This is a genomic window from Cryobacterium roopkundense (assembly GCF_014200405.1).
GTDB classification, from domain to species: domain Bacteria; phylum Actinomycetota; class Actinomycetes; order Actinomycetales; family Microbacteriaceae; genus Cryobacterium; species Cryobacterium roopkundense.
Window position 1 is genome coordinate 1 of record NZ_JACHBQ010000001.1, and the last position, 113,372, is coordinate 113,372.

Consider the following 113,372-nt stretch of genomic DNA (forward strand, 5'->3'; position numbering starts at 1 on the left):
CAGCGCCGCATCCGCGCCGTGCTGGCCGGGGGACTCGTACTGGGAGTTGGCGCCGCCGTCACTCTCGCAGCCTGGAACGACTCGGAATTTGCGCAGGGCAGCTTTGCCGCCGGTGCCTTCAACCTGGTCGGCAGCACCAACGGCACCACCTTCACCGACAATCCCAACGTGGACGCCCCCGCATCGCTCGGCTTCACGGTTGATTCGTCCAACCTCACTCCGACAGACGTCGTGTACGCGCCCTTCGCCGTGCAGCTCGATGCCACGACCACGACCGACGCCCAGATCACGCTCACTCAGGCCGCAACCGGCGGCACAGTGGCGAACCTCAGCTACTCCGTGATCCAGTCGACGGCCTTCGGCTGCGACGCGACCACCACCGGAACCGAACTCGTTCCTGCGGCAACCCCACTCGGCTCCGACCCGGCCACCGTGCCCACCTTCAGCCTCAGCGCCGGAGCGGATGCCGCGGCCGGCGCCCCCGCCTACCTGTGCTTCGCGGTGACCGCCGGCGCAGACCTGGCACAGTTGCAGGCCGGCACCGCCACCTGGCAACTCACCGCCGCCTCGCTGTAACAATGGCGGGATCCGGGACGGGGGTGCGCGGGCGACATGCGCGCGCGCGCGCCCGGCGTGCTCGTTCGGGCCGGCGCCGCGGCACACGCCTGCGGGCGCTGCTGGCCGGCGGGCTCGTTCTCGGGATCGGCGCCACCGTGACGGTGGCCAGCTGGAACGACTCCGAGTACGCCTCAGCCACGTTCACGAGTTCGGTTTTCGACACGGAGTCCAGCGTGCAGGGTGCCGCCTACGCGGACAACGTCTCCGCACCAGGGCCCGTGGTCACCTTCAGCGGCGCGGGGCTCTCCCCCGGGGTGTCGCGGTACCTGTCGGTGAACATCCGCTCGAAAACAAACTCCGTCGCCGGAGCGGCTGTGCTTTCCGGTGCCGTCGTGACAGGAACGGATGCGGCGACGCTCGGTTCCGCCCTGCGCTATCGCGTGGTGCGTGGCGATACCGCCTGCACGGCGGCCGCCTTCACGGCGGCCGCGACCTACGTGGTGGGCACCCCGACGGTCAGTCGGGTTCTCACGGGCGCCCAGGAGCCGGGTGTGTCGAATCTTCTCGCCGCCGCGCCGAGCACGGGACCGGGAGCGGCCACCGGGTTCTGCTTCGAGGTGACCCTGCCCGCTGGGGCGGACAACGCACTCCAAGGCAAGGCCGCGGGCGCAACGTGGTTGTTCACCGCGACCTCGGAGTGAACGACAGCATGAGCGGGTCGAAGAAGTCCCTTGCGTCGTTCCTGTCGTCGACCCTGCTCAACCTGGCGGCGATCGGCGGGGTGTTATGCATCATCGGTGTGCTGGCCGCCGTGTTTTTCAACGTCACCCTCATCATGTTCAAGACGGGCTCCATGAGTCCCGCGATCACGGCGGGGTCTGTCGCACTAGTGCGCGAGATCCCGGCGTCGGAGATCGCGGTCGGCGATGTGGTCACGGTGGACCGATCCGGCCAGCTCCCGATCACGCACCGCGTGACCTCGGTTTCGGCTGGCGCGACCGGCGAGTGGCGCAGCATCACCATGCAAGGAGACGCCAACCCCGTCGCCGACCCCCAGCCCTACGACGTGGCGCAGGTGAGATTGGTGGTCTTCTCTGTGCCGTACCTGGCCCAGTGGATCGTCAACGTGTCGAACCCCTTCGTGCTCGGCGGCATCACCGTGGCCGCCGCGGCCCTGGTGGCCTGGGCCTTCTGGCCGCGTGATGACGAGAACGATCCGGTGAACGGGCCGCACGAGCCCGGCGGCTCGCGGGAGCCCGTCGCGCCCCGCGCCGTCGGCGCGCATACGGCGGCTCTGTGGATTGTGCCGCTTGGCGTGGCGCTGTCGGTGCTGGGAGCGCCGGTCCCGGCATCCGCCGCCACCCCCACACCTGTGCCGGTCGATACCCCGCCCGTGCAGGAAACCGTCGTCACCGGCGATGTCCTGAGCCTCACGTCGATTGGACGCCCCGCCGAGATGGGCAGCCTCACTCCCGGGCGGGTCGTGGAATGGCAGGTGGGGATTCAGCCGATGCGGGAAGTGACGGGTACGGTGCGGGTCGGCATCTCGGCAGAGGGCAACCTCGCCATGCCGGGCAAGCTGCAGCTGAGCGTTCTGTCCTGTCGCGTGCAGTGGGTCGACGGTGCCTGCGCGCGCGGGGAGAGCCTCTGGCTTCCCACGCAGGACCTCGCCGCGGCCGTCACGGCTGACGGCGCAGGCACCATACGCCCGCTGCAGACCATCCCGGCCGAAGCTGCCCGCTGGCTCCTCCTTCAGGTGACGATGCCCGCCGAATCGGGGGCCACCGGAACCGCAGAGGTGCGCATCCACGCCGAAGGCCAGGGTGAGGAGGGCCAGGACGACGAAGGCCTGGTCAGCGACGCTGGGGCCGGCACGCTTGCCCGCACAGGTTTTGCGCTCGCGCACACCCTGGTCCTTGCGCTCGCCGCAGTGGGTTCAGGGCTCGCCGCGGCCGGCCTCGCGCGGCTCGGGCGGCGGAAGGCCCGCACATGAGCGTGCGACGCGGTATCGCGGCTGGCGCGCTCGCCCTCCTGATGCTCGGCGTGGTGGGACAGACGGCGGCGTCGACGACGGCCGCGTGGAGTGACCCGTCCTATCACCAGGCGCAGTTCACAACCCTCGTGGTGTCTCCGCCCGCGATCTCAACGTGCGTGTTGACGCCGGGGCTGCTCGGCACGAGCCCGACGATCACACTCACCTGGCGACTGCCGGCCGGCACGAGCTACACGACGGCGAACGTGCGGTACTACGTGGCGCAGGGCGGTCTGCTGGGCAACCTCACCACCGTGGTCCTGGGAGCCAATCTCTCCACGACTGAGGTGAGTGCTGGTGTCTATCAGACCCAGTTCAGGTCGGGCCTGTTGGGCGGGCTTCTTGGGGGATCGTATGGCGTGTATCTGCAGACCGTCGACGGATCGGGATGGACCTCCACCCTCGCATCCGCTACCGCGTCGATGGGCCTCGCCGGGGCAAGCCCCCGCTGCGTGGTGGCGGCGGCGTAAGGGTAGTCTGAATGCGTGACACGGGGTGCCGATGCAGAAGGCCGGCTGAGAACAGACCCGTTGAACCTGATCTAGTCAGTACTAGCGAAGGGATGTCCGAGTGAATTCTCGCCTGCTGAACAACCGTGCCCACACCGTTGCCGAGCACCTCGTGGAACTGCGTCGAGCGGCCCCGCTCGTGCAGTGCATCACCAACTCGGTGGTGACAAATGTCACCGCAAACGTGCTCCTGGCCCTGGGGGCCTCTGCCGCGATGGCCGATGTTCCCGGCGAAGCGGGGGTGTTCGCCCCGATCGCCTCCGGGCTGCTCGTGAACCTCGGCACTCCCCACGCCGAGCAGCGGGTGGCCATGCTCGAGGCCGCGTGTGCGGCTACGGCGGCGGGTACGCCCTGGGTGCTGGACCCGGTGGCCATCGGACTGCTGCCGGTGCGCACCGCGCTCGCCGAAGAGCTGCTGTGGCTGCGACCCACCGTCATTCGGGGCAACCCCTCCGAGATCCTCGCGCTCGCCGGTGCGGGCGCGGGGGGCCGGGGCGTCGATTCAACCGACTCCGCCGAGGCGGCGCTGCCCGCCGCGCGCGGTCTGGCGCGCGATTTCGGCTCGATCGTGGCCGTATCGGGGCCGGTGGATGTGGTAACGGATGGCGCAACGGACATTCGGGTCAGCAACGGCACCGAGCTGCTCACGCGCGTGACCGGAGGAGGATGCGCCCTCGGCGCCGTGATCGCAGCCTTCGCCTCGCTCGGCGACGATAGGCTCGCCACGACCGTGGCGGCGTGTGCCGTGTACACGATCGCGGCCGAGCAGGCGGCTGCGGTGTCGCGTGGCCCCGGCAGTTTCTCGGTGGCGTTCCTCGACGCCCTCGCCACCGTTGGCGCCGACGATGTGCGCACCCTGGCGGCCATCGCATGACCCGGCCGTCGTCATCCGTCGATCTCTCGACCTATCTCGTGACCGACCCCGGCCTGAGCGGCGCGCGTGGCGTTCTCGGCGTGATCGAAGCCGCCGTGGCCGGGGGAGTGTCGATCGTGCAGATTCGCGACAAGACCGCGCCGACGCGTGAGCTGTACGAACTGCTACTCGCCGCCGCGCTGCTGACCGCGGGCCAGTGCGCGCTCGTGATCGACGACAGGGTCGACGTCTTTCTTGCCGCGCGAGCCGCCGGCGCCGTCGTGGACGGCGTGCACGTGGGCCAGTCCGATCTGCCGGCGACGGCCGTGCGTGCGCTGATCGGACCGGGCGCGGTGCTCGGTCTCACCGCCAACCAGCCCGCGCACATCGTGGCCGTGAGTGCCCTCCCGCCCGGAACTGTCGACTACCTCGGCATGGGAGTGATCCGCCCGACGCTCACCAAGAAGGACCATCCGCAGCCGCTCGGCGTCGACGGCTTTGCGCGGCTGGCCGCGACAACGTCGTTGCCCTGCGTGGCGATCGGCGGCGTCGCACTGGCCGACAGCGCCGCCCTCCGCGACGCGGGAGCGGCCGGGCTTGCGGTGGTGTCCGCCATCTGTGCAGCACCCGACCCCGAACGGGCGACCCGAGCATTCGTCGCGGCGTGGGCGCGAGCATGACCCGCATCCCGCGGGTCTTGAGCATTGCCGGCACCGATCCCACCGGGGGTGCCGGCATTCAGGCCGACCTCAAGAGCGTGTCGGCCAACGGCGGCTATGGCATGGCCGTGGTGACAGCCCTCGTGGCGCAGAACACCCGGGGGGTGCGATCGGTGCACCTGCCCCCGGTGTCGTTCCTCCGGGAACAGCTCGACGCCGTGAGCGACGACGTTGTCATCGACGCTGTCAAGATCGGCATGCTCTCGAACCAGGCCGTGATCGACGAGGTGAGCGGGTGGCTGCGGCGGGTGAGGCCGCCCATCGTGGTGCTGGATCCGGTGATGGTAGCCACGAGCGGCGACCGTCTTCTCGACGAACCTGCAGAGGCCGCGCTGCGAGGCCTGCTCTCGCTTGCCCACCTTGTCACGCCGAACCTGCCCGAACTCGCCGTGCTGGCCGAGCGGCCGGAGGCACCCACGTGGCCGGAGGCCCTCGCCCAGGCGCTCACCGTGTCCGCCGCCCATTCGGTGATCGTGCTGGTGAAGGGAGGCCACCTCGCCGGCGACGCGTCGCCCGACGCGCTCGTCGACGCGTCGGGTTCGCTCTCCGGCGGCCGCACTGTGATCGAGATGTCGGTCGACCGAGTGCCGACGCGGAACACACACGGCACGGGCTGCTCGCTCTCGAGCGCCATCGCCACCCAACAGGTTCTGCTCGGCGACTGGGAACAAGCGCTGACCGTGTGCAAAGCCTGGCTGACCGCGAGTCTGCGCCACGCCGACGAGCTCGAGGTGGGGCGGGGGAACGGCCCCATCAACCATTTCGCCACGCTGTGGGCGGCCGCCCGCCCGTCAGGCAGCTGAGACCAGTCGCCCACTCCGGCTAACGATGGCGGCGAGGGCCTGCCAGACGACGAAACCTTCCACCAGGATCGACAAAAGCCCGAGCGGTTCGAGCCAGTTTCCGATATCGTCCATGGCGCCCGGCATGCCGACGGTGCGGTTGATGACGAAGCCCACGATCACGGCTCCGGAGAGGGCAGCGGCAGCAATGAAATCCCGTCGGGAACCCACTACGAAGAGCCGCTCCATGAGCACGAGCGACGCGATGATGATCATGATGTACCCGACGCCCAGGTAGGGCGTCTCCGCAAGCTTGCCGGGCAGATCGAGTACATGGATGGCGGCGATCGACGCGAGTGAGATGCCCACGGCCATGCGTCGGTGGTTCAGGGTGCGGTCCGCATTCTGACTGCGGGATGACTCTGCGGTGGTGCGTTCCACGTTCGTGGTCATGATTGCCTCTCCTCGGGGAAAATCCCCAGCGAAACCATGACACGGCTCGTGCCTCCGAAACAGAGAGATGTCCCCGAACGCGCGGTCTCTTGGCAAGTTCCCAGACCACGTGCAGCTTCGTGACGGTTGTCAACGGATTCCCTCATGGTTAACCTTGGAATGTCCGTGAAAGATCGAAGCGAGGACCATCCGAGTGATCATCGAAGCGACCGGCCTGACCAAGACCTATAAATCCAAGAGCGGCCCCGTTCACGCGCTCGCCGGGCTCGACCTGTCGGTGCCCCGCGGATCGGTGAAGGCTCTGCTCGGCCCGAACGGCGCGGGCAAAACCACTGTCGTGAAGATGCTGACGACCCTGATCAGACCGGATGCTGGCACCGCCTTTCTTGACGGAATCGACGTTGCCAGGAATCCCAAGGCCGTGCGCCGCATCATCGGGGTATCCGGCCAGTATGCCGCGGTTGATGAGAACCTCACCGGCTTTGAGAACCTCGAAATGGTGGGTCGGCTGTATCACCTGGGTGGCGTCGCGGCCCGGCGTCGCGCGCACGAACTGATCGACCTCTTCGAGCTCACGGCGGCGGGGGACCGGCCGGTGAAAGGGTTTTCGGGGGGTATGCGACGGCGCATCGACCTCGCCGGAGCGCTCGTGATCAACCCCAAGGTGCTTTTTCTCGACGAGCCCACCACTGGCCTCGACCCGCGCAGCCGGATCGCCCTCTGGGACGTGATCAAAAAGCTCGTCTCCGACGGCACGACGGTGCTGCTCACCACCCAATACCTCGAGGAGGCGGACCAGCTGGCCGACGACATCGTGGTGATCGACGACGGACGAGTGATCGCGGAAGGCACCTCGGATCAGCTCAAGGCTCAGATCGGGGGACACCGACTCGTGGTGGCGCTCGTGAATGCCGGCGACGGTAACGCGGCCCGCGGCATCCTCTCTCGTCATGGCGCCGGGGAAGCGCTGGTGTCGAGCGACGGGCGCGGCATTGAGGTGGCTGTGAACGACGGGCCCGCTGCGTTACAGCACGTCTTGCGGGACCTCGGGGCGGCCGGCATCGAGCTGCACGACGCGGGCATGCGGCGTCCGACGCTCGACGACGTGTTCCTGAAGCTCACCGGGCACAAGGCCGACCTGGCGGCGGACGCCGAGCCCGATGAGCAACGGCCGGCGAAACAAAAAAAGGAGAAGGTGTCATGAGCACCCTGACACGCACCAGCCCGCAGGTGGCCAACCCAGTCACGATGAATCCGCTGTCGGAGTGGTACTCGGACGGCTGGACGGTCACCAAGCGCAACCTCGTGAAGATCAAGCGCTCGCCGGACATGCTCGTCTTCGCGGTGATCCAACCGATTATGTTCGTGCTGCTGTTCAGCCAAGTCTATGCAGGAGCCATTTCGGTGCAGGGCACCGACTACGTGCAGTTCCTGATGGCCGGCATCTTCGCGCAGACCGTGGTGTTTGGCGCCACCTTCTCCGGCGCGGCGATGGCCCTCGACCTCAAGGAGGGCATCGTCGATCGCTTTCGCAGCCTGCCGATGAGTTCCTCCGCCGTGCTGATCGGTCGCACGAACGGCGACCTCGCGCTCAACACGATCTCGATGGTCATCATGATGGCCACCGGTCTCGCCGTGGGCTGGCGGGTGAACTCCTCGCCGGCCGAATTCCTCGCTGGCGTCGGCTTGCTGCTGTTGTTCGGCTACGCGTTCAGCTGGGTGATGGCCTTGCTCGGCATGGCCGTGCGCACCCCGGAGGTCATCAACAATGCCTCGTTCCTCATCCTGTTCCCGCTGACTTTCATCTCCAATGCCTTTGTACCGAGCGAGACCCTGCCAACGCCCCTGCGCGTCTTTGCCGAGTGGAACCCCGTGTCAGCTCTGGTGCAGGCCGTGCGGCAGCTGTTCGGCAACCTGGGCACAGCTCCGGTGCCCGATATCTGGCCGATGCAAAACCCAATCCTGACGTCAGTGATCGGAATTGCCCTCATGCTCGTCATATTCGTGCCACTCTGCATTCGCAAGTTTGCTTCGATCAGTTCCCGCTAACGAAGACCAGGAGCCCGCCATGACTACGTCCCTCGGAATTGAACACGCCTTCAGTGGTTTTGCCGTGCCTGACATCGATGCCGCCCTCGAGTTCTATGGCGATATCCTCGGCCTCGATATTCGCCCGGGCGGGATGGGGCTCCTGCGGCTGCACCTTCCCGGCGGCGCCGAAATCATCATCTACCCGAAGCCCGACCATGTGCCCGCGACGTACACGATTCTGAATCTCGATGTGGCAGACATTGACGTTGCCGTCGACGAACTCATCGCCCGGGGCGTGGAGTTTCTGCGCTACGACGGTTTTCCCCAGGACGAGAAGGGCGTTTCACGCGGGGGAGACCCGCAGATCGCTTGGTTCACCGACCCGGGCGGCAACATCCTCTCGGTGCTACACAGCGCGTAGGGCAGGCGGGCGGGCGGCCGGTGAGGGCCGTCAGTTGCGGCGTTTGCCGCCCTTGGCCCGCGTCGGGCGGGTGCGACCGGGGGCGGCCTCCTGCCGTTTGCGCACGGCGGGCTTGGCCTGCGCGGCGGCGACCCGAATGGCCTTCGCGGCCGCCTTGGCCTTGTCGGTCTTCTTCGGTTTGCGGGGCGGCTTGGCTCCCGGCGCGCGTTCTTCCTCGGGCGGCGCTGCCGCTCTCGAACTTGCGCTTGAGCGGCCGCGCACGATGCCGATGAACTCTTCCACGTCGTCGGTGGTCTCCGCGGTGATCCAGGCGAGGGCGATCTGGGTCTCGGGCACGCCGTCGACCGGGCGGGAGATCACGTCTTTGCGGCCGTACAGGCGGGCGATCGAATGCGGCACGATGATGATGCCCACGCCGGCCGCGACCTGCTCCATCACGTCGTCCAGGTCGCGCATGGCGGGAAGCGGCCGGCGGGTTTCGTCGCGCACCTCGACGGCTATGTCACGCCACGCGGGCACCTCGTCCGGATGCTGGAGCAGGTGTTCGTCTGCGAGGTCTTCGAGCGCGACGGTGTCGGCATCCGCTATGGCGTGGCCCTTGGCTGCCACCACGACGGGCACCTCGCTGTAGAGTCCGATTACGCTCAGCTGTGCCTCGTCGATGGGCAGCCGCACGAGGCTGACCTCGGCGCGACCGTCGAGAAGGACGGAGACCTGCTCGCTCGTTTCGGTGCGAAATACGTTGAGGGGAACGTCTGGGCGTCGTTCGGCCCAGATGCGAGTCCACTTGGTGGGAGTCACACCGGCGACGAAGGCAATGGAAAAGCTCACCGGCATCCTTTCATGCAGCGTCGAAAGCCCCAACAGGGGTGCTCTCAGGCTATATCCTTAGACAATGAGTGCCGAAAAGAAAACCCAGACCATGAAGCCTGCCACGGCGGCCCAGAAACTCGGGATTCTGCTCGACGCGGCACCCGAAGACTTCCAGACCGCCCTGGTGACGCGCACGCAGCTGGCTGCTCTGATGGAGACGCCGCCGGAGTGGCTCGTTGAGCTGCGCGCCAACGGACCGCACCCCAAGCAGGTCGTCGCCGCCAAGCTCGGCGTGTCGATCTCCGGGCTCGCGCGCAGCGGCGCCACAGAGCCGCTCACGACGGCCGAGATCAGCGCCCTGCTGCAGCAGCCGCCGGCGTGGCTCGTGCTCGAGCGTTCCACCCAGGCCGGCGTTCGCGCCGACCAGATCGTGGTGAAGGAACGCGACGCCCAGCGCGCCGCGAAGAAGGCGCATATCGAGCGTCAGGCCGCGCAGGAGCTCGCCAAGGAAAACCGCAAGAACTAGCGTCGCCGCGTCGCCGCGTCGCCGAGGTCATGCGCCCGAAAGCTGCAGCTGCGGCTGTAATTTCAGGGGCACGAGCAGGGTTCGGGCGCACGTTCGGCCGCGCCGCAGGTCTGCCCTCGCGGTAGATCCGGCGCGACGGGCGGCATCCGCTCGCGAGACCGCCTAGTTGTACTGGGCGCGCAGGAACGCGACCACGTCGGCGAGCTCGGTCTGTGAGACGGAGTGGGCCATTCCCTCGTAGATGCGCTCTGTGAGGGTCGAATGCCCCGGAAGCCAGGCCTGTGTGCGGTCGATGGCACTTGCGACGATGATTGGATCGGCGGTTCCGCGTCCCCAGAACACCGGCAGGCGGCTCTCGGCCAGGGCGGCATCGCCGGCATTCGGCGCGCTCGGCACGAATCCCGAGAGCTGAACGGCGAACGAGAACCGATCGGGCGCCTGTCGCAGCAACTGCAGGGCCATCGCGCCACCCTGCGAGAATCCCAGCAGGCCAACGGATGTCGGCTGTTCCTCGAGTCCGTCGAGCCACTCGAGCACGGCGGCGGTGGCAGCCTCAACCGAAGCGTCATCCGGATTGCCAGGATCACTGATCGGGAACCACGCCCAGCCGCCCCCGGCCGGAAGCGGCGCGCGCAGCGCCGCGATCACGGGTTCGAGTGGCAGGTGCGGTGTGAGCGAGAACAGATCGCCCTCGTGCGAGCCGTAGCCGTGCAGGATGAGCAGCAGCGGGCGACCCACCCGGTCGGCGGCGGAGGCCGACCAGAGCACGGCAGCCGTGTCGATCGGCACGATGTTGTTGCTGTTGTCCATTGGTGCCCTTCACTTCGCGAATAGGTCAATCCTTTCATTGCATGGCAATCTTTGCGCCTGCGTGTCCCCGCGTATCCCCGCCTGCCGCCGCCCGTTTTCAGTCCGCGTGGCCAATTCGGGCTATTCGCCCGCGGATGCGGCGGTCGTCCCGAAATTCCGAGGTCGGCATCCGCTCGCCCCCTGAACTTCCTGAACGCGCCTCGCCAGAGGATCGCAAAGTGTGCTGGCCGCGCGCATCTGCGTCCGCGGTGCGCAAGAATGAACCCATGAGCGTGCGCACACCTGACCCCGATCCGGACTGGCTGCCGAAAGGCGATACCGGCGTACCGAACAGCAATCCGGCCTGGCTGAAAGACGTCGAGCTCGCGGAGATCCGCCGGCGGCTGCCCATCCTCTACATCGAAGCCGTCCCCGTGCGCGTTGACGGCCTCGGCCAGGTGGTGGAGGTCGGTGTGCTGCTGCGCGCCCGGCCCACCGGAGAAATGACGCGCACCCTCGTCTCCGGACGTGTCATGTACGGCGAGACGCTGCGCGACGCGCTGTTCCGTCATCTCGAGAAAGACCTCGGCCCGATGGCTTTCCCGCAGATGCCGGTGAGCCCGATTCCGTTCACGGTCGCGGAATATTTCCCGCTGCCCGGCATCACTGCCTTCACGGACGACCGCCAGCACGCCGTCTCGCTGGCCTACGTCGTACCCGTCACGGGAACGTGCGATCCACGTCAGGATGCGCTCGAGATCACCTGGATGACACCCGAGGAAGCAGTGTCGCCCGGAGTATCCGCCGAGATGGAAGGCGGCCGCGGGGCGCTGCTGCGCGCCGCGATGGCCTCCGTCGGGCTGCTGCGCTGACGTTCTGAAGCGGATGCGGCTCGCCAGAGGCGAGTGTCTTAGCCTGAATCCACCGATCGGGATCGAGATCTGACGGCGCGTTAAACCGAGAATGCCCATCTGATCAGGTAAATTAGGACTTGTCAAGAGTTCAGATTTACCAACCAGAGGAGCATCTCGTAGATGCAAGTTTCCCACACCAACCGCGCCGTTTCTGCATCATTCACCGACCCGAATCTCGTGTCGTCGGCGGGCTTGGTCCCGATCATGAAATTAGCCGCCCGTGCGGGGTTGGCGACCTTGGCCGATCAGTGGCTGAGCGTCCCCACCGACAAGGGCGCCAACGCCGGTCTGAAAGTCACGTCTCTGGTCGGCGGCATGGTCGCCGGCGCGGACTCCATCGACGACCTCGCCATTCTTCGTCACGGCGGCATGCGGAAAATCTTCAGCAACTGCTACGCGCCGTCAACGTTGGGGTCGTTTCTGCGCGCGTTCACGTTCGGTCACGTCCGGCAGCTCGACGCCGTCGCTTCCCGCTTCGTGCGGGGCCTGGCCGCGGAAACTCCGTTGCTCGTGCACGACACCGACGGCTACATGTTCCTCGACGTCGACGACACCATCATCGAAGTTCACGGCCACCAGAAGGAAGGCTCCGGCTACGGGTACTCCGGGGTGCGCGGCCTCAACGCGATCCTCGCGACAGTCAAGACGGACGTATCGGCGCCGATCATCATCGGCCAGCGACTCCGGCGCGGTGCCTGCGGATCACCGCGCGGCGCGGCCCGTCTGATCCGTGACGCCCTCGCCACGATCAAACGGCTCCGCGGAGCGGGAAAAGCACGCGTGCTCTTTCGTGCCGACTCAGCGTTCTACGGGCACGCCTCCATCAGCGCAGCCCTCAAAGCCGGCGCCGACGTTTCGGTCACTGCCCGGATGGACCCCGCCATCAAACGAGCGATCGGAACGATCCCCGGCGCTGCCTGGACCGCAATTGAATACACCAACGCCATCTATGACGAAGGCAGCAAAACATGGATCAGTAACGCCGAAGTCGCCGAGGTCCCGTTCACCGCGTTCACCTCGCGCAAGAAGAGCGAGCACATCACCGGGCGCTTGGCCGTGCGGCGGATCCCGGAACTGAACAAGAAAAACCTCGACCAGCCAACCCTGTTCGACACCCACCGATTCCACGCCTTTTTCACCACCAGCACCCTCGACACCGTCACCGCCGACAAAACCCACCGCGCCCACGCGGCGATCGAGCTCGTGAATTCCGACCTCAAAAGCAGCGCCCTGGCGCACCTACCCTCCGGTGTATTCACCGCCAACGCCGCCTGGCTGGTCATGGCCGTCATGGCGTTTAACCTCACCCGCGCCGCCGCGACGATCGCGGGAAACGGTCTCAGCCGATCGACCACCGCAACGATCCGCCGGAAACTTGTCAGCGTCCCCGCACGAATCTCAACCTCGGCGCGGCGCGTGACATTGCACCTGCCCGAACACTGGCCTTGGGAGAAACCCTGGACGGCCCTGTTCACAAAGAACTTCCGGCCCCAACAACCCGCCCCCACCTGACCAACCAGCCGACACCGACATCAACAGGAGCACCAGTGGAACACCCGGGCCGCGAGACCCGGACCACAACCACGCCCGAAACTCCGAAAGCTCGCCGAAACAAAATCAGGATCCGATCAGAGGTCGACCGGTGGATTCAGGCTTAGCCCAGACCGAGGGTGGCGAGGAAGAGCCGCGCGTAGCGGGGCGCGTCCACGTCGAGGGCTACCTCCACCGTCTCCCACTCTTCAGCGAGGCCGTGCACGATGTCTTCGCCCGGATGCCGGCGCAGGTCCACGAGGGTCTGGCCGCGCCCATAGCCGGAGAGCTGGATGCGCACCGGCCGCATTTCCGTGCGGAGCGCCCCGGGGTCGACGAGCGCGCACACCGCACCGGCGTCGCCGATGAGCCCCGAGTATTCGCTCGTACGGTCGGCACCGAGCACGATGCGGTTGGTCAGCAGCGAACCGACCACCCTGCCGAGTTCCGAGGAGCCCGTTGCCAGAGCGGATGCCGCGGGCTCGGCGATTCCGACCTGGTTGAACACGTCGAGGCCGTACATGAAAGTGGGAATTCCGGAGTCGAGAACGATCGCAGCGGCCTCGGGGTCGTGCCACACGTTGAATTCGGCCACGGCGGTGGCGTTGCCCACGCTCGCGGACCCGCCCATGAACACGATGCGCTCGATGTTCGAGGTGAGATCCGGGTACTGACGCAGGAGCAAAGCAAGGTTGGTCTGCGGGGCGAGCGCCACGAGCGTGACCGGGTGGGGACTGGCCTCGATGAGCGTGCGCATGAGTTCGATCGAGCTCACGTCGCGGGCGCGCCGATCGCTCGGCGGCAGGCGCAGGGTGCCGAGACCGCCCTCGCCGTGCACGTGCGAGGCCGAACGGGCGGGTTCAAGCAACGGGCGGCGTGCTCCTGCGGCCACCGGAATATCAGGGGCGCCGGCCACATCGAGGATGCGCAGCGTGTTCTCCACGACCCGCTCGAGGGAGGCGTTGCCGGCCACGCAGCTGATGCCGAGAACGTCGAGCCCTGGGTGGGCGACGGCGAACAGGATTGCGAGGGCGTCGTCGACACCCGTATCGACGTCGAGGATGACAGGGATGGCTGGCGAGGTAGGCATCCGTTCAGCCTAGTTCGCCGGCCGGGGTCGCGGCGCGCTGCTGTGGCCGCACGCCGCCGCTGTAGCGGTAGCGTGCCGCGGTTCAGGCGCTACCCGCGGCGCACAGCGCTGCTGTGGCGGCGCGCGACCGCTACGGCGGTGGCGTGCCGCGACAACGGCGCGGCACCGTGGCTGGTGGCTGGTGGCTCGCCGCGGGCCAGCGGTCGCCCTAGCGAACCAGGCGAACCTCGTGCAGCTGCTCCCCGAGCACCTCTTCAACCTTCTCGTGGCCGTCGGGTGCGTACCCGTTGCGGGCATAGAACGCGTGGGCGCGGGGGTTGTCCGCAGCCACCCACAGAATTGAGGGGCCGGGATCGACAACGGCGTCGAACATCCGCTGGCCGGCTCCGGTGCCCTGATACGCCTTCAGAAGGTACATCACGGTGAGCTCGCGGGTGCCGGCCGGCTGGTCCTCGTCGTGGGTGGGTGCGCTGCCCGCGAAGCCGATGATTTCGCCCTCGACGAGGGCGACGACCTGGCGATACTGCGCGCCCCTGGTCGTGATGCCGTGCCACATGGCGGCGAGGCGTTCGGGCCGCAGCTTCGACAGAGCCGCGGCGGTGAGCAGGTGATCGTAGGTTTCGTGCCAGCAGGCCGCGTGCACGCGACCGAGGCTGTCGGCATCCGCTTCTTCGACGGGCCGAACGACAACAGTGGTGTTCATGTAGCGACTGTACCTGCGTTTCGCACCGGCTTTCGCCGCAAGGCAGCCGCATGGCCGAGCGGCGCCGGTGGCCAATTCAGGAAAGGCCCCGGCCGGAGGCGAGACCGGGGCTTGGTTGCGCGCCCGGTGCCGGTGTCTGGCGAGACCCTCCTGAATTCGCCACGGAGGGTGGGTGAGCTCACACGCAAAACGGGCCGGCCTCGTGAGAGACCGGCCCGTCAGGCGTGATTCAAGCGGATGCCGCGGGGCTTAGCCCTGCGAGCGGCGCGGTGCGCCGCGGCCTGCTCCACCGGATGCGGCGCCGCGAACGAGGCCGCCCACCTGGAGGCTGCCGACGCGGGGTCCGCCGGAGCGACCCGCTGCCGAGCCCGAGCTGGTCGTGCGCCCGCCGGCCGCGGGACGGCTGGTGCGACGAGCGCCGCCGGCGGAGGCCGCGTCGCTGCTGTTCGAGCGTCCGCCACGAACCTCGCGGCTGCCGCTGTCGCGTGCGCCACCATCGCGTGCGCCGGAGTCGCGTCCGCCACGGCTGCCGCCGTCGCGATCGCTGCGCTGGCCGTTGCCGCCCTGTGAGCGACCGCCCTGTGAACGTCCGCCCTGTGAGCGACCGCCCTGTGACTGGCGCTGCTGCTGCGGCTGCTCGACGCGGGGGAGCGGCTTCACGTAGGCGGCCACGTCGCCGACGAGAGCGTCGACGGCCGGGGAGGCGGAGTCAACGCGCTGCGGGGTTACCTTGATTGCGGCCTTGCGCAGCAGTGCGTCGGTGTCGCGCTTCTGCTCGGGGAGCACGACGGTGACGACGTCACCGGCGCTGCCGGCGCGGGCGGTGCGGCCCGAGCGGTGCAGGTACGCCTTGTGCTCTGCGGGCGGGTCAACGTGGATGACGAGCTCGATGTCGTCTACGTGAACGCCGCGAGCCGCGACATCCGTTGCCACGAGCACCTTGACGGTGCCGGCGCTGAAGGCCGCGAGGTTGCGGTCACGGGCGACCTGCGAGAGGTTTCCGTGCAGGTCGACGGCGGGGATTCCGGAGTCGGTGAGGCTCTTGGCGAGCTTCTTGGCCTGGTGCTTGGTGCGCATGAAGAGGATGCGACGTCCGCTGCCCGAGGCCAGCTTCTGTACGAGGTCCTTCTTGGAGTCGACGCCGGAGACCTCGAACACGTGGTGGGTCATGGCGGAGACGTGGCTGTTTGCCTCGTCGACCGAGTGCATCACCGGGTCGTGCAGGAAGCGGCGGACGATCTTGTCCACGCCGTTGTCGAGCGTGGCGGAGAAGAGCATGCGCTGTCCGTTGGATGGCGTCTTGTCGAGGATGCGCGTGACGACGGGCAGGAAGCCCAGGTCGGCCATGTGGTCGGCCTCGTCGAGCACCGTGATCTCGACGGAATCGAGGTTCACGAAGCCCTGCTTCATGAGGTCTTCGAGGCGGCCGGGGCACGCTACGACGATGTCGACGCCGGATTTGAGGGCGGACACCTGACGGTTCTGCGAGACGCCACCGAAGATGGTCGTTGTGTTGAGGCCGTAGGCCTCGGCAAGGGGGGTGATCGCGTTGGTGATCTGCGTGGCGAGCTCGCGAGTCGGCGCGAGGATCAGGCCGAGCGGGCGACCCGGGCGGCGCTTGCCACCGGCAAGGGTGCCGCCGAGGCGGGACACCATGGGGATGGAAAACGCGAGGGTCTTGCCCGAGCCGGTCTTTCCGCGTCCGAGAACGTCGCGGCCCTTCAGGGTGTCGGGCAGAGTGTCAACCTGGATAGGGAATGCGCTGTCGATTCCCTGTGCGGAGAGCACGTTGACGAGGGGGGTGGGCACGCCGAGCGTGCTAAATCTAACTTCAGTCAAGAGTGGTGCCTTTCGGGCATCAGACTCCTCGCCGAACCGAGGCCGCGCATGCGGCTGCCGGAACCAGGAGGATTCACATGGCGAAGGTGCCGAAGGGCACATCCGTTCGCCGTAAGAATGTTTCATTCCGAAATCGGGCCGGCCCTGGGGCTGCCGCGATAAGAAGAGGGCGTTCTACGACGCAGCAAGCGCAACTACGCACTCGCAAGTACCTGAACCTTACCACGCCGCCGGAGTGGCGCGCGCGCCCTGTTCGGTATTGCCCCTATTCGGTACAGCTCCTATTCGGTATAGCTCCTATTCGGTATAGAGTCCGCCGTTGTAGTGCTCGCCGCTGCTGAGCTCCGCGTTGTGCAGCTCCGCGGTACGCATCTCCGCGGTGTGCACGTCGGAGTTGTAGAGCTCGCCAACGGGCACCTCCACGCCGATGGTGTTGCCCGGCTGCGCGAGCGGGCAAGCCCACATGGGGTCGTAGGCGCACGACGGGTTGTACGCAAAGTTGAAGTCGAGAATCAGCGTGTCGTCGTTCACGCCGGGGCCGAGATCGGCGCCCTTCACGGTGTCGAGCAGGTAGCGGCCACCCCCGTAGGTGCCGCCCATCCGACCCGCCAGCGCGTCTTTGACGGGGAGAAACAGCCCCCCGCCGTAGTTGCCGAGGTGCCAGACATCGAGGGAACCCAAGTAGGGCAGCCGCACCGTGCCCACGAGGTCGAAGGGCACCGTGCCATCCGTTCCGGTGTCGACGGTGATGCGCAGCGGATGCTCTGCGCGGTGCACCTCAACCTCGAAACGCCAGTCGGGGTCGTAAGCGGCGATGGGCAGTCCGGTGAAGGCGGCCCGATCGTCGGGCAGAAGCGGTGAGGACGGATGCCCCGCAAACAGTTCGTCGCGCCCGGACCGCCACAGCTCGTGGCCGGACTCCGGGCTCTGCACGCTCAGCTGGCGTACGCCCGCATACAGTCCAAAAACGCGCCGGCGCCAGTCGGCGATCTGCAATGCACCCAGGGATGAACTCATGACAGCAGGCTACCGCCGCCCGCCGACAATGGGGCGCGTCCCGCGAATTCGACGGACATTTCGGGCGAGCAGATGCCGCGGGCCGCGCAATACCGGGGGTCGCGCCACCTGCGGGTCGCTAATCTCCGTCGATTTCGCCACCTGCGGGGGCGGACGGTGCGGCGTCGGGTGCACCGGGCGCGGCCACCATGTCCACGCCGAGGTCGTAGCGCCAGGTGGGGGCCAGCTGCTCGAGTCGCAGCATCCGCAGTTGCCAGAACGCCCAGAAGCTCGGCCACAGCGCGAGCGTGCCGAGGCCGGCCTTGAAGATCAGCTGGTCGCGGTACAGGGTCTTTCCGGTGCCTGCCTGGTCTGGGGCGATCGCCATGCGGTGGTCCCACAGGGTGACGGCGGAGAGCGCGCCCGACACCCCTCGGCCGGTGTCGCGCAGAATCCGCACCCCGTCGGGTCGCTCGGTGATCTCGTTCAGGCGAATGATCTGGGTGCCCATCGGCACGAGACCGAGCGCCCGGAACGTGGCCGGGTGGTCGCCTGGTTCCCACATCGTGGGAAACCCGTGGGGCTCGAGCGACTCCACAGCGAGCAGGGGCGAGCTGACTTGCCGAAAAACCGCGGGGCTGCGGATGGCGCGCCAGGCAGCATCCGGGTCGCAGTCAAGTATTTTCTTCAGTAATACGCGCATCACCCCAGTCTGGAGTCTCGGCGCAATGCAGTACAACTGATATGTGGCAATTCGTTTCTGGCTGGGGGTTGCCCAGCGCGAGCAGGTGCTGCGCGGAGTTCACATGGGCATGGCCCAGGTGAGCGTGGCCGCGCGGGACACCCTGGCCGGCATGGGCGAGGCCGACGGCATCGTGTACTATTCCCCGAAGACGGCGTTCGAGGGCGAATCACTGCGAGAATTCACCGCGATCGGGCGCATAGCGGATGCCGCGGTGTGGCCCCCTGGCGACCCGGGCAACGAATTCCGGCCGTGGCGCCGCCGCACCGACTACGATTCCGACGCCGTCGCGACCTCGATTCGGCCGCTGCTGTCGGTGCTCGAGCTCACCCGCGGCGACCCGAACTGGGGTTACCAGCTGCGGCGCGGCCTGCTCGAAATTTCTCGCCACGACTTCGACATGATTCGACAGCAGATGCGCCGCCCCAGCGCCGACGACCTCTGACGCCGGGCCGGCCGAGCGAGGTGGATGCCCAGCGGCCTGTCAGTAGACTCGCCCCATGGATGGCGCGTTCTGGTGGGTACCCTCGATTGTCGTTCTCGCGTTTGTCGCCGCCGGGGTGGGTGCCCTCGTGGGCGTGGCCCGTCGCCGCACCCGCGCGCGGCTGAGCCTGGAGAACGCCGAAGCAGCCGAGCTCGCCCGCGGTGCCGCGATCAGCCTCGTGAGGGCCGATGACCTCGTGCAGGACACCACCGACGAGCTGGGGTTCGCGATCGCCCAGTTCGGCGAGAGCGCCACCCGCGACTTTGCGACTGCCCTCGGCCTCTCGCGCCGACAGCTCACCGAGGCGTTCGCCCTGCAGCAGAAACTCGACGATGTCGTGCCGGATTCCCCGGCAGAGGTTCGCCGCTGGAACGAGCAGATCCGTGCCCTGGCAGACGAGGCCAGCCAACGGCTGACCGCCCAGACCCGCGACTTCGCCCGCAAGCGGGGCGTCGAGCGCACGGCCCCGCAGGCCCTCGAGCAACTCGTTCGCCGGCTTGACCACGCGCAGGACCGGGTGATCAGCGGCGCGGGGAGCCTCGATCGCCTTAGCCGGAGCTACACCGCGCATGCCCTCGCCCCCATCAGTGGCAATGTAGCGCGAGCCCAAGCGGCAGTGGCAGAGGCTCGTCGAGCCGCCGATGCCGCGGCGGCACTGCTCGCGGCGGGCGACCCTGTCGGCGAACAGATGAGCGCCGCCGACCATGCCCTTTTTGCATCCACCCAGCTGCTCGATGCGATCGAAAGCGGCGAAGACGAGCTGCACATCGGCTTCGCGAATCTCGGGCGGGCCACCGACGCCGCCGTCATCGAGCTCGCCGAGGCCCGCGGCCTGCGCGACAGCCACGAGGAGGCCGACACGAGCGCGAGCCTCAACCGTGTGATCGCCGAGGCCTCCGCGGTGCTCGACGAGCTGCGCGTGCCCGGGCGGCTGTGCGACCCGGCCGCCGACCTCGCGCGCCTGCGGCAGGCCATGGACGGCCTCGACGTGATGCGCTCCGAGGCCCGCAATCGGCAGCTGCGCCTCGAAAACGCTCGCACCGCGCTGGCCGGGGCGCTGCTCACGGCTCGCAGCCAGATCACCATCACCCGAGATTTCACCACCGCCAACCGTGGCCGTGTGCAGGCAGCGGCGCGCACCCGGCTGTCCGAGGCCGAACGCCAGTTGACCCTCGCCGAGGCGGAGGCCGACCCGGTGATCGCCCTCGACACCGCCCGGCGGGCCATGACCCTCGCCACGGATGCCGACGCCCTCGCCCGCTACGACGCCCGCTAGCCTGAACAGATGACAGACCAGACCCCGCAGCAGAAGTACCAGGTGCGTTTCGACTGGGGAGTGGCGGGTTTTACTGTGCTGGCCCCGCAGGCCGACGTCGTCATCCTCGTTGACGTTCTGCCGACGGATGCCCCGCTGCAGCTTCCCGACACCGCTGCTCACGTGATGACGGCCGGGTTGACCGACCGCACGGCCGTCGCCGAGTGGGTGCTCGCCCGGCAGGCCGAGAAGGGCGACAGGTTCTCGGTCGCCGTGGTCGCGGCCGGTGCCGCGCGGGCCGATGGCAACATCCGCTTCGCCGTTGAAGATCTCCTCGCGGCCGGGGCCGTGATCGATGCGTTGATCGGCCTCGGAATCGACCATTGCTCGCCGGAGGCGGCCGCGGCATCCGCAGCTTTCGTGGGGCTCAAGCAGGCCGCGCGCCACCTCGTGAGCGCGTCGGAGAGCGGCCAGCAGCTCGTGGCGCTTGGTCGCGAGGCCGAGGTGCGCGCCGCCGCCCAGCTGGACGTGAGCAGTGAAGTTGCCGCGAGCACAGGGTTCGCCGCCCGGTCCTGACCTAGAGTCGGGGCACACCCCCGACTCGAGGAGAACCATGAAGGCAGTACTTAACGGCGTGACGATCGCCGAAGCACCCGAAGGCGACCTCATCAAGATCGAGGGTAACTGGTACTTTCCGCCGCAGAGCGTCAACGTGGCGCTGCTCGAGAAAACGGCTACCCCCTACACGTGCTCGTGGAAGGGTGACTGCCAATACTTCACGGTGACCGGCGGCACCACGGTCAGCACCGACGCCGCGTTCAGCTACCCGGCCCCGTACCCGGCCTCCTTCGACCGCGTCGGCCAAGACTTCAGCGACTACGTGGCGTTCTGGAAAGACGTGCGCGTCACCGACTGACTGAGCGGACGCGACTGACAGAGCCCACACGTCAGACCCAGCCGACACGTCAGAGTGCGGCGACCGCGTCGATCTCCACGAGGAAATCCGGGTTGGCCAGCCCGGCCACCCGCAGCACCGTGATGGCCGTGGGGTGCTGGCCCCACTCCGAGGCGGAGGCCGCGAAGGCCTGACCGAAGTCGGCGTTCTCGGTGAGGTGCACGGTCATTTTCGCCACGTTTTCCTGGGTGGCTCCCACCTCGGCGAGAACCGCGAGCAGGTTGCGCAGCGCCTGGCGAGTTTGGCTGAGCGTGTCGTCGCCCACGACGACTCCCCGGGAGTTGACGCCGTTCTGGCCGCCGATGAACATCAGGCGTCGGCCGGGATCCACGAGGGTTCCCTGCGCGAAGGCCACATTTCGATGAACAGATGCCGTGTTGATCTTCGTGACGGTCATGGGGGTGTTCCTCTCCCTCAAGCGCGCTGCGCTGGTTTCAGTCAACTCGAATCGGCCAGCCGGATCAAGGCCTTGCAGCAGCTGTTTACACCCCCGACACACGGCCGTGGCGGGGCTGTGAGCCGCGGCGTCACCGGCCGGCGGAGGCCGCGGCTCGCCGCCGGGTGGCCGCCGTGATCTCCCGATGTGCCCAGGTGATCACGTTCTCCTGGCGGTAGCCGCGCCCGCACAGGCCGCAGGCGAAAGCCCGCGTGGGTTTGCGATAGCGAAAATGCGCGTGGCCCGCGGGGCAGGTGCCGACCCACGGCGCGAGCTCGTCGGCGATTTCACCGTCATGGGTGCGCTTGCCGTCGTAGCCGAGAGTGCGGGCAATCAGCTGCCATTTGGGCCCGTGCGCGGCCCGCGGCCCCGCGAGGGCGTGGGCCACCTCATGCAGCAGAATCTGGTGCGTCTCGTCATCGTCGTAGCGAGAGGCCAGATATCGCGAGACTGTGATGCGTTTGAGAGTGAAGTTGCACAGCCCCGCCCGCTTCTTGGCGTTGTCGAACGCGAAGGTCCAGCTTGGGTCGAGGTGCAGGGCGATCAGGGCCTGCGCCCAGTGTCGAACCCGGTCAAGATCAGCCATCTGTTGCCTCGCCCTCCTGAAGATCAACCTGGTAGAGCCGGTCATCGCCGGCGACAGGACTGCCCCGACCATCGGTGTTGTTGCTCACGAACCACAGTGTGCCACCGGGTCCCGACACCACGTCGCGCAGGCGCCCGAAGTCGTTCACAAACCACTCGGTGGGCGCGCCTGTGGAGGAGGCGCCCTCCGACACGTCCACGCTCCACAGTCGCGCCCCACGGAGGTTCGCCATGAACAGCGTGTCGTTCACGATCGCGATGCCGCTGGGGCTCGCCACATCGGTGGACCACTGTTGAACGGGGTCGATGTAATCGGCGTTTCCCTCCTGGCCCTCCACCTCCGGCCAGCCGTAGTTCCCGCCGGCCTCGATGAGGTTCAGTTCGTCCCAGGTGTTTTGGCCGAACTCGCTCGCCCACAGCCGGCCTTGGGAATCCCATGCGATGCCCTGCGGGTTTCGGTGCCCGAACGAGTACACGAGGGTGCCGAAAGGGTTGTCCGAGGGAACCCCGCCGGTGGGCGTCATGCGCAGAATCTTGCCGCCAAGCGAGTCCAGGTCTTGGGCGTTGGAAGTGTTTCCGGCATCCCCGGCCGTGGCGTACAGAAAACCGTCGGGTCCGAATCCGAGGCGACCTCCATCGTGGTTTCCGGCGCGGGGGAGGCCGGCGAGCACCGGCTCCGGGTCTCCGAGTGCGTGGCTGCCCGCAGCGCCGAGCAGGGGCATCCGCTCGATGCGGTTGTCGCTCTCCGTGGTGAAATAGGCGTACACCCAGCCGGAACCCCCGGATGCGGCCGTGTCGGCCAGGTATGCGAGGCCGAGCAGGCCGCCCTCGCCGCCCGGACGCGCCGCGGGAACGGCGCCGGCTTCGCGCAGGCTGCCGTCGGCCAGCAGCTCCCGCACCAGGGTCGTGTCGCGTTCGCTGATCAGGGTGCCGGCGCCCGGCAGGCGCAGGATGGACCACGGGGCATCGAGCTCGCTCGCGATGACGACGGGATCGCCGGCCGGCTGCACGGGGCCCGCAACGGCGGGCGACGCGCCGGTGCCGGGCGTCGTGGTCTGCGGTGTCGCGGCCGGGGGAGCGGAGGTACAGGCGCTCAGCGCCAGGACTGCGGCCAGTCCGAGGGCCGTCGCGGCCCGATTTCGTCGTACCGTGCTGCCCATGTGCGTCTCCCGGATGCTCGCGTGTGCCTAACTCCTGCTATTAATTACTGCGCCACAATTCTCCCCCGGAAACACGGCCTACTTCGAAACCGAGCCTGCGGATTGCAGGAGTTATGCACAAGTGACGAGGTCAGCGCCGGGGGTCGGAGATGAACGACTCCACGACGGCCACGGCGATCAGGCAGCCCTCGAGCTCGTCGGCGGTCGCGCCATCCTTCTCGCGGAGGAACACCGCGGCGGTGAAATCGGCGAGGGCGGCCTCGAGGTTGCCCTGGTCGAAGAGCACCTTGCCCCGGTTCTGGCGGGCGTTGGCGGCGGCGCTTGTCCATTCGTGGGTCTCGGCGTCGAGGATGCAGTGGTTGAGTTCGGCGGCGGCCTCGTCGAGCTTGCCCTGGTACTGCAGCACCTGGGCGCGACGGATGCGGCTGGCCACCGCCTGCTCGCGGTCCCCGGTGAACCGCGACAGGCGCCACGCCTCATTGGCGATTTCCCAGGCCTCGTCGAGCCGACCGAGCAGGCGCAGCAGGCTGACCTTCTCGTTGAGGGCGGAGAGGCTGCGCATGCTGCCGAGTTCGTCGAGGCGCTCGGTGGCTGCGGCGAGGTCGACCTTTTCACGCAGGGTGAGTGCGTCATATCCGGTGATGATGCTCAGGGTGTCTTCCTGTACGACGAAGGCCGAGACGGCCGGGATGATTTCGGGACACTTCACCCTATCCCCGCCCCGGGGCTAATTCAGGAGAATCGAACGGCGCGCGGCCGATCGGCTGCAAGATGACGGATGCCGCGCGCGGCTCTGCCGCGGATCTCCTGAATTCGCCCCCAGCGCGGGGGACAGTGCGGGGGATAGGCGGGGGCGGGGGCCTGCTCAGTGGCCGATCTGGAAGACCGTGCGGCCGGGAAGTGGTGACTGGATGGAGGTTTCGTCGGTGGCCACGAGCGAACCGGCCATGAACTGCCTGAGCTCCGTGCCCTCGATCACCTTGGCCGGGTGCGGGCCGTTGGCCAGCAGCCGCGGAATCCAGGTCAGGTCGATCGGCGTGTGCGCCGCCACGAACACTATGTTGCCGAACCGGCGTCCCTTGAGAACCTGCGTTTCAGCGAAGCCGATCACGTGCGGAAACACCGCGGACAGCGTCGCGGCCTGGCCGCGGGCGAACGCCAGTCCTGGACCGTCGGCCACGTTCACCGCCACCACACCCCGCGGCGACAGCAGGGGAGCGGTCAGGGCGAAGAACTCGCGGCTCGTCACGTGCTTGGGTGTGCGGGCCCCGGAGAAAATGTCGACCACCACGAGGTCGACAGTGCCGTGCAGGCCGGCCGGCAGCTTTCCAAGCACCTCGCGGGCGTCTCCGTGCCGCACCCGCAGCTGGGCGCGCTTGTCCCACGGCAGTTCGGCGCGCACGAGGTCGATGAGGTCGCTCTCGATTTCCACGACCTGTTGCCGGGATCCGGGGCGGGTGGCCTCCACGTAGCGGGGGAGGGTCAGCGCGCCGGCGCCCAGGTGCACGGCCGTGATTGGCTCGTGTGGGTCGCCGAGCAGATCGATGACGTGGCCGATCCGCTGGATGTACTCGAAAAACAGCTCCTCAGGATGCTCGAGGTTCACATGCGATTGCGGTGTACCGTCCACCACGAGCTGAAAACTGCCCGGCGTAAACCGGTCTGGTTCGATCACCGCGATGTGCCCGCTCAGTTTCAAGACGACCGACGGATGCTCTTGCTCGCCTTTGCTCATGGCTCCAGTCTGCGCCCTCCCGCGCTCCGTCGGAAACTGGGTTATACCCGAGAATCGCAACAAGGTCAAGAAAAGAGTAGACGTGGCCCTATAAGAGGCATATACTTGATCCTTGCGCTCCCAGACAAAACTCTGCCTTCATATTGCGGTCGGCTTTGCGTGCTCAAGCCACCTTGCGGCACATTCCTTGCGAAGAAATTATTCGCACAGGGTCTGTGGAGTCCTCACCAATAACAGTAACTAGACCTGACGGGGTCCACGGAGGTTATTTCCTTGGCTGCTGCGCGCAACGCAACCACCAACTCACCCAAGAACGGCCGCTCAGCTGAGCGTCTTTCGTTCGCGAAGATTAGCGACCACCTGACTGTTCCGGATCTGCTTGCCTTGCAGACCGAGAGCTTTGACTGGCTCGTTGGCAACGACATCTGGAAGAAGCGCGTCGCTGAAGCCCAGAAGGCCGGACGCCAGGATCTGCCGAATCGCACAGGGCTCGATGAGATCTTTGAAGAGATCTCCCCCATCGAGGACCTCGGCGAGACGATGCAGCTCTCCTTCACCAACCCGGAGCTTGAGCCGGAAAAGTACACCATCGACGAGTGCAAGGAAAAGGGTAAGACCTACTCCGCACCCCTCTACGTGAACGCTGAGTTCATGAACCACCTCACGGGTGAGATCAAGACTCAGACCGTGTTCATGGGTGACTTCCCGCTGATGACGCCCAAGGGCACCTTCGTGATCAACGGCACCGAGCGTGTTGTCGTGTCGCAGCTGGTGCGTTCGCCCGGCGTGTACTTCGACCGCCAGCAGGAGAAGACCTCCGACAAGGACATCTACTCCGCTCGCGTCATTCCAAGCCGTGGTGCCTGGCTCGAGTTCGAGATCGACAAGCGCGACCAGGTTGGCGTGCGTATCGACCGCAAGCGCAAGCAGTCCGTCACGGTCTTCCTCAAGGCCCTCGGCCTCACGAGCGAAGAGATCCTCGAAGAGTTCAAGGGCTTCGCGTCCATCGAGCTCACCCTTGAGAAGGACAACATCCTCACCAAGGAAGAAGCCCTCAAGGACATCTACCGCAAGCTCCGCCCGGGAGAGCAGGTTGCCGCCGAGGCTGCCCGCGCCCTGCTGGACAACTTCTTCTTCAACTCCAAGCGCTACGACCTGGCCAAGGTTGGTCGTTACAAGATCAACCGCAAGCTCGGCCTCGAGGCTCCGCTGAGTGACTCCGTACTGACGCTCCAGGACATCCTGGCCACCATCAAGTACCTGGTCTCCCTGCACGACAACCGTTCCACGATTGCCGGCCTCCGCGAGGGCAAGAAGACCGACATCACGATCGACATCGACGACATCGACCACTTCGGTAACCGTCGTATTCGTGCCGTCGGCGAGCTCATCCAGAACCAGGTTCGCACCGGTCTGTCCCGCATGGAGCGCGTCGTTCGCGAGCGCATGACCACGCAGGACATTGAAGCGATCACCCCGCAGACCCTGATCAACGTGCGCCCCGTCGTCGCTGCGATCAAGGAGTTCTTCGGTACCTCGCAGCTGTCGCAGTTCATGGACCAGAACAACCCGCTCGCCGGCCTCACGCACAAGCGTCGCTTGTCCGCGCTGGGCCCGGGTGGACTCTCCCGTGACCGCGCCGGCGTCGAGGTGCGAGACGTTCACCCCTCGCACTACGGCCGCATGTGCCCCATTGAAACCCCGGAAGGCCCGAACATCGGCCTGATTGGTTCGCTCGCATCGTTCGCGCGCATCAACGCCTTCGGATTCATTGAGACCCCGTACCGTCGCGTTGTGGCCAACAAGGTCACCGAGACCATCGATTACCTCACCGCCAGCGAAGAGGACGACTTCATCGTCGCCCAGGCCAACGCACCGTTGACCAAGGACTCGCACTTCGCGGAAGACCGCGTTCTCGCCCGTAAGAAGGGCGGAGAGGTCGACCTCTTCCCCGCGGAAGAGATCGGTTACATGGACGTCTCCCCGCGCCAGATGGTGTCGGTTGCGACCTCGCTCATTCCGTTCCTCGACCATGACGATGCAAACCGCGCGCTCATGGGCGCGAACATGCAGCGTCAGGCCGTTCCGCTGCTGCTCAGCGACAGCCCGCTCGTCGGAACCGGCATGGAGGGCTACACGGCCATCGACGCCGGCGACGTGCTCACCGCCGACAAGGCCGGTGTTGTCGCCGAGGTGTCAGCGGATGTCGTCACGATCCAGCTCGATGAGGGTGGAACGCAGGACTACTACCTGCGCAAGTTCAGCCGCTCCAACCAGGGCACGAGCTTCAACCACCGCGTCATCGTCAATGCGGGCGACCGCATTGAGGCCGGCGAGGTCATCGCAGACGGCCCCGCAACCGACCAGGGCGAGCTCGCCCTCGGAAAGAACCTCCTCGTGGCATTCATGCCGTGGGAAGGCTACAACTTCGAGGACGCGATCATCCTGAGCCAGAACCTGGTGAAGGACGACACTCTCTCCTCGATTCACATCGAAGAGTACGAGGTTGACGCTCGCGACACCAAGCTGGGCAAGGAAGAGATCACTCGCGACCTTCCCAACGTGTCGCCCGACTTCCTCGCCGACCTCGACGAGCGCGGCATCATCCGCATCGGAGCCGAGGTTCGCCCCGGCGACATCCTCGTAGGCAAGGTCACGCCCAAGGGCGAGACCGAGCTGTCCGCTGAGGAGCGCCTGCTGCGCGCCATCTTCAACGAGAAGAGCCGAGAGGTGCGCGACACCTCACTCAAGGTTCCTCACGGTGAGCGCGGAACGATCATCGGCGTCAAGGTGTTCGACTCGCAGGACGGCGACGACGAGCTCGGCTCGGGCGTCAACCAGCGCGTAGTCGTGTTCATCGCCCAGAAGCGCAAGATCACCGAGGGCGACAAGCTCGCCGGTCGTCACGGTAACAAGGGTGTCATCTCCCGTATTCTGCCGATCGAGGACATGCCGTTCCTCGCCGACGGAACCCCGGTCGACATCATCCTGAACCCGCTGGGTATCCCCGGTCGAATGAACTTCGGTCAGGTCCTGGAGACCCACCTCGGCTGGATCGCCAAGCAGGGCTGGCAGGTCGAGGGCAAGCCCAAGTGGGCTGCTCGTCTTCCGGAGCACGCCTTCAGCGCCGCCCCCGGCACGAAGGTCGCCACCCCGGTCTTCGACGGCGCGCTCGAGATCGAGATCGAGGGTCTTCTGGACTCCACGACGCTCACTCGCGACGGCGAACGCCTCATCGGTTCCTCGGGAAAGACCCAGTTGTTCGACGGTCGCTCCGGCGAGCCGTTCCCGAACCCGATCTCCGTCGGCTACATGTACATCCTGAAGCTGCACCACCTCGTCGACGACAAGATCCACGCTCGTTCGACAGGTCCGTACTCCATGATCACGCAGCAGCCGCTGGGTGGTAAGGCGCAGTTCGGTGGACAGCGTTTCGGTGAGATGGAGGTGTGGGCGCTCGAAGCATATGGAGCCGCGTACGCTCTGCAGGAACTCCTGACCATCAAGTCCGACGACATCCTCGGCCGCGTCAAGGTCTACGAGGCCATCGTCAAGGGTGAGAACATCCAGGAGCCCGGCATCCCCGAGAGCTTCAAGGTTCTGATCAAGGAAATGCAGTCGCTCTGCTTGAACGTCGAGGTTCTCTCGGCCGACGGCACCGCAGTCAGCCTGCGCGACACGGATGACGAGGTCTTCCGTGCAGCGGAGGAGCTCGGAATCAACATTTCCACCCGGTTTGAGTCGTCGTCAATCGACGACATCTAAGCCCGGCCACTGAGACTCGAATACTTTCCAAGGAGAGAAATTGCTCGACGTAACAACATTTGACGAGCTTCGCATTGGCCTGGCTACGGCAGACGACATCCGTCGTTGGTCGCACGGTGAGGTCAAGAAGCCCGAAACCATCAACTACCGCACGCTCAAGCCCGAGAAGGACGGCCTGTTCGGCGAACAGATCTTCGGTCCGTCACGGGACTGGGAATGCTCTTGTGGCAAGTACAAGCGTGTTCGCTTCAAAGGCATCGTCTGTGAGCGTTGTGGCGTAGAGGTCACGAAGTCGTCTGTGCGCCGCGAGCGCATGGGCCACATCGAACTCGCCGCCCCCGTCACTCACATCTGGTACTTCAAGGGCGTGCCCTCGCGCCTCGGCTACCTGCTGGACATGGCTCCGAAGGACCTCGAAAAGGTCATCTACTTCGCGGCATATATGGTCATCTCCGTAGACGAAGACGGCCGTCACCAGGACATGCCCGGTCTCGAGAACGAGCTGCGCCTAGAACTCAAGACCCTTGAGAACAGCCGTGACTCGCGCATCGCCGATCGCCTGCAGCGCCTCGAAACCGACCTCGCAGCACTCGAGGCCGAAGGCGCCAAGAGCGACCAGAAGAAGCGCGCGAAAGACGCTGCCGAAAAGGAAATGGGACAGATCCGCAAGTCCCTGGACGAGCAGATCGCCCACCTCGAGCGCGTGTGGGAAGACTTCCGCACCCTCAAGGTCGGCGACCTGAAGCCCGAAGACTCCGTCTTCCACGAGCTTCAGGACCGCTTCGGCATGTACTTCGAGGCCTTCATGGGCGCCGAGGCCATCAAGAAGCGCCTGCTGGCCTTCGACCTCGTCACCGAGAGCGAAAACCTGCACCTTCAGATCGCCGAGGGCAAGGGTCAGAAGAAGATCCGCGCCATCAAGCGCCTGCGCGTTGTCAACGCGTTCATCATGACCGGCAACTCGCCGGCCGCGATGGTGCTCGATGTCGTACCGGTCATCCCGCCGGAACTGCGCCCGATGGTGCAGCTTGACGGTGGCCGCTTCGCGACCAGCGACCTCAACGACCTTTACCGTCGTGTGATCAACCGCAACAACCGCCTGCGTCGTCTGCTTGACCTCGGTGCCCCCGAGATCATCGTGAACAACGAGAAGCGGATGCTGCAGGAGGCCGTTGACGCACTGTTCGACAACGGTCGTCGTGGTCGCCCCGTCACGGGTACCGGTAACCGCGCCCTCAAGTCCCTGAGCGACATGCTCAAGGGTAAGCAGGGTCGTTTCCGCCAGAACCTGCTCGGCAAGCGCGTTGACTACTCCGGCCGTTCGGTCATCGTGGTCGGTCCGCAGCTCAAGCTGCACCAGTGTGGTCTGCCCAAGCAGATGGCACTCGAGCTGTTCAAGCCGTTCGTGATCAAGCGCCTGATCGACCTGAGCCACGCTCAGAACATCAAGGCCGCCAAGCGCATGGTCGAGCGTTCACGCCCGCAGGTCTGGGACGTGCTCGAGGAGATCATCCGCGAGCGCCCGGTTCTGCTGAACCGTGCACCCACCCTGCACCGCCTGGGAATCCAGGCCTTCGAGCCTCAGCTCGTTGAGGGTAAGGCCATCCAGCTGCACCCGCTCGTCTGCGCGGCGTTCAACGCCGACTTCGACGGTGACCAGATGGCTGTGCACCTTCCCCTCTCGGTCGAGGCCCAGGCCGAGGCACGCATCCTGATGCTCGCCTCGAACAACATCCTGAAGCCGTCTGACGGTCGTCCGGTGACCCTGCCCACCCAGGACATGATCATCGGTCTGCACCACCTCACGACCATGAAGGAAGGCGTCGTCGGAGAAGGCCGCGCGTTCTCCACGGTCTCCGAGGCGATTCTTGCGTTCGACCAGAAGTCGCTCGACCTGAACGCCAAGGTACGCATCCGCTTGACCGACAAGTACTTCACCGAGGGCACGCAGCCCGAAGGTGTCGAGCTCGTGGGCGGCCAGGCCGTCGGAACCGTACTGGTCACCACCAGCCTGGGCCGCGCCATCTTCAACGAGGCGCTTCCTGCTGACTACCCGTACTTCGAGCAGGTGGCCGACAAGGTCACCATGTCGACGATCGTCAACGACCTCGCTGAGCGGTACGTGAAGATCGAAGTGGCTGCCACGCTCGACCGCATCAAGGATGCAGGTTTCTACTGGGCTACTCGCTCCGGTGTGACCGTCGCCCTCAGCGACATCCTGACGCCTCCGAACAAGAAGGAGATCGTCGCCGGTTACGAGAAGATGGCCGCGAAGGTTCAGTCGCAGTTCGAGAAGGGTCTCACGACCGACCTCGAGCGTCGTCAGGAGCTCATCCAGATCTGGACCAAGGCGACCGAAGACGTTGCCGCGGCCATGCAGGCGAACTTCCCGGCCGACAACACCATCAACCGCATGGTCACCTCTGGTGCTCGTGGTAACTGGCTGCAGGTGCGTAACATCGCCGGCATGCGAGGCCTCGTGAACAACCCGAAGGGTGAGATCATCCCTCGCCCGATCATCTCGAGCTACCGCGAAGGCCTGTCCGTCGCCGAGTACTTCATTGCTACTCACGGTGCTCGTAAGGGACTGGCCGACACCGCGCTGCGTACCGCCGACTCGGGGTACCTCACCCGTCGTCTGGTGGACGTGTCGCAGGACGTCATCATCCGTGAAGACGACTGTGGCACCACCAAGGGCCTGGAACTGCCCATCGGTGACCGCAACTCGGCCGGCGTGCTCGGCGTTCACCCGAACGTTGAGAACGCTGTCTACGCCCGCAGCCTGGCCGCACCCGCGGTCGACGCCGCAGGCACTGTCGTGGCCGAGGCCGGCGCCGACGTGGGAGACGTGCTCATCGCACAGCTCATCGCGTCCGGCATCGAGACCATCAAGGTTCGTTCGGTGCTCACGTGTGAGTCTGCCGTCGGTGTGTGTGCGGTCTGCTACGGCCGTTCGCTCGCCACGGGCCAGCTCGTCGACATCGGTGAGGCCGTCGGTATCATCGCCGCACAGTCCATCGGTGAGCCCGGCACCCAGCTGACCATGCGTACCTTCCACACGGGTGGGTCGGCATCCGCTGACGACATCACCCAGGGTCTGCCGCGTGTTCAGGAGCTCTTCGAGGCTCGTACCCCCAAGGGTGCGTCGCCCATCGTCGACTCTGCCGGACGCATCACGATCGAGGACACGGACAAGGGCCGTAAGGTCATCCTGACCCCCGATAACGGTGACGAAGCGATTGCCTACCCGGTGCTCAAGCGTTCGACCCTCCTCGTTGAGGACGGCCAGCACGTCGAGCTCGGACAGCAGATCATCATCGGCGCCGTCGACCCGAAGGAAGTTCTTCGCGTCAAGGGCGTGCGTGCCGTGCAGAAGCACCTCGTGGAAGGTGTGCAGCAGGTCTACCGTTCACAGGGTGTGCCGATTCACGATAAGCACATCGAGGTCATCGTTCGTCAGATGCTTCGTAAGGTGACCGTCGTCGAGCACGGCGACACCGGCCTGCTCCCCGGCGAGCTCGTTGACCGGTTGAAGTACAACGACCTCAACCGCACCGCGCTCACCGAGGGCAAGAAGACGGCTTCGGCTCGTCAGGAAGTCATGGGTATCACCAAGGCTTCGCTGGCAACCGAGTCCTGGCTGTCGGCCGCTTCCTTCCAGGAGACCACCCGGGTTCTGACCCAGGCGGCCATGGAAGGCAAGAGCGACCCGCTGATGGGCCTCAAGGAGAACGTGATCATCGGTAAGTTGATCCCGGCCGGAACCGGACTCCCGCGTTACCGCGACGTAACCGTCGAGGCAACTGAGGAAGCCAAGGCTGAGCGTTACCCGAACCGCATCTTCACCGAAGATGCCACGTTCGCAGAGGGCGACCTGAGCTTCGTCGATTTCGACAGCTTCTCGTCGGATGACCTCACACCGGGCACGTACAACTAAGGGCGCGAACAACTAACTGTCCGTAGCTCAACCCGGATGGCCCCTGCTTCGGCAGGGGCCATCCGTCGTTAAGCCGGGGTACCCTCGAACGAGGCGTCGAATCTGGGGGAATACACGTGCGGTTGAAAGTTACATTTGCCCGACCCGACGGCCGGAACGACGACATCGTCGTGACCACGGATGCCGCGGCCAGTATTGCCGATGTCGCCGGAGCGATCGCGCGGGTCGATCCGCGGTCGCAGCTCGCCCCGGGAGCGGCAGAGCAGCCGCTCACCCTGCGCACCGTCACGCCGGGCGGAACGGACTGGCTGCTGCTGCCGCCCGACGCCCTGATCGGGGAAGACTGGGTGGGTTCGGGCGCGAGCGTGGCCCTGGCCGATTCGGCCACCTACTACCTGTCTCAGGACCACGGTGCGGCCGCGACCCTTGCCGTCATCGACGTGCTGTCAGGTCCGGATGCCGGAGCTCGTATCGCTCTGGGCAGTGGCACGACCATCGTCGGCCGCGGTGCCGAATGCGACGTGGTGCTCAGCGACAAGCTCGTGTCCAAACGACACGTGCGCCTCGAAGTCGCTGCAGGCGTCGACCTCGTCGATCTTGGCTCGGCCAACGGCGTCGTCGTCGACGGCGGGCTGGTCTCAAAATTGCGAATCGAACACACCGAGACCGTGCAGATCGGTGACAGCCGCCTGCGCGTCACCGTCGTCGGCACGGTGGCGGCAACCGGAGACGACCATCGGGACGGCCCGATCTACTTCAACCGGTCACCGCGAGTGGAGACCCGGTACGCCGGCCAGGAATTCGCCGCCCCCGAAGTGCCGACCGAGAAAGACGATCAACCGTTTCCGTGGCTGGCCATGGTGGCCCCCGTTGTGCTCGGGGTGAGCATGTGGGTGATCTTCGACCGCCCGGCAGCCCTTCTCTTCGTGCTCATGTCGCCGATGATGCTCATCGGCAACTTCTTCATGAATCGCTCGAAAGACAAGCGGCACCTCAAGCGCGCGATTGGGCGCTTCGACGTGCGCCTTGCCGCACTGAGCGCCCAGTTGCTCTCGGAGCGCACGCTCGAGCAGAGCGCCCGCCTGGGCGAGTCGCCCTCCACAGCGGATGCCCTCGCCGAGTCACTCGCTCGCGGTCCTCTTATGTGGACACGCCGACCTGAACACTGGTCCTTTCTCAACGTGCGTCTCGGCGTCGGCACGATGCGCTCCCGCAATACGATCGATGCGTCGCTCCGCGGGGAGCTGCTCCCCGAATTCCAGGAGCGCCTCGACGCCGTCATGACCGAGCACGCCACGGTGGAGCAGGTTCCGCTGATCGACAACCTGTTCGACGCGGGTGCGCTCGGCGTCGCCGGCGGTGCCGACGCCTGCGTGGGAACGGTCAACTCGCTCCTCGTGCAGCTCACCGCCCTGCATTCCCCTGCCGAACTGGCCGTCGCCTCGCTGGTGACTCCGCGTTGGTCGAGGGAGCTGGAGTGGCTCAAATGGCTGCCGCACACCTCGTCGCCCCAGAGCCCCCTTGCCGGTGGCCACCTGGCAGACAGCGCGTCGAGCGCGGCGTCCGTTCTCGCTGCCCTCGAAGAGGTCATCACGCAGCGCCAGAAGTCGAAGAAGTCGGCGCGGCGCGGCGCCATGGATCAGGAGCGAGCCGCCCTCGAACGCGGCGAAGAGGTCGGCTCGGGAAAGACCGGGGAGGGCACGCAATCGCCGATACCGGCGATCATCGTGGTCATCTCGGACGACGTGGACGTCGACCGCGCCCGTCTCGTGCAGCTCGCCGAAAACGGCGCAGACGCCGGCGTCTACCCCATCTGGGTGGCCCGAAACGTGGCGGCCCTGCCCGCCGTCTGTCGTACCTCCGTCGCCGTCGACGAGCACACCGGGCTCGCCACGGTGTCGTTCGTTCGCCTCGGCGAGGCCATCGCGGATGTGGCGCTCGAGTCGGTCGACTCGGCCACTGCACTGCACTTCGCCCGCCGTCAGGCGCCGGTGATCGACGCCGGCGCACTCATCGCCGACTCGAGCGACCTGCCCCGATCGGTGTCGATGGTGACTTTGCTCGGCCACGACCTGGTCGACACTCACGAGGCCGCCATCGACCGGTGGCGGCAGAACGCTTCCATCCACGATCGCACGCCCGGTGCGCTGCAGCGCTCCAAACGGGCAGGAACCCTGCGTGCCATCGTCGGTTCCACCGGGGTGCACGCCATGCATCTCGACCTGCGAACCCAGGGTCCACACGCGCTCGTCGGCGGCACGACCGGTGCCGGCAAGAGCGAGTTCCTGCAGGCCTGGGTGCTGGGCATGGCCGCCGAGTACAGCCCCGACCGGGTGTCTTTTCTCTTCGTCGACTACAAGGGCGGCTCGGCATTCGCCGACTGCGTCTCGCTGCCGCACTGCGTGGGGCTGGTCACGGACCTGAGCCCCCACCTCGTGCGCCGGGCGCTCACGAGCCTGCGTGCCGAGCTGCGCCACCGCGAGCACCTCCTCAACCACAAGAAGGCCAAAGACCTCATCGAACTCGAGAAACGAGGCGACCCCGACAGCCCGCCCGCTCTCGTGCTGGTGATCGACGAGTTCGCCGCCCTCGTGAGCGAGGTGCCGGAATTTGTCGACGGCGTCGTCGACATCGCCCAGCGCGGGCGGTCGCTCGGAATCCACCTGATCATGGCCACCCAGCGCCCGGCGGGCGTGATCAAGGACAACCTGCGCGCGAACACCAACCTGCGGGTGGCACTGCGTATGGCCGACGAATCCGACAGCAACGACGTCGTCGGCGTGAAGGACGCAGCGCACTTCGATCCTGGCCTGCCCGGGCGCGGCATCGCGAAGACCGGCCCCGGCCGGCTCCTGCAGTTCCAGTCCGGCTATGCCGGCGGGTGGACCTCCCGCGAACCCGAAATCGCCGAGATCGGCATCGCTGAGCTTCGCTTCGGTGGCGAAACCGCGTGGGAGCCGCCGGCCGACCCTCGGGCAGGGCAGGAACGCGAGCTCGGTCAGACCGATCAACAGAAACTCGTTGAGGCCCTCGTCGGTGCGGCCCGATCGGCGCGGATTCCCGCGCCGCGGCGGCCCTGGCTCGACGAGCTGCCGCTGCTGGCGGACCTGGATCAGATTCTGCAGGGAACGGATGCCGCGCTGGCGCTCGGGCTCGCCGACGCGCCCACCGAGCAGCAACAGCGCCCGGTGTGCTTTCTGCCCGACATCGACGGCCACCTCGGCATCTACGGCACGGGTGGCTCCGGCAAGAGCGTCGCGCTGCGCACCCTCGCGATCGCCGCGGGGAACACGAGCCGCGGGGGGCCTGTCGCGGTGTACGGGCTCGACTTCGCCGCCGGCAGCCTGCGCATGCTCGAACCTCTTCCCCATGTCGGCAGCATCATCACCGGGGACGACACCGAGCGCATCATCCGACTCTTCCGGCTGCTCAAGGCTGAACTCGAATCACGCGGCAACCGTTTTGCCGAGGCGAACGCGTCGACGATCGCCGAATACCGCACCCTCGCCAACCGACCGAGCGAACCGCGCATCCTGCTTCTCATCGATGGCTTCGGGGCGTTCCGTGAAGAGTGGGAAGTGGCGAGCGGACGATCCAACTGGTACGACGTGTTTCGCAGCATCCTCTCCGACGGCCGTCAACTGGGCATCCACGTCGTGTTCACCGCCGACCGATCCGGGTCTCTGCCGAGCTCGGTGCGCTCGAGCGTGCAGCGACGTGTTGTGCTGAGGCTCGCCGACGACACGGGCTATAACCTGCTCGACGTGCCGGGAGACATCCTGAACGCCAAATCCGCTCCCGGGCGTGCGATCGTGGACGGGCTCGAAACCCAGGTAGCGATTTGGGGCGGTTCCGCGGTGGCGGCGGAGCAGGCCGCCGCGGTACGCGTGCTCGCCAGCACCCTCGAGGCGCAGGGCGTGCAGTCGGCCCTGCCGATCGGCACCCTGTCCCGTGACTACTGCGCGGATGTGCTGCCGGACCGTGTGAAAACCTGGCCCGTTCTGGGGTTGAGCGATGAAACGCTGGCTCCGGTCGGTTTCGAGCCGCGCGGAACTCTGCTGGTTTCCGGTCCGCCGGCCAGCGGGCGCAGCACCACCCTGCGCGCGATCACGCACTCTCTGCGGCGGTTCGACTCCGGCATGGTGCAGTATTACATCGGCAATGCTCGCTCGGGTCTCGCCGGGCTGCCCGCCTGGGCGGGGGCCGCGACGACGATCGCCGAAGCCGTCGATCTGGCGAAGGAACTCACCCAGGCCGTGACGGCCGAGACGTCGGGTGCTCGCATCGCCATCGTGGTGGAAAACCTTGCAGACTTCCTTCAGACTCCGGCGGATGCCGTGATCGTGGAGCTGATCAAGCAGGTCAAGCGCAGCGACCACTTTCTGGTGGCTGACGGCGAGACCGCGTCCTGGAATTCTTCCTGGCCGCTGTTCGTCGAGATGAAGAACAGCCGGCGCGGTCTGTTGCTGCAACCCGACACCATCGAGGGGGACATTATTCTCAAGACCCCGCTACCGCGGCTCAACCGGGCGGAGTTCCCTTCCGGCCGCGGCATGATGGTGGCCGGGGGCCGGGCTGTGCGCGTGCAGCTGCCGTTCGTCGAGTAGCTCGGGGTAGAACGTGAGTTAACCCCATTAGAACATTTGCAGCGATGCCGTTAGATTAGGTGCACAACCGCCTGTTCGGGCGCACTCTGGGGGACACCATGGCAAATCTCAACGTTACGTATTCCGATATGACCGATGCTGCGGGCCGACTCAGCTCCGGCAAGGAAGACTTGGTCACCAAACTGACCGAGCTGCAGACGCTCGTGAACAACCTGGTCGGCTCGGGCTTCGTGACCGATTCCGCGTCGGGCGCCTTCCAGACGTCGTATGACGCGTTCACGCAGGGCACGACCCTCGCCGTCAACGGCATCGACGGCATGAGCCAGTTCCTCATGGCAGCCGCCGACGCCCTCGGCAACATCGACACCGAACTCGGCAACGCCATCCGCGGCTAAGCATCCGTCGCAGTACCGGGTTGAAAGAGAACAATGTCTGATTTGTTGGTTGATACGACCCTGCTCCGAGATATGGCGAGCGACGTCTCTCTGATTCGCACCGAGTTCGATTCGGCGAAGACGACGAGCCGGAATTTAGCGGATGCCGTGGGTCACGCCGGTCTCGCCGACCGCGTAACCACCTTTGCCAGCAATTGGGACCACCGGCGCGGCGAACTGGTCGAACAACTCGCCACGCTGGGCGAGAACCTGCTCACTGCGGCCGACGGCCTGGAGAACACCGATACCGAGCTGGGCGCGTGCATCACCGATGCCGCACAGCCCGCCGCCGGCGCGAACGGATGAGCCGCCCCACGGACTGGTCGGCCCTCGGGGTCTACCGCGACCCGATTCCCGGCGATCCGAGTGCCGTGCAGACGGCGGCTGTGGAGTACACCAGCGTCGCCGAGGCCATCACGCGTGCCGCGGCCAACCTGCGCGCGTTGTCGGGCTGTGAGGGCATGGTGAGTGAGGCCGTGTCGGCCCTCGCGGAGCAGGCCGACGACGTCGCCGAACGCATCGAGCGCGCGCAGGAACGCTATGCCGGTGTCGGACTGGCGCTGACGAATTACGCAACCCCGCTCAGCGAAGCGCAGGCCACGTCGGTGCAGGCGCTGATGAACGCGAACACCGCCTTTCAGGCGCAAGCGGATGCCAACGCCGATCAGGCCAGGTACCAGGATCGTCTCTACGATTCCAGCCTCACCCCGGAAGATCGCCGCGACTACGAGAAACAGCAGGACGACGCCGTAAACGACGGCGCGGGCGCGGCGAGCATGCTGGCGGCCGCCGTCGAGCTGCTGCAGAGCGCCATCGACCAGCGCGACGTGGCCGCAGCCGTCGCCGCCGAGGCCATCGCCGACGTCGAGAACTCCGGCAACCTCAACGACACCTTCTGGGACAACGTCGACCAGTTCTTCGACAAGCACGCCGCACTGATCGACAACATCCTCTTTGTCGCGGGGATCCTGGCCGCAGTCCTGGTCGTCGTCGCCCTCTTCATCCCCATCGCGGGTTGGGTGATAGCGGCGGTGATCATCGCCGTGACGGCCGCCAGCGTCGTGAACGCCGTCGGTCAGACCATGACCGGGCACAAATCCATCGCTCAGGGGATCATCGAAGTCGCGTTCGCGCTGCTGCCGTTCGGATTGGGCAAGGTCGCCGGAAAATTGGTTGGCGGGCAAGTCTCCGCCATCCATCGCGCAACCTCGGAGGCCGCAGCAGAATCCCTCATGAAGAGCAAGGCCGGCCAAGGAATTTCTGGCTACACACGGTCCGTCGCACGCGCCGAGATCAACCAGGTCGCGGCGGATGCCGCACCGTTTCTGGTGTCGAACCCGGTTGTGGGATTGCGTTCAACGCCGCGTATGATCGCTGAGTGGCAAGCGATGTCTCGCCTGGAACTGCGCGGTGGCGGTGTCTCCGACCTGGTCGTCACCGCGTCGCAGTCCGGTCGAATGTGGACCTTTAGCGGCGCGTGGGCAGCCAACGAATTCGCCTCACCGCTGGGAGAGTTTGCCGCACGAGAAGCCACTGCGCCATTCTTCCCCGACCGGCGAACCGAGCGGGACGAGAAGTGGTGAACACGTCCCAGCTGAACGGCGAGAAGGCACGTGACGCCGTGATCGCCTATCGCAGCGCTGTCGCGCTCATGATTATTACTTTCGCGATGGTCGTGCTTATTCCGCTCGGGCTGGCCTTCAACGTGATTATGCTGATGGTGCTCGAGATTCCGGGAAGGGTCGAGCATGGGCCCGGTGTGACCACCCTGGAGCGCCTCTCCGGAGTCTTGCCCTATCCGGTGCCCGCGTGGGCCGGCCTCCTGTGTGCGCTGGCACTGGGGATTCTGCTCGTGATTTGTTGGCGTCCCAGTAGGCACCACATCGCTTCAGCTCCTGGCGCCAAGCTTCGGCTGCACATTTCGCCGCTGTTCATCGCCCTGCTTGCGATCATCGGTACGTTCGCGTCGGCGACGTGTGCAGCCTTCTATCAACCGCTGGACGGGTCGTTCTCCTGGTGGTGGGTCAACGTTGCCGTTTATGCTGGGATTGCTGTGGTGGCGTTCAGGCACGGTGCACGGATACCGCGCAAGAAGAAGCGCCGCGTGAGCAAGACAAGGCCGCGCAATGTCTGACCAGGTCGACTATCGTCTCGTGCTTCCGCCGGGATGGGCGAGAATTCCCCTGGACGAACGCGCACCGACCGCAAGCAACGTGGTCGTGAACCGTGCGGTGACCAACGCCCCGGTCAGCGCCCAGTCGCAAGTGCGCCGGTTCGTCACGGCGCAGCTGCGTGAAGTGGTGCAGGGTGCGCGATCGGTTTCGGGAGTGGACCTGTATCTTCCGGTCGATCTCGTCGACGGCGCACCGGTAGCGCTGTCGATAGTTGTGTCGGCTCCGGAGCTTCCGGAATCCGAGAATTCGGCGGCGGATGCGCTGCTCGCATTTGCCGCTCGCGGCGGTGCGACGGCTGTTGAAGTGGGCGGTCGACTCGCCGTGCGACAGGCGGGAGATGCTGCTGCCGTGTTCGGAGACGACGGTCAACTGCAGATTCCCGAATCGCGGCGCATCAGCTACGCAATCGTGTCACCGATCGGGGATCGCTTGCTCATCGTGACCGGGAGCATGCTGCGTTTACCGACTCCGGATGCTGATCGGGTCATGGATGCACTCGAGCAGTTGTTTGATGCCATGGCGCTGAGCGTCAGGTTCGCGCCCGCGGCACCAGTCAACGCGACCGTGGGAGTGTCATGAGCATCTTCGTTCAACATCCCGATGACTGGATCGGAGTCCCCAACTTCGATATGGGCGACCGATGGGAACGCCCCGAGGACTGGGCGCGGGAGCTGATTGAAGAGATCGTCGTCGGCCAGAATCTGCCGCGTCGAAAGCGCGTCTCTCAGGAACAGCGCGACATCGTGCAGAACATCTTCGTCATGCTCGCCAAGTCTGTCGAGGAACGTGAGGCATCCAGTTCGTACCTTCGATTGTCGGACTGGTACGGCCCGCTGATACTGGTGGACCTGCGGGTCGAGTCGCGGTACTCGGCGGGGACCATCTCGATCGAGGACTATGCCGGCGCCTCGGACCCCGACGCCATCGACCCCCCGCTGGTGGAACCCTTCACGACCGACAGCGGTCTGGTCGGCGTTCGGTGCACGCGGCATCTGGTGCCGGACGCATCGCAGCCAGGCATCATCGCCACCGTGGAATATGCGTGGGAGGTTGATGAGACTCTCGTGCGGCTGCGCACAGCCAGTTATGACCTTCAGGAGTTCGAGCAGACACTGCCCTACGTCGACGAGCTCGCCCGCACGGTCTACGCGCGCTGAGCACGGATTGCGGATCGATGGCAGCCGGTCGTATGCCCCCTTTCGGGGAACGTACACTGGTGTCTGACGCCCACGGGGGGCCGGGTTGAGCAACGGGGGAACAGTGGGCAGGCGTCTCCCTTCCGCGCCGCCCGTCTTGTCGGGCTACACCTACGTTCGTCCCCTCGGTACCGGCGGGTTCGCCGACGTCTTCCTGTTCGAACAGAACATGCCGCGCCGCTCGGTGGCCGTGAAGGTGCTGCTGCAGGACATCGTCGACGACGACGTGCTGCGCGCCTTCAACGCCGAAGCGGATGTCATGGCCCGGCTCAGCTCGCATCCGTCGATTCTCACGGTCTATGCGGCGAGCATCTCGGCCGATGGCCGGCCCTACCTGGTGATGGAATACTGCCCGGGTTCGTTCTCCCCGCGCGAGCGCACGGTGCCCCTCGCCGTCTCGACGGCGCTCGCCGTGGCCATCAAGATCGCCTGCGCGCTCGAGACCGCGCACCGCTCCAGGGTGCTGCACCGCGACATCAAGCCGTCCAACATTCTCTCCACCACCTACGGCGGCCCGGTGCTCGGCGACTTCGGCATCGCCGCGTCGCTGTCCGGGGGAGCCCGCAACGAGATCTTCGCCATGTCGCTTCCGTGGAGCGCCCCTGAGGTCGTCGACGAGAGCACCACCGGCACGATCGCCACCGAAGTCTGGTCGTTCGGTGCCACGCTCTACTCCCTGCTCGCCGACCGCGCCCCGTTCGAGACCGTCGACGGTTCCTCCGGCTCCAGGGCCCAGCTCACGCACCGCATCACCCGCGCGAAGTACACGAGCATCGGGCGAGCGGATGTGCCAGCCTCCCTCGAGGTGTGCCTCGCGCGCATGATGAGCCGCGACCCCAACGCCCGCCAGTCGAGCCTGCTCGAATGCGCGTATGACCTGCAGCGCGTGCAGCGCGAGATGGGCGTGCCGCTGACCGCACTCGAAGTGGCGGATGCGGCGTTGGCCGCTGCGGCAGCGCCGGTCGACTTCGACAATCGGGAGGCGCGCGGCGTCGTGATCTCCGATGTGGTGCTCCCCACCCTGCGCCCGGGAACGCGTCGGAGCGCGCAGCGCCCACGGTCCCAGACGCGTGAGAGCACGGGACTGCGGGAGGAACGACGGCCGAGCGGCCGCCGTTCGTTGCTGACTCTCGGCCTGCTGCTCGCCGGCGCCGTGATCGTGGGAGTGGTCGCCACCCTCCTCGTGGTCGTCGTCGTGGGGCAGGCCTAGTGGCGGGCCGGCGTGCTCGCCGCCGCGGCCGGGTGCTGTCGAAGGCTCGCCTCGGCGTGATCCGCGTCGCCGCCGTCACCGCGATAGCGGCGCTGCTCGCGACGGTGGCCATCGTTGTCGACGGCTTCGACGTGAAGCAGACCCCGGTGAACGCGAGTTCGATCTGGGCTCTGCAGAGCGGCGACGGCAACCGCTACGCGCGCATCAACACCGACCTGCGCGAACTCGACACCGTCAAGACGGTTCCGGCGCCGAGCGAACTCGTGCAGACCGACGACGCCGTTCTGCTCTACGCTCAGAACAACGAGAAGGTCGTCGATGTTAGCCTCGCGGCGCCCATCGACCTCGGCGACGACCCCACCGCCTACGACAGCACACCGGCCGGCACCCGCACCGTGGTCTCCTCCGGTTCCTGGGTCGGCTATCTCACCGGGTCCGGAACCGTCTTCGTCGCCAAGGTCGGCTCCACAGACGCGCCGCGGCAGGTCAACCCCTACGCCGACGAAGACGTGGCGGAAGGAGAGACGGCGCGCCGGTACGTGGCCGACGCCCTCGCCATCACCCCCGACGGCCTGCTGCTCAGCTACTCGAGCGAGGCCGACACCGTGCTGAGCTTCGATCTGGCACAGTTCTCCGTGGCGGGCGAAGACGACGTGACCGACGGGCCGGCCGACGCCGGCTCCCAGCTCAGCGCGGTCGGCGACACCTGGGCGCTGCTCGCGGCTGCCGGGGACACCCTGTGGCTTGCCGATCGCACGCTGCCCATCGACACCGGCCTGAGCGAGCTCGCGCTGCTGCAGCGTCCGAGTGCCGCGGCCGACGACGTGCTGTTGGCCGACCAAGCCGGCCTGGTCTCCTTCGCGCTCTCCGACGGAGCCCGTGCCGAGCTCGTCGGCGACTCCGAAACCGCACTCGGCGCACCGGCCGCACCCACGCAGTTCGACGGCGAGCGGTTCGCGGCGTGGTTGCCGGGCACGGCGAGCGGCGGCATCCTCTGGAGTGAGTCGGCCGGTGAAAGCCCACTCGGCTACGGCGATCTCACTCCCGGCGGCGATGCCGCGCCGGCCTTTCGCTCCACCGAGTCGCTGATGATTCTCAACGACACGCGAAGCGGATGGGTGTGGACCGTTCCCGACGGCGCCCTCGTGCCGAGTTCCCAGGACTGGACGCTCGCCGTGGCCGAAGAGCCGCAGCGGCAGGACGATGTGGCCGAGGCCGCGGAGGTCGTGGAACCGAAGGCTCCCGTGGCCGTGCCCGACGCCTTCGGCGTTCGGGCCGACCAACTCGCGGTGTTGCCGGTGCTGCTCAACGACCACGACGCCAACGACGACGTGCTCACGGTCGTGCCTGACTCGCCATCCGCCCTCGACCCGGCCTTCGGCGTCGTCACGGTGACCGACGATAACCAGGGTGTCGCGGTGCAGGTGGTGCCGGGCGCGCAGGGCAGCGCCACCTTTACCTACGCTGTCACCGACGGGTCGCGCGCCGACGGCCTCAACTCCGCGGCGGCCACGGTGACCCTCACGGTGCACGGCGACGATGTGAATGGGGCGCCGGTGTGGTGCGGCACCGACGGCTGCCTGCAGGAGTGGCCTGCGCCAGAGGTACAACCCGGCGGCACGGTGACGGTTCCGGTGCTGCCCGGCTGGGTCGATCCCGACGGGGACCCGATCTTCGTCGCATCCGCTGTCAACACCACGGGCGTCGGCGCCGTGAGTGTGACGCCCGCCGGCGGGCTCGTCTACAAGCACCCGAACGCCGCCGAACAGTCTGCCCAGGCCGTCACGATCATGCTCGGCGTCTCCGACGTGCGCGGTGCCGTCACCGAGAAGCCCCTCACGATTCTGGTCACGCCAACGCCCCGGCTCACGGTGGATTCCTTCGCGGTGCTCGCCTCCGTGAACGAGCGGCTCACGGTGAGCCCGGCCGAGCACGTGACCGGCGCGTCGGGTGCCTATCGCATCCGCTCGGCAACGCTGCCGGCCGGCGCCGAAGGCACGACCGTCGTCATCACCGGCACCGAGAGCGCGTTCGACTTCACGGCGACTCAGCCCGGCAACTACACGGTGAGCCTCACCGTGGCCGACGACGCGAGCGAAGTGGTGTCCCTCGTTCGTATTTCGGTGGTGTCAGCGGATGCCCAGGCTCTGACGACAGCCCCGGTGACGGTGTTCGTGCGCCCCAAGGCCGACACGAGCGTGGACGTCTTCACCGCGGTGTCCAACCCGGCCGGCCGGGTGTTGCTGCTCAGCGACGCAATTCCCACCACTGTGGAGGGCGCTTCGCTGAGCGTGGACGTGGTGGGCCAGAACGTGCTGCGCGTGCGCGGTTCGACCCTCGACGAACGGCCCGGCCTTCTCGGCACCGTGCGCTACACGGTGTCGGACGGCACCGAGAACCCGCTGTACACGGTGCGCGGTGAGGCCACCGTGTACCTGCTCGACCCCTCAGTTCCACAGGCGCCGATCGCCATGGACGACAGCGTCTCGGTGCGCGTCGGCGCTCAGATTAACATTCCGGTGCTCGCCAACGACGTGGCCGCCGACGGCAACATCGTGATGCTGGGTGCCGATTCTGTGCAGAATCGCAGCGAGCAGGGTCTCGCGTTCGCCGCGGGCTCGCAGCTGCGCTATCTTGCGCCAGACCAGCCCGGCAGCTACGAGATCGGGTACAGCATCTATGTGGCCGGTGCCCCCGACCTCATCGACTCCGCCGTCGTGACGGTCGAGGTGATCGCAAAGGGAGAGAACGCCGCGCCCCAGCCTCGCACCCTCACCGGACGGGTGCTCTCCGGCGAGAACATCGAGATTCCCTTCGAAAGTTTTGGCGTCGATCCTGACGGCGACACCGTGCTGCTCGACAGGGTGCTCACCCAGCCGGTGCGCGGCACGGCGTCGATCAATCCCACCGGAGATGCGATCGTCTATTCAAGCCCGCTCGATTTCAACGGCGCCATCGAGTTCGAGTACCGCGTGCGCGACACCGGCGGCCAGACCGGCACCGCCCTCGTGCGCATCGGCGTGCTCGACCAGCGCTCGAACCCCAGCCCGATCACCTTCAGCGACTACGTCGAGGTGCAGGTGGGAGTCGACAACCAGGTGGTTGTGCAGCCGGCCGCCAACGACATCGAGCCCGGCGGGGGCGCGTTGACGCTCACCGGAGTGGTGCCAGACGCGGCGGTCGGCACCGTGGAGCACGATGCCCTACTCGAACGCATCGACTCGCAGTCCGACAACCGCGTCGTGTTCACGGCCGGCGCCGAGCCTGCTCTGCTCACCTTCGTGTACTCGGTGAAAAACGCCAACGACGACGTGGGGCAGGGCCTCATCGTGGTCAAGGTAGTGCGGGCCTCAGTGCCGGACTACCCGGTTGTGCTCGATACGACGCTGGCCCTGGACGAACGTGAGCTGTTTCAGGACGGAATCGACGTCGTCACCGACAAGGTCTCCTGGAGCTCCGGCGACGTGTCCGATCTCACCCTCCGCCTGTGGGGCAGTCACCCCGGCCTCACGGTCTCCGGCTGGAAGATCAGCGGTGAGGTTCCCGATGAGGGCCTCCTCGCACCCTTCTCCCTGACCGGGCCGAATTTTCAGGGCGACGAGATCACCACATACGGTTTCCTGCGCATACCGGCAGCGGATGCCATCATCCTCGCGCTCAAGAACGGCACCGTCGCCCAGCAGGTTCCGGAAGACGGGACCGTGAGCTTCGACATGGCGAGCCTGGTGTCGATCCCCACCGGGATGACCCTGCAACTCGAGCGTCGCGGCATCCGCACCGCCGGCGAGCGCGCCGAAGCGGCCTGCGCGAGCGAGGGCTCGACCGTGACCTACACGGCAGGTTCGAGCGCGCCGTGGACCGACTCGTGCACCGTGCCGGTGCGCATCGACGGCCAGGAGGACTACACCCAGCTCGTCGTGCCGATCGTGGTCGTGCCGCTCGACCCTCAGCCGGAACTGCGCCCGGCCGCACTCACGCACAGCCCGGGCGCCGCCGGCATCCGCTACGACCTGAGCCACATGGTGGACTGGCAGGGCACTGGCGCCCTGCCCGCCCTGCAATTCGCGACGGCCTTCTCCTCCGACCAGTTCAGCGTCACCCAGGACGGCGCGGTCCTCACCGTCACGGCTGCCGACCGGGCCGTCTCCGGTCGCACGGCGGCCGTGACGGTGAGCCTGTCGAGCCACCCGGACGCCGAACCCGCGCTGCTCGCGCTCACGGTGGGCCCGGCGCCGAGCGAGCTCCCCAAGGGCGGCACTGTCGCCACGAGTTGCTCGCAGTCGTCAGGGTCGAGTTGTTCGGTTGAGGTGATCGGAGCCGGCGGAGAGGTCAACCTGTACGACGGCACCCCGCTCGAACTCGTGTCTGTCTCCGCGCCCACCACGTGCGCCGGGGTGTCCTTCGCGGTTGAGAACAACCGGCAGGTGCGGGCCAGCTGGTCGGGGGAGACCCCGGGCGGCGTGTGTCAGGCCAGTTTCGCCGTTCGCGACGCGCAGGGCCGCGTGAGTGCGGGCAACCGCAACGGATCCGTCACCGTCGACCTGCAGGGCTTCCCCCGGGCACCGAACTCCGTGCAGCAGATCGCCTATGGCGACCGTTCCGTGACTCTCTCCGTGAGCCCCGGCGGAGCAAATGCGGCGTACCCCGCGCTGACCGGATTCGCGCTCTACCGCGACGGCAGCCCGGTGGGCACCTGCAGCGTCTCCGGCAGCTGCGGCGTGGTGTCGACGAACGAGAACGGTCCGAAGGCCCTTTACGAGGCCAAGGCCGTCAACGCCGTCGGCGAGTCCCGCGCGGCCGTGAGCGTGACGGCCTGGTCGTATGACACTCCCGGCATGGGCGTTCTCACCGCAGAGCCGGTCTATGACGCCGGAACGACGAGCCCCTCCGCTGGCGGCGTGGACGTGACGATCGAGAACAACGACCCCTCGACCGACCGCTACAACGTGAACGGCACGGTGGTGACCGCCGATCCCGGGCGAACGACCGCGTTGCGGCTCGTGCTCGCTGTCGGAAGCCAGAACGTGACAGTGACCCCGCTGAGTCGAAACGAGCAACCGGCCGGCAGCGGCCCGACCGAGCAGCTCACGTCCACGACGGTGCTTGTGGCCGGCTCGCCCGCGCTCACCAGCGTCGGCACCGCCTCCGCTACCGACAGCACGATCACCGTTGCGGGCGCCGGGTTCAACCCGAACTCGAGCGTGCTGGCCGACGAGACCCTGTATCTCGCGTCGCCGACCGCCGGCGCGAGCTGCCTGGTGCGGCCCACCGGCCGGGGCCTCAGCTCGGCCACGCCGGCACAATCGACCGATCCCACGATCAGCGGGCTGCTCAAGCACACGAAGTACTTCGTGACGGTCTGCTATTCGAATGGCTACGGAGTGACCCAGGCAGACGCCGGCACCATCACGACGTGGGTGAAACCGGATGCCCCGGGCGACCGCGCCTACACCTACGCCGTGTCGGGGCCGGCCGGTGGCAGCTACACCGTCGACGAGCCACGGGCCACCGGAGCAGGCCCCCGTGCCGACTTCGAAGCCGTGTTTGAGGGCATGGGGTCCATCCCCGACGGCCAGGACCCCGGCATCCGCGTGAAGTACTGCACCATCACCGACCCGACCCTGTGCAGCGAATCGTCACCGGTGTCCGCCGCCGACCCGACGCGGGCCTGGCAACTGCGGTACTCGGTGCCAAGCCTGACCACCGCGGGCTGCGTGATCGGCGGCACGCTCGCCGTCGCCGTGGATGCCACCGCCACCGGCCTCGCCGTGGCGACGGTTACCGGCGCCGAGTACGACGTGCCGAACCCGCAGGGTGGACGGATGTGGGCCGGTGTCGCCGGAGACAGGGTTCCCGCGGATGCCACCCAGGTTCGGAACGTCGCGTGGACTCTCAGCTGGACGGCACCGCAAACCTCAGGATTCGACGCCGTGTCCGGAACGAACACGACAACCGCTATCGCCTGCCAGGCCGCTTCCTAACACCGAAAGAGCTCCTACCCATGACCCCCACCCCACCGGCACGCACCCCCGTCGCACTGACTCCGGAGCAGTCTGACTGGTTCGCCACGACCTTCGCCATGATGGTCGACAACGTGGAACAGGTCGTGCTCGGCAAACGTCACGTGATCGAACTCGCCTTCACGGCCATGGTCAGCGAGGGGCATCTGCTGCTGGAAGACTTTCCAGGCACCGGCAAGACCTCGCTTGCCCGGGCGATGTCGCAGACGGTTCAGGGTGTCAGCACCCGCATCCAGTTCACACCCGACCTACTGCCCGGGGACGTGACCGGCATCACGGTGTACGACCAGAAGACCGGCGAGTTCGAGTTTCACAGCGGTCCGATCTTCGCGAACGTCGTGCTCGCCGACGAGATCAACCGGGCCAGCCCCAAGACGCAGTCGGCCCTGCTCGAGGCGATGGAAGAGGGTAACGTCACCGTCGACGGCGTCACCCGTGCCACCGGCGTGCCGTTCCTCGTGATCGCCACCCAGAACCCGATCGAACAGGCGGGCACCTACCGGCTTCCCGAAGCCCAGCTCGACAGATTCATGATGAAGGCCTCGCTCGGCTACCCTGACCTGGCCGCGACCATCCGCATCCTCGAAGGCACCGCGGCGATCCGTCAGGACCTGTCGCCGGTCATCACCCCGCAGGCGCTCGTGAGCATGAGTGACATCGCCCGCGGCGTCTTCGTGAACCCCCTCGTGTACGACTACATCGGCCGCCTGGTCGAGGCCACTCGCGACGCCCGCCAGGTGCGAATGGGCGTCAGTGTGCGCGGAGCGCGCGCGCTCACCAAAGCGGCCAAGACCTGGGCCGTGGCCCACGGCCGGGTCTTCGTCACCCCCGATGATGTCAAGGCCCTCGCCGAGCAGGTGCTCGCTCACCGCATGGTGCTCGACCCGGAGGCAGAGTTCGATGGCGTGACCGCGAGCGCCGTCATCGGCCAGATCCTGCTCGACGTTGTACCGCCCAGTCGGAGCGACCTGGCGTGAGTTTTCACACCGAATCGCGCCTGACGCGCACCTCGACCTTCACCGGGCATGCCACGCATACCCGGTACTCCACGACGCGCACGAAGAAGTCAACCACGTTGACCCTCGTGGGTGCCGTGGTGCTGGGCATGAGGGTGTGGCGCCTGGTGCGAAACGGTGTGACCGCGGCAGTGGCCTGGGTGGGGGAGACCGTCACCCTCGCCGGCTGGGTCGTGGTCGCGGCCGCCCTCGTGCTGCTGCCCCTCGGCCTCGCCCTGGGCTGGGCGGAGCTCACCGTCGCCGGTTGCGTCGCCGTCGCCCTCGTGCTCATCTCCCTGCCGTTTCTGGCCGGTGGCCGCTCCTACAGCGTGAACTTCACCCTTCCCCTGGACCGGGTCGTCGCCGGCTCCGAGGTGCTGGGTACCCTCACCGTGACCAACGTTTCCCGACGGCTCACACTGCCGGGCCGCGTCGACGTGCCGATCGGCAAGGGCCTGGCGGATGTCTACGTGCCGCTTCTGCGGGCCGGCCACGAGCACGAAGAACACGTCACAGTTCCCGCCTATCGCCGCGGGGTCATCGACGTGGGCCCGGTGACCACAGTGCGCAGCGACCCGCTCGGCGTTCTCGGCAGAGAGGTGGCCTGGGCCGACGTGCACCGCCTGTTCGTGCACCCGGTCACCGTGTCGATTCCGAGCACGAGCGCCGGATTCGTGCGGGACCTTGAAGGCAACCCGACGAGCGACATCGTCGACTCCGACATCTCGTTCCACGCCATTCGGGAGTACGCCCCCGGCGACGGACAGCGCAACATCCACTGGAAGTCCACCGCGAAGACCGGCACTCTCATGGTGCGGCAGTTCGAGGAGAGCCGACGCTCCCGGCTGGCCATCGTGCTGAGCCTCAACACCACCGAGTACGACTCCGACGAGGAGTTCGAGATGGCGGTCAGCGCCGTGGGGTCGCTCGGTGTGCGGGCCATCCGCGACGGCAGGGACGTGGCGGTCGTAGCGAGCGAGGAGATCCCCGATATCGTGCGCTCCGCCATCCGCTCGGTGCGCAGTCTCAGCGTCGTGTCGACCCGAACCCTGCTGGACGACCTGACCGCGATCGACTCGAGCGCCCAGGCCATGAACGTGGAAGACGTGTGCCTGCTGGCAGGGCAAGTGGTGCCCGACATCTCCATCGCGTTCGTGGTCTGCGGTTCCACAGTGACGCCGCGCCGCCTGCAGGCGCTCACCCTCAAATTTCCGAGTACCGTGCGGGTGGTCGCCGTGCTGTGCAGCCCCGGCCAGCCGCCGAGCTTTCGCGACCTCGCCGGCACCGGCGTGCTGACTATCGGCGTGCTCGACGACTTTCGTTCCCTGCTCTCCCGGCGAGCCGCATGAGCGTGTCCGCGCCCGAACGCCGCCCGGGAGTCCTGACCGGGGTTCTCGTGGTCGCCATGATGCTCGTGGCAGTGTGGGCGGCCTGGCCGATCTACCGGGACAGTTCCTACCTCCTGATGTCGGCCGGTGCCCTCGGCGCGGCGGTGCTCATCGCGGCTTTCGGCGCGGCGCGTTCCTGGTCGTGGTTCACGGTACTGCTGGTCACCCTCGGCGCATACCTCGTTCTCGGCGTGCCGCTCGCCGTGCCGTCGGCGCTCGCAAGCGTGCCAGCCGCCCTCGCCGGGCTGCTCGACCTGGTCACGGCCTCCGTGTTCGGCTGGAAAGAGCTCGTCACGATTCAGCTCCCGGTGGGTTCGTTTCAGGCGCTTCTCGTTCCTGCATTCAGCCTCTTTCTGTTCGGCACGACCGCAGCCCTCTCCCTGGCGTGGCGCAGCCCCCGATGGCACGGCCTCGCCGTGCCGCTGGTCTGTGGCATCCAACTGTTCGGGCTCGTCTTCGGGTCCAGCGCCGTCAGTGCGCCGACCACGATCGTCGGCCTCACGGTGCCGGCGCCGCGAGAAAGCGCCATCGGCGTCGCCGCCCTGCTCCTCGCCTTCGGCTACCTCGCCTGGCGCACCCACCTCGCACGCAGCCGGGCACTCGATCTGGCCACCCGCAGCTCCGGCGTGCAGCGCACCCCCGGCGGGCTCGGCGGTCGCGTTCGGCGTCTCGGCTTTGCCCTCGGAGTGCTCGCTCTCGCCGTCGGCGTCACGCTTGCCGGCGTGTCCGCAGTCCCCGGCACACCGCAACGCGACGTACTGCGCAGCGGCATCGACCCCGTGGTCGACCTGCGCGATTACGTGAGCCCACTGAGCCAGTACCGCAGCTACTTCAGCACCGACACCTACGACACCGAGCTGTTCAGGGTTGTGCCAGCCGCCGACACGGCGGTGCCGCGGGTGCGCCTCGCCGTGCTCAGCCACTACGACGGCGAGGTCTTTCGCATGATCGATCACCGAACCGGCGACTCCGACCAGACCACGGCGTTTGCCCGGGTGCCCCACACGCTCGGCTCGACCGACGGCACCCTGAGCACCGGTTTCGAGATTCTCGGCTACCGGGGGGTATGGATGCCGGGCGCGGGCCCGCTGGCGAGCATCCGCTTTGCCGGCGCACATGCCGCCGCCCTCGGCGACGGCTTCTTCTATAACGCGGGCACGGCCGCCGGAATCCAGCTGAACCCTCTCGCCGAGGGCGATCGGTACACGATGGTGTCGGAGCGACAAGCGGATGCCGCGGGCTTGGCCGACCTCGCCCGCCCCGCTGCCGGCCCAACGGCCGCCGAGGAAGCGCTGCTTCCGGCAAGCCTCGGCGACTGGGTGACCGCCCAGCAGGTGGGTAACGACGGCGCGGCCCTGGCCGAACTCGTCAACAGGCTGAGGGAACGCGGCTACCTCAGCCATGCCCTGAGTGTGCCGCCAGCCGAATCGTGGACGGCAGACCTCGGCGACTACACGTTCTCACCGAGCCTGTCGGGGCACTCGCTGGCCCGCATCGATGATCTCTTCACGTCTCTGCTCGAGAAGCAGAACAGCACCGATTCCACCGAGAATTCCCAGCTGGTCGCCGCCGTCGGCGATGATGAGCAGTTCGCGGTGGCCACCGCCCTGCTCGCCCGGTACCTGGGTTTCGACTCCCGGGTGGTGGTGGGCTTCAACCTCGCCGCACCCGTAGCGTCGGAGGTGAACCTCACTGCTCCGGCCTGCCCCGGCGAGGTCTGCTCCGGTGGCAACCTGTCGGCGTGGGTGGAGGTGGCCGGTTCCGAGGGCGGCTGGGTCACCGTGGACGCCACGCCCCAGCACGAGAACTCGCTCTCACCGATTGACGACGCCACCCGGGACCCGCAGTACAGCACCGAGGTGCTGCCGGAGGGCGCTACCGAGCAACGGGCGCCCGACGCGAACCCCACGAGTGGTGAAGATCAGCAGGAAGAGGACCCGGTGAGCGGACCGGATCTGGCCTGGCTGTTTGCGGCGCTGAAGATCGCCGGCATCAGCCTGCTTGCCGTGCTCGTGGTCTGTACGCCGTTGCTGGTGATACTGGGGGCCAAGCTCAAGCGGCGCCTCGATCGTGCCCGAGCCGAGAACGTGTCTGCGCGGTTCGCCGGTGGGTGGGACGAGTATGTGGACACGGCGGTCGACCTCGGTTTCGCCGATCAGGGCAGCATGACCCGGGTCGAGATCGCCACGCGGTACGAGTCCGCTGGCGGCCGAGTGCTCGCCGCGCTCGCCGACCAGGCCGTGTTCGGACCGGAACCCCCACAGGCGAGCGACAGTGAAGCCTTCTGGACTCTTGTGGCGGCGGAGCGAGCGCGGTTTGCCGCAAACGCCACCCGCCGCGAGCGCCTGCGTGCGGCCCTGTCGCTGCGATCATTCTCGCGGCTGGCAGATACCCGCCGGTTCTTCGGGGCACGAAGCCGAGCCCGCGAAGATGGCCGGTACCAACGAGACGACAGCGGATGGAACCACGATGGATGACACCACGGCAACCTTGGTCACCGCGATTCTGATCGGGCTGATCTTCTCGGTGGGCCTGTACATCTTCACGTCGATCGCCCTGGGCAGGATCTTCGTCAGGCTTGGGGAACAGAGCTGGAAGGCCTGGTTGCCGATCGTGAACTCGATCACGCTCTTCGGCCTCGGTCGACGCTCCGGCCTCTGGGTCATCGCGCTGGTCGTGCCGATCGCCAACATCGTCGGCCTCGTGTTTTTTACTCTCGCTGTGCACACCGTCAACCGCCGGATGGCCGTGGGTGGTGGCTTCACAGTGCTCGCTCTGCTGGCGTTTCCCATCTGGGCCGGAGTGCTCGGTTTTCGGCGACTCGTCGACACGGCCCCGCCGATCCCTGTGGGTCCCGCTGCGCCGGTTGCTGTGCCCGCCGCTGTGCCGGTCACCGTGCCGGCTGCCGATCCCGTCGGGATCGTGACGGCTGCGCCCCACGGCGGCGCGCCCGTCGACCCCGGCGTTTCGACGCCGTCCTCTTTCGCACCGCCCGCACCGCCGGCGCCGCAGGCCGAGCCCGCACCACCCACCCCCCGCGTTCGCCCGGTGGGGCCGCCCCCGTTCTACACGAGCGCGCAACCGGTGGTTCCCACCAACAAGACTGCCGCACCGGTACCGGCCGCAGACCCTCTGGCCGGCCGTGCGGTTGCTCCGGTCGCCCCGCCGGTCGCCCCGCCGGTCGCTCCGCCGGTCGTGGGTGCTCCGCCGGTCGCGCCGCCGGTCCTGAGCGCCCCGCCGGTCGTTGCCGCTCCCCAGCCCGATCCGGCACCGCCCATGTTCCGCACACCCCCGCAGGACCCTGCGCCGTCGCTCGTGCCACCGGAGGCGGGGCAGGACGACGACGATTTCGATGAGACCGTGATCGTGGCCCGGATGAAACCGTGGATACTCGAGACCGAGCATGGCGTGACCCTGTTGCTCACCAAGCCCGTCGTGCTGCTCGGACGTAATCCCGCACGTGGTACGAAACACCCCGATGCCCAGCTGATTGCCGTGCCCGACCCCGGCAAAACAGTGTCCAAGACCCATGCCCGACTGGATTTCGCCGACGGCGGCTGGCAGGTGCGTGACCTGCACTCCACCAACGGCGTCGTTCTCATCGAGGCAGGCGGCAACGAGAACGAGCTCGACCCTGGCGCTACCGCGGCCCTGAATGACAGGTTTCTGCTGGGTGAGCTTTCGGTGCGCATCTACCTGGAGCCACAGCAGTGACGACCGACCCAGACAACGACGACACCCGCATCGTTGCTCGTCGGGGACCGCAGCACGAGGCGCCGCAGGTGACGCCGCCGCGCGTTCCCGAGCACACCCCCGATCCGGAGCCGGAAGCGCCGACACCCGACGACGACCGAACCCTGATCGTGGACCGGCGGCCCGTCGATGACCACACCCTGATCGTGGACCGACGGCCCGTCGATGACCACACCGTGGTTGTTCAGCGGCGTCGCCGTTCCGCCGAGCCGACACCTCCGTCCGCCACCGGAATCGTCGACGCTCCGGGCTCTTCCGGCGCTCCCGAGGCACCAGAGGCAGGCGCGGCCGACTACTCCGACACTCGGCTGAGCGGCCGGCGGGTAGCCCCGCCGGGTCTGGTCGCCCCGGTCGACACCGCCCTGCGCCAGCCCGAACCGCCGCAGGTGCCCAGTGGGTCCAGTGTGCGCTATTCGGCGCGACCGGCTCCGGTCATCGTGCCGCGACTCACCCCGACGAACGCGCCGGAGTCGGTTGCACTCGATCCCGACCGGCTGGCACTCGCCGCAGCGGCCGCCCAGATTCGACAGCAGGCGAACGACCGGGCACAACGACGGCGGCGTTTCACTCTTGTCGGGATCATCGCGTGCACCCTGGCCGTGCTCGTGGCGGCGGCGTATGCCGTCGCCGCACTCGCCGGCTGGTGATGCGGGGCGTAGTCCGGCGGAGCGTGCGTTACCTCAGGTGGCCCAACGGGAGCACGGTGCGCTTCCAGGTGGTGTTCGTGACCACGGCGAACGACCCGTACCAGGCGATGCCCGCCGTTACCAGTCCGATCCAGCCGCCGAGCTGGTGCACGCCGACGATTCCGGTGAACGAGCCCACGGTGAGGGCGAGGAAGGTGAGTGTGGCCGCGGCGAACAGGGCCACCAGCATCCGGTTCGTCTTAAGGGCTGCGATGGTCATGAACACCGTGAAGATGGTCCATGCGAGCAAGAAAGCTCCGATTCCGTCCGCGCCCGCGGCGGCCTCCGTCTCGGGGTGGGTGAGCAGCCACCAGAAGGCCAGCCAGAACGCGCCGTACGACGTGAAGGCCGTGGCGCCGAAGGTGTTTCCCTTCACAAACTCCCACATGCCGGCGGCGAACTGGGCGATTCCGCCGTAGAAGAGGGCGAGGCCGATGACGGCAGCCCCGGCCGAGGGGATGAGCCCGGAGTTGGCGAGGCTGAGTACGAACGTGGTGAGGGCAAACGCGCCTAGGCCGAGTGCCGCCGGGTCAGCGATCGCGATGCGCGGCGCGTACTCGGGTGCGGGTGCGGTTTCCGGCCGAGCCGGGAGGGTGGACGTGAGAATTGTCGTCATATGGACACTCCAATGTGTGGACCGGGACGGGGCGACTCGGTGTCGTCAACGCGTGAAAGTGACGGGGAAACAGCTCGAGTATGACACTGCGGCTCAGTGTGCGCCACTCGTCGCCCCGAAGCGGGGTGAAATCCACCAGCGACATGACACTGAGTGTCACACGTGAACGTGCGGCGCTCTCTGAGAGGGTTGGAGTGCGGCGCGGAGTCAACGTAAACTTCTCAAGACCGTCTGCGCTTTGGCAGGTGAAAGCAGAGGAACACCATGCAGGTAGTCAGCCGGGTCGCGGCGGCACTCGTCGGAGTCGTAGGGCTCATCGTGCTGCTCGGCTGGTACACGAAGGCCCCCGCGCTGACAACCGTGCTGCCCGGTCTCGCAGCCATGAAGCCGGTTACGGCCATCGCCCTGATCCTGCTGTCGGGTTCCCTACTGCTCGCGTTTCGGTGGGCGGCCGTGAGCCTGGCGACCATCGCGATCGCGCTCGGTTCCGCAACCCTCGCCGGGTACGCGCTCCGGTCGACGCTCGGTATCTCGGGCTGGGTGCCCGGGATCGACCTCGGCGGCCAGGAACCGCGCATGGCACCGATCACGGCGGTGGCACTGATCCTGCTGGGGGCCGCGGTGATCGCGGACAGGCTCGAACGAACCACCGTGATGCAGATCCTCGCGCACTCGTCCCTGTTTGTGAGCCTGATTGCCCTGCTCGGCTACGCCTATGGTCTTGCTTCCCTCTACACCGTGACCGGTTTCACGAGCATTTCGCTGCATACGGCGTTGTGCATCACGGTGCTGTCCGGGGTAATGCTGTTCCAGCGCTCCGCACTCGGACTCGTGGGCCTGCTGCGAGATCGGGGCAGCGCGGGCGAGCTCATGCGCCGGATCCTGCCCTTCCTCATTCTCGGTCCCGTTTTCCTGGGCTGGTTGAGCCTCTGGGCACAGCGTCAGGGCTGGTTCGACCTCGTGTTCAGCGTCGCAATCCTGATTACGAGCCTGACAGTGCTCGGCATCGCCCTGACCTGGATCGCCGCGCTCAAGCTCAGCGAGCTCGATCGGCAACGCGCCGACGCAATGCACGCCCTGGCCGAGGTGAATCACAGCCTCGAGGGCGCTGTGGATCTTCGCACGCGGGAGCTGGGTGAGGTAGCCGAGAGGCTTCAGACCTTCATCAAGATGGCTCCCGTCGGCATAGTCCAGCTGAGCTCCGCGGGCGGTCTACTCACGGCGAACGACCGATGGCTGGCCTTGAGTGGCCTGACCATTCAGCAATCCCTCGGCGACGGCTGGGCGCAGGCGATGCATCCGGAGGACGCCGATCGCGTGGCCGCCGCGTGGAGCGCGGCGGTCGTTGCCCGCACGAGTTACCAGGGGACATTGCGATTCCGTACACCCGAGGGCAGGGTCAGTTGGGTGCAGGTTAGCACCGCGCCCATCCATGGCCCGGACGCGACAGTCACCGGGCACTTGGCGACAGTGACAGACATCACGGAGCTCCGGAGAGCCGAGGAAGCGGCTGCCGCCGCCCGTGCACGTTTCGAGGCCGCCTTTGCGTCGTCGCCGCTCGGCACAGCAATCGTTTCTCTCGACGGTCAGGTGCTGGAGGCTAACAGGCGCCTGTTCGACCTTGCGGGGCCAACGGGCTTCGTGGGCCAGGGACACATCGACGAGCTGTTCATGCCGCCCGGAGCCGACAGTAGCGCCCGACTGAGCCTGACCGACGGGGCATCCACTCGCCAAAGGATGGACCGACGGATGCGGCGGGGCGACGAAGAGACGTGGGTCAAGGTCAGCATTGCCGAGATTAATGAGGGCGAGCAGGCCGGGGAGTTTCTTTACCAACTGGAAGACATCACCGCCCGCAGACTGGCCGAGGCTCGCGTGGAACACCTCGCATTCCATGACCCCCTCACCAACCTGCCTAACCGACTGCTTCTCCTCGACCGCCTCAATCAGGCTCTCCTGCAGGCCGGTAAGCACGGCCTGGGCGTAGCCGTGCTCTTCATCGACCTCGACAGGTTCAAATTCGTCAACGACAGCCTTGGCCACCATGCAGGTGACGCTGTGTTGACAGAGGTCGGCACGCGCCTGCGGAGGCATGCGCGATCGACCGACACGGTCTCCCGCATCGGGGGCGACGAATTCGTGGTGATTTGCCCCGGTGTCGGGAGCAACCGGGACGTTCGCAAGATTGCCGACACCCTGCAGGCCGCCATTGCCAAGTCGATCCTCGTCGGCGACCAGGTAGCATCCGTCGACGCCAGCATCGGAATCGCATTCGGTCTCGGCCACGATGACGCCGAGTCTCTTCTTCGCAACGCCGATCAGGCCATGTATCTCGCGAAGGGTCGAGGCCGGGCCCGTTACGAGGTCTTTGACGACGATTTGCGCGGTCGGATCGAGCGCAGACTCGACACGGAGCTTGCCCTGCGCACTGCGGTAGAACGCGGCGAAATCGAGACCTGGTTCCAGCCGATCGTCGATCTGCAACAGCAAACCGTGGTGGCCACCGAAGCGCTCGCGCGTTGGCGTCGTCCGGACCGGGGACTGGTTGCCCCCGGGGAGTTCATCGCCATCGCCGAGGAGGTTGGCCTGATCAAGGGCATCGGCACCACAGTGCTGGGTCAGGCCTGCCGGGCCGCCGCGTCTCTCGAGGGGCATTTGGCCGTCAGTGTAAACGTGTCACCGCGACAGTTCGTGCAGGATGACTTCGGCGCGGTGGTGAAGCTCGCGCTCGCCGAAACCGGCCTTCCGCCGGATCAGCTGTGGCTCGAACTCACCGAAAGTGCAGTGCTCGAAGCCATCGACTCGGCGGCGCGCACGTTTCAGGAATTGCGCTCGCTCGGTGTGCGGCTGGCCATTGACGACTTCGGTACCGGCTATTCCTCCTTCGCGCACCTGAAGTCGTTCACGGTTGACCTGCTCAAGATTGACCTCACGTTTATTCGCGACCTTGAGTGTTCGGACCACGACAGGGCCATCGTTGAGGGCATCCTGCGGCTCGCCGATTCCCTGAAACTCGACGTGGTCGCTGAGGGAATCGAGACGATCGGACAGCGCGATCTTCTCACGGAGATGGGCTGTCGCTATGGGCAGGGGTACCTGTTCTCGAAGCCTGGGCCGGCTGTTCTCCCCGACGTGGACTTCGGCGATATGCTCTCCAGCTCGTCGCTCATTCGCCCTTCCCCCAAATAGGTCACAAAAAGCTGGTCAGCGGCTTGCATCCGATATAGGCTCACAGCTAATAGTTCTGTTCGGGGGAGGCCCGCGTGGCAACCCTGACTGAAATTCTTATCCTGCACGGGCTGCTGCCCATCGAGGTGCTCGACACTCTCATGGCGGGTGACCCTGCCGACGAGAGCGCGGTCAGGGCGCTGGTGGAAAGCGGCGTCATCACTGAACTCCAGTTCGCCAAGGCCAGGGCGCAGCAGGCCAATCTTCCCTTCGTCGAACTTCTCGACTACCCCGTCGATCGCCTCGCGGTGGCTCTCGTCACCCCGGCGGTGTGCCGGCGTCATGAAGTGCTGCCGATCGCCATCGCTGAGGGTCGCCTCCTCCTCGCGATGGTTGACCCCGGCAACGTCTTTGCCCTCGACGACGTGCGTGAGGCATCGCGTATGCAGGTCAGGCAGGTCGTCGCGGAGAGGGCGGACCTGCTGGCCGCGATCGCCCGCTACCACCGCGCCGATGACGAGCTCACCAACCTCACCACGACGCTCGAGGAAGAGCACGCGCCTTCAGAGTCGGATGCGTTCGGAGTGTCGGATTCCCTCGACGATGACGCCCCAATTGTTCGTTTCGTCAATCTGCTCGTCAGTCAGGCCATCCAGGACCGGGCCTCGGACATCCACATTGAACCCGCGGAGCACAGCCTCGGCGTGCGGTACCGCATTGACGGAGTGCTGCACGAGATGCAGCGCGCCCCTAAAAGCATTCAGAACGGCGTGATTTCCCGGCTCAAGATCATGAGCGACATCGACATCTCAGAGCGTCGCAAGCCTCAGGACGGGCGTATGTCCGTGAGCCACGGCGGCCGTAAGATCGATCTTCGGGTCGCCACCCTCCCCACGGTCTGGGGCGAGAAGATCGTCATGCGAATTCTCGACAACTCCAGCACCAAACTGAGCCTGCGCGACCTCAACCTGCTCGAGGGCAACTTCAACGCCTACAAGAGGGCCTACTCCAAGCCATACGGAATGATCCTCGTGACCGGGCCGACGGGATCCGGCAAGTCCACCACGCTCTACACCACCCTGAACTCAGTCGCTCGCCCGGAGATCAATGTGATCACGGTCGAAGACCCGGTGGAATATCGCATGGAGGGCATCAACCAGGTGCAGGTGAATCCCAAGGCGGGCCTCACCTTCGCAAGCGCGCTCCGCTCCATCCTGCGATCAGACCCGGACGTGGTGCTGATCGGCGAGATTCGTGACCACGAAACCGCACTCATCGCCATCGAGGCGGCCCTCACCGGCCACCTCGTGCTGTCGACCCTGCACACCAACAACGCGCCGAGCGCCATCACTCGGCTCACGGAAATGGGCATCGAGCCGTTCCTCGTGGGCTCCGCACTCGATTGTGTCGTGGCCCAACGCCTGGCGCGCCGGTTGTGCGATCGCTGCAAGCTGCCCGACACCCGCGAGGTGGAAGAACTCGTGCTCTTGAAGTTCGCGGTAGACCCCGACCTGCAGGCACCGCTGATCTATCGGCCGGTCGGGTGCGCAAGTTGCTCGAAGACCGGTTATCGGGGGCGCATCGCCGTTCACGAAGTGATGACAGTCTCCGAAGAGATCGAACGTCTCACGGTGGGCCGCGCCTCAAGCGCCGAGATTCTGCGGGCGGCGAAAGAGCAGGGCATGGTCACCCTGCGTGAAGACGGTTGGGCCAAGGTTTTGCTCGGGCTCACATCTATTGAAGAGATTCTCCGAGTGGTGGCGTAGAACGTGAAGGACAGGCAGCATGAACAATCCGATCTATGAGATTCCGGTCACATCTCCCGGCCCCGGTTCCACGGCCATGGGCCGAGCGGATGCCGACGGCTCCGTCGGCTCCGACGCCTCCCGCGGGGGCGCGGGGGAGCCGGACTACCTCACTGCCCCGGTCGTGTCGACCGAGGGAGTGTTCGTGGATGCGGGTGAAACCGCCACAACCCCCTCCGCCGGCATCGCACTGGGGGAGGACGGGCTAAACGCCGATCCGGATCTGCTCAACGCGCTCAAGGTGGTTCTCGACCTCAATGCCTCCGACCTGCATGTCACGGTCGGGGCGCAGCCGAGCATCCGCCTCGACGGCGGGCTGCGCCCGGTCGAGGGCTCCACGAAGTGGCTGCGAGACAAGGTCACATCGGCACTCTTCAGCCTGCTCACGGTGGAACAGCGCGAGGAATTTGAACGGGAGCTGGAGCTCGACTTCGCGTACACGGCCAGCGGTGCGAGATTTCGGGTGAACTACTATCAACAGCGCAACTCGGTGGGCGGGGCCTTCCGGTTGATTCCACGTGAGATCAAACAGCTCGCCGAGCTGGGCGTGCCGGAGTCCGTCGCCAAATTCGCGCAGTTGCCGCGCGGGCTCGTGCTCGTGACCGGACCCACAGGGTCGGGCAAGTCCACCACCCTCGCGGCCCTCATCGACCTGGTGAACCGCACCCGCGCCGACCATATCGTCACTGTCGAAGACCCGATTGAGTTTCTGCACCGCCATCAAAAGTCGCTCGTGAACCAGCGCGAGGTGGGGCACGACACGCACAGCTTCGCGGCGGCGCTCAAGCACGTGCTGCGGCAGGACCCCGATGTGATCCTGATCGGTGAGTTGCGTGACCTCGAAACCGTGTCTGTCGCCCTCACGGCGGCGGAGACCGGACACCTCGTGTTCGCGACGCTGCACACCCAGGACGCCGCGCAAACCATCGACCGTGTGATCGACGTCTTCCCGCCGTACCAGCAGGGCCAGGTGCGCGCCCAGCTCGCGGCCACCCTGCAGGGCGTCGTGTGTCAAACCCTCGTTAAAAAGGTCGGTGGTGGCCGTGTGGTGGCCACCGAAGTGCTCGTGACGACCTCGGCCATCGCGAACCTCATCCGCGAGGGCAAGACGTACCAGATCTCCTCCGCCATGCAGGCGGGCCGGGCGCTCGGCATGCACACGATGGACCAGCACCTGGCCGACCTCGTGAACGCCGGTCAGATCACCCGGCAGTCCGCCGAAGAAAAGGCTCAAGACCTTGAGGGGCTCGCGCAGCTCATTGCGCACTCGAGCGGCGGCAGCAGCTCCATAGACACCACGATGTCGGCCGGAGGAATTGACTTCGGCGACTCCTTCTCAGCCAGAAAGAAGTAGCGCCATGCCCGCCACTCTCGCCTACGCCTATAAGGGACGCAACGCCGCAGGAAAGGTCGTGAAGGGACGACTCGATGCCGCCTCGGAGAGCGCCGCCATGACGCGCGTGCGCACGATGGGGCTCGCGCCGATCTCTGTTGACGAGGTGGCTGTCGGTACCGGGCTGAGTCGTGAGATCAGCATTCCGGGCTTCACGAAGCATCCGGGGCTCAAAGACCTTGCCGTGATGAGCCGTCAGATGGCCACCATGACCTCGGCCGGGCTCTCCCTGCTGCGTACCCTCAACATCCTCTCGTCGCAGACAGAGAACAAGGAACTCGCCAAGATTCTCACGAGTGTGCGCAACGACGTGGAGACGGGCGTCTCCCTGTCCGAGGCCATGGTGAAACACTCCAACGTGTTTCCGCCCATCATGATCAACCTCATCAAGGCCGGGGAGACGGGCGGTTTTCTCGAGAATTCGCTCAACTCGGTGGCCGGCAACTTCGAGTCGGAGGGAAAGCTGCGCGACACCATCAAGTCCGCCATGGCCTACCCCACCATCGTGCTCATCATGGCCGTGGTGGCGGTCATCGGCATGCTCACCTTCATCGTGCCCGTCTTCGAGAAGATGTTCGCCGGCTTCGGCGGCCAGCTTCCCCTTCCCACCATGATCCTCGTCGTGCTCTCCAAGGTCATGGTGTGGCTGCTGCCCGTGCTGGTCGTGCTGGGCATCGCCTTCTCGGTGTGGTGGCGCAAGAACAAGAACACCGAGGCCGTGCGCAAGATCATCGACCCGATCAAGCTCAAGGTGCCCGTCTTCGGGCCGCTCATGACCAAGCTCGCGATCGCACGGTTCAGCCGAAACTTCTCCACCATGATCGGCGCCGGTGTGCCCATCCTGCAGTCGCTCAACATCGTGGGGGAGACCTCCGGCAACTGGGTGGTGGAATCCGCGCTGCGCAAGGTGCAGGAGTCAGTGCGGCAGGGCATGTCCATCGCCGGGCCGCTGTCGCTCGAACCCGTGTTTCCGCCCATGGTCGTGCAGATGATCGCCGTCGGCGAAGACGCCGGAGCGCTGCAGACCATGCTCGGCAAGATCGCTGACTTCTACGACCAGGAGGTGCAATCCACGGCCGAACAGCTGACTGCCTTGATCGAGCCGCTCATGATCGCGTTCATCGGAGTCGTCATCGGCGGCATGATCGTGGCGTTGTATATGCCCATGTTCTCGATCTTCGAGTACATCAAATAAGAACATTCCCCAAACTGGGTCTTGAATAGTCAGGTTTTGTACATTTTGTGGTGATACACCCCCTATGCTGGGGCCATACGAGCGAATGTCCTGCTCACAGGCACCCACAGAAGGAACCCCCATGATCAGCAGACTGACCGCTCCGCTCGCCCGCAAGCGCGCCGCCCTGAACAAAGAAGACAAGGGGTTCACGCTCATCGAGCTGCTAGTGGTGGTCATCATCATTGGCATCCTCGCGGCCATCGCCATCCCGATCTTCCTCAGCCAGCAGAACCAGGCCAAGGATGCGGGAGCCCAATCAGACCTAGGAAATGCCAAGGTCGCCTACGTAAGTTACTTGGTGGACTCCCCGTCGGGTACGAGTGTTGAGACGGCGGTCGCCCTCACCCCCTTCGGCTTTGCAGCCAGCTCCGGCGTTACCATCGCTGTCAAGACCGGAGGCACGGCATTTTGCATCGACGGCCAGAGCACGACCCTCAAGAAGTTCAAGGTCACCAATTCCGGCGGAGTTGTTCCGGGCAACTGCTAGGTAGCCGGGCCGGTCGCGCTGCTGGGCCCGTAGTGGAATCTGTTTTGGTGGGGTGTCGCTCTGGCGACACTCCACCGCTGAGTCTCCGATACGATAACGACTGGATCCCGAGGAAGACTGACTCATGAACGTTCTTCCTGAGAACGCAGCGCGACGTGCAGAAGTCGGGTTCGGCCTCATCGAGGTTGCCGTTTCAATGTTTCTGCTCGGTCTCCTCGCCGTGGCATTCCTGCCATTCCTGGTGCAGGGAATTCAACAGTCGTCGGCCAACGGAACGCTCGCTACCGCGACCCAGCTGGTGAACCGGGAGATCGAGAACGCGCGCGCACAGGCGACCTGCACGAACCTGTCCACGAGCCTGAGCCCCGCACTGGTCCCCGTGGGCGAGGCAGAGGGAGTAGACCTTCACGTCACCCGCACAGGTGGCACCTGTCCGGCGGCGGCAGCGGCATACCCGACAACTGTACTCGTGGAGGTAAAGGTGGAGCGTGCAGACACCGGGGCCGAGTTGGCTCGCGCCACAACCCTGATTTTCGTTGAGGCGAAATAGACATGCTCACCCGGCGTCACAAGGAATCTGAACACGGCTACACGCTCGTGGAACTCATCGTGTACAGCAGCCTGCTAATAGTCGTCGTGTCTGTCGTCGCGGGGTTATTCATCAGCGGCCTCACCACGACGAACCGTGTTCAGGCCATGACGGCTGCAACAACGTCGGGACAAGTCGTGGTGGACTCCGTCGAAACGAACGTGCGCAACGCTAGCGGATTCCGCTTGACGACTCCATCGGGTTCGGATCAACTCCTGGTTGCCCGCACCGCGAAACGGGATGAAGCCCTGTCCTGGCAGTGCGTGGCCTGGTACTACTCGGCCGCCGGCAACGGCAGCATCCGTTTCAAACAGTCCCCGTGGGAAATTCTGACGCCGACGCCTGCAGAACTCCTCACCTGGACTCTGGTTCAGCGGGGAATCAAGCCCGTGCCGGGAACACCCATCTTTTCCTCAACTGGACAACAGGTGACCATGAAATTCAACAGCCTCGTCGGTGTGCACCCGCCTGTCATGATCTCAAGTTCTGCCACCAGTCGGGCCGGAGCACCGGGCAGCCCCATATGTTAGCGCGCAGTATCGCCGCGCTGCGTTCACGCCCGGACCGCGGGGCCGCCCTCGCCTCCGTGCTCGGCCTGATGGTTCTGGGGCTGATCTTTGCCTCGCTGATCACGGCATCCGTCGTGGGAGCCTACGGAGTAACTTCCGCAACCCGGTCGGGGGTGCAGTCCGGAGCCGCAGCTGATGCCGGCATTGCCGCCGTCCGCGCGTCGTTGTACCAAATCGAAGGATGCAAATCTCCGGAGGACACAGGTGCTTACTCTGCGGCGGGATCGCAGACATCGCCGAAGTACGACGCACAAGTCTGGTTCACATTAGGTGAGTTGAGCGCCGTCGGAAACGAGTGGTTTGAGGGGTGCCCGCTAGCCCTGGCGACCTACGTGAAAATCGTTTCGACGGGATACGCGCAACAGACGGGAGTCAACGGTGCCGCTGTGGGCGATCAAACCACAATCGAAGCCGTCTTGAAGTACGGGAATGACGCGGCGGGAGTGGCTCTCTATCTCTATAAGGGCGGCACCGTTGAGGCGAACTCTGAGTTCATCATGACGGGTTCCCCCGGTGCCGGGATCATGGTGAAAGACGGCGATTTCACGTGCGCCAAGAACAATTCCGAGATCATCGGGAACGTCGTTGTTACGGGAAATTTGACACTAGCGTCCACTGGACAAGCCTGCTCCATCAAGGGGGACGTGTGGGTATCCCAACTGGCCACTCTTGGTCAGGGGAAGGTCGAGGGCAACCTGAGCTCGGGTGCTGTGAGCCCCACACTGACATCCGGCATGGTCGGTCCCAATCCGCCCGGAACGACGGTGGGTGGCACTTACACGCAGCCCGCCGTTATGCCCGCCGTGCCGCCGTGGACTGAGATAGGCCCGCTGTTCACGCGCTGGAAGAACAAAAACGGTACACCCTATGAGGTGAAGACGCAGTGCAACCTGACTGACCGCACACCGGGCGGTAGTACCTCCCTGGGCGGGACTGCCGTGGGCATGCCGGTCATCATCAACGCATTGGGCTGCGTCTCGGGTCCAACCGTGTCCAGCAACACCACGGTCAGGCTCACGAGTGATGTCGTCATCTATGCGAACACATTTGATTTCTCGGCGGTGAACCAGCTGAATTTCTCGTCGTCGTCGACTGCGTCACACAGGATCTGGTTCATCACACCTGACCTCAACCCCAGCGATCTGAGACCGAGCTGCAACAGGGCTTTGCAGGGAGATTTCGCAGTGAAGGTTGGCTTTACCATCGCAGATCGCATCGAGGCTCTGCTCTACACGCCGTGCGCCTTCATTTCGACCAATAATTTCAGCTGGCGCGGGCAAATCATTGCTGGAGAGCCGAGTGCTGTCAAGAACAACCCCGTCTTTGCCTTCGCGCCGGTGGGAATCCCGGGCGTAAACCTGACAACGGGCAGCGCGACATCCGTTCTCCCGATTCCCCAGCCGGGCTCGGTCGTATCTAACCGCGAAGTTTCCTACTGATGACTACAGGAGTACAGCAATGACGGATAGCGTCGTCGGGATCGACATCGGCACGTCGGGTCTGCGCGGCGTGGAGGTGCGGGATGCCGGCAAGGCCCGTCCCACGGTAGTTCGCTATCACGAGATTCCGCTGCCGGAGGGAGCCGTCAATCGTGGAGAGGTGGCCGAACCCAACACGGTTGCGGCCGCGCTCAAAGCGCTCTGGTCGGCGGGCGGGTTCAAGAGCAAGAACGTGGTGCTCGGCGTCGGTAACCATCGCGCCCTCGCCCGGGACCTGGCCGTACCCAAGATGCCGATGAAACGCATCCGTGAAACCCTGCCTTTTCTCGTCGCCGACATGCTGCCCGTGCCCGTCGCGGAGGCACTGCTCGATTTCTATCCAATCAACGAGAGCGACGGGGAGAACGGGCCGGAGATCAACGGCTTGCTGGTCGTGGCCGTGAAAGAGGCCGTGCAGGGCAATATTGCCGCTGTGCAGTTGGCTGGCCTCACGGCCGTCGAGGTCGATCTCATTCCCTTCGCCGTGAGCCGGGCGGTGTGCCGCGGCACGAGTTTTGAGGGGGCGGTCGCCCTCATTGATGTGGGTCAGGCCACGACGAGCGTAGTGATTACCCTCGCTGGTGTTCCGCAGTTTGTGCGTCTCATCCCGGCCGGTGGGGGAGACCTCACCCAGGCGCTCATGCTGGGACTGTCCATCGACGCTCCCACGGCCGAGGCCCTGAAACTCGACAACGTTCTGACAGAACCCGCGATCGGCCAGACGGCCGAGGCTGCCATCATCATCGAGGCCACGGGCGACCTGCTCAACAGTCTGCGCAATACGGTCAACTACTTTTCGAACACTCGGCAACATATCCCGGTGACCGGCATCGTGCTCTCGGGTGGCGGAGCCAAACTGACCGGCTTTGCTGAGGCGCTGGGTGCGCTCACTCGACTGCCCATTCTGACGGCCGATCCCTTCGCCTCGGTCGCCCCCGGTAAGGGCGTTGATGGTGCCGCCCTACGCGCCACAGACGGCGCATTCACCGTGGCGCTCGGCCTCGCGCTGGGGAGTGTGGCATGAGCACCAGGAACACACCAGACGTCCTCATGCTGGGTGCAGAACCCCGCATGGACCTGCTGCCGCCCGAGGTGCGTTCGGCTAAAAGAGTCAGGGCGACCAGACGACGTCTTGGCGGAGCACTGGTGGCTGTTCTGGTTCTTGTCGGGGCGGGGGTCGGCGCCTCTACCTGGTACGCCATTCAGGGTCAGGCTGAACTGACCGCCGCGCAGGATCTCACGACTGAGTTGCTCACGAGTCAGTCGAAGTATTCCGAGGTGCAGCGGGTGCAGGCGGCCCTGGACACGACGGTGGCCGCCCGGCAGTTTGGTGCGTCGACCGAGATCGACTGGAAGGCGTATATCGCCCAGGTGCGGGCGTTGGTGCCGAGCACGGTGACCGTGGACACCCTGTCGGTCGATTCCGCGTCGCCTTTGGTGCCGTACGAGCAGGCGACGACGCCGTTACTGAACCCCCGGGTGGCGACGATCAGAATTGTGTTCACGAGTCCGGATGCGACGAGTGTGCCGGAGTGGCTTGACAGCATGTCGACCTTGCCCGGTTACGCGGATTCCCGGCCGGCGGCTATCACCCGAACTGACCTCGGCACCTACACGGTGGATTTCGTGCTGCACGTGAATGAGGGCGCGTTCTCGGAGCGCTTCGCCACCCCGGAAGGACAGTAATCGTGGACAAGAACAGGCTCTGGGTGATTGGCGCGGTGCTGGTTATCGGCGCGGTAGTGGTGCTCGGGTGGGGGCTGGGGATTTCGCCGAAGCTGACCGAGCTGCGCGCGTATGAGGCGGAGCGGGACACCACGATGGCCCAGAATGCGGTGTATGAGGCACAGATCGTGGCCCTGAAGGCGCAGTTCGAAGACATAGACGCGCTCAGAGATGACCTCTCCGACGTTCAGCTGGCCGTGCCGGGCGCCGCAGAGATTCCGGGATTGGTTACGCAGCTCACTGCGATTGCGGCGACCAGTCAGGTGGTGGTATCGGCCTTCACCCCGAACGACGCGCAGGCCTACGACCCGGCACTTCTCGCCGTCACCGCGCCCGTGGAACCGTCCACAACAGTTCCCGCGCCGACCACGGGTGCCGGTGCGGTTGCGGTTGCGGATGCGGTTGCGGTTGCGGAGCCAACCGTGGACCCCCGCATTACCGCGACCAACTTCGTTGCCATCCCGATCTCGATCACTGTTGACGGGCCGTACGACAATGTGCTGGACTTTGTGTCAGGCCTTCAGTACGGCCAACGGCTCGTCATGGTCACCGCCGTCTCCACAACGGTGCCCACTCCGGAGGGCACGGTATCCGGCACCATTACGGCACTGGTCTACGTGCTTCTGGATCCCGATGAGGTGGCCCCGTAACCCCGAAATGAAATTGCCCCCTGAACTGGGGGTCGAAATTGGAACTTCTTAACTTAATTGTGTGCTAGCGACGTATGCTCAGATCAAGCTAGCGAAGGCCCTCCTCGCAAGCACCCAGAGAAGGACCCATCATGATCAAGAGCCTCACCGGACCGCTTGCCCGCAAGCGCGCGGCCCTGAACAAAGAAGACACAGGGTTCACCCTCATCGAGCTCCTCGTTGTCGTCATCATCATCGGAATTCTGGCAGCAATCGCCATTCCGATCTTCCTCAGCCAGCAGAACCAGGCCAAGAATTCCGCCGCGCAATCCGACCTCGGAAACGCCAAGGTCGCCTACGTGAGTTACCTCGTGGACACGCCGGCCGGCGCGAGCGTCGCCGTGGCGACGGCCCTCACGCCTTACGGTTTCGCAGCGACCACCGGAGTTACTGTCACCATTAAGACCGGCGGCACTTCCTTCTGCATCGACGCCGTGAGCTCCGCTCCCGCGCCAAATGCGTTCAGCATCACTAACGCAGGTGGGGTCGTCAAGGCTGCTTGCCCGTAGGCCGTAGGCCGCAGGAAGTCATCGTCGTGGGGTGTCGCCGAGGCGGCACCCCACAGGTGACTGCAACCGCAAAAAGCTCGCCTGAAGCGGCTCGAGAAAGTGGGTGCCATGACCGTCTCACCTAGTTCGTCGGCCAGGCTGGCAGACGCAGGCTTCGGCCTCATTGAGATTGCCGTGTCCATGTTTCTGCTTGCCCTCCTCGCCGTGGCGTTCCTGCCATTCCTTGTGCAGGGGGTTAGGCAATCCTCCGCCAACGGAACCCTGGCAACCGGTACCCAGCTTGTGAACAAGGAGATGGAGAACGCCCGTGCCCAGACCACGTGCACGGGCCTCACGGCGTCGACGTTCACGGTGCTTGACCCGCGTGGCGTCACGCTTCAGGTGGCTCGCACTGTCGGCGGTGCCTGCCCCGCAGCTGCGCTGTCCTATCCGATCACTGTGCCCGTTGCTGTCACGGTGACGCGCACCGATACCGGCGCCGTTCTGGCTTCGGCCAAGAGCCTGATTTTCGTGGCGGTGAAATGAGATGCCATTTCCTCAGCGCGACGATCCAGAACGGGGATACACGCTCGTTGAACTGATCGTGTACAGCGGCCTTCTTCTCCTCGTCGTGACAGTCGTCGCTTCTCTGTTCGTCAGCGGCCTCACTACGACCGAACGTGTGCGTGCAATGACGGCCGCGACCACGTCGGCCCAGGTAGTGGCAGATTCAATCGAGACCAACGTACGCAATTCCACAGACTTCCTGCTGACGAATCCGTCCGGCACCGACCAGTTCCTCGTCGCCCGCACGACGCGACGCGACGCGACGCTGTCCTGGCAGTGCGTGGCCTGGTACTACTCGGCGAGCGGCCAAGGAAGCATCCGCTTCAAGCAGTCCAGCGTGGCGATACTCGCACCCACGCCGACGGAACTTCAGGACTGGACCCTCGTGCAGCAAGGGATCACGCCTCTATCGGGAGCAGCGGTGTTTACGACCAGCGGCCAGAGTCTGACCGTGAACTTCAACAGTCTTGTCGGTGATCACCCGCCCGTCGTGATCTCCAGCTCCGCAACGAGTCGGGCCGGAGCATCGGGGAACCTGACATGTTTCTGATTGGCACACTTGCCTCCCTGCGCGACAAGCCGGAGCGCGGCGCCGCCCTGGCGTCTGTTCTCGGTGTCATGGCCGTTGGGCTGATCTTCGCATCGCTCATCACCGCATCGATCGTGGGAGCCTACGGAGTAAGTTCTGCCACACGCTCCGGTGTTCAATCGGGCGCGGCCGCGGACGCCGGGATTGCGGCGGCCCGCAGGGGCCTGTACGTTCTGGGGGATTGCGCTGCACAACCTACGCCAGGGACCTATTCTTCGGCGGTCCCGCCCAAGTACAGTGCAACGATCGAGTACTACACGGGGAGTGCTTGGTTTGCCGGATGTCCCGCGCTGACCGCCAGTCAGGTACGCATTACCTCGAACGGCACTGCTGAGGCCGCGGGAATTAACGGTGCCACCGTAGGCAACGCCACAAAGGTTGAAGCGGTGTTCAAATACATTATTCCCGGGGTACAACCGAGCGGAGTGGCCCTCTATCTCTACAAAGGTGGGGTAGTCGAGGCAAATTCCAGCTTCGACATGACGGAGTCACCCGGTGCGGGTCTCATGGTCAAGAGCGGCAACTTCGATTGTGCCAAGAACAACGCGGTGGTCAACGGCAGTGTGATCGTGAACGGCAATCTCACCTTCACGAGCACATGTACCGTGAACGGGAGCGCGTGGGTCTCGGGCACGGCAAGCCTCGGATCGGGCCTCATTAGGGACGATCTAACCGCTGGCGCAGTGAGTCCGAACCCCCCGGGCGCACGCGTGGGTGGAACTTACACGAACTCGGCGGTGATCCCCACGATCCCCACGTGGACCGAGCTGGGCTACAGCCCCACCTCATGGGTCGACTCCACCGGCACACCCTATGAGATCAAGACTGTTCTCACACCGTCGGCTTGCGTGCTGCCCAATGGCAGCTTGGGGGGAACCGTGGCCGGCAAGCCCCTGATTTTGAATGCCCTCGGGTGTCTGGGCGGGCCCACGGCGGCGAACAACACGACAGTCAGCCTCACCAGCGACGTGGTGATTTACGCCAACAAGTTTGACTTCTCCGAGGTCAACTCGTTGCAGTTCTCGTCGTCGACGAGTGCGCTACACAAGATCTGGTTTATCACACCGGACCTTCTCGCAAATTCCCAGCCCACCTGCACAGCCCTCACACAAGGAGACTTCTCAGTCAAGAACGGGTTTGCGATCAATGACCCGATCGACGCTTTGCTTTACACGCCGTGTGCGTTCTCGGGGGCGAATGGATTCACCTGGAGCGGGCAGATCATCGCCGGCAATTACAGCTCCGTGAAGAACAACCCCACGTTCACGTTTACTCAGATCGGCGTGCCCGGGGTGAACCTTGACACGGGCAGCGTGCTGTCAACCATCGCCATTCCGCAGCCGGGCGCCGTCGTGTCGATTCGGGAGATCTCTGGCTGATGAACGAAAGATGGAGCACATGACGAAGGACGTTGTGGGAATCGACATCGGTACAACCGGGCTTCGCGCCGTCGAGGTGCGCGATGCCGGCAAGGCCCACCCGAAGCTGGTGCGTTACCACCAAGTGTCTCTTCCTGAGGGCGCGGTTAACCGTGGCGAGGTCGCCGAGCCCAATACTGTTGCCGCAGCGCTCAAGACACTGTGGTCGACCGGCGGGTTCAAGAGCAAGAATGTGGTGCTGGGGATCGGAAACCATCGCGCGCTAGCCCGCGATCTCGCGGTTCCGAAGATGCCGATGAAGCGCATCCGTGAGACCTTGCCCTTTCTGGTCGCTGACATGCTCCCGGTCCCCGTCGCAGAGGCCTTGCTTGATTTTTACCCGATCAACGAGAGTGAGGGTGAGAACGGGCCGGAGATCAATGGCTTGCTGATCGTGGCTGTGAAGGAGGCTGTGCAGGGCAATATCGCCGCTGTGCAGCTGGCTGGCCTCACGGCCCTCGAGGTTGATCTGATCCCGTTCGCCGTGAGCCGGGCGGTGTGCCGCGGCACGAGTTTTGACGGGGCGGTCGCCCTTATCGATGTGGGGCAGGCCACCACGAGCGTCGTGATCACCCTCGCCGGCGTGCCGCAGTTCGTGCGACTGATCCCGGCCGGCGGAGGAGACCTCACGCAGGCGCTCGTGCTCGGCCTATCCGTCGATGCTCCCACTGCAGAGTCGGTAAAGCGCGAGCACGGGCTCGCCGGGGCATCCACCAGTCAGGCCCCCGAGACGTCCATTATCACCGAGGCGACGAGCGACCTGCTTAACAGCCTGCGCAACACCGTCAACTACTTCTCCAATACCAGGCCGCACATTCCGGTGACCGGAATAGTGCTTTCCGGCGGCGGCGCTCAGCTCGGCGGTTTCACGGCGGCACTCGGCGCGCTGACCCGGCTGCCCATTCTGCCAGCAGATCCGTTCGCCTCGGTTGCGCTCGGGCGCGGAGTTGATGCCGCCGCCCTCCATGCCACGAACGGTGCGTTCAACGTGGCCCTCGGCCTCGCACTTGGGAGCGGAGCATGACCGGCAAGAAGGCAACAACAGTCGATCTTGTTCTCGGCGCGGAACCCCGTATGGACCTGCTCCCGCCAGAGGTGCGCACACTCAAGAAAGTCAAGGCTACGAGGCGACGCCTCGGCGGTCTGCTGGTGGCAGTCTTGGTGCTCGTCGGGTCAGGAATCGGGGCCTCTACGTGGTACTCCATGCAGAGCCAGGCGGAACTTGACGCCGCGCGGGAGCGCACCACTGAGTTGCTCACGAGTCAGACGAAATATTCCGAGGTGCAGAGGGTGCAGGTGGCCTTGGACACCACCCTGGCAGCGCGACAGTTCGGCGCATCCACTGAGATCGATTGGAAGGCGTACCTTGCCGAAGTGCGGGCTCTTGTTCCGAGCACCGTCACCGTTGACACCCTGTCCGTCGATTCGGCATCACCGCTTGTTCCGTATGAGCAGGCGACTGCACCTTTGCAGAATTCCCGGGTGGCCACTATCAGGATCCTGTTCACCAGCCCCGATGTCACGAGTGTGCCGGAGTGGCTCGGCAGCATGTCGACGCTGCCCGGCTACGCGGATTCCCAGCCAGCCGTGATCACGAGAACTGCCGAGGGTCCCTACACTGTGGACTTCGTGCTGCACGTGAACGAGGGCGCGTTCTCGGGCCGCTTCGCCCCGGAGGGACAGTAATCGTGGACAAGAACAGGCTCTGGGTAATCGGTGCCGTGCTGGTGATCGGCGCGGTCGTGGTGCTCGGGTGGGTGCTCGGCATCTCGCCGAAGCTGAGCGAGGTGCGCGCCCATTCTGCGGAGCGGGAAACCACACTGGCTCAGAATGCCGCATACGAGGCACAAATCGTGTCGCTGAAGAAGCAGTTCGAAGACATCGACTCGCTCAAAGCGGATCTGTCCGACATTGTGCAGGCTGTGCCCGCTTCCGCCCAGATGCCCGCACTTCTTGGCGAGCTCAACCAGGTTGCCGCGAGCAGCCAGGTGGTGATTTCGGCGTTTACGGCGAACGATGCGCAGGCCTACGACCCGGCGCTGCTGGCCGTCGTTGACACCGCAGTCGTGGCGCCGGAGGCCACGCCCACACCGGCGCCCAGCGCTGCGACCGACGCCGATGCGGTCGCTGCGAACGCTGTCACCGCCGGCGTGGCCGGGGTGGGTTCGGTCGGGGGAGTCGACCCCCGCATCACTCCCTCCAACTTCATCGCCATCCCGATTTCGATCACCGTCGACGCTCCATACGACAACGTGCTGGATTTCGTCTCGGGCGTTCAGAGTCGACAACGGTTGGTGCTGGTCACCGCGGTGTCCACGACCGTTCCCACGGTGGAGGGTTCGGTGACTGGAACCATCACGGCCTTTGTCTACGTTCTTCTTGACTCGAACGCGGAGGCCGCGGAGGTTCAATGACCCGAACGCTGCACACAAAGCTGCATTTCAGCCGAATTCTCAGCAAACCCCCCGTTTGGGGGTAGATGTCGCTACGCTTGACGAAGACTTTACCCATATCCAGCGGTCCCGAGAGGAGGCCCGAGCATGCATCGGACTCTGTCCCGCGCTGACTCCCGCCCCGTCATGCCGCCCGTTGACCCTGTCGCACGCGTTATCGTTCGAGCCCAGAGACGGCAAGTGTCGGAGCAGTCACCCGTTTCGGCGCATGCGCCGAGATCACGCACTCGCCTGGCCATAATCTGGCTGCTTGTTGTCGTGCTGGTCGTCGCGGCCATCGTGACGACATTAGCGATCGCCGATATCGATCTGAGTCTCGCCGCCCCAGCGCAGGGCTTCTTTTTAGCGCTCGTGACGGCGTCGCCGCGAGCCTGATCGTCGGGTGACGATAGCGTTGGTTCGGGGTCGGTATGAGTCGACCACGACAGGAAGGCGGGGGTGAGCGTGTCCGAACTGAGCAGCGTGATGGTGGGCGTTGTCGTCACGCTTGCGGTGGTCTACGGCCTCATGATCGGTTCCTTCCTCAACGTCGTGATCTACCGGGTGCCGCTGGGCAAGTCGGTGGTGTCTCCGCCGAGCGCGTGCCCGCAGTGCGGCGTGGCTATCCGTCGGCGGGACAACGTGCCGGTGCTGTCCTGGCTTCTGCTCCGTGGGCGCTGCCACAATTGTGGGGCTCCCGTTTCTCCGCGCTACCTGTTCGTGGAGTTGGGCACCGCGATCTTCTTCGGCGTGGTGGCCTGGTGGGTGGTCGGGAGGCAGCCCGTCCCTTCCGATGGCACCGGCCTGCTTCTGCTGATCATCACTCTATTGGCGTTCCTGTACCTGGCAGCCATCAGTATCGCCCTGGCCCTCATCGACATCGATACGCATCGGCTCCCCAATCGGATCCTGCTGCCGGCGTACTGGGTGGCCGTCGTACTGCTGACCGCCGCTGCGCTGCTCGGTGGCGAACCCGAGCGCCTCCTCGGCGCCGCCGTGGGTGGTGCGGGGCTCTTCGGCCTTTACCTCGCGCTCGCCCTGATCCGGCCCGGCGGCATGGGTTTCGGAGACGTCAAGCTTGCGGGCGTACTGGGGCTCTACCTGGGCTGGCTCGGCTGGGGCCAACTCGCCGTGGGCGCCTTCGGCGCTTTCCTCCTCGGCGGTCTGTTCGGCGTCGCCCTGCTGTTGGCCAAGCGAGCCGGACGCAAGAGCAGCATCCCCTTCGGGCCCTGGATGCTCGCGGGTGCCTGGCTCGGAATCCTCTTCGGCGTGCCGCTCGCAGCCGGGTATCTGTCACTCTACGGTTTGGCGTGACGCGCCGGGCCCTCCCGGGTTCCGGGCCTGTGCCTTGGTACTATGACAGCTGTCAGTCACCATTCAGGCTACGAGGAGTGCAGCATGAGCGACACAACACCCAACAACGCACGCAACGAACCCCACGGCGGCACGAACCCTGAAACGGATGCGACGACGCCCGCCCCGCACACCGAGATCGACTACGACTCGGCTGCCCCGCAGGAGCCCGAAAACTTCACCGGCACGGGATCCCACTCGGCGGTTCCGGCACTCGCCGACGACTATGCGGCGCCCCGCGACGAGATCGCAACGGAGCCGGCGAAACCGGAGTCGACCGTTGCTCAGCCGACGGTTGCCGAACCCGTCATTGTGCCCGCTGCAGTGGTCGTTCCTGCCGCGCCCGTGACCCCGCCGGTCAACGAGCCCGTCTATGAGCCGGTCACGCCCGCCGCAACCGCGGCTCAGTCGCCGATCTACGTTCAGGCGCCTCAGCGCCCGGTCGACCGCAGTAACCGCGGCGTTGGCGTGCTTATCGCCCTGCTGGCCACTGGAGTCTTCGCCGTGATCTACGCGATAGCGATCTTCATCATCGCGGGAGTCACCAGCACCACGCTCGCCGTGGCCGCCACGACGTTCACGGAATTCGCCGTTCGCCCGGTCTTCTACATTCCCGTGCTGTTCTTCTTCCTGGCTTTCGCCTTGCTCGTGGTTGTGATCAACCGCAGCGGTTGGTGGGCCTACGTGCTCTTCGGCTTCCTCGTGGGCGTCGTGGTGTATTTCTCCTACATCGGCGGTGCGCTGCTCACCGTGCAGGCCTGGAACCTGAGTCCCGCCGAGGTCTCCCGTTTCCTCTCCACCCAGTGGCTGAACCCCGGCGCACTCGCGGCCGGGATCATCGCGCGGGAGGTGCCCATCTGGGCCGGAGCCTGGATCGCTCGCCGTGGCAAGCGCGTCACCACTCGTAACATCGAGGCTCGTCACGAGTACGAGCACCTGCTGGCCGAGGGGCCGCAGCTCTCCAAGTAGGAGCTCTTCCCGTTGATCGAGGCGCGACGAAGGAGCGATCGAGACCGCGCAGGCTGGTCCTCAGGCCTCGTTATCTGGTCCTGATCGCACGTGCCTCGACCGGCGGTTCGTCACCCACAGGGAGGGGGGGGTCGTGCGCGACTACCAAAAGTACGCGATCACTCTGGCAATCTTTGCTGCCGTCCTCTACCTGGCGTTGGTCGTGGCGGGGCTGGGTGTCGTGAGCCTTGTCACCAACCGCGACGTCATCGTAGACCCCGACGCCGGGCCGCTCCTCGGCCCGACCATGGTCGCTGTTTCCGTGGTGTTCGTGACAGGGCGAATGGTGTGGGTCGGCATTCGAACCCGGCCCGAACATCAGCGCGTCATGCTGGGCTATTCGCTCGTCACCGGCGTCGTTGCCGCCGCGGTGTTCGTGGCGGCGGGAGCGCTCGTGTACCTCTTCGGAAACGGCGACCTGCGCGCGACCACATCGTTCGCGCTCGGAATCGTTCTCGGTCCGTTTACAGCTCTCACGGCCCTATTCGCGTTTGCAGTCACGTTGGCTTACTCCTGGCTGCTCGCCGCACACGTGGGCTCCCAGGGACGGCCGCTGTGGCCGTGGGAACGCCGCGGCGAATAGCGCGCATTTCGCGTATCCTTGGTGTCATGGAGGGGTCCATCGAGTCGCGCACCAGCCATGAGGTTGACAACTGGCTGCGCTGGTTGCCGCGCTGGCACCCTGGTACGCATCGAACGCGGGCCCGACTGTGTCATCAGTGCTTCGGCTCACCGGTCATTGCCGCTGCAGGCCTGAGCGAAGACGTGCCGCACGCGGTGCAGCATGCCCTCGCTATGCGCATGAAGATCGTCGTGGATGCCTCCGTCGACGAATACACCGAGCAGCACCTGCCCCGCCTGTCGCATGAGCTGCGTCTCGATGACCTGCGTCGCGCTCGACGTGCGTATCGTCCGACCGAAGGCCTCGATCCGGAGCACCGCGGCCTCGACCTCGATCCCCCTGCCGCGCCGGACGCGCCCTACCTCTTTACCCTCGGCGATCTCGCCGGCCTGCCAGAGTCCGACGAAGCGGATGAGCCGCGGCCGCTGAGCGCCGATGAGAAGGCGGCGGTGCTGCGCGAGGTGGCGGTATCGGACGCCTATGCCGCCGAGGCCGGACGGCGCCTCTGCGTCGAACTCGCGAAGCACCGCGCGCGCATGCGGGCGGCCGTTGCGGAATTCGTGGAACCGCAGGTGCAGGCGCTGCTGGCGGACCTCGGCAGCACCCTCGACTCTCCCCTCTGGCCGCGCGGTTCCTGAGCGTTGCGGCGCGGGTCGGTTTCCATTTGACCAAGGGCCCACGGGCAGGTTATTGTTGCAAGGTGTGCGCTTTGTCGTGCGCCTGAAGTGTGCCCCCGGATTTCGTTCGAGAGCGCGTAGAAAGTCGCGGCGGTCACACTGCAGGGTTTGCTCACCGAGCAGCCCCCACGGCATACCCACCGAACCGAAACGAAAGCAATTTCGTGCGGAACGGCGGGTCCAGATGAACTCGATTGGCCCGGAGACGGACGAATCGAATGCTAACCATCACAAAGCTGTCACCGTGCAGCAATAACAAGGAGTAATTAGTGCCCACCATTCAGCAGTTGGTCAGAAAGGGCCGCAGCCCCAAGGTCACCAAGACCAAGGCTCCCGCCCTGAAGTCCAACCCGCAGCAGCGCGGCGTATGCACTCGTGTATACACGACCACCCCGAAGAAGCCGAACTCGGCTCTGCGTAAGGTCGCCCGTGTCAAGCTGTCCAACGGCACCGAGGTCACCGCCTACATTCCCGGCGAGGGCCACAACCTGCAGGAGCACTCGATGGTGCTCGTGCGCGGAGGCCGTGTTAAGGACCTCCCCGGTGTGCGTTACAAGATCATTCGCGGCGCACTGGACACCCAGGCCGTCAAGAACCGCAAGCAGGCTCGTAGCCGCTACGGCGCAAAGATGGAGAAGAAGTAATGCCTCGTAAAGGTCCCGCTCCCAAGCGCCCCGTGGTTGCAGACCCGGTTTACGGTGCACCCATCGTCAGCCAGCTTGTCAACAAGATCCTTCTCGATGGCAAAAAGGGCCTGGCCGAGCGCATCGTTTACGATGCACTCGCCGGCGTTTCAGCCAAGAACGAGCTGGATGCAGTTGTCACGCTGAAGAAGGCACTCGACAACGTGCGCCCGACCCTCGAGGTGCGTTCGCGCCGCGTCGGTGGCTCCACGTACCAGGTGCCTGTTGAGGTCAAGCCGCACCGTGCCAACACCCTGGCGCTTCGTTGGTTGACCAGCTACGCGAAGGCTCGTCGCGAGAAGACGATGACCGAGCGTCTCACCAACGAGATTCTCGACGCGAGCAACGGCCTTGGTGCCGCTGTGAAGCGTCGTGAAGACACTCACAAGATGGCCGAGGCGAACAAGGCTTTCGCTCACTACCGCTGGTAGTCAGGTCTCGACCGGGCTCGCCGCTGTGCGGCGAGCCCGGGTATCGGCTTTGTTCCACTTTTTCCACCCCTACCCTTCCGGAGGACCCCCGTGGCACTTGACGTGCTCACCGACCTGAGTAAGGTCCGCAATATCGGCATCATGGCTCACATTGATGCTGGCAAGACCACCACGACTGAGCGCATCCTGTTCTACACGGGTGTCAACCACAAGATCGGTGAGACCCACGACGGCGCCTCCACGATGGACTGGATGGCACAGGAGCAGGAACGTGGCATCACGATCACCTCCGCGGCGACGACGTGTTTCTGGGACAACAACCAGATCAACATCATCGACACCCCCGGACACGTTGACTTCACCGTGGAGGTGGAGCGTTCGCTCCGCGTCCTCGACGGTGCCGTTGCCGTGTTCGACGGCAAGGAGGGCGTTGAGCCCCAGTCCGAAACCGTGTGGCGTCAGGCCGACAAGTACGACGTTCCCCGCATTTGCTTCGTCAACAAGATGGACAAGCTCGGTGCGGACTTCTACTTCACGGTCGACACCATCATCAAGCGCCTCGGCGCGAAGCCGCTGGTCATCCAGCTGCCGATCGGTGAAGAGTCCAGCTTCGAGGGTGTTGTAGACCTCGTTCAGATGCGCGCACTCACCTGGCGTGGAGACTCCAAGGGTGACGTGGAGATGGGCTCGAAGTACGCCATCGAAGAGATCCCCGCGGACCTCGTGGAGAAGGCCGCCGAGTACCGCAAGCTTCTTCTCGAGACCGTCGCCGAGACTGACGACGAGCTCATGGAGCGTTACTTCGCCGGCGAAGAGCTGACTGTCGCCGAGATCAAGGCTGCGATCCGCAAGCTCACCATCAACAGCGAGATCTACCCGGTTCTCTGTGGTTCTGCGTTTAAGAACCGCGGCGTCCAGCCGATGCTCGATGCTGTCGTTGACTACCTCCCCACCCCGCTCGACGTGGCCGCCATTGAGGCGCACGACGTTCGCGACGAGGAGAAGGTCATCATGCGTCACCCGGATGCCGACGAGCCGTTCACGGCTCTGGCGTTCAAGGTTGCGGTGCACCCGTTCTTCGGTCGCCTCACCTACGTGCGCGTGTACTCCGGCCGCCTCGACTCCGGAGCCCAGGTCATCAACTCGACCAAGGGCAAGAAGGAGCGCATCGGCAAGATCTTCCAGATGCACGCCAACAAGGAGAACCCGGTCGGTTTCGTTACCGCCGGTCACATCTACGCGGTCATCGGCCTCAAGGACACCACCACGGGCGACACCCTGTGCGACCCGAACAACCAGGTCGTACTCGAGTCCATGACGTTCCCTGACCCGGTCATCGAGGTCGCGATCGAGCCGAAGACGAAGCAGGACCAGGAAAAGCTGGGCCTCGCTATCCAGAAGCTCGCCGAAGAAGACCCCACGTTCCGTACCGAGCAGAACCAGGAAACTGGCCAGACGGTAATCAAGGGAATGGGTGAACTTCACCTGGACATCCTCGTCGACCGTATGAAGCGTGAATTCAACGTGGAAGCGAACGTTGGCAAGCCCCAGGTCGCCTACCGCGAGACGATCCGCAAGGCCGTTGAGCGTCACGACTACACGCACAAGAAGCAGACCGGTGGATCCGGCCAGTTCGCGAAGATTCAGATCGCGATCGAGCCGATGGAAATCACTGCGGACAAGTCGTACGAGTTCGTGAACAAGGTCACCGGTGGTCGTATCCCGCGTGAATACATCCCTTCCGTGGACGCTGGAATCCAGGACGCCCTGCACGTCGGCATCCTGGCCGGTTACCCCATGGTCGGCGTTCGGGCAAGCCTGCTCGACGGTGCCGCACACGACGTCGACTCCTCGGAGATGGCGTTCAAGATTGCCGGCTCGATGGGCTTCAAGGAAGCTGTTCGCAAGGCAAACCCCGTACTGCTCGAGCCGCTGATGAGCGTCGAAGTTCGCACCCCTGAGGAATACATGGGTGACGTAATCGGAGACCTCAACTCGCGTCGTGGGCAGATCCAGACCATGGAGGACGCGCAGGGCGTGAAGGTAATTCGCGCCCACGTGCCCCTCTCGGAAATGTTCGGTTACATCGGTGACCTGCGGTCGAAGACCTCAGGCCGTGCCGTGTACTCGATGACGTTCGAGAGCTACGCGGAGGTCCCGAAGGCTGTTGCCGACGAGATCATCAACAAGAACAAGGGCGAATAGCCTCTTGGGGTGGCCTTCGGGCCGAATCGCTTTGGCCACCCGGCCTGAGTAACATAAGTAGACACATCCAGCGCATCCTGCGATTGTTCACAAAAACAATCGAGTATTTGCACGCGAGTCCTGAGGAGGACCCACAGTGGCCAAGGCCAAGTTCGAGCGGACAAAGCCGCACGTAAACATCGGAACCATCGGTCACGTTGACCACGGAAAGACCACGCTGACTGCAGCGATCTCCAAGGTCCTCGCCGATAAGTTCCCGTCCAAGATCAACGTTCAGCGCGACTTCGCGTCGATTGACTCGGCTCCCGAGGAACGCCAGCGCGGCATCACGATCAACATCTCGCATGTTGAGTACGAGACCGACAAGCGCCACTACGCGCACGTCGACGCTCCGGGCCACGCTGACTACATCAAGAACATGATCACCGGTGCTGCTCAGATGGACGGCGCAATCCTCGTGGTTGCCGCTACCGACGGCCCGATGGCTCAGACCCGTGAGCACGTTCTGCTCGCCAAGCAGGTTGGCGTCCCCACCCTGCTCGTCGCGCTGAACAAGGCCGACATGGTTGACGACGAAGAGATCATGGAGCTCGTTGAGCTCGAAGTTCGCGAGTTGCTGTCCAGCCAGGGCTTCGATGGCGACAACGCTCCCGTTGTCGCGGTCTCCGCACTCAAGGCGCTTGAGGGCGACGAGAAGTGGACCGCAAACATCCTCGAGCTCATGCAGGCCGTTGATGACTTCATCCCCGACCCCATCCGCGACAAGGACAAGCCGTTCTTGATGCCGATCGAGGACGTCTTCACGATCACCGGTCGTGGAACCGTCGTTACGGGCCGCGCCGAGCGTGGAACGCTCAAGATCAACTCCGAGGTCGAGATCGTCGGCATCCGCCCGACGCAGAAGACCACGGTCACTGGTATCGAGATGTTCCACAAGCAGCTCGACGAGGCTTGGGCCGGCGAGAACTGTGGACTTCTTCTTCGTGGCACGAAGCGCGAAGACGTTGAGCGCGGCCAGGTTGTCGTCAAGCCGGGTTCGGTTACGCCGCACACCGACTTCGAGGGCACCGCGTATATCCTCAGCAAGAACGAGGGTGGACGTCACAACCCGTTCTACGCGAACTACCGCCCGCAGTTCTACTTCCGTACCACCGACGTCACCGGCGTCATCACGTTGCCCGAGGGCACCGAGATGGTCATGCCCGGCGACACCACCGACCTGACTGTCGCGCTGATTCAGCCGATCGCCATGGAAGAGGGCCTCGGCTTCGCTATCCGTGAAGGTGGCCGCACCGTCGGCGCCGGAACCGTGACGAAGATCATCAAGTAACACAGCTTCACCAGAAGGGCCGATCCTCCGGGATCGGCCCTTTTTTGTGCCCATTTCACACGACACGCCGGTCGCGACACGCCCGGGTTGCACAATGGCCCACCCGTGTGGCAGACTCTTCTAGTTCAACACTTTCGGGTGCGTGTAAGCGCGTTTCGGAATCACTACCAGGCAGTGCATAGCCGTGTCTCACTCGCTTTCCCCTCGGGGAGAGCCGGGTCGGGGACCCAGGTTAGGCCGTGGGTAGCAGAACAGCGTAAATCAACTTCTGACTGACATGGATTTTTCATGCCAGCCCCCAGGTTCTGCTCTGGGAACCGAACGTTGATCGACTCGGGCCGGTTTTTTCGGCGTGGGTCGAAATTGACATATGAACAGTGGTGCGGCAGCAGCAGTGCTACTACGGCGTCCAATGCAACCTGAGACTAATGCGCTCTTGTATGTAAGACGCCTCAACAGAGAGAGAGTTCGACATGGCGGGACAGAAGATCCGCATTCGACTTAAGTCGTATGACCACGAGGTCATCGACATTTCGGCGCGCAAGATCGTCGACACAGTGACCCGCGCGGGCGCTACTGTCGTCGGCCCGGTGCCGCTTCCGACCGAGAAGAACGTGGTGTGTGTCATCCGTTCCCCTCACAAGTACAAGGACAGCCGGGAGCACTTTGAAATGCGCACCCACAAGCGTCTGATCGACATCATTGACCCGACCCCGAAGGCCGTTGACTCGCTTATGCGCCTCGACCTCCCGGCCGACGTCAACATCGAGATCAAGCTCTAGGGCCCGCGATGTCTTACTCCGATACCAAGACCACCAAGGGCCTCCTCGGCAAGAAGCTCGGCATGACTCAGGTGTGGGACGAGAACAACAAGCTTGTTCCCGTTACCGTCATCGAGATCGCGCCGAACGTTGTCACGCAGATCCGCACCAAGGCTGTCGACGGCTACAACGGCGTTCAGATCGCCGCCGGTGCCATCGACCCGCGCAAGGTCAACAAGCCCCTTGCCGGTCACTTCGACAAGGCCGGCGTCACGCCTCGCCGCCACATCACCGAGCTCCGCACCGCGGATGCCGCTGACTACTCCCTGGGCCAGGAGCTCACCGTTGACGGTGTCTTCGCTGCCGGAACCAAGGTTGATGTCATGGGCACCAGCAAGGGTAAGGGTTTCGCCGGTGTTATGAAGCGTCACAACTTCAAGGGTGTCTCCGCTTCCCACGGTTCGCACCGTAACCACCGTAAGCCCGGTTCCATCGGTGCTTCCTCGACCCCGAGCCGTGTCTTCAAGGGCATGCGCATGGCCGGTCGTATGGGTGGCGAGCGCGTTACCGTGCTGAACCTCAAGGTGTACTCGGTTGACGCCGACAAGGGCGTCATGCTCGTCAAGGGCGCCGTTCCCGGTGCTCGTGGCCGCCTCGTATTCGTCCGCAACGCAGTGAAGGGAGCGTAGTCACTATGACTAGTGCACTCGACATCCTCGACGCCAAGGGCGCGAAGGCCGGCTCAGCAGAGCTGCCCGCCGAACTCTTTGACGTCGCAGCAAACGTACCGCTCATCCACCAGGTCGTTGTCGCGCAGCTCGCTGCCGCACGCCAGGGAACCTCCAAGGTCAAACGCCGTGGAGAAGTTTCCGGTGCAGGTCGCAAGCCGTTCAAGCAGAAAGGAACCGGTCGCGCTCGTCAGGGCTCGATCCGCGCTCCCCAGATGACCGGTGGTGGCATCGTCCACGGACCGACGCCTCGCAGCTACGACCAGCGCACCCCGAAAAAGATGATCGCCGCAGCCCTCAAGGGTGCTCTGTCGGACCGCGCACGTGGCGGCCGCCTGCACATCGTTGAGTCGCTCTTCACGGGCGAGACTCCCCACACGAAGACCGCCCAGGCCCTGCTCACGCAGATCGCCAGCAGCAAGCACGTGCTGGTCATCCTGGAGCGTACCGACGAGATGACGCTGCGAAGCATTCGCAACCTCCCGACGGTTCACATCCTTTCGTGGGACCAGCTCAACGCCTATGACGTGCTCGTCAGCGACGACATCGTCTTCACCAAGGGTGCCTTCGACGCATTTGTGGCGAGCAAGACCAAGAAGGAAGAGGTGTCCGCATAATGGCTACCGCGATCAACAAGGACCCCCGCGACATCATCATCGCTCCGGTCGTCTCTGAGAAGAGCTACGGCCTGATCGACGAGGGTAAGTACACCTTCATCGTTGACCCCCGTTCGAACAAGACGGAGATCAAGCTCGCGATCGAGTCCATCTTCAAGGTGCAGGTCGCTTCGATCAACACCCTGAACCGCGTGGGCAAGACCCGTCGCACCAAGTTCGGAATGGGCAAGCGCAAGGACACCAAGCGTGCCATTGTCACGCTCAAGTCCGGCTCCATCGACATCTTCACGGCCGTCGGCTAAGCGGCGCGGACAAGAGGAACAGAAATGGCTATTCGTAAGTACAAGCCCACGACCCCGGGTCGTCGCGGTTCATCCGTCGCCGACTTCGCGGAAATCACTCGCTCCACCCCGGAAAAGTCGCTTCTGCGGCCGCTCTCGAAGACCGGTGGACGTAACAACCAGGGTCGCATCACGACTCGCCACATCGGTGGTGGCCACAAGCGCCAGTACCGTGTGATCGACTTCAAGCGCAACGACAAGGACGGCGTCAACGCCCGCGTTGCCGAAATCGAGTACGACCCGAACCGCACGGCTCGCATTGCGCTGCTGCACTTCGTGGACGGCACCAAGCGTTACATCATCGCCCCGAACAAGCTCAACCAGGGCGACATCATCGAGTCGGGAGCCGGGGCTGACATCAAGCCCGGCAACAACCTGCCGTTGAAGAACATCCCCACCGGTACCATCATTCACGCGATCGAGCTTCGTCCGGGTGGTGGCGCCAAGATGGCCCGCTCCGCCGGTGCGTCTGTTCGTCTCGTGGCGAAGGAAGGTGTCTACGCCCAGCTGCGTCTGCCCTCCGGCGAAATCCGCAACGTGGATGCTCGCTGCCGTGCAACGATCGGCGAGGTCGGCAACGCCGAGCAGTCGAACATCAACTGGGGCAAGGCCGGCCGTATGCGCTGGAAAGGCGTTCGCCCGACAGTTCGTGGTGTAGCCATGAACCCGGTCGACCACCCGCACGGTGGTGGTGAGGGTAAGACGTCCGGTGGACGTCACCCCGTTACCCCGTGGGGCCAGAAGGAAGGGCGCACCCGCCACCCGAATAAGGAAAGCGACAAGCTCATCGTTCGTCGCCGCACCGTCGGCAAGAAGCGTAAGTAGGAGTAGACGATGCCACGCAGTCTTAAGAAAGGCCCCTTCGTTGACGACCACCTGCTTCGCAAGGTAGTCACGGCGAACGAAGCCAAGAGCAAGAACGTTATCAAGACCTGGTCGCGCCGCTCGATGATCATCCCCGACATGCTCGGGCACACCATCGCAGTGCACGACGGTCGCAAGCACATCCCGGTGTTCGTCACCGAGAGCATGGTTGGGCACAAACTCGGTGAGTTCGCCCCCACGCGCACCTTCCGTGGACACGTGAAGGACGACAAGAAGGGCCGTCGCCGCTAACGCGGGGACGTGAAGGAGGAGAAGAAATGGTGGAGTCGATCGCACGCGTGCGTCACATCCGCGTTACCCCCCAGAAGGCTCGTCGCGTTGTCAACTTGATTCGCGGCAAGCAGGCGCACGAAGCGCTGGGCATTCTGAAGTTCGCACCCCAGGGCGCGAGCGATCCCGTGTACAAGCTGGTGGCCTCGGCCATCGCGAACGCACGGGTCAAGGCAGATGCTGCGAACACGTATCTGGACGAGCAGGACCTGTTCATCAGCCGGGCATTCGTTGACGAGGGTACGACCCTCAAGCGTTTCCAGGCTCGTGCACAGGGTCGCGCTTTCGAAATCAAGAAGCGCACCAGCCACATCACGGTTGTGCTCACCACTCCTGAGGAGGGTACGAAGTAATGGGTCAGAAAGTAAACCCCTATGGCTTCCGTCTGGGAATCACCACCGATCACGTGTCGCGTTGGTTCTCTGACTCAACGAAGCCGGGTCAGCGTTACGCTGACTTCGTTGCAGAAGACGTCAAGATCCGCAGCCTGTTGAGCACCAGCCTCGACCGCGCCGGCGTGTCCCGTATCGAGATCGAGCGCACTCGCGACCGTGTCCGTGTTGACATTCACACTGCCCGTCCGGGCATTGTGATTGGTCGCCGCGGTGCGGAGGCCGAGCGCATCCGCTCCGATCTCGAGAAGCTCACCGCCAAGCAGATCCAGCTGAACATCCTCGAGGTCAAGAACCCCGAGCAGGATGCACAGCTTGTCGCCCAGGGCATTGCCGAGCAGCTCTCCGCTCGTGTGGCTTTCCGCCGCGCGATGCGTAAGGGCCTGCAGGGCGCCCAGCGCGCCGGCGCCAAGGGTGTTCGCATCCAGGTGTCCGGTCGCCTCGGCGGCGCCGAGATGAGCCGTTCGGAGTTCTACCGCGAAGGCCGTGTGCCCCTGCACACGCTCCGTGCGAACATCGACTACGGCTTCTACGAAGCCAAGACCACCTTCGGCCGTATCGGCGTGAAGGTCTGGATCTACAAGGGCGACATCACCAACAAGGAACTCGCTCGCGAGCAGGCCAACGCTAAGTCGTCCCGCCCCGAGCGTCGTGACGACCGACCGCGCCGCGCGCCCCGCGTAGATGCTCCGGCAACTACGCCGGCTGCAGCTCCGGTCGCAGCAGGAGTTGAGGCTAAATAATGTTGATTCCCCGCAAGGTCAAGCACCGCAAGCAGCACCACCCGGGCCGTACCGGCCACGCAACCGGTGGCACCACGGTGTCGTTCGGTGAGTACGGTATTCAGGCGTTGACCCCCGCATATGTGACCAACCGTCAGATCGAGTCCGCTCGTATCGCCATGACGCGTCACATCAAGCGTGGCGGAAAGGTGTGGATCAACATCTACCCCGACCGTCCGCTCACGAAGAAGCCGGCCGAAACCCGCATGGGTTCCGGTAAGGGTTCTGTCGAGTGGTGGGTTGCCAACGTCAAGCCGGGTCGCGTTCTTTTCGAGCTCTCTGGTGTCACTGACGCCGTTGCTCGCGAAGCACTGACCCGTGCTATTCACAAGCTGCCCCTCAAGGCACGCATCATCAAGCGCGAGGAGGGCGACGCATAATGGCGATCGGAACCAAGGAGCTCGCCCCAGTCGAGCTCGATACTTTTGAAAATGAGCGACTGTTCGAAGAGCTGAAGAAGGCCAAGGAAGAGCTGTTCAACCTGCGCTTCCAGTCGGCTACCGGCCAGCTCGAAAGCCACGGCCGCCTGCGCGCCGTGAAGCGCGACATCGCTCGCATTTACACAGTTCTGCGCGAACGCGAGCTGGGCATTCGTGCCACGCCCGTTGCAGTCGAGCCTCCGGCCAAGGCTGAGAAGGCAGAAAAGAAGACCAAGAAGGCCAAGGCCGCGCCGGAGTCCACCACGGATGACGCCGCAGCCGAGGCCGTCGAGACGAAGGAGGCCTAGTCATGGCGAAGACTGACGAAACGGTCGTCGCAGGCGAAGCTACCGAGCTCGTACGCGGATACCGCAAGACGCTGCGTGGCTACGTAACCAGCGACAAGATGAACAAAACCATCATTGTCGTGGTTGAAGACCGCGTGAAGCACCCGCTGTACGGCAAGGTCATCCGCCGTACATCCAAGCTGAAGGCGCACGATGAGGCGAACTCCGCCGGCATCGGTGACCTGGTCCTGATCAGTGAGACCCGTCCGCTCAGCGCTTCCAAGCGCTGGCGCCTGGTCGAAATTCTCGAGAAGGCCAAGTAAGCCTCGCGCTTACTTGACAGAAGGAGATAAAAAGTGCTTCAGCAAGAATCACGCGTCAAGGTTGCCGACAACACCGGCGCCAAGGAACTCTTGACCATCCGTGTTCTCGGTGGCTCCGGCCGTCGTTACGCGGGCCTCGGTGACGTTATCGTCGCCACGGTCAAGGATGCAATCCCCGGCGGCAACGTCAAGAAGGGTGACATCGTCAAAGCTGTCATCGTTCGCACCAAGAAGGAGACCCGTCGTCCAGACGGCTCCTACATCAAGTTCGATGAGAACGCTGCAGTGATCTTGAAGGCAGACGGTGACCCCCGCGGCACCCGAATCTTCGGACCGGTCGGTCGCGAGCTTCGCGACAAGAAGTTCATGAAGATCATCTCGCTGGCACCGGAGGTTATTTAATCATGGCCAGAATCAAAAAGGGCGACCTCGTTGAGGTCATCACCGGCCGCAGCCAGGCTCGCGGCGGAGACCGTGGCAAGCAGGGCAAGATCATCTCTGTTGACGTCGAGAAGAACCGTGTCCTCGTTGAGGGCATCAACTTCGTGACCAAGCACGTTCGCGTCGGCCAGACCCAGCGCGGCACCAAGACCGGCGGCATCGAGACCTTCGAGGCACCGATTCACGTGTCCAACGTTGCGATCGTCGACCCGGAGACCAAGAAGCCGACACGCGTCGGTTTCCGTACCGAAGAGGTAACGAAGGACGGCGTCACCAAGACGGTCCGCGTTCGTTACGCAAAGAAGTCGGGTAAGGACCTCTAATGACTGACTCCGCAGTAGCAACAGAAGCTGCGGCTCCGGCTGGCAAAATCCAGCCGCGGCTCAAGCAGAAGTACCAGGACGAGATTCGCGCGAAGCTTTCCGCCGAACTCGGCTTCTCGAACGTGCACCGTATCCCCAACCTGACGAAGATTGTCGTCAACATGGGTGTCGGAGAAGCAGCTCGCGACGGCAAGGTGATGGACGGTGCGGTTTCTGACCTCACCAAGATCACCGGCCAGAAGCCGCAGGTCACCAAGGCTCGCAAGTCAATCGCGCAGTTCAAACTGCGTGAAGGACAGCCCATCGGCGCGCACGTCACACTTCGTGGCGACCGCATGTGGGAGTTCCTCGACCGTCTGCTCAGCCTCGCGCTTCCCCGTATCCGCGACTTCCGCGGCCTGTCGGACAAGCAGTTCGACGGTGCCGGCAACTACACCTTCGGTCTCACGGAGCAGGTTATGTTCCACGAGATCGACCAGGACCGCATCGACCGCGTTCGCGGCATGGACATCACAGTTGTGACGACAGCCCAGAACAACGACGAGGGCCGTGCGCTGCTCAAGGCGCTTGGCTTCCCGTTCAAGACGGCCGACGCAAAGTAGCGAGTAAAGTAGCCCAAGCGGTTCTTTAGTTTTTCACCCCGGGGGCCGGTCATCCGACCGGCCCCCTCACCACCACAGGTCGTCATCCGTGTAACGGATGGGCGAAACCAGGCGAGAAAGGCACCACAAAATGACAATGACAGATCCGGTCGCAGACATGCTGACCAGACTGCGCAACGCTAACTCGGCGTACCACGACACAGTGTCGATGCCGCATAGCAAATTGAAAGCGCACATCGCCGACATCCTCAAGGCACAGGGCTACATTTCAGCCTGGACCGTCACGGATGCCCGCGTTGGCCACACCCTCACGCTCGACCTGAAGTTCGGTCCGAACCGTGAGCGTTCCATCGTCGGCATCAAGCGGGTTTCCAAGCCCGGGCTGCGCGTGTACGCAAAGTCGACCGAGATCCCCACGGTTCTCGGCGGCCTCGGCGTTGCCATCCTGTCCACCTCCAGCGGTCTGCTCACGGACCGCCAGGCTGAGAAGAAGGGCGTAGGCGGAGAAGTTCTCGCCTACGTGTGGTAACCGACAATGTCACGTATTGGAAGACTGCCCATCCCGATCCCCGCTGGGGTTACGGTTGTGGCCGACGGCCAGGCCGTCTCCGTCAAGGGCCCGAAGGGCGAGCTCGCGCTTGTCGTCGCCAAGCCCATTGAGGTCAAGATCGAGGACGGTCACGTTCTCGTCACCCGCCCGAACGATGAGCGCAACTCGCGTTCGCTGCACGGGTTGACCCGCACCCTGATCAACAACCAGATCATCGGTGTCACCGTTGGTTACACCAAGGGCCTCGAAATCGTTGGTACCGGTTACCGCGCAGCGCAGAAGGGCACCTCCGTTGAGTTCGCCCTCGGCTTCTCGCACCCGGTCATCGTAGAGCCGCCGGTTGGAATCGTTTTGACTGTCGAGAGCGTCAACAAGCTCACGGTCAGCGGTATCGACAAGCAGGCTGTCGGCGAGGTCGCCGCCAACATTCGTAAGATTCGCAAGCCAGAGCCCTACAAGGGCAAGGGTGTGCGTTACGCCGGCGAGATTGTTCGCCGCAAGGCCGGAAAGAGTGGTAAGTAGCCATGGGACTCGGAACTAGAGGCAAGAGCAAGTCTGCTGCCCGTGGACGCAGGCACACACGTCTTCGCAAAAAGGTCGTAGGTACGGAGCTTCGCCCCCGCCTCGTCGTCACGCGATCGGCACGTCACGTATTCGTCCAGGTCGTCGACGACAGCAAGGGCTTCACCCTTGCGTCGGCATCCACGCTGGAGACTGACATGCGCACCTTCGATGGTGACAAGACCGCCAAGGCCCGCAAGGTCGGCGAACTTGTTGCTGAGCGCGCGAAAGCCGCCGGGATCGAATCTGTTGTATTTGACCGTGGTGGCAGCAAGTACGCGGGACGCGTCGCTGCCATTGCCGAGGGAGCTCGAGAGGGTGGATTGAACCTGTGAGCACTGAAACCAGCAAGACCGAAACCACAGCACCAGCTGCTGCCGTTGCAGAAGCGCCGGTTGAAACCGCCGCTTCGACGGCGCCTGCCCAGAACGAGCCTCGTGAGGCTCGTCGTGGCGGCCGTGAGCGCAACCCGAACAAGGACCGCGGAAGCCGCGATGCCGACAAGAGCCAGTTCCTGGAGCGCGTCGTCACCATCAACCGCGTGTCCAAGGTCGTCAAGGGTGGTCGTCGCTTCAGCTTCACCGCCCTCGTCGTGGTCGGAGACGGCAACGGACTGGTCGGCGTTGGATATGGCAAGGCCCGCGAGGTGCCGACCGCTATCTCCAAGGGCGTCGAGGAAGCGAAGAAGAACTTCTTCCGCGTTCCCCGCGTCGGCCTGACCATCCCGCACCCCGTACAGGGTGAGGCCGCAGCCGGCGTTGTCCTGCTCCGTCCGGCAGCAGCAGGTACCGGCGTTATCGCCGGTGGCCCGGTGCGCGCCGTACTCGAGTGTGCAGGCATCCACGACGTGCTGAGCAAGTCGCTCGGTTCGTCGAACACCATCAACATCGTGCACGCCACGGTGGCAGCACTGCACCAGCTCGAAGAGCCGCGTGCGGTTGCGGCTCGCCGTGGACTTGCATATGAAGACGTGGCTCCGGCCCGTTTCCTCCGTGCCGATGCCGCCGCAGCAGCCGCTGCAGCAACAGCAAAGGCAGGTGCGTGATGGCTCAGCTGAGGATCACACAGATCAAGTCCAAAATTAGTGAGAAGCAGAACCAGCGCGACACGCTTCGCAGCCTGGGTCTCCGACGCATTGGCGCCGTCACGATCCGCGAGGACAACTCGCAGAACCGTGGCTACGTCAACACCGTCGCTCACCTCGTGAAGGTCGAGGAGATTGACTAATGGCTGACGAGAAGGAAGCTACCAAGACGGTAGCCGACAAGCCCGCCACGAAGAAGGCTGCAGCTCCCAAGGCTGCCGCCAAGAAGGCGCCGAAGGCTGCAGCAGCAGTCAAGGCCGAACCGACTGAGCCCCGCGAGCACGTGCTGAAGGTACACCACCTTCGCCCGGCTCCCGGAGCCAAGAAGGCCCGCCAGCGCGTGGGCCGTGGTGAAGGATCCAAGGGTAAGACCGCGGGTCGTGGAACCAAGGGTACGAAGGCACGCTACAACGTGCGTATCGGCTTCGAGGGTGGGCAGATGCCTCTGCACATGCGCACCCCGAAACTGCGCGGATTCAAGAACCCGTTCCGGGTCGAGTACCAGGTTGTAAACCTGGAGCGTCTGGAAGAGCTGTACCCGACCGGAGGAGATGTCACCATCGCCGACCTGGTTGCCAAGGGCGCAGTTCGGGACAACGAGAAGGTCAAGGTTCTCGGAACCGGCGAAATTACTGTCAAGCTGACCGTTTCGGTCGACAAGGTCTCTGGCTCAGCACTGCAGAAGATTGTCGCCGCAGGCGGATCTGTAAAGTAATTCCGTAGTAGCACCTAGTCGAGCTTGTCGGGTTGCACCAATCGAATGATTCATTGGTGGAACTCGACAGGCTCGATCTGCGTTAAGCTCGATTTACGTTACAAACTGGAGGCCTTTTTTGTTTAGCGCCATTGCGCGGATTTTCCGCACGCCGGACCTTCGTAAGAAGATCGGCTTCACCCTGGGCATTATTGCCTTATTCCGTCTGGGCTCGTTCATCCCTGCCCCCTTCGTGGACTTCGGTAACGTGCAGGCTTGTCTTGCAGCCAACCAGGGCACCAGCGGCCTCTATGAGCTGGTCAACCTGTTCAGCGGTGGCGCGCTGCTCCAACTCTCCGTGTTTGCGCTGGGCATCATGCCCTACATCACGGCGTCGATCATCGTGCAGTTGCTGCGCGTGGTCATCCCTCACTTCGACACCCTCTACAAGGAGGGTGCGTCGGGCCAGAGCACTCTGACCCAGTACACGCGATACCTCACGATCGCCCTCGGTATCCTGCAGTCGACGACGCTGATCACGGTGGCGCGCAGTGGCGCCCTGTTCGGCACCTCGGCAAGTACCGAGTGCACGCAGCTCATCACGAATGACGCGTGGTACGCCATCATGCTCATGGTCATCACCATGACCGCCGGCACCGGCGTGATCATGTGGATGGGTGAGCTCGTCACCGAGCGCGGTATCGGCAACGGCATGTCGCTGATGATCTTCGTGTCGATCGCGGCGCTCTTCCCCACGTCCCTGTCGGCCATCGGCACGTCGCAGGGCCTCGACGTTCTGCTCATCGTGATCGCGGTCGGACTCCTGGTCGTCGCGGCGGTCGTCTTCGTCGAACAATCGCAGAGACGCATCCCGGTTCAGTACGCCAAGCGCATGGTGGGTCGTCGCACGTACGGTGGCAACAACACCTACATCCCGATCAAGGTCAACATGGCCGGTGTCATCCCGGTAATCTTCGCGTCCTCCCTGTTGTACCTGCCGGCCCTGATCGCGCAGTTCAACCAGCCGGCGGCCGGCCAGGAACCCATCCCGTGGGTCGTCTGGATCTCCAACAACCTCACCGGTGGCGACCAGCCGCTGTACATGGCCATGTACTTCCTGCTCATTATCGGCTTCACCTACTTCTACGTGGCGATCACGTTCAACCCCGAAGAGGTCGCCGACAACATGAAGAAGTACGGCGGGTTCATCCCGGGCATTCGCGCCGGGCGCCCGACGGCCGAGTACCTCGACTTCGTGCTCACGCGCATCACCCTCCCCGGGTCCATCTACCTCGGACTCATCGCCCTCCTCCCGCTGATCGCCTTCTCGGTGATCGGGGCGGACCAGAACTTCCCGTTCGGTGGCGCGAGCATTCTGATCGTCGTCGGCGTCGGGCTCGAGACGGTCAAGCAGATCGACTCGCAACTGCAACAGCGACATTATGAGGGGCTCCTTAAATGACCCGACTGCTACTGATCGGCCCGCCTGGCGCGGGCAAGGGCACGCAGGCTTCCCGCCTGGCCGAAGCCTTTGCCGTGCCGGCCGTGTCCACCGGAGACATCTTCCGGTTCAACGTGAAAAACGAAACAGCCCTCGGGCTCGAGGTCAAGGCGTTCATCGATGCCGGCGCCTACGTTCCCGATTCCCTCACGAACGCCATCGTGAAGGACCGCCTCGGAGAAGCGGATGCCGCAGCGGGCTTCCTTCTCGACGGCTACCCGCGCACCACCGACCAGGTGGCCGAGCTTGAGCGTCTGCTCGAGTCCGCCGGCACGAAGCTCGACGCCGTAGTACTCATCACGGCAGACACCGACGAGGTCGTCGCCCGCTTGCTCAAACGCGCCGAGGAGCAGGGTCGTGCAGACGATACCGCAGACGTCATTCGGCACCGGATGGACGTCTACGCCGAGCAGACGGCTCCGCTGATCGACGTCTACACATCACGCGGGCTCGTCGTCACGATCGATGGCCTGGGCGCCGTCGACGCGGTGACCGATCGTATCCTCGAGGCACTTGCCGAACGAGGATTGCACGCAACCGTCACCATCTAAAGGCTGCGACACGATTCGCAGCTAGTTTGTAGGCACCTCCATGAGCTTTCGACGCTCAATTTACAAAAACCCTGCCCAGCTGCGATTGATGATCGCGCCCGGTCTGGCCACGGCGGCTTCGCTCGCCGCGGCCAGGGCGGCCGCCGTCGCGGGAGCCACCACACTCGATGTGGACGCTGCGGCCGAGGCCGCGATTGTGGCACTCGGGGGCAAACCAAACTTCAAGCTCGAAGAGGGCTACCACCACACTGTGTGTGCATCGGTCAACGACGAGGTCGTGCACGGTATCCCGACAGCACGCGTGCTCATGCCTGGCGACGTCGTGTCGATTGATAGCGGCGCCATCATCGAGGGTTGGAACGGCGACGCCGCCTTCACGATCGTGATCCCGGATCCGGCACGACCGGAACTCGTGGCCGAGCGTCAGAAGCTGTCCGACGTGACGGAGCAATCGCTCTGGCACGGGATCGCCCGCCTATCGACCGCCCGCCACCTCAACGAGGTGGGCGAGGCCATAGAAGACTATGTGGAGAGCCAGGGCACCTACGGAATCCTGACGGACTATGTGGGGCACGGCATCGGACGTTCTATGCACGAGGCGCCGCCCGTGTTCAACTACCGTGTGCGAGCAAAGGGGCCAGAGATCAAGCCCGGACTCGTCGTGGCCATCGAGCCCATGGTGGTAATGGGCTCGATCGAGACCGACGTACGCTCGGATGACTGGACAGTCGCCACGAGCGACGGCCTCGCCGCGGCGCACTGGGAGCACAGCATCGCCGTGCACAAGGATGGCATCTGGGTTCTGACCGCGGAAGACGGCGGAGCGGCCGGCCTCGCCCAGTTCGGAATAATCCCCGTCCCCATCCCCTAGCGCGTCGCACCGGGTCTGAGGTTCGGCTCACGAGCGTCTACTAGGGAAACGCATCGTGTTCCCCATCCCGCTGGTCGAGGAGCGAGGCACGAGCGTCTCGAGACCGCGCGAGCCGACTCTCCGACTCGGCTCACCCGGTCTCGAGACACGCCGTAGACGGCGTTCCTCGACCAGCGGAGGGGGCGGAAAACCGCGACGCATTCCGCATCCCCCGATGGCGCGAAGCACCAGAACGGCTCGAGACGCGCGCCAGCGCGCACTCCTCGACCAGCGGAGGGGGAAAGACCGGATGGGCGCGAGGCGAGGTCGGCTCGTGGGGCCTACTGGTCTATGAGGTGCACGAGCTCGTCGATGAATGACGGAAAGTCCACCGAGCGCTTGATCAGGCGCTGCACGTCGGCGCGTTCGGTGAAGACCTCGACGAACTGGTCGAACACCGACTGGAATGACGCCCGCCCGGCCGCGCTGAACGCGATCAGGGCCACCACGTTCACCCGGCTGTCACCCCAGGCCATCGCGGAGTCGTTCACGGCGATGGCGATGGACGTCTGCTGCGCCGTCATGGCCATGGCGTGCGGTACGGCGAGGTGGTCCGTGAAAGCGGTGGAGGACATCCGCTCGCGTTCGATGGCGCCGTCGACGTAACTCGGGTCAATCAATCCGCGCGCGACCATGCGCCCGCCGAGTTCGCGAATCATCGCCTCTTCGGTCGGCGCAGAAAAATTGCGCAGATACAGCGACTCGTCAAAGAACTGCAGCAGGTCGCCCTTGATCTGCGCCCGGCGGCGGGACCTGCGCACTCTGATGGCGGCTTCACGGATGCGGTGAACGTCACCTTCCGTGAGGAACGGCTGGATAACGATCACGCCGTCTGTGGGCACTGGAGGCTCGATTGTGGTGAGCACGAGGTCGGCGCGCAACTCGTCCCACTGTACGTCGCTGCGCGTGATCTGGGCCACGACGATGAGATCGTCACTCAGGAGGCGTTCGATGCGCTGCCTCAGCTGAACGTGCATCGTGTAGTAATTGGGGCAGACGATGACGCACGTGACGAGTTCCTCTGTGCGCGATCGCTGTTCGAGGTGCGACCCCACGTGCATGGCGATGTAGGCGATCTCGTCGTCGTTGATGCGGATCTGCTCTTCGCGCTGGAGCTCGCTCGCGATGTACACGGCAAGCTCGTAGATCATCGGGTACGAGGTTTTAATCGACCGGGTGAGTGGGTTGCGCGAGTAATCCTGCACCTGGGCGCGGTCGATGAGATTGCGAACATGGAGCGTCAGGCGCGCGATGAAATCGTCGTCGGCCAGGTCCACGAGGTATTCCTCGCTCGCCTGAGCCACGATGCGCCGCACGACGGAGAGGTCGTCGGCACGGGCGACGGTATCCCCGACGGCGTCGGCCTGGTCGTGGCCGGGCGTGACGACCCTGGTCTGCAGCAAGAGCACGAGATAGGCGAGGTCGACAGGGTCGAGCGCGACGCCGAAGTGCGTCTCGATCAGGGCGGCCACCGCGATCCCAAGATCGTCGGCGACCGGGGCGCCTGCTGCCGTTCCGGTGACGGCACGCTTGCTCACCCGGTCCACGGCGATCGCCACGTGCAGCAGCACATTGTTGGTGCCGTACTCATTGACGAAGTAGCCGCGGGCATCGAGCATGGCGATCAGGTCGGTCTTGAACGCGCCGAGGCTGTCGGAGGCGAACTCCTTCTGGATGGCCGCGAGTTCGAGGAATCCACGGGTGCTTTCCTCGCGGAACATGCGGCTCAGGAGCCGGCGACGGTCCGTTTCGGACCCCACCAGGGTCACGAGGCTCCCGTGCCGGCTGAGGGACAGGCCGGTATCCGGCAGCAGCGCACGCACACGCGACAGGTCGGCCTCGACCGTGGAGTCGCTCACGAAGACGTCGGCGGCGAGCTCGTAGACATCGAGGCCGTCTGTGGAGTCGGTCAGGCGCCGAACCAGCTGGTACAGCCGGTTCTGCGGGGTGTCAGCGCCAGTCTGCCGTCGCGGCCGTGCCGTTCGGAAGGCCGCATAGGCCTCGCGGTTCAGGCGGTAACCGGCGGGGCCCGACTCGACCACCTCGAGCGGATCCGCAGCGGTCTTCACGCTCGTGACATAGCTGCGCACACTCCGAGGGGTCACGCCGAGGTAGTCGGCGAGTTCGCCTGCGGTGACCCAGGAGGGGGAGCGGAGGAGGTAATCGAGCATCCTCGCTTGTTTGTCGCTCATAGTGCCCTGTGGTTGTCGTTCGCGGTCCCGGTTCTTTACGATCCTAGCCCCCGCACCCGGGCGTTTCCGGGGGTGCGGAAACGTGTCTGGTGGCCCCCGGAAGAGCCGCGCCGCAGACTGTAATGAGCCTAAAGAGCCGAAGAAGAAGGGGCGAATCAATGAGGATTCATGTCGTATGTGGTGCCGGTGCCTCGAGCACCTTCGTGGCACTGCGTCTGCGCAAGAGCGCGGCGGCCCGCGGGCTCTCGGTGCACGTGACGGCCGGGAGCGAGTCAGACCTGGACAGCGTTCTGCCGAACGTCGATGTGCTCCTCGTCGGTCCGCACTTGGCTTCACGCTTCGCCGCGATTCGTCTGAACGCCGACGCGGCCGGTGTCGAGGCGCGCCTGCTGCCCGATACAGTCTTCGCCGCTCGCGATGGCGAGGAAGCTCTCGCCCTCGCGCTCGATGCTGCAGGCACTCACTCGTGATTCTCTCCACACACCAGCACGCAACGAAAGGCACCGCAATGCTTGAACGAACCGTTCTCGTGGGCTCGACCCACGGCCTGCACGCTCGCCCCGCCAAACTCTTCTGCCAGGCAGCCGCGGCGGCCGGTGTGCCCATCACTCTCACCAAGAACGGTGGCAAGACCGTCAACGCGGCAAGCATCCTCGGCGTGATCTCCCTCGGCATCAGCCACGGCGACGAGGTCACCCTCGCGGCCGACGGCGACACCGCGGAAGTCGTGCTCGACGAGCTCGCCCAGTTGCTGCTCACCGACCACGACGCCTAGGGAACGCGCATGGAACTGCAGGGAATCGGAATCGGCCGGGGCGTGGCCGTGGGCCGCATCGTGCGTATGCCCGAGCCGCTGCCCGACCCCGCGGCCGAGCCCAGCGCTCTCACGCCGGCGGCCGAGGGTGACCGCGTCGCCGAGGCTCTCGGCGCCGTGGCGGCCGACCTGCTCGTGCGCGCGGCGAGGGCCGGCGGAGTGGCAGCCGAGGTGCTTGAGGCGCAATCGATGATGGCGGAGGACCCGAGCCTCGTCGACGACGTCACCCTGCGGCTCTCCACCGGCGTCACCGCCGAGCGCGCGGTCTTCGAGGCCTTCGCTGCCTTCCGCGACATGCTCACCGAGCTCGGCGGCTACATGGCCGAACGGGCGGGCGACCTCGACGACGTGTCGCAGCGGGTTGTCGCGCGGCTCTCCGGAGTGGCGGCGCCCGGGGTACCCGACCCTGGGCATCCGTTCATCCTCGTGGCCCGCGACCTGGCTCCGGCCGACACGGCGACCCTCGACCTGAGCCAGGTGCTCGGGCTGGTTACCCTCGACGGTGGTCCCACCTCGCACACCGCTATCCTGGCGCGCGAGAAGTCCATCGTTGCCCTGGTGGGCGTGTCCGGGGCTCGCGGTCTCTCCGACGGCGACGAGGTCATCCTGGACGCCGCCAACGGCGTCGTCGTCACATCGCCGAGCGCCCAACAGCTCGCCGAAGCGCATGCACGTGAGGCAGCCCGCGCTGCCAGAGCGCTGTTGCCGGTGACGCCGGGTCGGCTCGCCGACGGCACTCCCATCCCGCTGCTGGCCAACCTCGGCTCTGCCGACGGCGCTGACGCGGCCGCCGCGCTCGGCGCCGAAGGGGTTGGCCTATTTCGCACCGAATTCCTGTTTCTCGACGCAGCGACCGCTCCGACCGTGGAACAGCAACGCGTGGAATACGAGCGGATGCTGCGCGCCTTCCCCGGCAAGAAGGTCGTGGTGCGGGCACTGGACGCCGGAGCGGACAAGCCCCTGGCCTTTCTCAACGACGCCCGCGAAGAAAACCCGGCCCTCGGCCTGCGAGGACTGCGTGCGCTGCGTGCGAGCGAGCAGATACTCCGCGACCAGCTCGACGCGCTCGCCCAGGCGAACGCCGCCACCGACGCGGAGCTGTGGGTGATGGCGCCGATGGTCGCCACTGTCGAGGAGACCCGGTACTTCGTGGCACTCGCGCGTGAACGCGGACTCAAGACCGCCGGCGTGATGGTGGAGATCCCCTCCGCCGCGCTGCTTGCAGACCGTCTTCTGCGGCACGCCGACTTCGCCTCTATCGGCACGAACGACCTGACCCAGTACACGCTCGCCGCCGACCGAATGCTCGGCTCCGTGGCCGCGTTCCAAGACCCTTGGAACCCAGCGGTTCTGCGACTGGTGGCCGAGGTCGGCGCGGCCGGTGCCGCGCTCGGCAAACCCGTTGGCGTGTGCGGCGAGGCCGCGGCCGATCCGCTGCTCGCCGTGGTGCTCGTGGGCCTCGGCGCGACGAGCCTGTCGATGTCCGCCTCGGCCCTGGCCGACGTGCGCGCCACTCTCGGCGACTTCACGAGTGACCAGGCCCGGCGGCTCGCCGCGCTCGCGCTCGCGGCGGACGATGCGGCATCCGCTCGTGAAGCCGTGGCGGCCGAGGTCCCCGTGCTCCTGACACTACCCACCCCCACCCTGCAGCACTCCTCAGAAAGGTACTGAAATGACGACGACGTCAGCCGACACCAAACGAACGGGCACTCGTGTGCACGTTCAGCGCTTCGGCACATTCCTCAGCGGAATGGTCATGCCCAACATTCCCGCATTCATCGCGTGGGGCCTCATCACCGCGCTGTTCATCCCCACGGGGTGGACCCCCAACGAAACCTTCGCCACGCTCGTCGACCCGATGATCATTTACATGCTGCCGTTGCTGATTGCCAACACCGGTGGCCGCATGATCTACGACACGCGCGGCGGCGTGGTCGCCACGATCGCCACGATGGGTGTGATCGTCGGCAGCGAGATCCCGATGTTCATCGGTGCCATGATCGTGGGTCCTCTCGCCGCCTACCTTCTGAAGAAGGTTGACAGTATCTGGGAGGGCAAGATCAAGGCCGGCTTCGAGATGCTCGTGAACAACTTCACGGCAGGAATCCTCGGCGCCATCCTCGCCCTCGGCGCGTTCGTGGGCATCGCCCCGCTCGTGACAGGGCTGAGCAACCTGCTCGAGGCGGGCGTGGACTTCCTGATCGCCAACGGACTGCTGCCCCTCGCGAGCATCCTGATCGAGCCGGGCAAGATTCTCTTCCTCAACAACGCCATCAACCACGGCGTGCTCACCCCGCTTGGCGTGCAGCAGGTTGCCGACACCGGCAAGTCGATCCTGTTCCTGCTCGAGGCCAACCCCGGCCCCGGGCTCGGCATCCTGCTCGCGTTCACGTTCTTCGGTGTGGGCATCGCCCGGGCCAGCGCCCCCGGCGCGATCGTCATCCAGTTTCTCGGCGGTATCCACGAGATCTACTTCCCGTACGTGCTCATGAAGCCGATGCTCGTTCTCGCTGCCATCGGTGGCGGCATGACCGGTGTGGCCATCAACGTGGCGTTCGCCACGGGACTGCGTGCCCCGGCATCTCCCGGCAGCATCTTCGCCGTGCTCTTCCAGACGTCGCCCGACAGCTACGTGGGCGTCATCCTTTCGGTGATCGGTGCGGCGACGGTATCGTTCCTCATCGCCTCCGTCATCCTGCGGGCCAGTCGCCGGCGCGACCTCGCCGCAGGTGACGGCCTCGACCTGATCGCGGCCGTGGCGAAGACCGAAGCGAACAAGGGCAAGTCCAGCTCGGTGCTCGGCGGACTCGTGGGTTCCAGCGCAACGGATGCCGAGGCAGGCGACGCCGCGCCGGCTCGCGAACTCCGCAACATCGTGTTCGCCTGCGACGCCGGGATGGGCTCGAGCGCCATGGGTGCATCGGTGCTGCGGAACAAGATCAAGAAGGCCGGAATCGAGGGCGTCACGGTGACCAACAAGGCCATCGCCAACCTCGACGGGAGCGCCGACCTGGTGATCACGCACCAGGACCTCACTGACCGCGCCCGGGCCAAGTCGCCGGCCTCGGTGCACGTGTCCGTGGACAATTTCATGAACAGCCCGAAATACGACGAGGTCGTGGGCATGCTCGAGCACCAGACGAACGAAGGAGCCACAAAATGACCGACATTCTCGAACCCCGCAACCTCGTAGCAGAGGGAACGGCCCGCACGTGGGACGAGGCGATCCGTGAGGCTGGGGGCCTGCTCGTGGCCTCCGGCGCCGTGAACGAAGACTATGTGGCGTCTATGTTCGAGCGCGAAGCATCCGTTTCGACGTACATGGGCAACTTCCTGGCCATCCCGCACGGCACGAATGACGCCAAGGAGTCCATTCTGCGCTCGGCGCTGTCGCTTGTGCGCTACGCCGAACCGATCGATTGGAACGGCAATCCGGTGCGCTTCGCGGTGGGCATCGCGGGGCTCAACAACGAGCACCTCGAGATTCTCTCCAAGATCGCGATCGTGTTCTCCGACGAAGACGAGGTCGCGAAACTCATCGACGCCGGCTCTGCCGAGGAGATCTTCGCCCTTCTCGAGGAGGTCAACGCAGAATGAAGGCCATTCACTTCGGCGCGGGCAATATCGGGCGCGGCTTCGTCGGACTCCTGCTGCACGAAGCCGGGTACGAGGTTGTCTTCGCCGATGTGAATTCCGCCCTCATTGACGCGCTGCATGCCGCGCCGAGCTACGAGGTGCACGAGATGGGGGAGGGGGCCCGTCAGCACACAGTGCGGGGCTTCAGGGCCATCAACAGCGCCACTGATACCGAGGCGCTGATTGACGAGATCGCCACGGCCGACGTCGTGACGACGGCCGTGGGTCCGAACATTCTCACGTTCGTGGCCCCGGTGATCGCGGCCGGGCTGGCTCGCAGGTCTGCGTCGCTCCCGCCGCTCGCCGTGATGGCGTGCGAGAACGCGATCAACGCCACCGACCTGCTCGCCGAGCACGTGCACAGCCATGTGACGGTCGCCGACTGGCCCAGCATCTCGGCTCGCGCCGCCTTCGCCAACACGGCAGTCGACCGCATCGTGCCGAACCAGGCAGCGGATGCCGGCCTCACGGTGACGGTGGAGGCCTTCCACGAATGGGTCATCGAGCGCGGCGCATTCGGCGATGCCGTTCCGACGATCCCCGGAGCCACGTTCGTCGACAACCTCGAACCCTACATTGAGCGCAAGCTGTTCACCGTAAACACCGGGCACGCCACCATCGCCTACCTCGGCAGCCGGGCCGGCGTGACCACGATCGCCGAGGCCCTCGACGTTCCGGAGGTCGTGGCGTCGGCACGCAGCGTGCTTGAGGAGACCTCTGCACTGCTCGTGACCAAGCACGGGCTCGACGAGGCCGCCCAACGCGACTACCGCGAGAAGATCCTCGTACGCTTCAGCAACCCCGCTCTGCTCGACACCGTCGAGCGGGTGGGCCGGCAGCCGCTGCGCAAGCTCAGCCGCCACGAACGTTTCATCGGTCCGGCGGCGGAAATCGCCGAATCGGGCATCACGCCCGTGGCCCTCCTGGGCGCGATCGGTGCGGCGCTGCGCTTCAGCGTCGTGGCCGATGAGCAGAGCGTCGAGCTTCAGCGGATGCTGCGCGCCGAGAGCGCGGAGCACCTGGTCGAGCAGGTCTGCGGGCTCGACCAGGCGCATCCGCTCTTCGCGGCAGTCGTGCTCGAAGTACGACGCGCGCAGGGATTATAGGACTGAATTGCCAAAAGGCAATTTCATACCATAAGATTGACCCTTGGTGTCCGGCATCGCCTTTTGTGGCGTGTCCGAACACCACATCCACGCATGACCAGCAATCAATACAAAGAGCGACAGTGAGGCTATGGCCAAAAAAGACGGTGTCATCGAAATCGAGGGCGCGGTAGTCGAAGCTCTGCCCAACGCGATGTTTCGCGTTGAGCTGTCCAACGGCCACAGAGTTCTTGCCCACATCTCGGGCAAGATGCGTCAGCACTACATCCGCATCCTCCCGGAGGACCGCGTGATCGTTGAGTTGAGCCCTTACGATCTGACCCGAGGCCGGATCGTCTACCGCTACAAGTAACGGATGCTGTAAGTAACGGCTTGGGGCATTCCCCAGGTACGAAGACAGCGAGAACAAGGAATCACCATGAAGGTCAAGCCCAGCGTCAAAAAGATCTGTGACAAGTGCAAGGTCATCCGCCGTAACGGCAACGTGATGGTCATTTGCGAGAACCCGCGTCACAAGCAGCGCCAGGGTTAGGGCCTTGGCAGGTTTGACCGCCTCACGGTTGTCGAGCTTGTCGAGACACGGCTCTACCTCAGTAGTACATAACTAAATAGCAGTTCCGGGAGCCCCGCGGGGTGACACCATCGGTTGGAGGCCGGTGTACAGGAACTGCTACAGACCTCCATCCAGTAACAGGAGACACAATGGCACGTCTAGCCGGCGTCGACATCCCGCGCGACAAGCGCGTGGAAGTTGCATTGACTTACATTTACGGCGTGGGCCGCACGAGGGCACTCAAGACCCTCGTCGACACCGCGATCGACGGCAACATCCGAGTCAAGGATTTGAGCGACGACCAGCTCGTCCTGCTCCGCGACTACATCGAAGGAACCTTCAAGGTTGAGGGTGACCTCCGCCGTGAGGTTGCCGCCGACATCCGCCGCAAGGTGGAAATTGGCAGCTACGAGGGTATTCGCCACCGCAAGGGCCTGCCCGTTCGCGGTCAGCGCACCAAAACCAACGCTCGCACCCGCAAGGGCCCGAAGCGCACCGTAGCCGGCAAGAAGAAGGCGCGCTAGGCCTCGGCCTAGCCCGTCTCGCCTTTAGGATTCAGGAGAAATTCATGGCACAACCCAAGTCGGCCGTACGGAAGCCGCGTAAAAAAGAGAAGAAGAACATTGCTGTGGGCCAGGCCCACATCAAGAGCACCTTCAACAACACGATCGTGTCGATCACGGACACCACCGGTGCCGTCATCAGCTGGGCCTCGTCGGGCCAGGTTGGCTTCAAGGGTTCACGTAAGTCGACCCCGTTCGCCGCACAGCTCGCAGCCGAGTCGGCTGCTCGCCAGGCGCAGGAGCACGGCATGAAGAAGGTTGACGTCTTCGTCAAGGGCCCCGGATCGGGACGCGAAACCGCGATCCGTTCGCTTCAGGCCGCTGGCCTCGAGGTCGGTTCGATCAACGATGTCACTCCGCAGGCGCACAACGGTTGCCGCCCGCCGAAGCGTCGTCGCGTTTAACGCACTGTTGTAGGTCTCGGCCGGCCGGGCAACCGGCCGGCCGGGACACCTTTCTCTTTTCTTAACACCTCGTAATTGCAAGTGTCATATAGCGGACACTTAGCCGAAAGGAATTAACAGTGCTTATTGCACAGCGTCCCACGCTCACCGAAGAGAACATCTCGGAGTTCCGGTCCCGGTTCATCATCGAGCCGCTCGAACCTGGCTTCGGTTACACCCTCGGGAACTCACTTCGCCGCACCCTGCTCTCGTCGATCCCGGGCGCTGCTGTAACCAGCATCCGCATCGATGGCGTGCTGCACGAGTTCAGCACCGTTCCCGGTGTCAAAGAAGATGTCACCGAAATCATCCTCAACATCAAGGGCCTCGTTGTCTCCAGCGAGCACGACGAGCCCATCACCGCGTACCTGCGCAAGCAGGGTGCCGGTCAGGTAACCGCCGCTGACATCTCGGCTCCGGCCGGCGTCGAGGTGCACAACCCTGAACTGGTCATCGCAACCCTCAACGACAATGCGAAGTTCGAACTCGAACTCACCATTGAGCGTGGCCGTGGTTACGTGTCCAGCGCGCAGAACCGCAACGAGTTCTCCGAGGCCGGCCAGATTCCGGTCGACTCGATCTACTCGCCCGTTCTCAAGGTCACTTACCGCGTCGAGGCAACTCGTGCCGGTGAGCGCACCGACTTCGACCGCCTCGTCGTTGACGTGGAGACCAAGTCGGCGATCACGCCTCGCGACGCGATCGCATCCTCTGGGCGCACGCTGACCGAGCTGTTCGGTCTGGCCCGCGAGCTCAACACCGCGGCCGAAGGCATCGAGATCGGCCCCGCGCCGGTTGACGCTGTGCTTTCGACCGAGTTGTCGATCCCGATCGAGGACCTGGACCTGTCGGTTCGTTCGTACAACTGCCTCAAGCGCGAAGGCATCAACAACGTCAGCGAACTGGTCGCCCTCTCGGAGACCCAGCTGATGAACATCCGCAACTTCGGACAGAAGTCGGTTGATGAGGTGAAGGACAAGCTCGTTGAGCTCGGCCTGTCCCTGAAGGATTCGGTTCCCGGATTCGACGGAGCGCACTTCTACAGCGGCTACGAAGAAGAGACCAACTAAGGCTCGTCTTCGCGACTGCCTTTCGATTTTTTGATACTGGAGATTACCAATGCCTAAGCCCACAAAGGGGCCCCGTCTCGGTGGCGGCCCGGCGCACGAGCGCCTCATGCTTGCGAACCTGGCTGCTGCCCTGTTCACCCACAAGTCGATCAAGACGACCGAGACCCGTGCCAAGCGCCTGCGTCCGCTCGCCGAGCGCATGGTGCAGTTCGCCAAGCGCGGCGACCTGCACGCCCGTCGTCGCGTTCTCGCGACGATCACGGACAAGTCCGTCGTGCACGAGCTCTTCACGGTTATCGCCCCGCAGGTCAACGAGCGTCAGGGTGGCTACACGCGCATCACGAAGCTCGGTTTCCGTAAGGGTGACAACGCTTCGATGGTTCAGATGGAACTCGTTCTCGAGCCGCTGACCCCGAAGGTCAAGCACTCGAAGACCTCCACGGTAACGGCTGAGAAGCCTGTTGTCGAAGAGGTTGTCGTTGCTGACGCCGAGGTGGCTGACGAAGCTGCCGCCGAGGTCGTCGTGGAGGAGCCCACCGAGGCTGCCGTCGACACCAAGGACGCCAAGTAACACCACGCTTCACTAGGAAGGGCCCGACTTCGGTCGGGCCCTTCCGCCGTTAACCCGCCCCGCCCCCGCCCGCTCCCCAAATCCGCTGGTCGAGCAGTGCCCGCCAGGGCGCGTGTCGAGACCCCGTGAGCCGATCGCGCGGGCGCGCCCACCCCCACACCGTTGGGTGTTGCTCGACAGACCCGACAACCGGCGCCGGTTAGGGTTGGAGCATGACTAACGAGCTGCGCCCTCTGAGCGAACGCGTGACCGCACCTCATGACCTGAGCGTTCCGGTTCACCAGGAGATCGCCCGGTGGCGTCCCGCCAAAGAGGACGACATCGACGGCATCTGGCAGCTGCGCGAAGCGATGGGTCGCCTCGACCACCCGAATTACCTCACCACGCGCGGCGCGATCGCCGCCGACTTCGGCTACTCGCACGTGAACGCCGCGCTCGACTCGCTCGTGGGTCTCGACGCCGCAGGGCGCATTGTCGCCAACGGAATGGTGCTCTTTCCCCCTCGCCAGGAGACCCTCGTTCGCTCCATCCTGATCGGCGGGGTGCACCCCGACCTTCGCGGCCGGGGGATCGGGCGTGAGCTGCTCGCCTGGCAGGTCGGGCGCGCGAAACAGCAGCTCGCGTCATCGACGAAGACTCTCCCCGGCTGGATCTTCGCTTACGCCGACGAGCGCGCGCCGCAGAGCGCGCACCTGTTCGAGCGCGGCGGACTCGACCTCACCCGCTACTTCCTGGCGTTGGAGCGGGCCCTCGACGAGCCGGTGCCTGCGGTCGAGCCGGCCGACGGCATCCGTATTGCGGTGTACACGCCCGCCGATTCTGCGCAGGTGCATGTGGCCCGCGACGACGCCTTCATGGACCACTGGGCGAGCCAGCCGATGAGCGACGAGAACTGGGCGGCGTTCGTGAACGGCCGTTGGTTTCGGCCGGACCTCTCGTTCGTGGCGTGGGCTGGCGACGAGGTCGTGGGCTTTGTGCTCTCGACCGCCAACGAGAACGTCTGGAAGACCCAGGGCTTCACGGGCAGCTACATCGACCTCGTGGGTGTGACAAGCGGATGGCGCGGTCGGCACATTGCCCAGTCCCTGCTCGCCGCCCAACTCGAGGCCGGGCGCGCGCTCGGCCACGACCGGGCCACCCTCGCCGTGGACTCCGACAGCCCCACCGGTGCCCTCGGGCTCTACACCGGCATGGGTTTCCACGCCGTGCACCGCAAGATGGCGTACACCCTGCAGTTCTAGAAGCCCCGGCGTCGATCGGGTCGAGCGTGCACCCGAAAGCGGCTCGGGCGGGCGCTATACCGCGAGCCCCAGCTGCTTTCGGGCGCAGGACCTCGGGCCGAGCCTGGAGAACTGGCACCGCCTAGGCTGGAGGCATGGTTGAAAGTGTGCGTCCACTGAGCGAGCGGGTGTCTGCCCCGTTCGAGCTCGTCCTGCCCGAGCACTCCGATGTCGCCCTCTGGCGCGCGGCCACGCTCCAAGACATCGACCAGATCTGGCACCTCATGCAGGCCATGGGCCGTGTCGACCATCCGAATTACCTTGCCACCCGCGAAGAGGTCGCCGACGACTTCGGTTTTACCTTCTTCGACCCGGCAGTCGACTCCCTGCTCGGATTTTCCGCCGATGGCCTCCTCCTGGCCGTCGGCTTCGTCACCCTGTCTCCCGGCCAGCGCACCCTCGTGAAGTCCACGGTGGCCGGCGGTGTGCATCCCGAGTGGCGTGCTCGCGGAATCGGGCGAGTGCTGCTTGAGTGGCAGCTCGGTCGTGCGCGGCAGCAGCTCGCCTCTTCGCAGGCGACGCTGCCCGGGTGGATTCAGTCCTATGCCGACGAGCGTGCGCCCCAGTGTCACCGACTTCTCGAGCGGGCCGGGCTCACGGTGGCGCGGTACTTCGTGGAGTTGGAACGGGTGCTCGCCGATCCGATTCGGGACTTCGAGCTGGCCGGGGGCATCCGCTTGGCGCCGTATGCGCCCGACATGTCTGCGGCCGTGCACACCGCGCACGACGAGGCCTTCGCCGACCACTGGTCGAGCCAGCCGCTCAGCGACGAGACCTGGAATTCGTTCATCGCTGCGGAGACGTTTCGGCCCGACCTCTCGTTCGTCGTTTACGGAACTGATGCCGATGGTCACGAACACGTGGCCGGCTACCTGCTCAGCACGGTGAGTGAGGACGACTGGGAGGGTGCCGGATTCAGCAGCAGCTACATCGCGCTCGTGGGAGTGCTGCGGGAGTGGCGCGGACGCCACATTGCGCAGGCTCTTCTCGCCGCGCACCTCGAGGCGAGTCGGGCGGCCGGGCACCAGCGGGCGACCCTCGACGTGGACACGGACAGCCCCACCGGTGCCGTCGGTCTCTACACGGGCATGGGATTCGCTGCCGCGCACCGCGAGCTGGTCTTCACCGTCGAGTTCTAGGTGGTTCAGGCAAACGAGCGGATGCCTCTGCGGGGTTCCCCGAGGCGCGTGCTCGTTCTCGGGGGCACGGCCTGGCTCGGCCACGAGATCGCGCGCCAGTTGGTGTCCCGCGGCGACGAGGTGACCTGCCTGGCGCGAGGCACGAGCGGTGGCGTGCCCGCCGGGGCGAATTTCGTGGCCGCGGATCGTATGTCGCCGACGGCATACGAGGCAGTGCGGTTTCGGGACTGGGATGAGGTGATCGAGTTGTCGTACGACCTGTCGTCCGTGGGGCCGGCCATCCACGCTCTCGCCGAACGCACCACGCACTGGACGCTGGTGTCGAGCGTCTCCGTATATGCCTCCAATGCTGAACCCGGCGCTGATGAGACGTCTGAGCTGGTCGCACCCGTGGACCTCAGCGATTATGCGCAGGCCAAAGTGGCGGCCGAACGCCGAACACTCGGGGCACTAGGTGACCGGTTGCTCGTTGTACGGCCGGGGCTCATCGCGGGCCCGGGCGACGGCAGCGACCGGTTCGGATACTGGGTGGCTCGACTCGCCCTCGCAGGGTCGGGCACGGTGCTCACGCCCGAATGCGCAGATCGGTCCGTTCAGGTCATCGACGTACGGGACCTGGCGAGCTGGCTGATCTCGGCCGGGGCTGAGGGCGTGGTGGGTGTCGTCAACGCGGTGGGCGACGTGCATGGCCTGTCGGAGACGCTCACCCTGGCGGCGGAGGTCGCCCAGTTCGAGGGGCGACTCGTGGCGGCGGCCGACGACTGGCTCAGAACTCAGGGCGTGAACTATTGGGCTGGCCCGCACTCCCTGCCGCTGTGGCTGCCGCACTCCGATGCCGCCTTCTCGCAGCGGAGCAACTCGGCGTTCGTGGCCGCCGGCGGCACACTGCGTGGTCTCAGGGAAACGCTGGTCGATGTCTGGGAAGACGAGACTGCGCGTGGGCTCGACCGCGGCCGTCGCGCCGGCCTCACTCGATCCGAGGAACTCGAGCTGTTGAATCAGCTTGCCGCTTCTGCCCCGTAGCGACGACGGCCGCGACAGGTTATCCAACGTATTTTGGAAGGAAAGCTTTCGAAAGGATTTTTTTGAGGCTAGAGTGAGCGCATGAACAGCGCTGACGAGAGTCCGGAACGACGTCAACCCGACGCGGATGTCGTGACTGAGGCATCCGCTTTGGCGGCCCTTGCGCACCCGCTGCGCCTTCGGGTGCTGGGGCTCCTCCGCATCTATGGCCCGTCAACGGCAACCCGGCTCGCAGCGAAGTGCGACACATCGCCGGCCCTAATTAGTTACCATCTCAGGACACTCGCGGAGGCGTCCTTCATCGTGGCCGCGACTCCGGACGACCTGGCGGGGTTGAGCACGCATGGGCGCGATCGATGGTGGAAGGCGGCGGCCCGCACCACATTCACCAAGACCCCGCCGGAGCACGACCCAGCCGCCTTGGCCGCACACGACGACTTCGCCGCGGCAGTGTTGGCGCTTTACACGGACCGGGCCCGCTCCTGGCTCGGCGCACAGCATAAATGGTCGCGTGATTGGCAGGAGGCAAGCACTTTCAGTGACGCCTCACTGCTCCTGACCGCCGACGAGACGCGTGAGCTCAAGAGCGAGATGGCCGAGCTCCTCGGCCGCTACCGCCGGCAGAAACCCAGTGCCCGCCCGGGCGCTGGCTCTGCGCCCGTGGGGGCCGCGCTGGTTGCCGCCCAATTCCTGATCTTTCCCGACCCGGAGCAGGACCCGCCCCACGACACCGTGGCATGAGCGAACATCCTCGCCTCGCCCTGTCGGCCGTGCTCACGGCACATGCTCTCTCGCAAACCGGTAACGCGATCACTGTGCTCGCCACACCCTTCTATGTCTTGGCTCAGGGCGGCACGGGCGTTGAGGTCGGGATCGCCGCCACGTTCGCCACGGTCCCTATTGTTCTCGGTGGCCCTCTGGGCGGGGCCTTGGTCGATCGCGTCGGGCACAGGCTTTCGAGCGTCATAGCGGATGCAGCGAGCGGCGCGACCCTGGCGGCCATCGCCATTCTGGCCGCGACCGATAATTTGCCGTTCTGGGGATTCCTGCTGCTGATCTTTCTCAGCGGGCTGCTGGATACCCCGGGCAACACCGCGCGCCACGTTCTGCTGCCCACTCTCGCGATGGCGAACCGAATACCTCTGGAACGCGCCGTCGGGTTTGCGACGGGGGTCGAACGGGCCGCGATGCTCATTGGAGCGCCACTGGGAGGGGTTCTGGTGAGCGTTCTTGGACCTGCAGTGGCCTTCGGCACTACTGCCCTCAACTTCGTCGCAGCCGCGGCCTTGGTCCTGCTGTGTGTGCCGCGGCCAGACAGGAGCAGCTTTGACGACCTCGGCGCGGGGGAGGGCGTCGTTCATCGGACCTCCTATTGGCAGGATCTCGGAGAAGGATTCAGGTTCGTATACAGCAATCCGTTGTTGCGGCTGATTATTCTCGTCGTCTTTCTCACGAACCTTCTGGATGCCGCTCGGTTCTCGGTTCTCCTGCCGATTCACTCGACGGCTTACCTTCAGGGAGCTGTTGCGGTGGGCCTTCTTACGGGAGCGCTTGGCGGAGGAGCCCTCATCGGTTCGCTCCTGTACGGATTCTTCGGCCAGAGGTGGCGGCGGAGGCCCCTGTTCATTGCGGCGTTCGCGATCACGGGAGGCCCGCTTTCAGCCGCTCTCGCGTTGCAGGCGCCTCTGGTGAATATTGGCTTCCGAGGGAGCCGGGGGTGGTGCCTGTGAAGGCCGCTGTACCAAACCATGAATCGTGTCGTTCAGAGCCACAGTTGGTGTTGTTGAGAGCCACCTGAAAAGCTCCTTCCATCACGTGAGGGCCACGTGGTGGAAGGAGTACCGGTAATGGTACGGAAGATCAAGGCGAAACTCGTCTTGCAGTTACGCAACCAAGGCTTGTCGGGCAGAGCGATCGCGTCGGCGCAGGGCATCGCCCGCAATAGCGTCCAGACCGTGCTCGAGACGGCGGACAGGCTCGGCCTCGGCTGGGACGACGTCGAGGAGATGCCGGAGGCCGAGGTCTATACGGTGTTGTTTCCCGGCCGTGGAGTGCACGAGTCCGTGTTCGCGCAGCCGGATTGGGGGCGGGTGCACACCGAACTAGCCCGGGTCGGGGTGACGTTGAAGCTGCTGCACCAAGAGTACGTCGACACATCGGGTCAGGCGCAGGCGGTGATGAGCTATGACCGGTTCTGTCGGCTCTATGGCGACTTCGCTGCCGTCTCGGGCGCGACGTCGCGCGTGGGTCACAAGGCCGGCCGCAGCATCGAGGTTGACTGGTCTGGGCCCACGATGCAGCTGCTGGACCCGACGACGGGCGAGATCTCAAAGGTGTATTTGTTCGTCGCGTGCCTGCCGTTCAGCCGATACGCCTTCGTGGAGGCCACGTTGGATATGCGGCAGGAGTCGTGGCTGCGCGCCCACGTGGCGATGTTTTCCTTCTTCGGCGGCAGCGTCCCGCGCCTGGTCCCCGACAACCTGAAGACTGGGGTGATCTCTCACCCTCGAGAGGGAGAGGTCGTTCTCAACGACGCCTACCGTGAGATGGCTGCGCACTACTCTGCCGCGGTGCTGCCGGGCCGCGTCCGGGCACCTAAGGACAAGGCGAGCGTTGAGAACACAGTTTCGCATGTCGCGACCTGGGTCATCGCTAGCCTCAGGCAGGAGCAGTTCACATCCCTGCCCGAGCTGCGGGTCCGGATCTACGAGCAAATCGATGCTTACAACCGCCAGCCGTTCCAGAAACGGGACGGGTCCCGGTTGAGTGTCTTCACCGCCGAGGAGAAGCCGTTGATGCAACCGTTACCGGCGGCCCCGTTCGAGATCAGCACGTGGACCTACAAGCGCAAAGTGAACAAGAACGCTCACGTGGTCTGGGCGAGGAACTTCTACTCCGTTCCGTTCCGCCACATCGGCGCTCAGGTCGACCTTCGCGTCACGGACACGATGCTGGAGGTCTATCGCAACGACGAACGCTTGACCAGTCACCTGCTGCTGCCAGCAAGCACGACGAACCAGCATCAGACAAACGACGCGGACCTGCCCGAGGGCCGCAGCTTTCAGGCCTGGGATCGGACCCGGATCGACGAGTGGGCGGCCCGGATGGGACCTGCCACGGTCACAGTGATCGGGAAGATCTTTGAAGCTGCGTCGATCGAGGAGGCCGGTTACGACCCGGCGTTGGCAGTGTTGCGGCTGTCACGCCGGTTCTCGCCGACTCGGGTCGAGGCCGCCTGCGCACTGGCCTTGCGAGGTCCGATCCGCTCGCCGAGGTATGCGCACCTTCGGCCGATCCTCGACACCGGACAAGACAAAACTGGCCAC

At 65.2% G+C, this 113,372-nt stretch carries 116 protein-coding genes and 1 riboswitch (1 of these 117 running past the window's edge); of the genes, 101 read left to right on the plus strand and 15 right to left on the minus strand.

Annotated elements, in window-relative coordinates; all coding sequences use genetic code 11:
• The 7 genes from BJ997_RS00005 to thiD form a co-directional block, all read left to right on the plus strand.
• A partial coding sequence (locus BJ997_RS00005) for a SipW-dependent-type signal peptide-containing protein (protein WP_183323201.1) occupies positions 1 to 576 on the plus strand: 576 nt, incomplete at its 5' end.
• 2 nt (positions 577 to 578) lie between these two features.
• Complete coding sequence (locus tag BJ997_RS00010) at positions 579 to 1,259, plus strand: SipW-dependent-type signal peptide-containing protein (protein ID WP_052542358.1); 681 nt, start codon at positions 579 to 581, stop codon at positions 1,257 to 1,259.
• Entirely contained in the window at positions 1,232 to 2,551 is a 1,320-nt protein-coding gene (locus BJ997_RS21115) for a signal peptidase I (RefSeq protein ID WP_236629023.1), read from the plus strand. The genes BJ997_RS00010 and BJ997_RS21115 overlap by 28 nt, the downstream gene beginning before the upstream one ends.
• A complete protein-coding gene (locus BJ997_RS00020; protein WP_035837184.1) occupies positions 2,548 to 3,060 on the plus strand; it encodes a hypothetical protein in 513 nt (170 codons plus the stop codon). The genes BJ997_RS21115 and BJ997_RS00020 overlap by 4 nt, the downstream gene beginning before the upstream one ends.
• Positions 3,061 to 3,071: 11 nt before the next feature.
• Positions 3,072 to 3,170, plus strand: a riboswitch (TPP riboswitch).
• The gene (gene thiM, locus BJ997_RS00025; RefSeq protein ID WP_201771722.1) at positions 3,161 to 3,973 is read left to right on the plus strand and encodes a hydroxyethylthiazole kinase; all 813 of its coding nucleotides are present in this window, start codon (positions 3,161 to 3,163) and stop codon (positions 3,971 to 3,973) included. It overlaps the preceding riboswitch by 10 nt.
• On the plus strand, positions 3,970 to 4,632 hold the full coding sequence (thiE, locus tag BJ997_RS21850; protein WP_035837185.1) for a thiamine phosphate synthase: 663 nt from the start codon (positions 3,970 to 3,972) through the stop codon (positions 4,630 to 4,632). The genes thiM and thiE overlap by 4 nt, the downstream gene beginning before the upstream one ends.
• The gene (gene thiD / locus BJ997_RS21855; RefSeq protein ID WP_035837199.1) at positions 4,629 to 5,474 is read left to right on the plus strand and encodes a bifunctional hydroxymethylpyrimidine kinase/phosphomethylpyrimidine kinase; all 846 of its coding nucleotides are present in this window, start codon (positions 4,629 to 4,631) and stop codon (positions 5,472 to 5,474) included. The genes thiE and thiD overlap by 4 nt, the downstream gene beginning before the upstream one ends.
• Here thiD and BJ997_RS00040 read toward each other — a convergent pair.
• Positions 5,463 to 5,906, minus strand: a complete 444-nt coding sequence (locus BJ997_RS00040) for a twin-arginine translocation signal domain-containing protein (protein ID WP_035837186.1) — start codon at positions 5,904 to 5,906, stop codon at positions 5,463 to 5,465. The two genes, thiD and BJ997_RS00040, sit on opposite strands and share 12 nt — an antisense overlap.
• Before the next feature lie 187 nt (positions 5,907 to 6,093).
• Between BJ997_RS00040 and BJ997_RS00045 the strand changes: the two genes are divergently transcribed.
• Genes BJ997_RS00045 through BJ997_RS00055 form a run of 3 tightly spaced genes read left to right on the plus strand, consistent with a single transcriptional unit; the run spans position 6,094 to position 8,358 of the window.
• Positions 6,094 to 7,110, plus strand: a complete 1,017-nt coding sequence (locus BJ997_RS00045; RefSeq protein WP_035837187.1) for a daunorubicin resistance protein DrrA family ABC transporter ATP-binding protein — start codon at positions 6,094 to 6,096, stop codon at positions 7,108 to 7,110.
• Positions 7,107 to 7,955 (plus strand): ABC transporter permease, encoded by an 849-nt coding sequence (locus BJ997_RS00050; RefSeq protein ID WP_035837188.1) that lies wholly within the window; start codon positions 7,107 to 7,109, stop codon positions 7,953 to 7,955. The genes BJ997_RS00045 and BJ997_RS00050 overlap by 4 nt, the downstream gene beginning before the upstream one ends.
• Before the next feature lie 19 nt (positions 7,956 to 7,974).
• On the plus strand, positions 7,975 to 8,358 hold the full coding sequence (locus BJ997_RS00055; RefSeq protein WP_035837189.1) for a VOC family protein: 384 nt from the start codon (positions 7,975 to 7,977) through the stop codon (positions 8,356 to 8,358).
• 30 nt (positions 8,359 to 8,388) lie between these two features.
• Here the strand turns inward: BJ997_RS00055 and BJ997_RS00060 are convergent, their stop codons facing one another.
• Complete coding sequence (locus BJ997_RS00060; protein ID WP_201771723.1) at positions 8,389 to 9,189, minus strand: LysR family substrate-binding domain-containing protein; 801 nt, start codon at positions 9,187 to 9,189, stop codon at positions 8,389 to 8,391.
• Positions 9,190 to 9,253: 64 nt separating this feature from the next.
• On the opposite strand from BJ997_RS00060, the gene BJ997_RS00065 reads away from it, so the two are divergent.
• Positions 9,254 to 9,697 carry a DUF5997 family protein gene (locus BJ997_RS00065; protein ID WP_052542360.1) on the plus strand — a complete coding sequence of 148 codons (444 nt, stop codon included), beginning with the start codon at positions 9,254 to 9,256 and terminating at the stop codon, positions 9,695 to 9,697.
• A gap of 162 nt (positions 9,698 to 9,859) precedes the next feature.
• On the opposite strand, the gene BJ997_RS00070 is transcribed toward BJ997_RS00065, so the two are convergent.
• Complete coding sequence (locus tag BJ997_RS00070) at positions 9,860 to 10,507, minus strand: alpha/beta hydrolase (RefSeq protein WP_035837190.1); 648 nt, start codon at positions 10,505 to 10,507, stop codon at positions 9,860 to 9,862.
• A gap of 266 nt (positions 10,508 to 10,773) precedes the next feature.
• Here BJ997_RS00070 and BJ997_RS00075 point away from each other — a divergent pair, with 266 nt between their 5' ends.
• Together BJ997_RS00075 and BJ997_RS00080 are read left to right on the plus strand one after the other, a co-directional pair.
• Positions 10,774 to 11,358 carry an NUDIX hydrolase family protein gene (locus BJ997_RS00075; RefSeq protein ID WP_035837191.1) on the plus strand — a complete coding sequence of 195 codons (585 nt, stop codon included), beginning with the start codon at positions 10,774 to 10,776 and terminating at the stop codon, positions 11,356 to 11,358.
• Between the two features lie 162 nt (positions 11,359 to 11,520).
• Positions 11,521 to 12,912, plus strand: coding sequence for an IS1380 family transposase (locus BJ997_RS00080; RefSeq protein ID WP_035841060.1), 1,392 nt, complete (start codon positions 11,521 to 11,523; stop codon positions 12,910 to 12,912).
• 142 nt (positions 12,913 to 13,054) lie between these two features.
• Here BJ997_RS00080 and BJ997_RS00085 read toward each other — a convergent pair whose 3' ends face one another.
• The 5 genes from BJ997_RS00085 to BJ997_RS00105 all read right to left on the minus strand — a co-directional run bounded on the left by BJ997_RS00085 (position 13,055) and on the right by BJ997_RS00105 (position 18,261).
• Complete coding sequence (locus BJ997_RS00085; RefSeq protein ID WP_035834554.1) at positions 13,055 to 14,020, minus strand: nucleoside hydrolase; 966 nt, start codon at positions 14,018 to 14,020, stop codon at positions 13,055 to 13,057.
• Positions 14,021 to 14,228: 208 nt separating this feature from the next.
• The gene (locus BJ997_RS00090; RefSeq protein WP_035834556.1) at positions 14,229 to 14,723 is read right to left on the minus strand and encodes a GNAT family N-acetyltransferase; all 495 of its coding nucleotides are present in this window, start codon (positions 14,721 to 14,723) and stop codon (positions 14,229 to 14,231) included.
• 249 nt (positions 14,724 to 14,972) lie between these two features.
• Entirely contained in the window at positions 14,973 to 16,562 is a 1,590-nt protein-coding gene (locus tag BJ997_RS00095) for a DEAD/DEAH box helicase (RefSeq protein WP_035834557.1), read from the minus strand.
• A gap of 297 nt (positions 16,563 to 16,859) precedes the next feature.
• Positions 16,860 to 17,579: a DUF1684 domain-containing protein gene (locus BJ997_RS00100; RefSeq protein ID WP_084140964.1), complete on the minus strand. Its 720-nt coding sequence runs from the start codon at positions 17,577 to 17,579 to the stop codon at positions 16,860 to 16,862.
• Between the two features lie 118 nt (positions 17,580 to 17,697).
• Positions 17,698 to 18,261: a hypothetical protein gene (locus tag BJ997_RS00105; protein ID WP_035834558.1), complete on the minus strand. Its 564-nt coding sequence runs from the start codon at positions 18,259 to 18,261 to the stop codon at positions 17,698 to 17,700.
• A 43-nt stretch (positions 18,262 to 18,304) separates the two neighbouring features.
• Here BJ997_RS00105 and BJ997_RS00110 point away from each other — a divergent pair, with 43 nt between their 5' ends.
• Genes BJ997_RS00110 through BJ997_RS00125 form a run of 4 tightly spaced genes read left to right on the plus strand, consistent with a single transcriptional unit; the run spans position 18,305 to position 20,955 of the window.
• A complete protein-coding gene (locus BJ997_RS00110) occupies positions 18,305 to 18,745 on the plus strand; it encodes an EVE domain-containing protein (protein ID WP_236628694.1) in 441 nt (146 codons plus the stop codon).
• 55 nt (positions 18,746 to 18,800) lie between these two features.
• Positions 18,801 to 20,060: a hypothetical protein gene (locus BJ997_RS00115; RefSeq protein WP_035834559.1), complete on the plus strand. Its 1,260-nt coding sequence runs from the start codon at positions 18,801 to 18,803 to the stop codon at positions 20,058 to 20,060.
• A gap of 9 nt (positions 20,061 to 20,069) precedes the next feature.
• On the plus strand, positions 20,070 to 20,615 hold the full coding sequence (locus BJ997_RS00120; protein ID WP_035834560.1) for a 2-phosphosulfolactate phosphatase: 546 nt from the start codon (positions 20,070 to 20,072) through the stop codon (positions 20,613 to 20,615).
• A 37-nt stretch (positions 20,616 to 20,652) separates the two neighbouring features.
• Positions 20,653 to 20,955, plus strand: a complete 303-nt coding sequence (locus BJ997_RS00125; protein ID WP_035834562.1) for a DUF427 domain-containing protein — start codon at positions 20,653 to 20,655, stop codon at positions 20,953 to 20,955.
• Positions 20,956 to 21,004: 49 nt separating this feature from the next.
• On the opposite strand, the gene BJ997_RS00130 is transcribed toward BJ997_RS00125, so the two are convergent.
• The 5 genes from BJ997_RS00130 to BJ997_RS00150 form a co-directional block, all read right to left on the minus strand.
• Complete coding sequence (locus BJ997_RS00130; protein WP_035834564.1) at positions 21,005 to 21,391, minus strand: RidA family protein; 387 nt, start codon at positions 21,389 to 21,391, stop codon at positions 21,005 to 21,007.
• 130 nt (positions 21,392 to 21,521) lie between these two features.
• Positions 21,522 to 22,016, minus strand: coding sequence for a SprT-like domain-containing protein (locus BJ997_RS00135; RefSeq protein ID WP_035834566.1), 495 nt, complete (start codon positions 22,014 to 22,016; stop codon positions 21,522 to 21,524).
• Positions 22,009 to 23,175 (minus strand): PQQ-dependent sugar dehydrogenase, encoded by a 1,167-nt coding sequence (locus BJ997_RS00140; RefSeq protein ID WP_035834568.1) that lies wholly within the window; start codon positions 23,173 to 23,175, stop codon positions 22,009 to 22,011. The genes BJ997_RS00135 and BJ997_RS00140 overlap by 8 nt, the downstream gene beginning before the upstream one ends.
• Before the next feature lie 130 nt (positions 23,176 to 23,305).
• Positions 23,306 to 23,884, minus strand: a complete 579-nt coding sequence (locus BJ997_RS00145) for a hypothetical protein (protein WP_236628695.1) — start codon at positions 23,882 to 23,884, stop codon at positions 23,306 to 23,308.
• A gap of 156 nt (positions 23,885 to 24,040) precedes the next feature.
• The gene (locus BJ997_RS00150) at positions 24,041 to 24,910 is read right to left on the minus strand and encodes a spermidine synthase (RefSeq protein WP_035834570.1); all 870 of its coding nucleotides are present in this window, start codon (positions 24,908 to 24,910) and stop codon (positions 24,041 to 24,043) included.
• A 273-nt stretch (positions 24,911 to 25,183) separates the two neighbouring features.
• Here BJ997_RS00150 and rpoB point away from each other — a divergent pair, with 273 nt between their 5' ends.
• From rpoB to BJ997_RS00230, 16 genes are all read left to right on the plus strand, one after another.
• On the plus strand, positions 25,184 to 28,675 hold the full coding sequence (gene rpoB / locus BJ997_RS00155) for a DNA-directed RNA polymerase subunit beta (RefSeq protein ID WP_035834572.1): 3,492 nt from the start codon (positions 25,184 to 25,186) through the stop codon (positions 28,673 to 28,675).
• Between the two features lie 40 nt (positions 28,676 to 28,715).
• Positions 28,716 to 32,612 carry a DNA-directed RNA polymerase subunit beta' gene (locus BJ997_RS00160; RefSeq protein ID WP_035834573.1) on the plus strand — a complete coding sequence of 1,299 codons (3,897 nt, stop codon included), beginning with the start codon at positions 28,716 to 28,718 and terminating at the stop codon, positions 32,610 to 32,612.
• Positions 32,613 to 32,728: 116 nt separating this feature from the next.
• Positions 32,729 to 37,219 (plus strand): FtsK/SpoIIIE domain-containing protein, encoded by a 4,491-nt coding sequence (locus tag BJ997_RS00165; RefSeq protein WP_035834574.1) that lies wholly within the window; start codon positions 32,729 to 32,731, stop codon positions 37,217 to 37,219.
• 98 nt (positions 37,220 to 37,317) lie between these two features.
• The gene (locus BJ997_RS00170; RefSeq protein WP_035834650.1) at positions 37,318 to 37,614 is read left to right on the plus strand and encodes a WXG100 family type VII secretion target; all 297 of its coding nucleotides are present in this window, start codon (positions 37,318 to 37,320) and stop codon (positions 37,612 to 37,614) included.
• 33 nt (positions 37,615 to 37,647) lie between these two features.
• On the plus strand, positions 37,648 to 37,959 hold the full coding sequence (locus tag BJ997_RS00175) for a hypothetical protein (protein ID WP_035834575.1): 312 nt from the start codon (positions 37,648 to 37,650) through the stop codon (positions 37,957 to 37,959).
• Positions 37,956 to 39,236 (plus strand): hypothetical protein, encoded by a 1,281-nt coding sequence (locus tag BJ997_RS00180; protein ID WP_035834576.1) that lies wholly within the window; start codon positions 37,956 to 37,958, stop codon positions 39,234 to 39,236. The genes BJ997_RS00175 and BJ997_RS00180 overlap by 4 nt, the downstream gene beginning before the upstream one ends.
• Before the next feature lie 38 nt (positions 39,237 to 39,274).
• Positions 39,275 to 39,787, plus strand: a complete 513-nt coding sequence (locus BJ997_RS00185; RefSeq protein WP_183323202.1) for a hypothetical protein — start codon at positions 39,275 to 39,277, stop codon at positions 39,785 to 39,787.
• Positions 39,780 to 40,406, plus strand: coding sequence for a hypothetical protein (locus BJ997_RS00190; RefSeq protein ID WP_035834578.1), 627 nt, complete (start codon positions 39,780 to 39,782; stop codon positions 40,404 to 40,406). Before BJ997_RS00185 ends, BJ997_RS00190 begins: the two co-directional genes overlap by 8 nt.
• The gene (locus BJ997_RS00195) at positions 40,403 to 40,984 is read left to right on the plus strand and encodes a hypothetical protein (protein ID WP_035834579.1); all 582 of its coding nucleotides are present in this window, start codon (positions 40,403 to 40,405) and stop codon (positions 40,982 to 40,984) included. Before BJ997_RS00190 ends, BJ997_RS00195 begins: the two co-directional genes overlap by 4 nt.
• 103 nt (positions 40,985 to 41,087) lie before the next feature.
• Positions 41,088 to 42,233 carry a protein kinase domain-containing protein gene (locus BJ997_RS00200; RefSeq protein ID WP_035834580.1) on the plus strand — a complete coding sequence of 382 codons (1,146 nt, stop codon included), beginning with the start codon at positions 41,088 to 41,090 and terminating at the stop codon, positions 42,231 to 42,233.
• Entirely contained in the window at positions 42,233 to 48,214 is a 5,982-nt protein-coding gene (locus tag BJ997_RS00205; RefSeq protein ID WP_052541830.1) for an Ig-like domain-containing protein, read from the plus strand. Before BJ997_RS00200 ends, BJ997_RS00205 begins: the two co-directional genes overlap by 1 nt.
• Positions 48,215 to 48,234: 20 nt before the next feature.
• Complete coding sequence (locus BJ997_RS00210; protein WP_035834581.1) at positions 48,235 to 49,230, plus strand: AAA family ATPase; 996 nt, start codon at positions 48,235 to 48,237, stop codon at positions 49,228 to 49,230.
• Positions 49,227 to 50,597, plus strand: a complete 1,371-nt coding sequence (locus BJ997_RS00215; protein WP_035834582.1) for a DUF58 domain-containing protein — start codon at positions 49,227 to 49,229, stop codon at positions 50,595 to 50,597. Before BJ997_RS00210 ends, BJ997_RS00215 begins: the two co-directional genes overlap by 4 nt.
• On the plus strand, positions 50,594 to 53,113 hold the full coding sequence (locus tag BJ997_RS00220) for a transglutaminase TgpA family protein (RefSeq protein WP_052541831.1): 2,520 nt from the start codon (positions 50,594 to 50,596) through the stop codon (positions 53,111 to 53,113). Before BJ997_RS00215 ends, BJ997_RS00220 begins: the two co-directional genes overlap by 4 nt.
• Entirely contained in the window at positions 53,106 to 54,350 is a 1,245-nt protein-coding gene (locus BJ997_RS00225; RefSeq protein WP_052541832.1) for a DUF5684 domain-containing protein, read from the plus strand. Before BJ997_RS00220 ends, BJ997_RS00225 begins: the two co-directional genes overlap by 8 nt.
• Positions 54,347 to 55,036, plus strand: a complete 690-nt coding sequence (locus BJ997_RS00230; protein ID WP_035834583.1) for a hypothetical protein — start codon at positions 54,347 to 54,349, stop codon at positions 55,034 to 55,036. Before BJ997_RS00225 ends, BJ997_RS00230 begins: the two co-directional genes overlap by 4 nt.
• Positions 55,037 to 55,064: 28 nt before the next feature.
• On the opposite strand, the gene BJ997_RS00235 is transcribed toward BJ997_RS00230, so the two are convergent.
• Positions 55,065 to 55,691, minus strand: a complete 627-nt coding sequence (locus BJ997_RS00235; protein ID WP_035834584.1) for an acetate uptake transporter — start codon at positions 55,689 to 55,691, stop codon at positions 55,065 to 55,067.
• A 264-nt stretch (positions 55,692 to 55,955) separates the two neighbouring features.
• Between BJ997_RS00235 and BJ997_RS00240 the strand changes: the two genes are divergently transcribed.
• The 50 genes from BJ997_RS00240 (at position 55,956) to map (ending at position 95,617) form a co-directional block, all read left to right on the plus strand.
• Positions 55,956 to 58,880 carry a putative bifunctional diguanylate cyclase/phosphodiesterase gene (locus BJ997_RS00240; RefSeq protein ID WP_052541833.1) on the plus strand — a complete coding sequence of 975 codons (2,925 nt, stop codon included), beginning with the start codon at positions 55,956 to 55,958 and terminating at the stop codon, positions 58,878 to 58,880.
• A 74-nt stretch (positions 58,881 to 58,954) separates the two neighbouring features.
• Positions 58,955 to 60,625, plus strand: a complete 1,671-nt coding sequence (locus BJ997_RS00245; RefSeq protein WP_035834585.1) for a GspE/PulE family protein — start codon at positions 58,955 to 58,957, stop codon at positions 60,623 to 60,625.
• Between the two features lie 19 nt (positions 60,626 to 60,644).
• Positions 60,645 to 62,018, plus strand: coding sequence for a type IV pilus twitching motility protein PilT (locus BJ997_RS00250; protein WP_276512137.1), 1,374 nt, complete (start codon positions 60,645 to 60,647; stop codon positions 62,016 to 62,018).
• Between the two features lie 4 nt (positions 62,019 to 62,022).
• Positions 62,023 to 63,252, plus strand: a complete 1,230-nt coding sequence (locus BJ997_RS00255; RefSeq protein ID WP_084140967.1) for a type II secretion system F family protein — start codon at positions 62,023 to 62,025, stop codon at positions 63,250 to 63,252.
• Between the two features lie 121 nt (positions 63,253 to 63,373).
• The gene (locus BJ997_RS21270; protein ID WP_035834586.1) at positions 63,374 to 63,781 is read left to right on the plus strand and encodes a type II secretion system protein; all 408 of its coding nucleotides are present in this window, start codon (positions 63,374 to 63,376) and stop codon (positions 63,779 to 63,781) included.
• Positions 63,782 to 63,905: 124 nt separating this feature from the next.
• Positions 63,906 to 64,331 carry a type IV pilus modification PilV family protein gene (locus tag BJ997_RS00265; protein WP_035834587.1) on the plus strand — a complete coding sequence of 142 codons (426 nt, stop codon included), beginning with the start codon at positions 63,906 to 63,908 and terminating at the stop codon, positions 64,329 to 64,331.
• 2 nt (positions 64,332 to 64,333) lie between these two features.
• Positions 64,334 to 64,900, plus strand: a complete 567-nt coding sequence (locus BJ997_RS00270) for a hypothetical protein (protein ID WP_035834588.1) — start codon at positions 64,334 to 64,336, stop codon at positions 64,898 to 64,900.
• A gap of 56 nt (positions 64,901 to 64,956) precedes the next feature.
• The gene (locus BJ997_RS00275; RefSeq protein ID WP_152602039.1) at positions 64,957 to 66,378 is read left to right on the plus strand and encodes a hypothetical protein; all 1,422 of its coding nucleotides are present in this window, start codon (positions 64,957 to 64,959) and stop codon (positions 66,376 to 66,378) included.
• A 19-nt stretch (positions 66,379 to 66,397) separates the two neighbouring features.
• A complete protein-coding gene (pilM, locus tag BJ997_RS00280; RefSeq protein ID WP_035834590.1) occupies positions 66,398 to 67,441 on the plus strand; it encodes a type IV pilus assembly protein PilM in 1,044 nt (347 codons plus the stop codon).
• On the plus strand, positions 67,438 to 68,103 hold the full coding sequence (locus BJ997_RS00285) for a hypothetical protein (protein ID WP_035834591.1): 666 nt from the start codon (positions 67,438 to 67,440) through the stop codon (positions 68,101 to 68,103). The genes pilM (BJ997_RS00280) and BJ997_RS00285 overlap by 4 nt, the downstream gene beginning before the upstream one ends.
• A gap of 2 nt (positions 68,104 to 68,105) precedes the next feature.
• On the plus strand, positions 68,106 to 68,792 hold the full coding sequence (locus BJ997_RS00290) for a type IV pilus inner membrane component PilO (RefSeq protein ID WP_035834592.1): 687 nt from the start codon (positions 68,106 to 68,108) through the stop codon (positions 68,790 to 68,792).
• A 131-nt stretch (positions 68,793 to 68,923) separates the two neighbouring features.
• Positions 68,924 to 69,340 (plus strand): type IV pilin protein, encoded by a 417-nt coding sequence (locus BJ997_RS21275; RefSeq protein ID WP_052541835.1) that lies wholly within the window; start codon positions 68,924 to 68,926, stop codon positions 69,338 to 69,340.
• Between the two features lie 108 nt (positions 69,341 to 69,448).
• Complete coding sequence (locus BJ997_RS00300) at positions 69,449 to 69,865, plus strand: hypothetical protein (protein WP_183323203.1); 417 nt, start codon at positions 69,449 to 69,451, stop codon at positions 69,863 to 69,865.
• A 1-nt stretch (position 69,866) separates the two neighbouring features.
• A complete protein-coding gene (locus tag BJ997_RS00305; protein WP_035834594.1) occupies positions 69,867 to 70,436 on the plus strand; it encodes a hypothetical protein in 570 nt (189 codons plus the stop codon).
• Complete coding sequence (locus BJ997_RS00310) at positions 70,427 to 71,854, plus strand: hypothetical protein (protein WP_035834595.1); 1,428 nt, start codon at positions 70,427 to 70,429, stop codon at positions 71,852 to 71,854. Before BJ997_RS00305 ends, BJ997_RS00310 begins: the two co-directional genes overlap by 10 nt.
• A gap of 19 nt (positions 71,855 to 71,873) precedes the next feature.
• Positions 71,874 to 72,917 carry a type IV pilus assembly protein PilM gene (gene pilM / locus BJ997_RS00315; protein WP_035834596.1) on the plus strand — a complete coding sequence of 348 codons (1,044 nt, stop codon included), beginning with the start codon at positions 71,874 to 71,876 and terminating at the stop codon, positions 72,915 to 72,917.
• Positions 72,914 to 73,579, plus strand: a complete 666-nt coding sequence (locus tag BJ997_RS00320) for a hypothetical protein (protein WP_035834597.1) — start codon at positions 72,914 to 72,916, stop codon at positions 73,577 to 73,579. Before pilM (BJ997_RS00315) ends, BJ997_RS00320 begins: the two co-directional genes overlap by 4 nt.
• Positions 73,580 to 73,581: 2 nt before the next feature.
• On the plus strand, positions 73,582 to 74,307 hold the full coding sequence (locus BJ997_RS00325) for a type IV pilus inner membrane component PilO (RefSeq protein WP_035834598.1): 726 nt from the start codon (positions 73,582 to 73,584) through the stop codon (positions 74,305 to 74,307).
• A gap of 126 nt (positions 74,308 to 74,433) precedes the next feature.
• A complete protein-coding gene (locus BJ997_RS00330) occupies positions 74,434 to 74,721 on the plus strand; it encodes a hypothetical protein (RefSeq protein ID WP_152602040.1) in 288 nt (95 codons plus the stop codon).
• 69 nt (positions 74,722 to 74,790) lie between these two features.
• Positions 74,791 to 75,639 carry a prepilin peptidase gene (locus BJ997_RS00335; RefSeq protein ID WP_338080913.1) on the plus strand — a complete coding sequence of 283 codons (849 nt, stop codon included), beginning with the start codon at positions 74,791 to 74,793 and terminating at the stop codon, positions 75,637 to 75,639.
• An 84-nt stretch (positions 75,640 to 75,723) separates the two neighbouring features.
• Positions 75,724 to 76,647, plus strand: a complete 924-nt coding sequence (locus BJ997_RS00340) for a hypothetical protein (protein ID WP_052541836.1) — start codon at positions 75,724 to 75,726, stop codon at positions 76,645 to 76,647.
• 133 nt (positions 76,648 to 76,780) lie between these two features.
• Positions 76,781 to 77,269 carry a DUF6121 family protein gene (locus BJ997_RS00345; RefSeq protein WP_052541837.1) on the plus strand — a complete coding sequence of 163 codons (489 nt, stop codon included), beginning with the start codon at positions 76,781 to 76,783 and terminating at the stop codon, positions 77,267 to 77,269.
• 26 nt (positions 77,270 to 77,295) lie between these two features.
• Positions 77,296 to 77,946 carry a hypothetical protein gene (locus BJ997_RS00350; protein ID WP_035834600.1) on the plus strand — a complete coding sequence of 217 codons (651 nt, stop codon included), beginning with the start codon at positions 77,296 to 77,298 and terminating at the stop codon, positions 77,944 to 77,946.
• A 308-nt stretch (positions 77,947 to 78,254) separates the two neighbouring features.
• Entirely contained in the window at positions 78,255 to 78,629 is a 375-nt protein-coding gene (rpsL, locus tag BJ997_RS00355) for a 30S ribosomal protein S12 (RefSeq protein WP_035834602.1), read from the plus strand.
• Positions 78,629 to 79,099 carry a 30S ribosomal protein S7 gene (rpsG, locus tag BJ997_RS00360; RefSeq protein ID WP_035834603.1) on the plus strand — a complete coding sequence of 157 codons (471 nt, stop codon included), beginning with the start codon at positions 78,629 to 78,631 and terminating at the stop codon, positions 79,097 to 79,099. Before rpsL ends, rpsG begins: the two co-directional genes overlap by 1 nt.
• A gap of 90 nt (positions 79,100 to 79,189) precedes the next feature.
• Positions 79,190 to 81,304 (plus strand): elongation factor G, encoded by a 2,115-nt coding sequence (fusA, locus tag BJ997_RS00365; protein ID WP_035834605.1) that lies wholly within the window; start codon positions 79,190 to 79,192, stop codon positions 81,302 to 81,304.
• A gap of 136 nt (positions 81,305 to 81,440) precedes the next feature.
• Positions 81,441 to 82,634: an elongation factor Tu gene (gene tuf, locus BJ997_RS00370; RefSeq protein ID WP_035834606.1), complete on the plus strand. Its 1,194-nt coding sequence runs from the start codon at positions 81,441 to 81,443 to the stop codon at positions 82,632 to 82,634.
• Positions 82,635 to 83,107: 473 nt separating this feature from the next.
• A complete protein-coding gene (rpsJ, locus tag BJ997_RS00375) occupies positions 83,108 to 83,416 on the plus strand; it encodes a 30S ribosomal protein S10 (RefSeq protein WP_035834607.1) in 309 nt (102 codons plus the stop codon).
• Between the two features lie 8 nt (positions 83,417 to 83,424).
• A complete protein-coding gene (gene rplC / locus BJ997_RS00380) occupies positions 83,425 to 84,084 on the plus strand; it encodes a 50S ribosomal protein L3 (RefSeq protein WP_035834608.1) in 660 nt (219 codons plus the stop codon).
• A 5-nt stretch (positions 84,085 to 84,089) separates the two neighbouring features.
• Positions 84,090 to 84,740, plus strand: a complete 651-nt coding sequence (gene rplD / locus BJ997_RS00385) for a 50S ribosomal protein L4 (RefSeq protein WP_035834609.1) — start codon at positions 84,090 to 84,092, stop codon at positions 84,738 to 84,740.
• On the plus strand, positions 84,740 to 85,042 hold the full coding sequence (gene rplW / locus BJ997_RS00390) for a 50S ribosomal protein L23 (RefSeq protein WP_035834610.1): 303 nt from the start codon (positions 84,740 to 84,742) through the stop codon (positions 85,040 to 85,042). Before rplD ends, rplW begins: the two co-directional genes overlap by 1 nt.
• 24 nt (positions 85,043 to 85,066) lie before the next feature.
• Positions 85,067 to 85,906: a 50S ribosomal protein L2 gene (rplB, locus tag BJ997_RS00395; protein ID WP_035834612.1), complete on the plus strand. Its 840-nt coding sequence runs from the start codon at positions 85,067 to 85,069 to the stop codon at positions 85,904 to 85,906.
• 9 nt (positions 85,907 to 85,915) lie between these two features.
• Positions 85,916 to 86,197 carry a 30S ribosomal protein S19 gene (gene rpsS / locus BJ997_RS00400; RefSeq protein WP_035834613.1) on the plus strand — a complete coding sequence of 94 codons (282 nt, stop codon included), beginning with the start codon at positions 85,916 to 85,918 and terminating at the stop codon, positions 86,195 to 86,197.
• A gap of 26 nt (positions 86,198 to 86,223) precedes the next feature.
• Positions 86,224 to 86,589, plus strand: coding sequence for a 50S ribosomal protein L22 (gene rplV, locus BJ997_RS00405; protein WP_035834614.1), 366 nt, complete (start codon positions 86,224 to 86,226; stop codon positions 86,587 to 86,589).
• Positions 86,589 to 87,371 carry a 30S ribosomal protein S3 gene (gene rpsC / locus BJ997_RS00410; protein ID WP_035834615.1) on the plus strand — a complete coding sequence of 261 codons (783 nt, stop codon included), beginning with the start codon at positions 86,589 to 86,591 and terminating at the stop codon, positions 87,369 to 87,371. The genes rplV and rpsC overlap by 1 nt, the downstream gene beginning before the upstream one ends.
• Entirely contained in the window at positions 87,371 to 87,790 is a 420-nt protein-coding gene (gene rplP, locus BJ997_RS00415; protein ID WP_035834617.1) for a 50S ribosomal protein L16, read from the plus strand. The genes rpsC and rplP overlap by 1 nt, the downstream gene beginning before the upstream one ends.
• A complete protein-coding gene (rpmC, locus tag BJ997_RS21690; RefSeq protein WP_035834618.1) occupies positions 87,790 to 88,137 on the plus strand; it encodes a 50S ribosomal protein L29 in 348 nt (115 codons plus the stop codon). The genes rplP and rpmC overlap by 1 nt, the downstream gene beginning before the upstream one ends.
• A gap of 2 nt (positions 88,138 to 88,139) precedes the next feature.
• The gene (gene rpsQ / locus BJ997_RS00425) at positions 88,140 to 88,439 is read left to right on the plus strand and encodes a 30S ribosomal protein S17 (protein ID WP_035834619.1); all 300 of its coding nucleotides are present in this window, start codon (positions 88,140 to 88,142) and stop codon (positions 88,437 to 88,439) included.
• 33 nt (positions 88,440 to 88,472) lie between these two features.
• Positions 88,473 to 88,841 (plus strand): 50S ribosomal protein L14, encoded by a 369-nt coding sequence (rplN, locus tag BJ997_RS00430; RefSeq protein ID WP_035834620.1) that lies wholly within the window; start codon positions 88,473 to 88,475, stop codon positions 88,839 to 88,841.
• A 2-nt stretch (positions 88,842 to 88,843) separates the two neighbouring features.
• Complete coding sequence (gene rplX / locus BJ997_RS00435) at positions 88,844 to 89,203, plus strand: 50S ribosomal protein L24 (RefSeq protein ID WP_035834621.1); 360 nt, start codon at positions 88,844 to 88,846, stop codon at positions 89,201 to 89,203.
• Positions 89,203 to 89,805 (plus strand): 50S ribosomal protein L5, encoded by a 603-nt coding sequence (gene rplE / locus BJ997_RS00440; protein ID WP_052541838.1) that lies wholly within the window; start codon positions 89,203 to 89,205, stop codon positions 89,803 to 89,805. The genes rplX and rplE overlap by 1 nt, the downstream gene beginning before the upstream one ends.
• 130 nt (positions 89,806 to 89,935) lie before the next feature.
• Positions 89,936 to 90,334, plus strand: a complete 399-nt coding sequence (rpsH, locus tag BJ997_RS00445) for a 30S ribosomal protein S8 (RefSeq protein ID WP_035834623.1) — start codon at positions 89,936 to 89,938, stop codon at positions 90,332 to 90,334.
• Positions 90,335 to 90,340: 6 nt separating this feature from the next.
• Positions 90,341 to 90,877: a 50S ribosomal protein L6 gene (gene rplF, locus BJ997_RS00450; RefSeq protein WP_035834624.1), complete on the plus strand. Its 537-nt coding sequence runs from the start codon at positions 90,341 to 90,343 to the stop codon at positions 90,875 to 90,877.
• A gap of 2 nt (positions 90,878 to 90,879) precedes the next feature.
• On the plus strand, positions 90,880 to 91,251 hold the full coding sequence (gene rplR / locus BJ997_RS00455; RefSeq protein ID WP_035834625.1) for a 50S ribosomal protein L18: 372 nt from the start codon (positions 90,880 to 90,882) through the stop codon (positions 91,249 to 91,251).
• A complete protein-coding gene (rpsE, locus tag BJ997_RS00460) occupies positions 91,248 to 91,961 on the plus strand; it encodes a 30S ribosomal protein S5 (RefSeq protein WP_035834626.1) in 714 nt (237 codons plus the stop codon). Before rplR ends, rpsE begins: the two co-directional genes overlap by 4 nt.
• Positions 91,961 to 92,143 carry a 50S ribosomal protein L30 gene (gene rpmD / locus BJ997_RS00465; protein WP_174775401.1) on the plus strand — a complete coding sequence of 61 codons (183 nt, stop codon included), beginning with the start codon at positions 91,961 to 91,963 and terminating at the stop codon, positions 92,141 to 92,143. Before rpsE ends, rpmD begins: the two co-directional genes overlap by 1 nt.
• Positions 92,143 to 92,715: a 50S ribosomal protein L15 gene (gene rplO / locus BJ997_RS00470; protein WP_084140969.1), complete on the plus strand. Its 573-nt coding sequence runs from the start codon at positions 92,143 to 92,145 to the stop codon at positions 92,713 to 92,715. The genes rpmD and rplO overlap by 1 nt, the downstream gene beginning before the upstream one ends.
• Positions 92,716 to 92,833: 118 nt before the next feature.
• Complete coding sequence (secY, locus tag BJ997_RS00475; RefSeq protein ID WP_035834628.1) at positions 92,834 to 94,156, plus strand: preprotein translocase subunit SecY; 1,323 nt, start codon at positions 92,834 to 92,836, stop codon at positions 94,154 to 94,156.
• The gene (locus BJ997_RS00480; RefSeq protein WP_183323204.1) at positions 94,153 to 94,746 is read left to right on the plus strand and encodes an adenylate kinase; all 594 of its coding nucleotides are present in this window, start codon (positions 94,153 to 94,155) and stop codon (positions 94,744 to 94,746) included. The genes secY and BJ997_RS00480 overlap by 4 nt, the downstream gene beginning before the upstream one ends.
• A 40-nt stretch (positions 94,747 to 94,786) precedes the next feature.
• Positions 94,787 to 95,617: a type I methionyl aminopeptidase gene (gene map / locus BJ997_RS00485; RefSeq protein WP_035834629.1), complete on the plus strand. Its 831-nt coding sequence runs from the start codon at positions 94,787 to 94,789 to the stop codon at positions 95,615 to 95,617.
• 320 nt (positions 95,618 to 95,937) lie between these two features.
• On the opposite strand, the gene BJ997_RS00490 is transcribed toward map, so the two are convergent.
• On the minus strand, positions 95,938 to 97,848 hold the full coding sequence (locus tag BJ997_RS00490) for a BglG family transcription antiterminator (RefSeq protein ID WP_035834630.1): 1,911 nt from the start codon (positions 97,846 to 97,848) through the stop codon (positions 95,938 to 95,940).
• A 158-nt stretch (positions 97,849 to 98,006) separates the two neighbouring features.
• Between BJ997_RS00490 and BJ997_RS00495 the strand changes: the two genes are divergently transcribed.
• From BJ997_RS00495 to istA, 18 genes are all read left to right on the plus strand, one after another.
• A complete protein-coding gene (locus BJ997_RS00495; protein ID WP_035834631.1) occupies positions 98,007 to 98,318 on the plus strand; it encodes a PTS sugar transporter subunit IIB in 312 nt (103 codons plus the stop codon).
• Between the two features lie 38 nt (positions 98,319 to 98,356).
• Complete coding sequence (locus tag BJ997_RS00500; RefSeq protein ID WP_035834632.1) at positions 98,357 to 98,623, plus strand: HPr family phosphocarrier protein; 267 nt, start codon at positions 98,357 to 98,359, stop codon at positions 98,621 to 98,623.
• A gap of 9 nt (positions 98,624 to 98,632) precedes the next feature.
• Positions 98,633 to 100,333, plus strand: a complete 1,701-nt coding sequence (gene ptsP / locus BJ997_RS00505) for a phosphoenolpyruvate--protein phosphotransferase (RefSeq protein ID WP_052541839.1) — start codon at positions 98,633 to 98,635, stop codon at positions 100,331 to 100,333.
• A gap of 1 nt (position 100,334) precedes the next feature.
• Complete coding sequence (locus tag BJ997_RS00510) at positions 100,335 to 101,825, plus strand: PTS mannitol transporter subunit IIBC (protein ID WP_035834633.1); 1,491 nt, start codon at positions 100,335 to 100,337, stop codon at positions 101,823 to 101,825.
• A complete protein-coding gene (locus BJ997_RS00515) occupies positions 101,822 to 102,259 on the plus strand; it encodes a PTS mannitol transporter subunit IIA (RefSeq protein ID WP_035834635.1) in 438 nt (145 codons plus the stop codon). The genes BJ997_RS00510 and BJ997_RS00515 overlap by 4 nt, the downstream gene beginning before the upstream one ends.
• Entirely contained in the window at positions 102,256 to 103,404 is a 1,149-nt protein-coding gene (locus BJ997_RS00520; RefSeq protein WP_035834636.1) for a mannitol-1-phosphate 5-dehydrogenase, read from the plus strand. The genes BJ997_RS00515 and BJ997_RS00520 overlap by 4 nt, the downstream gene beginning before the upstream one ends.
• Positions 103,405 to 103,534: 130 nt before the next feature.
• Complete coding sequence (gene infA, locus BJ997_RS00525) at positions 103,535 to 103,756, plus strand: translation initiation factor IF-1 (RefSeq protein WP_035834638.1); 222 nt, start codon at positions 103,535 to 103,537, stop codon at positions 103,754 to 103,756.
• 66 nt (positions 103,757 to 103,822) lie between these two features.
• Entirely contained in the window at positions 103,823 to 103,936 is a 114-nt protein-coding gene (gene rpmJ / locus BJ997_RS00530) for a 50S ribosomal protein L36 (RefSeq protein ID WP_035834639.1), read from the plus strand.
• Positions 103,937 to 104,106: 170 nt separating this feature from the next.
• Positions 104,107 to 104,481 carry a 30S ribosomal protein S13 gene (gene rpsM, locus BJ997_RS00535; protein WP_035834640.1) on the plus strand — a complete coding sequence of 125 codons (375 nt, stop codon included), beginning with the start codon at positions 104,107 to 104,109 and terminating at the stop codon, positions 104,479 to 104,481.
• Positions 104,482 to 104,525: 44 nt separating this feature from the next.
• The gene (gene rpsK, locus BJ997_RS00540) at positions 104,526 to 104,924 is read left to right on the plus strand and encodes a 30S ribosomal protein S11 (protein WP_035834641.1); all 399 of its coding nucleotides are present in this window, start codon (positions 104,526 to 104,528) and stop codon (positions 104,922 to 104,924) included.
• Between the two features lie 119 nt (positions 104,925 to 105,043).
• The gene (locus BJ997_RS00545) at positions 105,044 to 106,033 is read left to right on the plus strand and encodes a DNA-directed RNA polymerase subunit alpha (protein ID WP_035834642.1); all 990 of its coding nucleotides are present in this window, start codon (positions 105,044 to 105,046) and stop codon (positions 106,031 to 106,033) included.
• A 49-nt stretch (positions 106,034 to 106,082) separates the two neighbouring features.
• Positions 106,083 to 106,604, plus strand: a complete 522-nt coding sequence (rplQ, locus tag BJ997_RS00550; protein ID WP_035834643.1) for a 50S ribosomal protein L17 — start codon at positions 106,083 to 106,085, stop codon at positions 106,602 to 106,604.
• Positions 106,605 to 106,816: 212 nt separating this feature from the next.
• Positions 106,817 to 107,845 (plus strand): GNAT family N-acetyltransferase, encoded by a 1,029-nt coding sequence (locus tag BJ997_RS00555; protein ID WP_035834644.1) that lies wholly within the window; start codon positions 106,817 to 106,819, stop codon positions 107,843 to 107,845.
• Between the two features lie 134 nt (positions 107,846 to 107,979).
• A complete protein-coding gene (locus tag BJ997_RS00560; protein ID WP_035834645.1) occupies positions 107,980 to 109,023 on the plus strand; it encodes a GNAT family N-acetyltransferase in 1,044 nt (347 codons plus the stop codon).
• Complete coding sequence (locus tag BJ997_RS00565) at positions 109,024 to 110,046, plus strand: NAD-dependent epimerase/dehydratase family protein (protein ID WP_236628699.1); 1,023 nt, start codon at positions 109,024 to 109,026, stop codon at positions 110,044 to 110,046.
• A gap of 81 nt (positions 110,047 to 110,127) precedes the next feature.
• Complete coding sequence (locus tag BJ997_RS00570) at positions 110,128 to 110,787, plus strand: helix-turn-helix domain-containing protein (RefSeq protein ID WP_052541840.1); 660 nt, start codon at positions 110,128 to 110,130, stop codon at positions 110,785 to 110,787.
• Entirely contained in the window at positions 110,784 to 111,776 is a 993-nt protein-coding gene (locus BJ997_RS00575; RefSeq protein ID WP_183323205.1) for an MFS transporter, read from the plus strand. The genes BJ997_RS00570 and BJ997_RS00575 overlap by 4 nt, the downstream gene beginning before the upstream one ends.
• A gap of 117 nt (positions 111,777 to 111,893) precedes the next feature.
• A protein-coding gene (gene istA, locus BJ997_RS00580) for an IS21 family transposase (RefSeq protein WP_183323206.1) crosses the window boundary here: on the plus strand, positions 111,894 to 113,372 show its 5' portion. The gene runs 75 nt beyond the window's last position; only the first 1,479 of its 1,554 coding nucleotides appear in the window; the start codon lies at positions 111,894 to 111,896; its stop codon lies off the right edge, out of view.

Coding starts and splice junctions, on each gene's coding strand:
- BJ997_RS00010 (WP_052542358.1), top strand. CDS start 579: ATGGCGGGATCCGGGACGGGGGTGCGCGGGCGACATGCGCGCGCGCGC.
- BJ997_RS00020 (WP_035837184.1), top strand. CDS start 2,548: ATGAGCGTGCGACGCGGTATCGCGGCTGGCGCGCTCGCCCTCCTGATG.
- thiE (WP_035837185.1), top strand. CDS start 3,970: ATGACCCGGCCGTCGTCATCCGTCGATCTCTCGACCTATCTCGTGACC.
- thiD (WP_035837199.1), top strand. CDS start 4,629: ATGACCCGCATCCCGCGGGTCTTGAGCATTGCCGGCACCGATCCCACC.
- BJ997_RS00040 (WP_035837186.1), bottom strand. CDS start 5,906: ATGACCACGAACGTGGAACGCACCACCGCAGAGTCATCCCGCAGTCAG.
- BJ997_RS00050 (WP_035837188.1), top strand. CDS start 7,107: ATGAGCACCCTGACACGCACCAGCCCGCAGGTGGCCAACCCAGTCACG.
- BJ997_RS00055 (WP_035837189.1), top strand. CDS start 7,975: ATGACTACGTCCCTCGGAATTGAACACGCCTTCAGTGGTTTTGCCGTG.
- BJ997_RS00065 (WP_052542360.1), top strand. CDS start 9,254: ATGAGTGCCGAAAAGAAAACCCAGACCATGAAGCCTGCCACGGCGGCC.
- BJ997_RS00070 (WP_035837190.1), bottom strand. CDS start 10,507: ATGGACAACAGCAACAACATCGTGCCGATCGACACGGCTGCCGTGCTC.
- BJ997_RS00075 (WP_035837191.1), top strand. CDS start 10,774: ATGAGCGTGCGCACACCTGACCCCGATCCGGACTGGCTGCCGAAAGGC.
- BJ997_RS00080 (WP_035841060.1), top strand. CDS start 11,521: ATGCAAGTTTCCCACACCAACCGCGCCGTTTCTGCATCATTCACCGAC.
- BJ997_RS00085 (WP_035834554.1), bottom strand. CDS start 14,020: ATGCCTACCTCGCCAGCCATCCCTGTCATCCTCGACGTCGATACGGGT.
- BJ997_RS00090 (WP_035834556.1), bottom strand. CDS start 14,723: ATGAACACCACTGTTGTCGTTCGGCCCGTCGAAGAAGCGGATGCCGAC.
- BJ997_RS00100 (WP_084140964.1), bottom strand. CDS start 17,579: ATGAGTTCATCCCTGGGTGCATTGCAGATCGCCGACTGGCGCCGGCGC.
- BJ997_RS00105 (WP_035834558.1), bottom strand. CDS start 18,261: ATGCGCGTATTACTGAAGAAAATACTTGACTGCGACCCGGATGCTGCC.
- BJ997_RS00115 (WP_035834559.1), top strand. CDS start 18,801: ATGGATGGCGCGTTCTGGTGGGTACCCTCGATTGTCGTTCTCGCGTTT.
- BJ997_RS00120 (WP_035834560.1), top strand. CDS start 20,070: ATGACAGACCAGACCCCGCAGCAGAAGTACCAGGTGCGTTTCGACTGG.
- BJ997_RS00125 (WP_035834562.1), top strand. CDS start 20,653: ATGAAGGCAGTACTTAACGGCGTGACGATCGCCGAAGCACCCGAAGGC.
- BJ997_RS00130 (WP_035834564.1), bottom strand. CDS start 21,391: ATGACCGTCACGAAGATCAACACGGCATCTGTTCATCGAAATGTGGCC.
- BJ997_RS00135 (WP_035834566.1), bottom strand. CDS start 22,016: ATGGCTGATCTTGACCGGGTTCGACACTGGGCGCAGGCCCTGATCGCC.
- BJ997_RS00140 (WP_035834568.1), bottom strand. CDS start 23,175: ATGGGCAGCACGGTACGACGAAATCGGGCCGCGACGGCCCTCGGACTG.
- BJ997_RS00150 (WP_035834570.1), bottom strand. CDS start 24,910: ATGAGCAAAGGCGAGCAAGAGCATCCGTCGGTCGTCTTGAAACTGAGC.
- BJ997_RS00170 (WP_035834650.1), top strand. CDS start 37,318: ATGGCAAATCTCAACGTTACGTATTCCGATATGACCGATGCTGCGGGC.
- BJ997_RS00175 (WP_035834575.1), top strand. CDS start 37,648: ATGTCTGATTTGTTGGTTGATACGACCCTGCTCCGAGATATGGCGAGC.
- BJ997_RS00180 (WP_035834576.1), top strand. CDS start 37,956: ATGAGCCGCCCCACGGACTGGTCGGCCCTCGGGGTCTACCGCGACCCG.
- BJ997_RS00190 (WP_035834578.1), top strand. CDS start 39,780: ATGTCTGACCAGGTCGACTATCGTCTCGTGCTTCCGCCGGGATGGGCG.
- BJ997_RS00195 (WP_035834579.1), top strand. CDS start 40,403: ATGAGCATCTTCGTTCAACATCCCGATGACTGGATCGGAGTCCCCAAC.
- BJ997_RS00210 (WP_035834581.1), top strand. CDS start 48,235: ATGACCCCCACCCCACCGGCACGCACCCCCGTCGCACTGACTCCGGAG.
- BJ997_RS00220 (WP_052541831.1), top strand. CDS start 50,594: ATGAGCGTGTCCGCGCCCGAACGCCGCCCGGGAGTCCTGACCGGGGTT.
- BJ997_RS00225 (WP_052541832.1), top strand. CDS start 53,106: ATGGATGACACCACGGCAACCTTGGTCACCGCGATTCTGATCGGGCTG.
- BJ997_RS00235 (WP_035834584.1), bottom strand. CDS start 55,691: ATGACGACAATTCTCACGTCCACCCTCCCGGCTCGGCCGGAAACCGCA.
- BJ997_RS00240 (WP_052541833.1), top strand. CDS start 55,956: ATGCAGGTAGTCAGCCGGGTCGCGGCGGCACTCGTCGGAGTCGTAGGG.
- BJ997_RS00250 (WP_276512137.1), top strand. CDS start 60,645: ATGAACAATCCGATCTATGAGATTCCGGTCACATCTCCCGGCCCCGGT.
- BJ997_RS00255 (WP_084140967.1), top strand. CDS start 62,023: ATGCCCGCCACTCTCGCCTACGCCTATAAGGGACGCAACGCCGCAGGA.
- BJ997_RS21270 (WP_035834586.1), top strand. CDS start 63,374: ATGATCAGCAGACTGACCGCTCCGCTCGCCCGCAAGCGCGCCGCCCTG.
- BJ997_RS00265 (WP_035834587.1), top strand. CDS start 63,906: ATGAACGTTCTTCCTGAGAACGCAGCGCGACGTGCAGAAGTCGGGTTC.
- BJ997_RS00270 (WP_035834588.1), top strand. CDS start 64,334: ATGCTCACCCGGCGTCACAAGGAATCTGAACACGGCTACACGCTCGTG.
- pilM (WP_035834590.1), top strand. CDS start 66,398: ATGACGGATAGCGTCGTCGGGATCGACATCGGCACGTCGGGTCTGCGC.
- BJ997_RS00285 (WP_035834591.1), top strand. CDS start 67,438: ATGAGCACCAGGAACACACCAGACGTCCTCATGCTGGGTGCAGAACCC.
- BJ997_RS21275 (WP_052541835.1), top strand. CDS start 68,924: ATGATCAAGAGCCTCACCGGACCGCTTGCCCGCAAGCGCGCGGCCCTG.
- BJ997_RS00300 (WP_183323203.1), top strand. CDS start 69,449: ATGACCGTCTCACCTAGTTCGTCGGCCAGGCTGGCAGACGCAGGCTTC.
- BJ997_RS00305 (WP_035834594.1), top strand. CDS start 69,867: ATGCCATTTCCTCAGCGCGACGATCCAGAACGGGGATACACGCTCGTT.
- BJ997_RS00310 (WP_035834595.1), top strand. CDS start 70,427: ATGTTTCTGATTGGCACACTTGCCTCCCTGCGCGACAAGCCGGAGCGC.
- pilM (WP_035834596.1), top strand. CDS start 71,874: ATGACGAAGGACGTTGTGGGAATCGACATCGGTACAACCGGGCTTCGC.
- BJ997_RS00320 (WP_035834597.1), top strand. CDS start 72,914: ATGACCGGCAAGAAGGCAACAACAGTCGATCTTGTTCTCGGCGCGGAA.
- BJ997_RS00330 (WP_152602040.1), top strand. CDS start 74,434: ATGCATCGGACTCTGTCCCGCGCTGACTCCCGCCCCGTCATGCCGCCC.
- BJ997_RS00340 (WP_052541836.1), top strand. CDS start 75,724: ATGAGCGACACAACACCCAACAACGCACGCAACGAACCCCACGGCGGC.
- BJ997_RS00350 (WP_035834600.1), top strand. CDS start 77,296: ATGGAGGGGTCCATCGAGTCGCGCACCAGCCATGAGGTTGACAACTGG.
- rpsG (WP_035834603.1), top strand. CDS start 78,629: ATGCCTCGTAAAGGTCCCGCTCCCAAGCGCCCCGTGGTTGCAGACCCG.
- rpsJ (WP_035834607.1), top strand. CDS start 83,108: ATGGCGGGACAGAAGATCCGCATTCGACTTAAGTCGTATGACCACGAG.
- rplC (WP_035834608.1), top strand. CDS start 83,425: ATGTCTTACTCCGATACCAAGACCACCAAGGGCCTCCTCGGCAAGAAG.
- rplD (WP_035834609.1), top strand. CDS start 84,090: ATGACTAGTGCACTCGACATCCTCGACGCCAAGGGCGCGAAGGCCGGC.
- rplW (WP_035834610.1), top strand. CDS start 84,740: ATGGCTACCGCGATCAACAAGGACCCCCGCGACATCATCATCGCTCCG.
- rplB (WP_035834612.1), top strand. CDS start 85,067: ATGGCTATTCGTAAGTACAAGCCCACGACCCCGGGTCGTCGCGGTTCA.
- rpsS (WP_035834613.1), top strand. CDS start 85,916: ATGCCACGCAGTCTTAAGAAAGGCCCCTTCGTTGACGACCACCTGCTT.
- rplV (WP_035834614.1), top strand. CDS start 86,224: ATGGTGGAGTCGATCGCACGCGTGCGTCACATCCGCGTTACCCCCCAG.
- rpsC (WP_035834615.1), top strand. CDS start 86,589: ATGGGTCAGAAAGTAAACCCCTATGGCTTCCGTCTGGGAATCACCACC.
- rplP (WP_035834617.1), top strand. CDS start 87,371: ATGTTGATTCCCCGCAAGGTCAAGCACCGCAAGCAGCACCACCCGGGC.
- rpmC (WP_035834618.1), top strand. CDS start 87,790: ATGGCGATCGGAACCAAGGAGCTCGCCCCAGTCGAGCTCGATACTTTT.
- rpsQ (WP_035834619.1), top strand. CDS start 88,140: ATGGCGAAGACTGACGAAACGGTCGTCGCAGGCGAAGCTACCGAGCTC.
- rplX (WP_035834621.1), top strand. CDS start 88,844: ATGGCCAGAATCAAAAAGGGCGACCTCGTTGAGGTCATCACCGGCCGC.
- rplE (WP_052541838.1), top strand. CDS start 89,203: ATGACTGACTCCGCAGTAGCAACAGAAGCTGCGGCTCCGGCTGGCAAA.
- rpsH (WP_035834623.1), top strand. CDS start 89,936: ATGACAATGACAGATCCGGTCGCAGACATGCTGACCAGACTGCGCAAC.
- rplF (WP_035834624.1), top strand. CDS start 90,341: ATGTCACGTATTGGAAGACTGCCCATCCCGATCCCCGCTGGGGTTACG.
- rplR (WP_035834625.1), top strand. CDS start 90,880: ATGGGACTCGGAACTAGAGGCAAGAGCAAGTCTGCTGCCCGTGGACGC.
- rpmD (WP_174775401.1), top strand. CDS start 91,961: ATGGCTCAGCTGAGGATCACACAGATCAAGTCCAAAATTAGTGAGAAG.
- rplO (WP_084140969.1), top strand. CDS start 92,143: ATGGCTGACGAGAAGGAAGCTACCAAGACGGTAGCCGACAAGCCCGCC.
- BJ997_RS00480 (WP_183323204.1), top strand. CDS start 94,153: ATGACCCGACTGCTACTGATCGGCCCGCCTGGCGCGGGCAAGGGCACG.
- map (WP_035834629.1), top strand. CDS start 94,787: ATGAGCTTTCGACGCTCAATTTACAAAAACCCTGCCCAGCTGCGATTG.
- BJ997_RS00490 (WP_035834630.1), bottom strand. CDS start 97,848: ATGAGCGACAAACAAGCGAGGATGCTCGATTACCTCCTCCGCTCCCCC.
- BJ997_RS00495 (WP_035834631.1), top strand. CDS start 98,007: ATGAGGATTCATGTCGTATGTGGTGCCGGTGCCTCGAGCACCTTCGTG.
- BJ997_RS00500 (WP_035834632.1), top strand. CDS start 98,357: ATGCTTGAACGAACCGTTCTCGTGGGCTCGACCCACGGCCTGCACGCT.
- ptsP (WP_052541839.1), top strand. CDS start 98,633: ATGGAACTGCAGGGAATCGGAATCGGCCGGGGCGTGGCCGTGGGCCGC.
- BJ997_RS00510 (WP_035834633.1), top strand. CDS start 100,335: ATGACGACGACGTCAGCCGACACCAAACGAACGGGCACTCGTGTGCAC.
- BJ997_RS00515 (WP_035834635.1), top strand. CDS start 101,822: ATGACCGACATTCTCGAACCCCGCAACCTCGTAGCAGAGGGAACGGCC.
- BJ997_RS00520 (WP_035834636.1), top strand. CDS start 102,256: ATGAAGGCCATTCACTTCGGCGCGGGCAATATCGGGCGCGGCTTCGTC.
- infA (WP_035834638.1), top strand. CDS start 103,535: ATGGCCAAAAAAGACGGTGTCATCGAAATCGAGGGCGCGGTAGTCGAA.
- rpmJ (WP_035834639.1), top strand. CDS start 103,823: ATGAAGGTCAAGCCCAGCGTCAAAAAGATCTGTGACAAGTGCAAGGTC.
- rpsM (WP_035834640.1), top strand. CDS start 104,107: ATGGCACGTCTAGCCGGCGTCGACATCCCGCGCGACAAGCGCGTGGAA.
- rpsK (WP_035834641.1), top strand. CDS start 104,526: ATGGCACAACCCAAGTCGGCCGTACGGAAGCCGCGTAAAAAAGAGAAG.
- rplQ (WP_035834643.1), top strand. CDS start 106,083: ATGCCTAAGCCCACAAAGGGGCCCCGTCTCGGTGGCGGCCCGGCGCAC.
- BJ997_RS00555 (WP_035834644.1), top strand. CDS start 106,817: ATGACTAACGAGCTGCGCCCTCTGAGCGAACGCGTGACCGCACCTCAT.
- BJ997_RS00560 (WP_035834645.1), top strand. CDS start 107,980: ATGGTTGAAAGTGTGCGTCCACTGAGCGAGCGGGTGTCTGCCCCGTTC.
- BJ997_RS00570 (WP_052541840.1), top strand. CDS start 110,128: ATGAACAGCGCTGACGAGAGTCCGGAACGACGTCAACCCGACGCGGAT.
- BJ997_RS00575 (WP_183323205.1), top strand. CDS start 110,784: ATGAGCGAACATCCTCGCCTCGCCCTGTCGGCCGTGCTCACGGCACAT.